The sequence below is a fragment of the Shewanella sp. KT0246 genome, assembly GCF_019654955.1.
GTDB classification, from domain to species: domain Bacteria; phylum Pseudomonadota; class Gammaproteobacteria; order Enterobacterales; family Shewanellaceae; genus Shewanella; species Shewanella goraebulensis.
The window spans coordinates 1-115343 of the sequence record NZ_BPEV01000002.1 but is presented as its reverse complement, the minus strand read 5'-3'; the positions used below and the strand labels follow the sequence as shown (position 1 = coordinate 115343).

Genomic DNA, 115343 nt, shown 5'->3' with positions numbered 1-115343 from the left:
CTGCAATTAAACCACAAACTTTAAAAGGTTATTCGTTATGTTCAAGCTAACCTCTGTTGCTTTTATTATTGCTTCAATTTGTTCAATTTCTACAGCTCAAGCAAGTGAGCCAATTGAGGTGATTAAACCTGCTGTTATCACCGAACCTGAAAAAGTAGAATTGGGTAAAATGTTGTTCTTTGAACCACGTTTATCTATGTCTGGTTTTATTTCTTGTAACTCTTGCCATAACTTATCGTTAGGTGGTGTGGATGCATTGCCAACGTCTATCGGTCATGAGTGGCAAGAAGGCCCAATTAACTCGCCTACAGTATTAAATGCTGATTACATGTTGGCGCAGTTTTGGGATGGTCGAGCGGCAACTTTAAAAGAGCAAGCTGCGGGTCCTATCGATAACCCTAAAGAAATGGGTTATACCCATGAACTCGCTGTTGGTACTATTGCTTCAATGCCTGGCTATGTTGAACGTTTTAAAGCAATTTATGGTTCTGAAGAAGTTAATATCGACAGAATTACAGACGCCATTGCGGTATTTGAAAAAACGTTAGTAACACCAAACAGCCCATTTGATAAGTATTTAGAAGGCGATAAGAAAGCCATTACAGCCGACGTTCAAGCGGGTTATCAATTATTTAAAGATAAAGGCTGTGTAGCTTGTCATAACGGTCCTGCTGTTGGTGGTACTATGTACATGAAAATGGGCTTAGTTAAACCATTCCATACCGATAACCCAGCCGTTGGCCGTAAAGGCGTAACAGGTAAAGAAGCGGATAAGTTCGTCTTTAAAGTACCAACACTACGTAATATTGAGCTGACCTATCCATACTTCCACGACGGTAGTGTTTGGACACTTGAAGAAGCGGTTAACACCATGGCTGATATCCAATTAGGTCAGGAAATGAGCGAAAAAGAAACCAAGCAAATGGTTGATTTCTTAAAGAGCTTAACCGGTGACCAGCCGCAAATCATGTTACCGATTTTACCGCCTTCAAATGAAAATACGCCACGCCCAGTGCCGTTCAAGTAAGGTATTTTCAATTAGTTTCATCGCTTAATTGATGATTGTTGTACTTCCCCTAGCAAAGCCTGTTCAACTTATTGAACAGGCTTTTTATTTTTTATCTTATGAATCACTAAATAGTACCAAAAAGTACCTAGTGTACGGTTTTGTGCCCACTAGGTTTTAGCGGTGTTTCAGCCTATGATGTTGCCATTAAGCAATAACGAAGAGTCGTGGTGCAATGGATACTATCAATATGGATTTCACTCAAAGGGTGGTGGTAAATACTCATGAGCTGAATTGGGATAAAAGCCCAGCTAAAGGCGTATGGCGTAAACGTTTGGCTCGCGAGGAAGCCGAGCGCGGTCATGCTACCAGTGTGGTTAAGTATGATGCTGGCGCAAATTTCAAATCTCACCCACACCCATTAGGTGAAGAAATCTTTGTATTGTCAGGGATATTTTCAGATGAAACAGGTGACTATCCTGCTGGCACGTATATTCGTAATCCTGAAGGTTTTAGTCATGCCCCTTTTAGCGAGCAAGGCTGTGAGTTATTAGTAAAGTTACATCAATTTTTACCAAGTGATAAAGAGCAAGTCAGAGTTGATACCCGTAATACAGATTGGTTACCTGGCCAAGGCGAATTACAGGTCATGCGGTTGCATCAACATTTAACTGAATCTACCGCTTTAGTCTTTTGGCCTGCGGGGTGTCAATTTCAGTCCCACCGTCATTTTGGCGGAGAAGAAGTATACGTGATTAGCGGTGAATTTATCGATGAGCATGGACGGTATCCAGCTGGAAGTTGGATTAGAAGCCCGCATTTAAGCCAGCATAATCCGTATGTTGAGCAAGACACCGTTATCCTAGTTAAAGTTGGTCATTTAAACACTGATGAATAAGAAAATGTTTCAATTGACCTTGTTATTGCCTCCTTTTAAGCTGCAGTTAATTCAATGACGAATACAATGAAGTTAACCAACTTTATAAGGAAGCGTTAATGCATCAAGCAGAGTTAGTCCGTTTTATTAGCGGTATTGATCGCCAAGGCGAGCGCCGTTTTGAAGATACAATGGCGATCATCGACATGTATTATGAGTTTACTCCGACTGCATTTAGTAATGGCCAGCAGCAAAACAGTGCAGAACAAAACTTAGGATCTTGCAAAGTGTTTTCATTTGCAATGCGACATCAATTGTCGGAATCGCAAACGCTTAAGCTTTTCGGCCAATACTACCAAGATGTGTTAGCCACGCCTCAAGGTGCGGACCATCAGAATATTCGCCAGTTTATGCAACATGGATGGGCTGGTATTCGTTTTACTGGAACGCCGCTGCTTTTGAAAAGCTAATCATAGAAAAGCTAATTACTGAAAAGCTTGTTAGTTGAAAAACTAATTATGTTGACTCAATTAGGCTTTGACTATTTAAGGCTTTAACTATTTAAGGCTTTGAAAGTTAAAGCCTTAATAGATTAACGTTAAAGTAACGCAAGATAATGCCAGTTATTTATACCAGTCATTTTATATAAGTCATTTTATGACTGCTCAACCTATTTAAAAGCCTTCAACTCCAGCCATGTCAGGCAGATGATGCGCAATCCCTTTATGACAATCAATACAGGTCTGCTCACCACTTTCTAAGTAGGTTGAATGCATTTTTGCTGCCCGCTCAGATTGTCGGGTGAAATCCATATAATCAAATTCATGACAATTTCTGCATTCTAATGAATTATTTGCTTTTAAACGGCGCCACTCATGTTCGGCAAGCTCACGTCGTTTAGCTTCAAACTTCTCTGGCGTATTAATCGAGCCGACAAGGTGTGCCCAAATCTCTTTAGACGCTTGCATTTTACGGGCAATTTTATCGGTCCATTTATGGGGAACATGGCAGTCATGACAAGTGGCTCGCACGCCGCTACGATTGGTGTAATGAATCGTGGGCTTCATTTCTTCATAAACATTTTGATGACAACTACTGCAAAACTCTTCGGTACTCGACATTTCAAGAGCGGTATTAAATGCCCCCCAAAATACGATCCCCGCAATAAAACCACCAATGACCAAAAAACCTAAGCTGTAATGCACACTGGGCTTTTTGATTACTTGCCAAACTGTATTTAATAATGCTTTTAATTTTTCCATTGTTTGTCCGTAATCTAGGTTAATGGAGTGGCTTTTTAAATCTTTCTGTTAGGTTGATGAGTTAAATAGTTAGCCTGTTGTTGCGCTGAAAAAACGTATTAATGTAATGAGTATAAGAGGTATTTAAATCATTGCTTAAATAATGATAAGTGTAAGCATGAGCTTTTAGCATTATTTAACTTCAGTAGATGCTTGAGTCGGCTTGAGCACTCTTTTAATAAACCGCTTAATTACAATAGTGTTATTCAGGCCAAATAGATCACTTTGAGGTGGAAGTGAAGGCAAAGGGAAAAATAAAAGGGAACAGCTATTTGAATACAGCAAGGGCAGCGCCCTTGCTGATTATTATTGCTTAAATGTCTAATGCAGATAACTTAATTTGATATAAATTACCTCTGCCATTTTCAATTCGAGTAAAGAACAAATATTCGCCGTTAGGGGAGATAATCGGCGTAAACTCATGATCTGCTGTATTTACTTTATCGCCTAAACTATTCGCTATAGTCCATTTACCGTTAACACGATTTGAGATGTATAAATCGCCTTTACCTCGGCTGTCCTCGCGATCTTTGATACTAAAAACAATGGTGTTTCCGTCTCGAGATACTGCTGAGTCGCCAATATTACCGTTCACTCCATAAATATGACTTGATAAAGGTTCTGGTGTCGCAAATCCATTGCCTTTGGGTTGGGCAACAAACATATGTCTGCCATTGTCTCTAAATGAAGGGAAGTAGAGCTCGCCTTTGTCTGTCAGTGATGGATATAGATCGGCGGCATCTGAATTAATATCAAGATACTCAGGTTGCTGCCATTGATCATTTTTCCACGTTGAGCGCCATATATTGACTTCTTTTGCTTCCTCTTGCTCACCCTCTAATGGCCTTTTAGACACAAAGTATAGCTGTGAGTAATCAGCACTGTAATAAGGGTCTGCATCTAAGTATTCACCTGATATTGCAAGTGCAGTTGGTTGCTGCCATTCACCTGATACAAACGATGACTGCATCATAGTGCAGTGGCTAAAATCATCTTTACATCTTGCAAAAATGACATTATCACCGGCCTTGTTGAACACTGTATTAATTTCAAAATTGGCTTTAGTTGAAATAATGCCTGGCGCGAACTCTACCACTTTATCTTTTGCTAACGCAGAGTGATAAGGCGCAGCGTATAAATCCTGTTGCGGAAAAAAGCTTGAAGTAACTGCTATGCAAGTTATTAATATAACGATACTTTTCATCTTTTATTAAACTCCCTTTATATGCTTAATCGTCACTGATTAACGTTAAGTAACTTATTTTTTGAGTAGAAATTTTGGCAATGGTATTATAAAAATAATTAAATGTGAATTTGGATTTACATTTAATTGTTTATAACTTATGCATTTGGCTTATTTATTGAATTTAAAATCAGCAGAAAGGGGTTAAAACGGAAAATAACATTTCGCTTTACGCGGACATCTAACGCTTAATTAACTGTAAACAAACTGTCATAATAGTTAGCATTGTTTTGTTAAGAGAATAATGTCGGTTACGCGATGTTTTACCTTTGATAAACATAACTATTCGATATTGCAAAATATTATATTTACAAGGACTTAATATGAAACGCTTGCTCGCCCTGATACTGCTTTGTCAGGCTCCTTTTGTTGCAGCAAATGACACGACTTCTAATGAGATACTGCATTGGCAAGACAATAGCCTGTCTTATCTTTATGGCGATAACTTTAAAGTTAATCCTCAAACACAACAAACAATCACTTATGAACATGCCAGCGGCTGGAATATCGGTGACTTGTTCATGTTTGTGGACTTTACTAAATATAATGGTGAAGAAGACTTTTTAAATGGTGAGACAACCTATTACGGTGAATTCGCCCCACGTTTTAGCTTTAGTAAAATGTTAGATAAACCTGTAGAAATGGGTTTTGTAAAAGACGTATTAATTGCGACTACCGTGGAGTTTGGTGAAGGCGATGTTGAATCATTCTTAATTGGCGCAGGCGTTGATTTAGCGATTCCAGGTTTCGATTTTTTCCAATTAAATATGTATAAGCGTTTACCTGATGGCCGTGATGGCGATACATGGCAAATTACTCCAGTGTGGAAAATGAGCTGGCCTGTTGGCGAATCTACTATTGTGTTTGATGGATTTATTGATTGGGTAATAGATTCAGACGGCAGTTACGAGAAAAACTTCCATTTTAACCCACAGCTTAAATATGATTTGGGTAAACAAGTCGGCATGCGAGAAAGCGCGTTATACGTGGGTATTGAGTATGACTACTGGAAGAATAAATACGGCATTAAAAGCAGCTCAGGCTTTAATACCGATCAAAGCGTGACTAACTTACTGGTGAAATATCACTTTTAATCAGGTCTGTTTTAATGACAAAAGTATATTGAGTTGAAATATGGATATCGTTTATGCACAAATACGAGCCAAGTGCGGCATAAACGATATTCAGTCTAGCGCTTATCGCTTATATATTTTGGATCGCGTAAATAGGTTTTACGATGGGAAAATTGCTGATTAAGTTTACTCACATCAGCTCGAGTCGGATCCAATACCTCAGTAGTACCATCATCATTAATCATATACTTATCAACGGTTTTATTAACAAAATCCACCACAAAAACAGAGCCAGTCTCTAGTTGAGCGATAGAAGAATCTCGCTGCTCAGCAGAGCAATCATTACATTCGATAACCGCTGCAGAAGCGCTTGATGCTAAGAAAATCGAAGCAACTAAAACACATGTAGCAAAAGATAAGTTCATCAAGACTTTTTTATTGATAGAAAGGTTATTCATAGAAAGGTCATTAGTTGCAACCTGACTTTTCTCTCCATGACGAGTAGCACCCTGACTATTAGAGAAATGCTTCATAAAAACTCCTATCATCGATTTTCTTTGAACTGATTAATGCCCAATAAAGTGTGATCTAAGTCACATTTAAATCCTATTGGATAATCTTCAAGCTGTCTAGCTTTAACAGAAAATTAACGATTGATGGTTCAATGATTTAGGTTATTCATTTTAATATGTTTATTCCTTACTAGCAGGTCTGTTCAAACTCGGAAAACTACCTGCTAGCTGCTCTTCAAGTTTATTTATCTTTTTACTTGCATCAGAAGGTGATAATCCTTGATCTCGCATCTCTCTATGAATTGAAATGAGTCTTCTCCGATAATCCCAGTGCCATTCAGATCGCTGTTCCCATTTAAATGTTTTTTGTAATAAAAGTATAAAAGCCGGAATTGATGCAATCGCAGCTATTACTGCTGAGTTTTTATATTCGAAAACCTGTGAGAATCCAGCAAAAGAACTTGCTATAACTGTAATAAAAACAAGTATATTATTTAGGATATAATCAAATCGTGAATATACTTTCCTTCTCTTTATTTCACTCTCAATTTCTACTGAAATATCAGAACCTTCCATTTTAAACTCTCCATGTTTTTCTCAATTTTATAAGTATTTAACGCTCTATCTAGGTGATTATTTGATTAATGAAATTTCTATAGTAATAACATTTTCATTATTACGTGCACATTAATAAGGCTACTTTATGAACCTTGTTTGAACAAAATTATTGCTAAACAAATATCGATATTAGGAAAGTGAGCATCTGTTATGGATAGCTATTTCGTTTCCAAACTCTGTTTGGATTAAGGTCAACGTCGTGGCGCTTCGCCCACACCAGACTAAAAGGGAGTGAACTGCGACTCCCTCTTAGAACACCCCGCAGCTCCGGCGAAATTTAAACAGCAAAATTTCCAACGGAGAATCATTCAGCTTTAGCCTATATATTGAGTCCGCTTCACTAAGCTACAAAAATCACTAACGCTTCCGATGGGGCGTCCCTTCCCCTCGAAAGCTAGCTGGCCATCCATGGCCAGACTCACGTAATTTTCTTGCTTACCTCAATTCAAATTGAGTACTTAAAGAAGGCCAAAAGAGTCATTAATCAAGGTTTCATTGCACTTATAGTGAGATTATGGAATTACAAACGAAGTTGCAGACTAGATAATCCCCATTGAAATTGCTGAAAAACGTTGAAGAAAATAGCGTAAGCCTGACAGGACGTCAGGCTAGCTTTAGTTGGCCATGGATGGCCTTTCTAAAGCGTTAGCTATATTCGAATAAGTATGAGGTTTGCTCGCTTTTAAGAGCAATTTCGTAGGGGCGGCAAGGGATATCGAAAAGGGAAATGCTGTTGTTTCCCTTTCGTCTGGTGTGGGCGAAGCGCCACGACCTTAATCAGCCGTTAGGCTGAAATGGCAGCGCCATCATCCAAACGAAGTTTGGAACCCCAAAGAGTAACCTAGTGATTACTCAACATCACTCCTTACTCTGGATCGCTCTTACTCAGGGTCATAGTCTAAAACCGGTGCCAACCATCTTTCCGTTTCTGCCAAGCTCATTCCCTTACGAGCAGCATAATCTTCGACCTGATCTTTACCTACATTAGTGACACCAAAGTAGCGTGATTTCGGGTGGGCAAAGTACCAGCCAGATACCGCTGCAGTTGGGAACATGGCATAGCTTTCGGTGATGTTTAAGCCGATGGTTTCATCTGGCTTGAGCAAATCCCACAATAAACCTTTTTCAGTATGATCAGGACAGGCTGGGTAACCAGGGGCTGGGCGAATGCCTTTGTATTTTTCACGAATAAGCGCTTCGTTATCTAACACTTCATCTGCCGCATAGCCCCAAAACTCTTTACGTACGCGTTCATGCATGCGCTCGGCAAACGCTTCGGCTAATCGATCTGCAAGGCATTTAAGCATAATAGCGTTGTAGTCATCATGGTTGGCTTCAAAGCGCTCGACATGCTCATCAATACCATGACCTGCTGTGACCGCAAAGCCGCCCATGTAATCGGCTACACCTGAGTCTTTTGGCGCAACAAAGTCTGATAAACAGAAGTTGTCATTGCCTACACGCTCTAACTGCATGCGCAGGTGATGGGTGGTCATTTCAACGCTGTTGCGGCTTTCATCAGTATAAATTTCAATATCATCGTGATTAACAGTGTTAGCAGGGAAGAGTCCCATTACCGCTTTAGCGGTTAGCCACTTTTCACTGATGATGGTTTTTAGCATGGCTTTACCGTCAGCGTAGAGTTTACGGGCTTCTTCACCGACGACTTTGTCATCTAAAATATCAGGAAAACGACCGTGTAATTCCCAGCTTCTGAAAAACGGTGTCCAGTCGATACGATCCACTAGGTCTTCTAATGGATAGTCATCAAACACTTGGCGGCCAAGTTTGTTCGGTTTAAATGGGGTGTAATTGTCCCAATCGTGTTTACAGCGATTTTCGCGAGCCGCTTCAATAGGCACGATGGTTTTACGTTTGGTTTGCGATAAACGTTTTTCACGCATCACATCGTATTCGGCATAAGCTTCATCGATAGTGGCTTGGCGGGTGTCGTTATTAATTAATTTTGACACCATAGGTACTGCGCGTGAGGCATCGGCAATATAAATGGCGCCATGGGGATAATGGGGCGCAATTTTCACCGCGGTGTGAATTTTTGAACAAGTTGCACCGCCAATAATGGCTGGAATGGTTAAACCTTCACGGTGGAAAGTTTTCACGTTATGTACCATTTCATCAAGGCTTGGCGTGATAAGGCCTGACATACCGATAATATCGATATCGTGCTCTTTTACCGCTTCAAGGATTTTATCAACGGCGACCATGACACCTAAATCAACCACTTCATAACCGTTACAAGCAAGTACGACGCCGACGATGTTTTTGCCGATATCATGCACATCGCCTTTTACCGTGACCATCAAAATACGGCCATTAGACTGGCCTTCTACTTTTTCGGCTTCAATGTATGGATTAAGGTAAGCCACGGCTTTTTTCATGACTCGGGCTGATTTAACCACTTGTGGCAAAAACATTTTACCAGCGCCAAATAAGTCGCCAACCACGTTCATGCCATTCATTAATGGCCCTTCAATCACATCTAATGGGCGAGTGGCTTGCAGCCTTGCTTCTTCGGTATCGTCATCAATAAATTCTGTAATACCTTTTACCAGCGCGTGGGATAAACGTTCTTCTACTGGCCAGCTGCGCCATGCTAAATCTTCTTTTTTAGCGGCTTGCTTGCCGTCGCCGCGGAATTTCTCAGCAACATCAAGCAGCTGCTCAGTATTGGTTGAATCTGCAACTGGACAAGGTAAGTTTTGAACCACGTTCTCAACTTTTTCTTTAAGCTCTGGGTCGATATCGTCATAAATCGCCAATTGCCCAGCGTTAACAATACCCATGTCCATACCAGCTTGAATCGCATGATATAAAAACACCGCATGAATGGCTTCACGTACAGGGTTATTGCCACGGAACGAGAACGATACGTTAGACACACCACCTGAAATCATTGCATAGGGTAGCGTTGATTTGATGTCTTTAATCGATTCAATAAAGTCGACGGCATAGTTATCATGTTCATCAATACCTGTAGCAATGGCAAAAATATTGGGGTCGAAAATAATGTCTTCTGGTGGAAAGCCGACAACATCAACAAGCACTCGGTATGCGCGAGTACAAATCTCGGTTTTACGGGCACGAGTGTCGGCTTGGCCGTCTTCATCAAACGCCATCACAATGGCTGCAGCGCCATAGCGTTTAACTAAAGTCGCTTGCTTAATAAAGGCTTCTTCACCTTCTTTCATCGAAATTGAGTTAACGATGGACTTACCTTGAACGCACTTAAGGCCAGCTTCAATCACGTCCCATTTTGATGAGTCAATCATGATAGGCACACGTGAGATATCAGGCTCTGAGGCGATTAAGTTCAAAAACTTTTTCATCGACTCAGCGCCATCGAGCATGCCTTCATCCATGTTGACGTCGATGATTTGGGCGCCGTTTTCGACTTGCTCGCGCACCACATCTAGTGCTTCTTCAAATTTCTCTTCTTTGATTAATCTAAGGAACTTGGCAGAACCTGTCACGTTAGCGCGTTCGCCGACGTTAACAAACAACGAGTCGCCATCAATGGTTAATGGCTCTAATCCTGAAAGGCGACAAGCCACTGGAATATCAGGAATTTGACGAGGTTGGTGATTAATCACTGATTCGCGAATGGTATTGATATGATCTGGTGTACTACCACAACAGCCACCAACGATATTAAGCATGCCTTCGCGCGCCCACTCGCTAATGACTTCAGCCATTTCTTCAGGAGTTTCATCATAGCCACCAAATTCGTTTGGCAGGCCTGCGTTAGGGTGAGCAGAAACAAAACATTCTGAGATACGTGATAATTCTTCAACGTATGGACGCAGCTCTTTTGGACCTAACGCACAGTTAAGGCCAATCGACAGCGGTTTAATGTGACGTAGTGAGTTGTAAAAACCTTCGGTAGTTTGTCCGGTAAGGGTTCGGCCAGAGGCATCGGTAATGGTGCCAGAAATCATCACGGGTAGGCGATCGCCCAAGTCATCAAAGACTTTTTCGATAGCAAATAAAGCGGCTTTAGCGTTAAGGGTATCAAAGATGGTTTCAACCATAATGATATCTGCGCCGCCTTCGATTAACGCATTAGTAGACTCAACATAGGCATCAACTAACTCATCAAAGCTAACATTACGAAAACTGGGATCATTTACATCAGGGCTAATTGAACAAGTACGGTTGGTTGGGCCCAAAACACCGGCAACATAACGTGGGCTACCCGTTTGTGCAGCCACTTCATCAGCAGCTTCACGGGCAACGCGAGCACCTTCAAGATTAATTTCGGCAGATAACGATTGCATGTCGTAATCGGCCATAGCGATAGTGGTGGCGTTAAAGGTATTGGTTTCGATAATATCGGCGCCAGACAGCATGTACTTGGTATGAATGTCCTTAATAATTTGACGTTGGCTTAACACCAACATGTCATTGTTACCTTTAACATCGCAATGCCAATCTTTAAAACGTTCACCGCGGTAATCTGCTTCTTCCAATTTGTAGTCTTGGATCATGGTGCCCATAGCGCCATCAAGAATCACAATACGTTCATTTAGCGTATTGGTAAGTTGTTCTAGAACCTGACTGTAGGAAGTCGACTTCGTCATATCGGATTACCTTTATTGCAATATTTAATTGGTGCTATTGGCCAATCAATTGAGTGATGAAGCAGTGCGATTAATAAAAATAGCATACCTTTATTTGGTAAATAAAAGGCGGCTTATAATGAAAATCCCTGCAAAAATATTCAGCCTCAATCTCATCTCTAATCTTATCTTTATGATGGATTAGATATTTGTTTGGACATTTAAACGTATAGACGTCCATAATACGTTTAAATAGATTGTAAGAGCAAGGGCATAACAGAAGTAAGCGGACTACAAATTTGAATTCTGTGTCTTTGAAATCTTTATAATCGCTGATTTTACCAAGTAGACTGTATTATTACGAAGGTGAAATGTCGGCAAGCTGCTGATGATAATAGTGATTTTTCTTGTCACTTTGGTTGCAATAGTTACTGCTATTGCTGATAGCTAATGCTGTGAGAACAATACAGCGAGCTAATACTTACAGCTATTACTTATAGCTAATGCTTAACGTTAAGTGTTTCCAAGAGAATGTTTGAAAAGGTGAGTCGTTAAGATGAAACAGGCCAAATTGATATTACTTCGCCATGGTCAGTGCGAGGGCGGTAATATTCTACGGGGAAAAACAGATGTTACCTTATCGCCGCTAGGTTGGGCGAATATGGAAACTGCTCTTAAAAATCTGGATTTGGTTCGCCAAGCTCCTTCTCTTTCAATCTATAGCTCACCTTTATTGCGCTGTCGTCAATTTGCCGAAGAAACGGTCGCTGACATTAATCAGTCAGGTTTGTTCGCGCTTAACTTATCTGAGCAAGTTGCTAAATCAACTACTGTAACCCCCGTGGAAATAAAGCTCATGCCAGAGTTTCAAGAAATTGATTTTGGTGATTGGGATGGGCAAACCTTTGATGCTTTATATCAAAATGATCCGAAGGCGTTAGATTTATACTGGGACAATCCGTGGGGAAATACGCCGCCTAAGGGTGAGCCAATGACGGAATTTGAAGCCAGAGTCACAAGCGGACTTACTGAAGTGACTCAGCAGCTGGAGTCTAAGTTGTTGCTGAATCAAAAGCAGCAAGAGTCGATTAAGCTCTCGCAAGAGAATATCGCTACAGCGTTAATCGTCACCCATGGTGGCGTGATAAGGCATATTATTGGTCATATACTTGGTCTTGAGCGCTGCAAAGGCCTATATGCGCAATTAGCCATTGATTATGCTGCTAGTGTGGTCATTGATGTGTATTGGCCTGAAGCTCAATCATTAAGTCATAACAGCATTGATGGTAATAGTGTTAATGCTGATAAAAAAGTAGCTAGCGACAAAGTTAAACCAGTGTATCGTCTGAATTGGCCAAGTTAAAAAGTTACTTAAAAGGTCATTAACTCAGTGAGATATGTCGTACAATAGTGCGATAAGATTGTCAGCCTGAAATCAGGTTATTTATACAAACAAAATTGCGTTAATTTGTTGCTAAAATCTATCTGTATTAACTCGCAGCAAATGAATAGGGAATCATGGTTCACGTAAGTTCACTTACGATGATTAGCATGAACTGTACCCGCAACTGTAATGTGAAATACACTTAGCTTAAACAGCGTGTTATTTCATAAAGTCAGATACCTAGCGCTATTTTTCTAGCTGTAATCAGCGTTATACAACCTGTGCGGGTGACTCAGGCGGAGTGTGAATGTTTTTAATAAGTACGTCCCTCTTAACGGGCAGAGCTGCATATTTAATGGCTAAGGCGATTAATCTATGAGCTCAAAACTTTCTTCAGCGTTAAGCGTTGAACATCTCAGCTGGTCTGTTGATGATAATCAAATCCTCTCTCGGGTGAACTTTGCCTTACAACAAGGTGAAATGCTCGGGCTTATTGGGCCTAATGGCGCAGGTAAATCTAGCTTACTGCGTTGTTTCTATCGTTATATAACCCCAGAACAAGGCCAAGTTAAGTTGTTTGGGCAAAATATTAGCGACTTTACTCAAAAGCAACTCGCTACCAAAGTGGCAGTGGTCCAGCAAGAAACACCGCATTATTTTGAAATGACTACTGAGCAAATTGTTGCTATGGGGTTAACGCCCCATAAAGGCTTGTTCGAATCAGACTCCCAAGCAGACAAACGTCATATTGTCGATGCACTTGAAAAGGTGGGGTTGCAACTAAAAGCCAAACAACAATATGAACAGTTATCGGGTGGTGAAAAACAGCGGGCGTTAATTGCGCGCGCTATTGTGCAACAGCCGCAACTATTGATCCTTGATGAGCCGACAAATCATTTGGATATTCGTTATCAAATTCAAATATTAGAGTTAGTGAGGCAATTAGGTATTAGCGTTATTACCTCGATTCATGATCTGAATTTGGCTAGTGCGGTATGTGACCGTTTGTTGCTATTAGATAAAGGCCAATGCGTGGCGCAGGGGTTACCTGATGAGGTGTTAACCGAAGCGATAATCGGTGATGTTTTTGGTGTTTGCTGTCAGGTATCTAAACATCCTCAACATGGTAAGCCTTTGATTACTTATTTTTATGGCTATCAAAGCGAACATTCCCATGACATGGAGAATGGTTCATGACATTGGCAGCCTCATCCATAAAATATAAAGCGTTGATAGTGACAACGGCTTTATTAACCCTGATAACCCCTATAGCCGCTGCGAGTTTCGGTGCAGCTAATATTAGTTTCGAGCAAGTGTTCAGTTTGTTTACTTCATCTATTTTGGGCGTAGACCCAATAAACTCTGACGGCACGAGTGCGATAACTCAGCGAATTGTGTTTGAACTGCGCTTACCACGGATAATGCTGGCCTTTATCGCCGGTGCAGGTTTAGCGTTAGCGGGCAGTGTGTTGCAAACTGTCACCCGAAATCCATTAGCAGATCCCTATTTATTTGGTATAAGTTCTGGTGCCTCTTTTGGCGCTGTTTTAGTGTTGAGCTTTTTTGGTAGCCAAGGATTAGTGCAGCAATGGCTTGCTAAGTCAGGCAGTCATTTGGCCGACGCCATTTTGCGTTCAGGCTGGTTTAATAATGATGCTTGGTGGTCTTGGTCTTCCTTAAGTTTACCTGTTGGCGCCTTTATCGGGGCGTGCTTCTCGGTATTGCTGGTATTGTCATTATCGGGCTTTGGCCGCGCAAGCCAAGTGGAGAGAATGCTGTTATCTGGGGTGGCAACTTCATTTATGTTTGGTGCGCTCACCAGTTTAGTCTTGTATTTTTCAAGCCCTCAAGCGGCGGCATCTGTATTGTTTTGGAGTCTAGGCAGTTTTGCGAAAGCGAGCTGGCAAGGGCTGGTTATACCTGCTGTAGTCGTAAGCAGTAGTATATTGATTATTCTGGCATTTAAGCGTCAAGTTATCGCCATACAAGCAGGAGATGAAACTGCACATTCCTTAGGTGTTAACGTCTCGAAATTACGTTTATATATGTTAATTTTGTGCTCGTTAATTACTGCGGTATTAGTCGCAAGTTGTGGCGGTATTGGCTTTGTGGGGCTAATGATCCCTCATACCGTAAGGTTACTGTTTCCTGGGCAACAACCCATTTTAACCACCGCACTCGTCGGTGGATTATTTATGGTGTGGATTGATGTACTCGCCCGTTGTTTACTTGCCAATCAAGAATTACCAGTGGGGATAATCACAGCTGCAATTGGTAGTGTGTTCTTCTTATTTGTTTTACGCCATCGTCGATAAGACGCTGTTTTGGAGTATAAAAATGTTTGCAGTAGATCCTATTAACCATCATATCGATGAACAGATCCAACATAAAATAAACCAAAAAACTAAGCCTCTAGGGGCTTTAGGCCTATTAGAAACACTGGCAACGCAAATTGCTAAAGTGCAGTTTGCTAAACAATTTAATGGCAGACACAAATTGTTTATTAAGCAGCCTGCCATGTTGGTATTTGCTGGTGACCATGGAATTGCTGCTCACGGTGTGTCTATCGCACCAAGTGAAGTTACCAAACAAATGGTGGCAAACTTTGCATCTGGCGGTGCGGCAATTAATGTCTTTTGTCGTCAAATGGGCTTAAACCTTGAAGTGATTGACTGCGGAATGTTAACTCCAAGCGATCATCCAAGTGTCACTAATCATCGATTGGGTTCAGGCACACAAGCTATTCACCAAAAGCCTGCCATGAGTTTATTGTCGGTTAAAGATGGTTTTAGTTATGCCAATGAAGTGGTGCAACGTCATTATGACTCTGGCTGTAATTTAATTGCCCTTGGCGAGATGGGGATTGGTAATACGTCTTCAGCCGCTGCTGTTATGGCTGCATTATTAAAGCTTGATGTGAAAGACTGCGTTGGCCGCGGCACTGGTATTAACGATGAAGCTTTTGCGTTGAAAACTGAATTATTAACCGTAGCGATGAACTTACATCGAAGTAAACTCAATGATCCAGTAAATATCTTGGCGTGTTTGGGGGGCTTTGAAATTGTGCAAATGACCGGTGCAATTTTAGCTGCTGCCGAGAAAAGAATGTTAGTGGTGATTGATGGCTTTATTGCAACTGCTGCCGCTTTAGCTGCCGTTGCATTGCACCCAGATGCACGTGGATATTTGATTTTTGCTCATCAGTCTGATGAGCAAGGCCATGTAAAAATGCTTGAAGCATTAGATGCCAAGCCAGTTCTATCACTTGGTTTAAGACTAGGTGAGGGCACAGGCGCAGCGCTTGCACTGCCGATTATTGAAGCTTCGGTAAATTTCTACAATGAAATGGCCAGCTTTGAAAATGCTGGTGTGAGCAATGTGGTTTAGAAATAACATTTTTAAGCTTACCCGCTAGCGATAAGTAAACTCATCAAGGATTAACACATGTCTCATGATCCGCAAACTGGCGCATTTTTAAATCTGGGCTGGCTCAGAAAACAGTTAAACCTGCTGTTAATCGCGGTTAGTTTTTTTACGCGGATCCCAATTCCTGCTTGGGTTGAATTTGATAGCGATAAACTTAATAAAGCCAGTCGCTATTTTGGCGTTGTTGGAGTTATTGTTGGCGCTGCTAGTGCTTTGGTATTTTGGTTAACTCAGTTTATTTTCCCCAACAGTGTGGCAGTGATCTTAGCCATTATCACTGGCGTATTAATAACTGGTGGCTTTCATGAAGATGGTTTAGCTGACACCGCCGACGGTTTTGGTGGTGGCTGGAAAGTCGCAGATAAATTGAAAATCATGAAAGATTCTCGCATTGGTACTTATGGCACCTTAGCGGTGGGATTAACCTTACTATTAAAGTGGCAACTATTGGTTGAAATTGCACTTTATAGCCCATTAAAAGCAGCAATAGCCTTGATAGTATCGCATCCTTTAAGTCGAGTTGTTGCGGCGAGTATGATTTTTTCTGAGCAATATGTCACTGAAGATGACGGCAGTAAATCTAAGCCTTTAGCTCAGCACCAACATATCAATGACTTATTGATCTTATGCTTGAGTGGCTTTGCTGTTTTAGCCTGCTTAAATGGGCTTGTCGCATTTGTCTTATTACTGGCTTTGGTCGCGTTAAGGCAATTATTGATTTGGGGATTCAATCGCCAAATTGGTGGCTATACAGGTGACACTTTAGGGGCAGCACAACAAATTAGTGAACTGATGTGTTATTGCATCTTTTTAACCATAGGTTTGAATTAATGATCCATCTTGTTTTAGGCGGAGCTCGTTCTGGCAAAAGTCGTTATGGCGAGTCGCTTGTTGAAAATTATGCTGCAGAGCAGATTGCAAAGCATCTCAAGCAATCTGTTGAGCACTATGGCGAAAATAATGTCGAGAACAGTGCCGAACAGCATGTTGAAAAAGATTCTAAGGCAAGCATTCGTTGCGTTTATATTGCTACGGCCACCGCCTTAGATGAGGAAATGAGCCAGCGCATCGCAAAGCATAAACAAGATAGAGTAGACGCGAATATAAGTTGGGAGCTAATTGAAACTCCACTTGCCTTAGCCTCAACTTTAATAGAGCAAAGCGCCGATGATACAGTCATTTTGGTTGACTGCTTAACCCTGTATTTAACCAACCATTTAATTGCCAGTGAAGAAACTCATCGCAATGGCGTCGACGATTTGTGGCAACAACAAAAACAAGCCCTGCTTTTATGCTTACCAAATCTTAAAGGGCAGATTATTTTTATCAGTAACGAAGTCGGCTCTGGCATAGTGCCATTAGGTGAGCTCACTCGACGTTTTGCTGATGAGGCAGGTTGGCTCAATCAAGCTATTGCGAAACAAGCTGATAAAGTCACTTTAGTGATTGCAGGCTTGCCTTTAGCGCTTAAGTAAATCACTCAGTTTTGTACTGTGGTTTATTAAATCCATTTTCATATACCTATTCAAGCTTAAGGGTGATTGGCGTTAATGAGCAATCAAGATAATTTAATTCCTGCAATGAAAAATGCAGTTGTGAAAAATACTGTTGTGAAAAGTGCTGCTGAGATAAAGCACGATACTAATTCAGATCCTAATTCAGATCCTAATTCAGATCCTAATTCCGATTCTAATTTCGCCACTAAATCCGTCATTAAACACGTTTATCAAGCTGGCGATGCTAAAACCTTGATGGTGCAAGGCACCACATCTGATGCGGGTAAAAGCACCCTAGTCGCTGGTTTGTGTCGTTTATTTGCCAGAAAAGCAATCAAGGTTGCACCATTTAAACCACAAAATATGGCGCTCAATAGTGCTGTAACCAGTGATGGTGGTGAAATTGGCCGCGCCCAAGCCTTACAAGCAGTAGGATGTAAGCTTGAACCTCATACTGACTTTAACCCTGTTTTATTAAAGCCAAGTTCAGATACTGGCTCGCAAGTTATTATTCATGGCAAAGCGTTAACCACACTTGAGGCGCAAGCTTTTTTTGGACCCGAAAGCCAGAACTACAAGTCCGTTGCCATGAATGCAGTACTGCAATCTTTTGAGCGCTTAACTGCGCAATATGAAATGGTCATTATTGAAGGTGCTGGCAGTCCTGCCGAGATAAACCTACGTGAAGGTGATATTGCCAATATGGGCTTTGCTGAAGCGGTAGGTTGCCCAGTGATCATTATTGCCGACATTGATAAAGGCGGCGTGTTTGCTCATTTGGTCGGCACGTTAGCTCTACTCAGTGTATCAGAGCAAAACCGCGTAAAAGGCTTTGTGATTAATCGTTTTCGAGGTGATATTAGTTTATTGCAGCCGGGCATCGACTGGCTTGAAAACTATACTAATAAACCTGTGTTAGGAGTGCTGCCTTACTTACATGATTTACACCTTGATGCGGAAGATGCGCTGGTGGATAGCCCGCAAACAGTAGCGCAAACTAAGACAGAAAAACTAAAAGTATTAGTATTGGTATTTCCGCGTATCAGCAACCACACTGACTTCGATCCATTAAGGCTTAATCCTAATGTGGAGTTCAATTATGTCAGTATGCAAACTCAAGCCGCGAACGCCGCTTTCCCTCAAGCTGATGTGATTATTCTGCCAGGCAGTAAAAATGTCAGGGCTGATCTAGCATTTATGCGCGAGCAAGGCTGGGATATTGAACTGAGTCGACACCTTCGCTATGGCGGTAAAGTGATTGGTATTTGTGGGGGGTATCAAATGTTAGGTAACGCCATACACGACCCCAATGGAGTTGAAGACAACGCAGGTTCATCCAAAGGCTTAGGATTGATTGATACCGAAACATTGCTAACGGATGATAAGCGGCTTCAACAAGTGCAAGGGGTGATTTCTCTTAACAATCAGCAAGCTCAAGTGGCTGGATATGAAATCCATTGCGGCGAAACACAATTTAATCGCCCCGAAACACGCTTACCTCAGCCTTTGACGCTTCGTCACCATGTCCTAAATAGCGCTGAAACTATGATTAAAAGTGACCAAGCCACTAGTGAATTTGCCGAAGGTTTTATCACTGCAGATAATCAGATTTTAGGCACTTATGTTCATGGCCTATTTGATAGCCCACAAGCTTGCCAGTTAATATTGAACTGGGCAGGTATACAATATGTTGATGCCATCGATATTAATCAACTTAGAGAGCAACAACTTGAACGATTAGCCGATGTGCTTGAAGCGCATTTAGATATGGACAAACTAACAGGAAGTCTTGCATGACACAGTCTGATAGCAACGCTAACAATGGTGCTAATAATGACACTAAAAATAGCGCTCACGAAAATGAAACCACACAAATAGACGCCAACGAAGCGACAACCTCAGACACCAAAGCTGAGCGTCATAAAGCGCGCCAACAAAAGCTCAAAGAAGGTGTCGATGCTAAAATTGCAGCAGCTCAAGAAGAGAAAGGCATTTTATTGGTGTTGACAGGCAACGGTAAGGGCAAATCAACTTCAGGGTTTGGTGCAGTAACTCGCTGTGTAGGTCATGGTCAAAAAGCGGCGGTTGTGCAGTTTATCAAAGGCGGCTGGGAATGTGGTGAACGTAACCTACTTGAAAAAGTCGGCGTTGATTTTTACGTGATGGGTACTGGTTTTACTTGGGAAACTCAAGACCGTGAAAAAGACGTTGCAGCTGCTGAATCAGCTTGGCAGGATGCCGAGAAGTTACTCAAAGATGATTCGCTTAACTTAGTGTTATTAGATGAGCTAACTTACATGGTGACCTATAAATACATTGCATTAGAGCGGGTTATCGAAGCCCTTAAAAACCGTCCACCAATGCAACATGTCATTATTACTGGCCGCGCTTGTCATCGAGAAATAGTAGAGCTTGCAGATACCGTCAGTGAAGTACAACCCATCAAACATGCTTTTAATGATGGCGTGAAAGCGCAGCTCGGATTTGATTATTAATCTAATGCTTGTGCTTAGAGCTTATGTTTAGAGTTTGTTTTTCAAGCCTAACTAAGCTTTAGCGAATTTCTAACAAAGAAATATTAAACTTCGAGTCAGCGGCTTCAACGCTGACTCATTTTTGCCCCTTTCCTTGTTTACTATTTTGAAAACTCTACGTCATGGTACTTAGTAAGAATCAGGTTTAGACATGTGGATTTCACACTGGATTTCCAAACTCCGTTTGGATTAACGTCGTGGCGCTTCGCCCACACCAGAGCAAGAAAGGTGAAACTGCTCACCCCTCTTGCATCTCCCCAGCAGCTCCGGCGAAATTTAAACAGCAAAATTTCCAACGGAGAATCATCCAGCTTTAAACTTCGTTTGTATTCCGCTTCGATCATCTTCAAAAATCACTAACGCTTCCGATGGGGGCGTCCCTTCGCCTCGAAAACTAGCCAGAATCTTAAGTGCAGGATGCACTAAATGCCTTAAAGCACATGGATGTGCGAGAAAGGCCATGTCAGGACTCACGCGATTCTCTTGTGATGCTCTCAAGCCTACTGGATACACAAATAAAGCCAAATCGAAGAAGTAATAATCCCAGTGTAGATGCAGCAGCGAGCTTCAAAAACATGGATGTTTTGACAGAGCTTACAGGGACCCTGCTTTAAATAAAGAATGCAGCGTCTCGCAGTTGTATCTGCACATAAGGTAGCTCTTTCACATCTGAACCATAGGGATATGGTAAATGTCTTTATGATGTATGGAACATCATTGACCATGTGATCGCGACATTTCGTTCGTCTTGTACATCCCAGCGGCAGGCAATGGATTAGATTGAAGTAGTGATCTTCTTTAACCAACCCAATATAAATGAAGTGAAAAGTTAGTGGTTATAACACGTTTATGCACCGTTATGGTTTACGCTTCAAGTCCGCAAAATTATGTTCAAGTCTCTTTAATATAGAAAACTAATGAGTGGTAACTAGCAAGAACGACCTCATTTGTCTCATTCATAGTACTATGCCTGCAAAAGGTTCTATCAAGTCGATAGCTATACAGATGCATTTATTCGGTTTTACATCTTCGGTGCACACGTCATGGACAACATCGGTACTAAACTGTTAGAAATTGATTGATGACAGTGTTAGCGTTGTTTTGTGCTGATTGGCTACCTATAATTTCAGGCCAGTGGTCTACCTGATTCGCCAGTGCACCTGTCAGCCCTTTCTTACTTCCCCACCAAGCGCCTGTCTTAAATTCATCGCTGTTTAATAGCACATCGACATAACGTTTAGCACCAACATCTACAGAGTGTGCCTTTCCAAGCTTCTGCATCACCCACATAGCGGAATCCATGACCCACTTTTGGTGCCAAGGTAGTGACGCCGTACCAGAAGTGCCACGAGCCATACCTGGATCAACCGTGATAAATCTTTTATCTGTATGCTCTCGCGCCATGCTCATCGTCCATAATGCGCCCATGAGTTTCACCGAACCATAAATATCCGTATAGTTTTTGTTTTCAGCAAATTTTTCACCATTAACCACGCTCGTCCACTCTTCAATTGACCCCTTTTGAATTGGAGGACGACCTGCCCGAACTTCAGGGGCACCTCTTGCGGCAAAGCTTGCGACGTACATAACTGAACCACCAGTTGAGAGTTTATTTTTTTTAATCAGGTGATTGGTAAATTGAACATGTCCTAAAACATTGATCGCAAATATAAACATTACGCCATCTTTAGTTAGCTGAGTTGGGGTTGTTCCTCCGCCACCTCCTGCGTTTAAGATAATGGCATCCACTGGCGTATCAAGGTTATCGACTGCTTGACGGCATGATTCGACGTCGCCAACATCAACAAGTAAAATCTCAAAAATATCCTTACCTGTTGAATCTTCTAATTGGTGAAGCGCCTCTTCAGCGCGTTTTTTATCTCGGCATGCCAATACGATTCTCGAAATGCTGTCTTTTTCAGCGAATTGTCGTGCTGCTTCAAACCCAAGTCCTGAGTTTGCACCTGTAATTAAAACTGATGAATAGTTCATAGTGTTTACCATTATTAAAAAGTGTAAAGGCGGCGCAAGGCCATGAATTAATTGTTACGACGTTCTAAAAATCAGTCTTCAATTTTTACGCAACGAACAGAAAACATGTAGTCCTTGGTGCTTGTCGCTCGGCGGATCTCGCCTTTATGAGCATTCCACCAAGAGTAAGCAAGGGTTCGTATAATCGCTTTATTGTCAGTTGAAGCACTAGCTGTCCAAAATTCAGTGTAAGCACCTTGAGTGATGTAGAATCCATTCCACTTCACTCCGGCAGGTCGTGCAAAAAATCGATGTTTATTTACTATTGATGGATCGAATTCTTTAAACAGACCATCGTTTTGGGATTCTTTCAGTTGTACGCCAATGTTTTGCTCACCTCCACGCCAACCATTTTGGTTAATTTCTTCTTCGGACATGCCTATATTGCGCTCTAATTGCTTCCAATCATCATCGGTTGCTACGCGCCAACCCACAGGGCAAAGCTTTCGCTCATCAGAGACATCATGCCAATCGTATAGCCTGCCATACTTCAATAGGTTATCTGGTTCATCTTCAGGGATTACCCCTGTTCTTACCGCAGAGCCGTCTTGAAATGTTGTACTTCTAAGCCCTTCAGCTAACCAAGTTTGATCGCCTATTGTGACGGTACGGTAGCTATTTTCTTCTACATCTTGAACCGTGTCCTCTAGTTGATATAGCTCTTTATTCATGTCGTTGGCTAATGAAGCTGTTGCTGAAATCATGCAGACCCCTATGGATAATATGTACTTTTTCATTAATGAGTCCCTCAGTATCAACCTTGTACTTTAGGCTGCTGTAAAGATGTCGAAATTATAGCCGCTTACCTTTTCATAAACTTATACATTTCCACGATTATTGGTGCTTGCTTGTAAGTCCAATTTAATCAAGAGTTTAATGGGTTTCTTTCTATTGAAAGGCTCATAACTTTTTAAGATATGAATAAGTTTCGGTTGGATATTTCAATTAGAATTCCCTTATACATTGTAACTAAGGCCTACAGAGGAACACCTAGCAATGAAAGCGAACAAATCTTCATTGATATTAATTTTAGCGACTTTATTCATGATTATCGGTGGTTGTTCCAGCAACGACATCTCCCGTGTACCAATGTATGAGTCAAAGCAGTACTTCAATTACTTACAGCCGACTTTTGACCAATATGTGGAAACGACAACGGAGTGGTTAAAGGAAAATCGAGCTTTTATCACTGAACATGAGCAGCACACAATAGAGTTAGCAATGAACGCACCTTACACTAAGGGGAATCCAAGCTCAGAAAAAGCGATCTTGCTTGCACATGGTCTTGGTGACTCGCCTTTTAGTTTTACTGATATTTCAGATTCTCTTGCTGAGCAGGGCTTTTATGTGCAAGTGGTACTTTTGCCAGGTCACGGCAGTAACCCTAGACACATGGAAATGGCGAACTATCAAGATTGGCAAATAATGGTTGATCATTATGCCCAGAAGTTAAAACAACAATACGATGAAGTTTGGCTAGGAGGCTTCTCCACGGGCGGTAACTTAGTATCTATTCATGCATTAGAAAATCAGGGAGTGGATGGTTTAATGCTATTTTCACCTGGGTTTCAAACGATGACGCCAATACTAGAAAAATTAACGCCATTGGCAGCCATCTTTACTGAAGGCTGGTTCACAGAAGAGAGTAACCTTGCTAAGTACAATTCTGGGCTTCTTGCCAGTGCATTAGCTTATTCAGAAAGTGCTAAGGTGTTCCGCAATAAAATCGCTGGTCGAAAACTGGATATTCCCGTGATGTTAGTTATATCAGAGGCGGATAGTGTGATTGATGCGAATGCTCTAAATAAATACTTTGATCAACATTTTACTCACTCTAAAAGTAAGTTGGTTTGGTATGGGGAGAACACCGAATTTAACCTGCCGAAAAAAGTAGAATACTACTCAATGCAAAGAGATGATCTTAGAATTAGCACAGCTTCTCACATGAGCCCTTTATTTGCACCCGGCAATAGCTACTATGGACAGTATGGAGAAAAAATAATCTGTGAAAACAGTTTGAGCTCTTCTGCTGTAAAGGCGTGCAATCAGGGGGAGCAAACTTGGTTTTCAGCATGGGGTTACACTGAGGCTGATCGTATTCATGCTCGACTAACTTGGAACCCTTATTACACCGAATTGGAAAAAACGATGAAAGCAGTCGTCCTTTAGGCCGATTAGATAAATTATTTGAGAGTAGACAAATGACCAACACACTGCACATAAATTCAATTTCTGACCTACATGCTGCGTTAGGGCTAGGTGCTCCTACTCATCCGTTAGTGAGTTTTTTCAAACCATCTCAGGTCAAACAGGGAGTAAAGGAAGATGTCAAAATCTGTTTTGATCTCTTTTTAATTTCTTTGAAGGATTCCGCTCATTGCACGGTTGGCTATGGTCATACAACCTATGATTTCGATAAAGGAACGATGACGTTTATGGCTCCCGGTCAAGAAGTGTTAATTGCAGCAACGGAGCCACTTGAAGATTCGTTGGGTTGGACTATTGCCTTTCACCCTAAACTGATAGCAAGGTCTGACCTTTATAACAAAATGTCTGATTATTCTTTCTTCGAGTACCAGACTAACGAGGGTTTACACCTTTCAGAACGTGAGCGTGTGATGGCCACTGATATTGCTTCTAGTATCGCAAATGAAGCCGAAATGAATATGGATAAGCATACTCAATCGTTGATCTCCTCGAATCTTGAATTGTTACTTAAGTATTGTACTCGATTTTATGACCGCCAATTTATTGTGCGTTCTGATTTAAATCACGATTACATAAGACGCTTTAATCAGCTTTTAGACTCATATTACCAAAGCGACAAACCTTTTGAAGAAGGCATACCTACGGTTCAATACTGCGGTAAAGAGATTGGTTTGTCGCCTTACTACTTAAGTGATTTACTGAAAAAAGAGACAGGTAAAAATGCTTTAGAGCATATTCATCTGTTTTTAATTGAGCGAGCTAAGAGTCTGATTTTGAAAACCAATGACAGCATTACTCAAATAGCCTATGAGCTAGGTTTTGAATACCCACAACATTTTTCAAAGCTCTTTAAAGCAAAAACAGGAGTAAGCCCACGGCAATATCGAAATGATCCAACTGCAACAGGCTAGCAATGTTAAGGTTGTACTAGGGTAAGTGAAACACTCAATTAATCCGTTGAGTGGTAATTTAGTGAAATCTCTAGCAAGGTGTGGTTAGCCACTCTGATAGCAGATGTGTTTTCAATGATTCTAACCTTGTTGTTTCTGGTAAGTAGTGACAAGCAACCCAAATTGATAGACTAATCACACAACCTTGTTGGCGTCAGACAAGGTTCAAATCAACGATTACTGCTGGAATGAAGGTTTGCTAGTCAAACAACTGCCCCCGACGATTCAATGGCTAGGGGCTAGGGCAAGCTCTCTGTGGCAAGAGCATCATTAATCAGGGCTGGTCGTATTTTTTACCACCTCCTTTCATGTGACCAGCACCGCGTTCAACGCTGTTAGGTTACGTTTTGCAATACTGAAACTAATCAATATCGTTCTAATTTAGAAAGACATATAACACGCAATTGTCCAAAAGTTAGCTAGGTAAGAGATAGCAACCCATCTATTTTTTCAGTTAATGCTAAGCTGAATACTCAGAATAAGTGAAGGTGTTGTCGTTAAGGAGTGACAGATGAAAACAATGACTTGTAAACAACTCGGTGGTGCTTGCGACGAGAGGTTTAAGGCTGATACATTTGAAGACATGGCGCAGTTAAGCAAGCTACATGGTATGGCGATGTTTCAGCAGCAAGAGCCTGCTCACATGAAGGTGATGGCTGAGATGTCGCACTTAATGCAAGATCCTGCAGCTATGCAAGCCTTTATGGACGACAAACGAAAACAGTTTGATGCATTACCAAATGACTAAGATTACGATAAAGCCATTAGGTTGTGACAAAACAAGATAGGGATATTAATATTTAATGAATTTGGTTTTACTCAACAGTACTGACTCACACGTCGCCGAAGCGGCAATTTCACACTTGATTAAGCATATGCCGAATGACTTTCATCAGCAGCCTGTGGTGTATCTTGCCTCTGAACCAGATCCGCACGGTGAGTATTTTGCGCCAATTAAGAAAATGTACCAAGCGTTAGGGTTTGAAGAGGTTATTTACCTTGAGCTTGAGCAGGGCTTTGAACCGAGTACCAGTACAGCATTAAAGCAAAGTTCATTGGTGCACCTGTCTGGCGGAGATACTTATCGGTTTTTACATTGGCTGAAACATCGCGGAGTAGATAAGGTATTACGATACCTAGCTGATGAGGGTAAACCTATTGTTGGCGTAAGTGCGGGTGCGATGATAATGACGCCAAGCATTGATTCTGCAGTGTTGTGTGGCGATGAAAATAATGTGGGCTTAATCGATACTAAAGGTTTGAACTTAGTCAGTTATTGCATAGTGCCTCATGTGACTAAACCCATAGTGACTAAACCTATAGTGACTAACTCTACAGTGACTAACTCTACAGGGGCTAGCCCCATAAAAGACTTAACAACATTTGAACTGTTTCAGCTGAGCAGTGAGCATGAATTGTTATTGTTGAGCGACAATGATGCGGTAACCGTGTTAGGTAACAAGCAGCAGTTTTTTGGTGAGCCGCAGCTATTGCGAACTAATTCTAATTAATACCGATATACAAAAACGGGGCATAGTGCCCCGTTTCGTTATTTAAAGGTATTCGTACTAGAACTTATATTAGAATTTGGGCGTATATTCAAAAGCGGCTTGTGCTTTACTATCAGTGAATACTTCAATCACTTGCTTCTTGTTGAACATTGAATTGACGATGTTGTTCGGGAAAGATTGAATGCACGAATTAAAGTTAGCTACATTTTGGTTAAAAATTCGCACTGCAGCACCGACATTTTCTTCTTGCTCGGTGATCTCATTCATAAACTTAGAAAAAGACTCAGAGGCTTTAAGTTCTGGGTAGGCTTCAACGGCAACGTTAATACCCTTAATTAAATCCTGTGAAGCCCTATCTACATCACTTTGCAGTTTGGTATCAATATTATTGTCTTGCAGTGCATTAATCCCTTGACGCAACGCGGTGATTTTAGGCAGCAACTCTTTCTCATAATCTTTGTGCTCTTGAAGCACTCTATCAAGCTCAGGAATAATTCGACTGCGCTGTCTTTCTTGGGTTAACACATCAGCCCAACCACGCTGAACGGCGTTGTGCTCTTTGACTATGGCGTTGTAAATCATAAAACCTGCAATAGCAGCGATGACAACGATTGCGAGTATAATATAAGACATTTCCATGGTGCTTCCTTGAGTGTGACTGTCTGTAATTATCAGAGAATATATCTGTAATTATCAGAGAATATAGTTAAAAAGCGAGCTTAATTTGTGTGGCGTATAATTTGGTTCACAAAGCCAAAAATGCTGTTTACGGTAAACAATGAGGTGTCATTGAGTAACTCTTCTTTAAACTCAGCAGGATTGGTGATGTCGTGATCCATTGCTGGATTCAATAAATTAGTATTATGCTGATTGATCAATACACTGCCATCGTGGGCAAATTCGATAGTGAGGTTTTTAAGTTTATTACCCAATTGCTCACACGCTACCACCACAGCTGGCTCAAGAAACTTTGCAGCATCAAACTGTGAGTTTGCTTGGACTCTAAAGTTCTTTTCAAACTCTCTAGATGCAGGCATAAAGCTTTGCGACCATTGTTTTGATAAACGCGACTCACTAATGACAAGATGGGTGGTTTTATTCAGCGGTGGCAGTATGACTCCCTGGCGGTAATAATGGTCGTATACCGTGCGAGTACGGGTGCGTGTTCCACCTTTGCCATCTGACTCTGTATAAGTTTCGGTTCTTCTATCAACGTAATGATGATACACCACGCTGGCACGAATTAACCCTAAGTCGGAATGAAAGTCGATCTCTTTACCCCACTCAAGATCTTGTGAGTAATTACCACGTTTAAAGTCGACAAATTTATTTTCAGCGTTATTTAAAAACTGTTGCTGACAATCGGTCATATTATAAAGGTGTTTGAGGGTTTCATCACGAAGCAGCCGTGATACTTTATCGACTTTTTTACGCCGTGCTACAAATATGTATATAGCGACCACTAGGCTAATGATACAGAAGATAAACACACCAAAATCTATATCAGAGTATCTATAATAACGGCCTTGCTGCTCTAGATAGAACCAGTAGCCAATCGCTGCAAATATAGCTGCTGCCATACCAATATATAAATTAGTATTTTTATACCGTAATTGATTTGGGTAGTCGATGGCTTTATCTAACGCCGACTTCACGACATCAATTGACTCTGAACGAGACACTTGTGACTTAAGTTGAGTGAGAAATTGGCTCAGTGCTTTATTATTTGCTGGTTTGTCGGTTGCGACGAGTTCAGGCTCTGGCGATTGAACTTGAGACATGTTTATCCTTGTCTACATCTTTACCTCAATGAGTAGTGATATATTACAAGGCGAATAAAAAGTGTAAAGCATTGTTTTTAATGTATTTGAGATACAATATGATACGAGCAATACTTGACGGTATTCAACTAAAGAATACAGTTCAAACATTTGAACTGTATTAAGGGGTTTTTATGGCAACGTTAGCGTGTTTTGATCATATTCATATTTATGTAAAAGACCGGAAAGCTGCTGAGGTTTGGTATCGAGAAGTGCTTGGGTTTAATGCTGTTGAAACATTAGCATTTTGGGCTGTAGGTAATGGCCCATTAGTGCTTGCTCATCAACATTTGCATCTCGCATTATTTGAATCTCAGGCCGACAAAAGAACGACAGTGGCGTTTGGTGTTGATGCGACTAATTTCTTTTTATGGCAACAAAAATTAACTGACCACAGGGTGAGCTTTACCGTGAGTGACCATGAAATTACTTGGTCGATCTACTTTTGCGATCCCGATGGTAATCCTTTTGAAATCACCAGCTTTGATTATGATGCTATTCGTGAATTAGCGAAAAATTAAACAAAGAAGAGTAACTAATGACTCCCGCGATTAACCTAGTTAAAAAGCATAGAATAGAGCATGAAGTACTTGCCTACGAGCATGATGCGAATGCTGAGTCTTTTGGTGATGAAGCTGTGGCAAAACTGGGTCTACCTGCTGAACAAGTTTTTAAAACATTAGTGGTGATGCTGGACACTAAAGAGCTGGTGGTTGCTGTGATACCTGTAAACAAAAAGCTAAACCTTAAGCTGATCGCAAAAGCCGCTTTTGCGAAAAAGTCAGTTATGGCTGATAAGCTTTTAGTTGAGAAAACAACAGGGTATGTTTTAGGTGGCGTGAGTCCATTGGGGCAAAAGAAGCGTTTACGGACAATAATTGATCTCTCCGCTCAAGGATTTATGACCATGTATGTTAGTGCGGGAAAAAGAGGGTTAGATATCGGTTTATCGCCAGTTGCTCTTTGCTCGCTAACCCAAGGTCGTTTTGCAGATGTTGCGGTATAACGATTTTTGTAAGCACTAATTCAAAGGGCTAATTCCTAGGGCTATCTCATAGGGCTATCTCATTGTAACCAAAACCGATAAGATACTTGGACCCTTTATTGGTAATAATAGAATAAGCGCCTTATAGTATCTTGCGCCGAATGATGTAAACCACATTAAGCTGTATCTCAGGAATCGAAAATGAATCTAGACAAATCAAAGAAGAGAATTGCTAAGAAAGTGAAAGCAGGTTTTAAAGGCTACCCGCTAATTAATATTATTTACCAAGGTGACAGCGCCGATATCGCTCAGCAAGTTGTGGTTGAGTTTGTCTTTGAAGAAGGTGCAGAAGCGCAGCAGGAAGTATTTAAAAGTACGGCAGACGCTAGACAAGATGAAGTAATTCAAACGGCATTGATTAAAATCATTGATAGAGCAGATGCTAAAACGGTTACTGAGTCAGAGTCTGTGGTCGTTGTTTAATTGATACTGCTCAGCTGTCGTGTTTGCAGAGATTAAATCAGAAATAATAAAGCCCGCTTAAAACGAATAAAAAAAGGCTTATCGCAAGATAAGCCTTTTTATTTAATCTATACATCAGTTTGACTTTCAAACACAGATCTCTGCACGAGTACGATTATTAGAATGTCTTAAGAGGTCATGCCATACAATGCCAATCTATTAAGAGGCAATGTAATGAGTACGTCTTCTTCGGCGTCTCATACGACCTTCTTTCTCTTCTTCACTTTCCTCTGCTGTTCCATCATTTGCTGAATCTGCAGACTTTTCAGTTTTAGCTTTTGCTTCGGTACTCGCCGCCAGTTGATTTACATCATCCGGCGTTTCGGACTTTTTTTCATTTCTCTTAGTGTCCCCCTTGAAGACGGACTTGATGATGCTAGTAACACCTGTTACACCAGTTTCATCAGCTTGCTTGTCTTCAGAGATATCTTCAGAGAATTCAATTTTATCAATTTTCGGCTTAGGCTTTTTAGGCGCTACTGCCACAGGGTCAAGGCTTTTGGTCGCGCTGACTGTTTTCGTTGCTGTTAGTTCAGCAACTGCGCTGTCTTCTTCAGCTGATTTAAGCATGCTTTCAGCAAGTGCTTTTTGGATCTGGTTGCTGATTTCTGACACGTTATCTGGCGAAATGCTCGCGCTTTCTGCTTTTGCTGCTGGTGCAGCTACTGAAGCAACAGTTGGAGCACTGATGCTATTAGTATTTTCAGCTACTTGCTTGGCAACACGTTGATTAAAGTCTGTTGTGACTTCATTCACTTCTGTTTTCGCAATTGATAATGCCGAAATTAACTCATCAAATGAGCCTTTGAATGAGTTGTATTTGCTCTCAAAAGGGTCAATGTTTGATTTAACTTCATCAGTTAAATTGATGGTGAGCTTTTTGTATTGATTAATTTCTTGTTCAAACTCAACCAGCACACTTTTAGTCGTTGAGACGCTTTCTTCCATGCTAGCGACTTTGACTTGTAGTGCTTTTTCTTTAGCTGCAAATTCTTCAATTAATGCTTGAGGGATCAGCGCTGGCGGAACCATTGCAGGCACTATATGAGCGAACTCTTTAATGCAACTTACTGGTTTCCATTGTGTAAATGAAGGGTGCCAACCGTAACAGTCGCCATCTTTCAATAGAAATTCTTTTGCTTCAACTTCGTTTAACGGCCCTGTTACTTGACCATTTTTCGAAAAATACCATTTTTTCATAGTCGTATTCTTTTTATTTAGTTAACAACAATTGTTATATGCCACTCAGATTATCTAGTGTTTTAAGTCGGGTAAAACTTAATTAACCTACACCTGAAAGTGTTTTCTGTAGTGCAGCATATTGTTCATTAACGCTACGAAGCGTCGCTTCAACTTTTTCGTTCAATTCTTTTGTCGTTACTTTGTAACGGCTAGAATCTCGTCCGATATCTGACATTGAAGAATTAATCGTCTTAAGGGTGGTATCAATTCGACCTAACGCAGAATTGAGTTCACGCTCTTTAGCAGTAAAACGTTCGATTAACTGCTGTGGAATCTCCGCAGGAGGCGGTGGCGGAGATACATTGATGTCAAACTCTTCAACATGACTTACTGGTACCCACTGTGCATAAGACGGGTGCCAAGCATAGACATCAGGATTTGATGCAATAAATTTATTGGAATCAGCTAAGCCTAAAGGTCCACTGATTTCACCATTATTTGAGAAATACCACTCTTTCATAGTCCACTCTTATCCTTAATCGTGTAGTAAGCTAATGTTTTTATGAATACAATCAACAGCTTTTGGTGATTTCAAAAATACAACGAAGGAAAACGTCAGCTCGCAGGGTTATTGTTTATAAAACCGCATATCATACGAACTGGTTACATTAACCCATATTGATTAACATATCCACTTCGAAATAGGTAATTTAACAAGTTTTTACAGGGCAGTAGACTAGCCATTTTTTTGACTATTTAAATGTTCGTTTCAAACGGTTGTTTTATTCGAAATCAGCATTCACTTCGAACGTCATAGACTGGTTGGTGTGAGGGTGATGCAGTGATAACAGTTGTGCGTGTAAATGTAAGCGCTTTTCTGTTTTACCATACAAATCATCACCTAAAATTGGCATATGTAATCCATCATGATGCGCGCTGTGAACTCTCAATTGATGAGTTCGTCCTGTTTTTGGGTAAAGGTGTACTAAAGTGTTGCCATTTTTTACCGCAACTTTCTGCCAAAAAGTCTCTGCATGCTTTCCATATTCATAGCATACAAGCTGTTTGGGTCTGTCATCTAGATCTACCCTAAGAGGTAAGCTGATAGTGCCACTTTCAGTACTCAGTTCACCGTCTATTTTGGCAATATAACGCTTGGTAACAGTTCGATTGATAAACTGCTGTACTAGATGTTTATTCACCTCTTTTGAAAGTGCGATTACCATTAGTCCTGATGTCGACATATCTAATCTATGTACGATTAACGGTCCTGTCGCATTAGGGAATTTTTGCTTCATACGGCTAAATACCGAGTCGGTTATGTTTTTCCCTGGCACTGATAAAAATTCTGCAGGTTTATTAATGATAACGATGTAATCGTCTTGATAAATAATAGGCAGCTCGACACCTTCTGCTGGATTAGTCAGTAAGGGGTTTTCGTCTACCTTCATCCCATCAAGCATATGGCCTAAAATAGGGCGGCATTTACCATGACAAGCAGGGTAGTAATTTTGATGCTGCTTTATCTCAGATTTTGGCGACTCGCCCCACCAAAATTCAGCCATGACCACTGGAGTTAACCGATTTTTAAATGCGTACTGAAGTAACTTAGGTGCTGCACATTCGCCTGCTGCTGCAGGAGGTTGATGGTTAGGAGCATCATGGAAAATATCACTAAGATCTCGAGATTCACCTTTGATGTTTAAAAAATTGTACTGGGCAAATAGCTTTTGTTGCAGCGCATTAGAAAGCTGTTTTCTGGCTTGTTTAACTTCATCTATTTGGTCGGCAATACTGTCAAGTTGCTGCTTAGATTGCTTAATCTGAGCATCCCAGTCTCGTTTTAATGCGTTTAATTGGTGCTTGTCTTCTACGCTCTGTCTGCTCATCTCAATAGAGATAGATTTTTGCTCAGCCTCTGATAAACCCGCTAAGTTATTACGTTTGGCTTTACGGCTTTTTCTGTTTTCAATCATCTGCTGACGATGCAGGGCAATAGCTTGTTCGGCAGCTTGTGTAACCGCATTCAAATCTTGCTCGAATTCAGTGAGTCTAGGGTCTGATTCTAGTTTTTTAAGTTGATGACTTAACTGATTTATTTGCTCGTATTCTGATTTAAAGAAGCTGTCTTTACTGAGCATGTCAAATACTGGCGGTACAAAGTGTGGCAGGATGTTTTGCTCGGCAATTTTGCCAGAGAAAGCTGCTAAGTAACCTAATTCGCCCTGTAAATTTTTTACCACCAATACCCCAAACATTTTACCTATGGGTTTAAGCAGCTGTGCTTGCTGGCAAGGGTTAGTTTTGTCTTCTAATCCAAAGTTATGATGCCAGTCCGTTTGTTGCAGCAGATGTAGTTGCAGTTGCTCAGACGCAATAACGGCTAAAGGGTGAGGCTGATAATAAAATGGGAAAGTAAAATTTTCAGGCAAGCTTATGTCTGCAATCGACTCATTGAATTGATTAAAAAGGGGATCGAATTGTGACATGAAGGAAAGCCTTAAACGTTTAGCTGAAATCGGAACTGAAAATAGACATTGGCGTTAATCTAAAATGGTAACGGCAAGTGACGCTTGAGTATGCAAACTCATTAGTGTCGACTTTGCTTACATCATAAAAATTTGCTGGCTAAGTTTACCTTGATTGCCGATAAAAGCCATGTGCTTGAATTAAAAAAGCTGAGCGAACTCAGCTTTTTTTGAATAGCTTGATTTACTGCTTACTCATTATTTGCCGATTACTTTGGGCGGTAAAGTACGCAAATCTTGTTACCAGCAGGGTCGCGTAAATAGCCTAAAAATAATGGCCCCATTGGTGATTCGCGGTAACCAGGTAACTCTTCACAAGTCACTCCACCATTAGCAAGTCCAGCAGCATGCCAAGCCAAAGCTTGCTCTTCACTTGATGCTGCAAAACCTACGGTAGTGCCGTTACCATGACTTGATTCTTCGCCATTTATCGGTTTTGTTAATGCAAACACACCAGTGTCTGTAACGTAGAAGCAGCGGCCTTTAGGGTCAATATTACCAGGGGCATGACCTAAAGTGGCTAAGGTGGCATCGTAAAAGGTTTTTGATGTATCGATGTCATTTGCACCAATCATAATATGGCTGAACATAGCTAACTCTCCTTGAGTGTATTTATATCTGAATCATTTAGCGTTTATTCAGATAGGTATGTGATCCGTTAAGTTGATATTTCGCTGTAGGTAGACAGCGATTGATAGGTTTTTATTACATTTATTTTTCTGCGCTTGTTAATGCATGCTGCTTTAGCAGTGAAATGGTATGAGTCAATAACTGCTTATCGCCCATGCTTCCATGGCCCGGAAGCACTTGATTACTTTGAGCGAATTGGCTTTGTAGATTAGCGATTGATTGAGGCCAAGCATTTAAATCTGCTTCACCGTAATAACCTAGGCTTTTACTCCCTAAGCTTTTAACTAAGCAGCCACCATAAAGCAATTTTGATTGCGGAAACCAGACTACAAGGTTATCTATTGTGTGGCCTGCACCGACAAAATGGACTTCAATTTTCGATTCAACAAAATCAAATTGGCCCTCTTTAAAGCTATGACTTGTGGTAGGTTTACCTGCTTGTTGCAGTAATTTATTGGTATGGTCTGATGCGTAAGTCGCGACACCAATGCGGTTTAAATAATCGACACCTGCAGTGCGATCATCATGGGAGTGGGTCGATACGCTTGCAACGAGTTTATAGCCTTGACTTGATATCCATTTAACGAGTTTTATCGTGTCAGTCTCACTCCATGGGGTATCAACTAAGTATGCACTTTTGCCATCGACTAAAATGAGACCGTTAGAGCCAACAAAGCCATATTGCTGAGTTTGCATAAATGATTCGTGCACAAACAAGCTCTTAGATAATGGAGTAATGGTTAATTCTCCTTTAACTGGCTGTTCCTGTGTTTGGATTAACTTTGAATCTGAACTTGAATCCGTAGCTGCTTGAGCAGGCATTAAAGATGCAACTGTTACGATACTAATACACACTAACGTAGCTAATAACTGAGTGGGCTTAATATTGAAAAATGTAAACATTTTAGAGTCTCGAAAGATTAACCACTGCCGAAGATGCGCATTAGTATTTGGGTTAGATTACTTAATTGAAATTCTATACTGCCACAACTTAGCCCGATATGAACAATTACCGATATTCGTACAGATTAATATTTGTTGATATAGCAAAGGTTGGCCTTTATTGGTGGCTTAAAAAAAGTTTTTTAACATCGACCTTGGCTTTAATACGCGAGGCTAGTAGGTATATCCCCGCCAATTTTCGATGTACAAAAATTGCATCGGTTGGTGGAGTATGCCATTCGTCTGGTTTAGTACTCATTGATTTAGCAGAATCGGTGATACGCTTAGCGAGGTTACTGCTGGCAAAATCGTATTCAGCTTCACTTCGAAGCGGTTCACATGCTTGATAGAAAATATCGACAATTAACTGCTGCTGTTCAATGGTGATGTCTTTTTGAAAGAAGCCAATTTCTGATGCGGCTTGAGTCATCAAGGCTTTATCGTTGGTCATTGCACCTTGCATGAGCTTTCTGTATCCAGCAGAGAGTGGTTCGGAAATTTGACGAGTTGCACCGAAGTCCAATAATACAATTTTGCCACTGTTGGCTTGATACATAAAATTGGCAAAGTTCGGATCGGTTTGTACTAATTTAAATTCGAAAAGTTCATCAAGAAACAGTGCTAGTAAGTTAGTGGCAATATTGTCTCGGGTTTGTTGGTCGAGACGAGCAACATTTTCAATGGCTTCACCTTCAATAAACTCCATGACTAAAATACTGTCGGTGCTAAGAGATTCATATACTTTAGGTACGATAAACCTTTCATCGCCAGCGACCCATTGTTGGTATTGCTTTAAAAGATTTGCTTCATACTCATAATCGGCTTCATGGTGAAGCTGCGCTTTTGCCTCGGTGAGTAACTTATCAAACTGGACATGATCAGGTACTAGCTGAGCCACTTTTAATAATGTAGCGACGTTATCGATATCGCTATTAATGCTGTCTTTAATGCCAGGGTATTGGATTTTTACTGCAAGCTTTTCACCAGAACCTAAATAGGCTAAATGCACTTGACCAATGGATGCAGCGGCAAAAGGACGTAGCTCAAACTGCGCAAAAGGCATTAGCCAGTCGTTACCCCATTGTTGCTTGAGTATCTCGACCAATTGTTTGTGAGGCATGGCTTTAGCGTCATCACGTAATCTTGCCATGATTTCACTTAACTCTGCGGGCAATAAATCCCCTGTATCCATTGATATCATTTGGCCAACTTTCATTGCAGCACCGCGAAGCTGGGCGAGCTTTTCAGCTACTTGGGAGATATTTCTAGGAGTAAGCACTAACTCTTGAAGTTTAGGTGATTGACCTTTACTCAGCTGTTTAGCACCTTCGACCAGTACATTGCCAGCTAAACGAGAGGCGAGGCCACCGATTTTACTCAGCCTTGATAAGCGACTACTTGGAACTTTGGCAACGTCTTTAGTCATAGTGAAAACTCATTTAATGAAGGAGTCAGGTACTGCTGAAGGATAATTTGCCATCAATCTGCTTCAATAATACGGTCTATTAAGAATACGTGTTTAATCAAATTTAGATCAATCAGTTAATTGAGCATAATAAATATATCTGCAGAGGTAGCCTAGTGTAGAGTGATAGGTCTATAGGCATAAAAAAAGGCAGCAAAGTCAGCCTTTGTTGCCCTTAGTCATTATTGAGTTCTGCTTGAGGCTAGAATTCAATTGTATCCTGCCAACCTAACAATACACTTTGCAGACCATGTTTTTGCTCATAACGTTCAAGCTTTTCAGGGCTCGCATCATCAAGAGCCAGTTCGCGATACTTTTTGGCAAACTTGAGAGTACGCAATAACTCTTGATAAAAATGCTTACCTAAATCTTCACGAATGGTGTCAGCAAGTGTTGCTGGCAAATGGCTCAATGCGCGTTCAGTATGAATGGTAATAGCATCAATGCTGAACCACTTTTCATCTAGCTCAATCTTGCGTAAGCGCTTTTTCATGTCTTCACGCACTCTAGCGTCGTCAAACATGATGCGATACAACACCGCCTCTGCTAATACGCTTTCAAGCCCAAGACTAAATAATGGGTCTAGTTCGACTTTAGCGTAAAAAGTTTCAAGTAAAACTTTAGTGGCTTCTTGATTGTGGTGATCTTTCAGTGCTGTTTGATAATCTTGCCAACCTAGCCAAATTTCACTATCGGGTGGTGTTGATATTTTTTCTAACAGTAGCTGGTTAATATCACCATATAGCGAGTTTTCATTGCCGTGCATATGCTTGCTGACAATGGTCAACATGTTCCAGCCTTTCTGGAAACACTTAAGCACACCATCTGGAGTTTGCAATAAAGCAACAGAGCCAGCGGGCTCCTCACCGGTAAGTGCAACCAGCCCTAAACTCACAACGCCAATAACATCGTGAGCAGCATGCTCAAGCAAATGCATTTTGTGTTTGTTATAAAACTTATCTGCTAACTTTAAACTCATTAAAATCGCTTTGGATTTTATCTGAGCGACATGTTCGTCGGTTAATAGTGCTTCTGTGCGTCCATATTCAAGTACACGGCTAAAATATGGACCTTGGTTATTATCACGTAATGCTAATTGCATTAAGTCGATTCCTTAATCAAGAAAAGTAAACATGTCATCGACTTCAGCGTATTCATCAGCCACTTCGTTTTTCTCTTTAGCTTGCAGTACAAGCTCGTTAACGAATTTACCAATGATTTGCTCCCAGCCAGAACTTTCATTACGCAGCAAGTTTTTAATTGAAGAAGCGACATCAGGGGTTAGCTGTTTAACCAAAGCGTATAAACTGCGTGGGTCGTCAATGGCTAAGCTGTGAGCTTCTTCATCGGCTTGCCAGTTACTATAACCCACAGTTTCACCGTCATCTTCGTCATCGAAACTTTCATAGATGGTATTGCCATCTTGCTCACCTGAAGGGGCTAGAATGAGTTCAATAAACGGAATTGATAGGTAGAATAAGCCCGCAGGATCTTCTGCGATACACTCTAAAATAGCAGCCTGCTTTTCTTCGGTTCCTTGAATACGAATAAGGTAAGTTAGGAACTCAAAAGTATGATGCATTAACTCATCTGCATTGGTTTTGATTTGCTCTTCCCAATACAGAGGTTGCTGACAGACGATGTCACGAATTTGCTCAGGAGACATCAGTTCTGACATGATTGATGGACACGAAATATCGTGATGACTGTTAATTTGCGTCAGGGTCACAATATCCATATGTTCAATGACATCAACAAGTTGATCGTCTGACATAGTATTAGCAATAATTTCGAAGCGCTTACTGGCTTGTTGCGGCTCTACATCAGCTAGATCTTTTATCTCTGCTGCGGTGAGTTCAATAAGATTGTTCATTATCGCTCCTCGTCATCATATTGGTCGTAATAACCTTCTTCATCGCTGTCATCATAGTCCCCATCATCATTGTAGGGATCATAGCCGTCATCATTAGTGTCACTTGCTTCATTGGCACTAAAAGATTTACTTGGCGCCACCACGTTATCTTGAGTGTTAAGCAAGTAAACGACCGCACAGCTTTCGATGAGTAATTCTTCAGAGTACTTACGTACTGCAAGTACTAAAGGAACATCATCATTATTAAATTGAATCGTAACTTTAAACTCATCCCACGACGGCAAGGTCGCAGTATCAATCCATGTCGCCCACTTGGTTTTAGCGGCATCTGAAAAGCGAACTCGATTGAATAGTGCCACTGGCAAATATTCAGGCACAGCTGCCAACATCGAAGGATCGGCTAACAAAATCGCTTTCATTGAGTCAGTGAATTTGGCTAATGCTTCTGGGCTATCGGGATCGTTATACGACTCGATATTGTCATAGGCATTATTTTTTAACTCATTAATACGTGAGATATTAAGTGGTTTGCTCATGGGTTTCTCAAGAATAAAATTGATCCCACAGTTCGGTCATAGCCGCTGTAGGATTGGTTACGATGACATTATTAAAATCTTTAATAAACGCAGTTCTTAACTTTTTATCAGACAAAACATCGTAGGCATCTTTAACGCGTTGCAACTGCTGTGCTGCGAGATGTTTTTCTTCTTCTGAAGCATTAATCAGTTTATCGGGGTGAAACTTATTTGATAAACGTTTATAGGCTTTTTTTATTTCGTCTTCTTTGGCACTGGCTTTAACACCGAGGACAGTGAAGTGGTTAATCATATTTTTACCTATGGTATATGAACTTGGATAGACTGCTGCTAATCCATTAAATTATGATTATTTGGTTGTAAATAATAACAGAAATACAATCATTTCCATAAAACTATCAACTAGTTTAGCTTATTACAAAATTCAGATGTTCAAATTGAATAAAAATAATACAAATTTAATATTCTGATTGTCCACTTTGGCTGACACTTGCTTTATTAAAGCTCATTTTTTCACTAAAAATAAAAAAGAGCACCCGAGGCGCTCTAAGTTAAAAAATGTGTCTTAGTTAATAAAGTGTTCTTAGTAAAAAATAGGAGAGTAACTCCGTATAATTTGCTCTGATGTTAGCTTTTTTCTTTCTCGATTAAGGCTAAAATTACTGGCACCACCTGATTAATAGCTCCAATACATAGACTTAATATTGCAATATGTTCCCATCCCATGACGTGCTCCTTTAATTTACTGTAATGATGAAAGTTTTCAAACCGATGTGTTATGTCGATGGAATAAGTCTATTAAACTTGCCTTTTTGCGGTAAGTGAATATTGTCATTAGAGTCGATGACATTTGTCATGGTAAGTTAAGCTATTAAATTAATTACTTTATTAACTTTAGAAGAGACTTGAAGCGTTCCCCACTGGCTTGATGTTGAAGCTCGAACAAACAAGATTCAGTGTTGGTTACCTTCGCGCCTAATTGAGTCATCATTTGGATCCCTAGCTGCTTATTTTCGCTGGTGCGTGACGATACAGCGTCGGCAACTAAGTGAACGTTATAACGATTAGCCAGTAAGTCTTGGCAAGTTTGATAGACGCAAACATGGGTTTCAATGCCCGCAAGGATAATATCAGTACGATTGAGTCTAGCTAGTTGTTGTTGGAATTCAGAGTTTTGCCAAGCACTAAAATATGACTTGGGAATAACCTGTGTGGTTTTACTGAGTAGAGCTGCTAATTCCTCACTGGTTCCGCCGAGTTTATCGGGCAGTTGTTCAACCCATAAAATAGGTATATCAAACAATTGCGCCCCTTGGATTAAAATGCCGAGTTGTTTATGTAATTCGGGCGATTGCTGCATCACTTGGGCAAGCTTACCTTGGACGTCAATGATCACCAAAACTGACTGTTGAGTCGTTAACATAGGGATTCCTTTACTGCTAGAAGTAAGTCGTTAATGAGTAAACGATACTTTTGCAGGAATGACTATTGTCTAAAAGTCGAACAAGGTATGATTTATCACACGTTAATTGTGTCAATAGTGTCTACTTAAATAAGGCGTTGTAACTTTCTTCTTTAGAAAAGTGATGCAGTAACATTACCCCGTGCAATGGCCTAATTTGATTCAAATCATAAGCGAACAAGGAAGAGTGATGAATAAACGGATTGTTATTTGTGCTGATGGTACTTGGAATCGCCCTGAAGAAGACATTAATCAAGATCAGGCGACCAATGTACTTAGGCTTGCCAGAGCCATTAGTCCTGTTGCGCAGGATGGTAAACCTCAACAAGTTTTTTATGACTGGGGAGTTGGCTCTTACTACGACAACCTCATTGGTGGAGCGACAGGAAGAGGGCTGCATAAAAACATTCTTGATGGTTATCGCTACATTGTGCAGAACTACCAAGCAGGTGATGAGATTTACTTGTTTGGCTTTAGCCGTGGCTCATACACCATGCGCAGCCTTTGCGGCTTGATAAACAATTGCGGCATAGTAAAACGCCCTGACGCCAAGCTTATTCAACAAGCCTTTGAACATTATAAAACCCAAGCGAAAGCTTATGCACCTGAAGGTGAGAAGTCACTGCTCTTTAGGCAACAGCATTCACACCCATCACGGGAGATTGAATTTGTTGGCGTGTGGGATACCGTTGGTGCGATGGGGATCCCCAGCTCATTTTTAGGTTTATTTGAAGATAAAGATGAGTTCTATGACACTAAAATTGGCAGTAATGTCAAAGTCGCTCGTCATGCTTTAGCGATAGATGAACATCGACAGGATTTTGAACCGACTATTTGGCGACCAAGAGACACGATGGATATGAAGCAAGTTTGGTTTGCTGGTGCTCACAGTAATATTGGTGGCAGTTATCAACCTGACAACCAAGGATTAATGCTGTCAGACAATGCCTTACACTGGATGCTAGAAGAAGCTCAAGCTTATAAGCTATCAGTTGAATCACATTTAATTAATCAGGTTTCACCGGCGCCTATGGCTAAACTGCATAATTCTCGTCGTAATTTCTATCGAGTTAAACGTAAGCTTTATAGAGACATGGCACCTATGGGTGAACCAATGCTCATTCATCAATCAGTTAAACAGCGTTGGGATAATGACGTAAATTATCGTCCTAAAAACCTACAAGCTTTAGTCGATAAGTTTGGTTGGCCAACAGAGTTAGTTTTATAAGGCTTTAAATTAATTCTTTAACTCGTTAAATCACTTATTCGTTAATCCTGTGCGAAAATTGCTAGAATGAGCACGATGCGGTTTTAAGTATTTCGTGCTCATAACTATTAGCTTGCTACTCAAACTTATTAAAGGTATTTCAGTGACTCATTCCGTTAATCGCTCTTTTTTATTCACTTTCACTTTCACTTTCACTTTTACCTTGTTACTCACTTTATTTAGTTCTGATGTTGTTGCAACAAATGTTAAACCTGCAAAGAGGGTGATTGCGTTATCACCTCATGCCGTTGAAATGCTCTATGCCATTGGTGCTGGCGAAACAATTGTTGCCACCACAGATCATGCAGACTTTCCTGAGCAAGCTAAAACTATTCCAAGTATTGGTGGCTATTATGGTATTCAGATGGAGCGAGTTATTGAGTTAAATCCTGATCTCATTGTGGTCTGGCAAAGTGGTAATAAAATGGAAGATATTAGCCAGTTAACTCAGTTAGGTTTTAAGGTTTTCAATAGCGATCCTAAAAGTTTAGATGATGTGGCCAAAGAGCTTGAGCAATTAGGCGAGTTAACTGGCCGCCAGCAACAAGCTGAGCAAGTCGCGAACGATTATCGCCAACAGCTGGCCAATATTCGCAGTCAGAATCAGCAAAAATCTGCGGTAAAAGTCTTTTATCAATTATGGTCTACACCGTTAATGACGGTCTCTAAAGGCAGTTGGATTGAACATATCATCAGCGCTTGTCATGGTGATAATGTGTTTATTGATGCAGCAAGTGAATACCCGCAAATCAGTGTTGAAAATGTCTTACTGACTGGGGCTGAGGTGATATTACAGAGCCAAGATGAAGGTAATGTTATTGGCGTAGATTGGTCGAAATGGCCAGAATTACCAGCGGTTAAGAATAATCATATTTATCAGCTTAATGCTGATTTGCTGCACAGGGCTTCGCCAAGAGCAATATTAGGCGTACAAACTTTGTGTGAGTCGTTAGATAAAGTTAGGTCCACACAGTAGCAGCCTCGGAGTAAACAGCTTCACCGTACAGATTTTTACACCTAAACCAATCAAAGTGTCCACTCGGACACTTTTTTATTGTTCGGACACTTTTCTTTTTTACGGACACTTTAAATCAGTGTCCGCGGACACATTCGTATATTCTAATAAATGCAATTGCACCTATCCTTATGATATTTAAAGTTTTGTTATTATTGGCATAGCCTGTGCTTTATCACGGGAACAATATCGAAATAGCACACTAGGTTTTCTAGAACGGTCACTATTTGTAAGCGGATAGCTTGTAAACGGACTGCCAGCAAACAGAAAGCCCCTAGTGAGAGTCAAGGAACCGAGATGATTAAAGATACCAGCGGACAAGATACGGTCATTAAAGCAGGCGCTTCTCAAAAGCTACGTATGCCCATCATTATTGGCACAATCTGTGTGTTAATGAGTGCGCTAGTGTGGGCAAGCATTGGTCATGACTCTTCTATTCGCTCCATCGAAGGTAAAGACCTACGTTTAGCCACAATCACTCGAGGTACTTTAGTACGTGATATCGCGACAACAGGTAAAATTGTGGCAGCCAATGCTCCCATTTTATACAGCACTGAACAAGGTGTGGTGACGTTACTTAGCCAGCCAGGTGATGAGGTCGAACAAGATCAAGTCGTTGCACAAATCGACAGCCCTAAATTACGCAGTAGCTTTCAACAAGAGCAGTCAGTATTTGCCGCAATGGAAAGTGATTTGGAGCGCGCCAAGTTAGATGCCCGTCGCGAACAGTTACGAGTGAGCCAAGTACTGGATATGGCCAAGGTCGATTTAGAAGCTGCCGATAGAGAAAGTCGCCGTGGCGATCAATTGATTCAAAATAGTCTCATTAGCCGCATCGATTATGAAAAAAGTAAAGACGATTTACACAAAGCTAAGTTGTTGCACAAACATGCCATTCAAGAAGTGGAATTGATGCGCGATACCTTAACGTTTGAACTTAAAAACCGTGCCCTAGAAGTCGACAGACAAGCATTGGTGGTGACCGAGTTAGCTCGTCAGATTGCTGCGCTAGATATTAAGGCGCCGGTAAAAGGGATTATTGGTAATTGGTTGGTTGAACAAAAAGCCCGTATCGGCGCAAGTCAGCCAATACTTACCGTCGTGGATTTGAGCGCCTTTGAAGCTGAGCTTGCAGTGCCTGAATCTTATGCCGATGACTTAGGCATAGGCATGGATGTTGAGTTAAGTTTTGGCAGTCTTAAAGTGATGGGGCATTTATCTTCTATTTCACCAGAAGTAAGAAACCGTGAAGTGACAGCTCGAGTGCGTTTTAACGCTGAAACCAGTTTATCGCTTCGTCAAAATCAGCGTTTATCAGCGCGAGTATTACTCGAAAATCGCCCTAATGTATTAATGGTAAAACGCGGTGACTTTTTAAATCGCGGCGGTTCAACAGCATTTGTTATGAACGATGATATAGCTGTTAAAACTCCAGTGACACTCGGCGCAAGGAGTATGAGTCAAGTCGAAGTCGTTGATGGAGGTAAGGAGGGTGATGTGTGGGTGGTTTCAGGCACTGAAGCGTTTAAAAACGATGAACAAATTCAAATTAGATAAACAAATTAAACCGATTGGATTGCGACAATAAGTAAGGACACAAAAATGAAATCATCTCAAACCAAACCGATGGCAGGCTTTGTTGCGTTGATGCTATTGAGCCTAGCGGTGAGTTACAGAATTGATGAAAGCTTTAACTGGTTGTCATTTAGCTTTCAAATTATTGACCTAACAGATCAACTCGCAGATCAGGTTAGTTATGGATTAAGCAGCGATATGGTGCAGGTGTTATTTGAATTAGATTTTGCCACTGCACTGCAAATCATAGTGCATTTTTAAGCGCGAATTCACCGATTAATTGAATAAACAAAAATTGGCAAAACACAGAGCCAATAAGACAAGGACAGACTCATGTTATCAATGAAGAATATTAGCAAAGTATTTAAAACGGACTTAGTAGAAACTCATGCGCTACGTGATTTTAATCTTGAAGTTGAAGAGGGCGAGTTTGTGGCAGTTACAGGGCCATCTGGTTCAGGTAAAACGACCTTTTTGAACATTGCTGGTTTACTTGAAGGATTTACTTCAGGCGAGTTTAGTCTTGATGGCGTCAACGTTTCAAACCTTAGTGATAATCATAGCGCGAAAGTTAGAAATGAAAAAATCGGCTTCATCTTTCAAGGGTTTAATCTTATTCCTGATTTAAACCTCGCTGAGAATGTTGAAGTGCCATTACGTTATCGCGGTTTTAATCGGGCAGAGCGTAATCGCCGTGTGGAGTCAGCATTAGAGCAAGTCGGTTTAGCTGCAAGGATGAAGCATTTACCGTCACAATTATCAGGTGGTCAACAGCAGCGCGTTGCGATTGCTAGAGCTTTAGCGGGTGAGCCGCGATTTTTATTAGCCGATGAGCCAACGGGTAATTTAGACAGCCTAATGGCGCGCCAAGTCATGGAGTTATTAGAGAATATTAACCAAACGGGAACCACCATCATCATGGTAACCCATGATGCTGAACTTGCGCGTCGTGCTCAACGCAATATTCAAATTGTCGATGGTCAAGTGTGTGACTTCTCGATGTATCAAAAAGCAGACCAAACGCTTGTATCTGATTTAAAACAAGCCACCGACTTACAACAAGTGGCTGATTTGCAAAAAGTTGCCAGCAGCAACGGATAACACAAGTAGGAGATAAGCTTATGTTTTTATATTATTGCGATCTTGCTTGGCGCAGCATCAAGAAAACCCCCATGTTATCCATGCTTATGGTATTAGCGATTTCAATTGGTATCGGCATTACGATTACCACTTTGAATGTCTATAAAACCATGTCTTATAACCCCGCTGAGGAGCGAAGTGATCAGATCAATTCAATCCAGTTGTGGAGCCAAGGGTTAGATACTTGGGATGAATACCAGTCAAATATTACCTACAAGGATGTGGTGAATCTTCGTAATAACAATGAACTGTCGGTGAAAGCAGCCTCATATCGTACAGGGCTTGCAATGCAATCTGATAATCAGGATATCGAACCTGTTTTAGAAAGCGTACGTGTCACAGATAGAGATTTTTTCACCATTTTTGAAGTGCCATTTTTATATGGTGATCGCTGGGGGAAAAGCGTTGATAGCCACCCCGCATATCAGGTGGTGATTGGTGAGAAGCTTAATCAAACTTTTTTTGACGGTCAAAATAGTGTGGGTAAAACTATTTACCTCAACCGCAAGCCTTATCAGGTGGTGGGTGTGATCAAAGATTGGAATCCGCAGCCTAAATATTACGACCCGCTTAATGGCGCATTCAATGATGCAGAAGAGATTTTTATTCCTTTTTCGCTGACTGAGCAAGAAGAGTTTGATGTATGGGGCAACACCAGTGGCTGGAAGTTTGAGCCGATGCTGACACATCAAGATCGCTTAAATTCGGAAAAGACCTGGATTCAGTTTTGGACTTTCCTTGAAACCCCAGAGCAGAAATCACAATTACAGAGCTGGCTAGGGCGTTATGTAGAAGAGCAAAGAAGTTTTGGGCGCTACACCGATACAGCTAAGTCACCACAAGAATCAGCTCAAATTAGCGATGTTGCGCTATGGCTTGAAAATAACGATGTGGTGCCAAGAGATAACAAAATTTTAGTTGGCCTCAGTGTGCTGTTCTTGAGTGTATGTTTGGTGAATATTCTCGGTTTACTGCTGACTAAGTTCTTAAAACGTGCTCCAGAAGTTGGGGTTCGCCGCGCCATTGGCGCAAGTCGTGCACAAATATTCAGCCAATACATGGTCGAAGTTGGGATTATCGGCTTTATTGGAGGCATTGTTGGACTACTGTGGGCTTGGGGAGCGCTATCGATACTGCATGCAGAGTTTAGTATGAAGCAAAGCGTGACTGGACTTGATGCAAGTATGTGGTTTATTACGCCTTTAATTGCTATTTCGACGGCTATTATTGCGGGTATTTATCCTGCTTGGGTCGTGTGCCGCACTAAACCCAGTGTGTATTTAAAAGCGCAATAACGACTAAAGAAAGGAATTCGACATGTTACATATCAAACCTATTTTATCGAGTTTAATGCGCAGCAAAAGTGCCCCAATATTATTGCTACTGCAGATTATTTTATCGGTTGCCATAGTGGCGAATGCGAGCTTTATTATTCATGAACGTTTAACCATGATGCAGCGAAGTTCGGGCTTAATGGAAGAGCAGATATTGAGCTTTAATGTTTATAATTTTGACCCTGCGATCGACAACATTCAGCAAAATATCATTGACCAACAAATACTGCGCGGTTTACCGAACGTGATTCATGCCAGTTCAACTAATATGATGCCACTGAGCGGCAGTGGTTGGATGGACCGTTATGTTGATAATGCAGATGAAGAAATAGCTGAGAGCATGCCTGGTTTTGCATTGTATTTAGGCAATGAGCATTTACTGAATGTAATGGGCGCGAAGTTAATAGAAGGGCGCAACTTTCGCCCTGAAGAAATTAATACCCAGTTAGATCAAAGCGGCATGGTGGCGATGGTGTCACAACCCTTAGCTAAAGCGTTTTGGGGGGATGAGTCACCCGTGGGTAAAACCATGTATCAAGGCAAGCAAACCATTGAAATTATTGGCGTGATAGAAAAACTTCAAGGTGCTTGGGTGAATCATGAAAACTTTGAATACAGTGTGATTCAAAATATTGATTTTGGTGGTGGTTTAAAAAATAAAACCTACATGGTTCGCGCGTTACCTGAGCATATTCCGGCATTGGAAGAAGCGATTGTAAAGGCGTTCCATGCAGAAAACCCAAATCGGGTGATTGATGGATTCTCGTCATTGCTTGATATGAAAAAAGAGTCGTACAGCAACCATCGTTTAATGGCGACATTATTAAGCATGATGGTAATTTTATTACTATTAATAACGGCATTAGGACTGACTGGTATGGTGATGTTTAATATTCAACGCCGCACTAAACAGATTGGTACTCGCCGTGCGTTGGGTGCTAAGAAGCGTGATATCGTTCATTACTTTATGGTAGAAAACTATCTCATTTGTATCGTTGGTGGACTGATTGGAGGCTTACTGTCATTGCAATTAGGCCAACAATTGATGAGCTTATATAGCCTACCTATGTTGCCAATAACGTATCCAATAGCTGCTATTGTAGGTTTGTTAGTGGTGACTACCCTAGCTGTGATTATGCCTGCGATGAAAGCCGCAAAAATATCACCAGCAATGGCGACACGCAGTGTATAACAAGCAGTTTTAAAATCACGATATGATATAAATCAGCCGATGAAAGCATGTTACAAGTTACAGGCTTTCATTGGTAAGTATTTAATTTATAGTAATATATTTAATTGCTAAATTAGGTTTTATCTGTCGTGTTAGTTAACAGATTATCTGCCACTGAAATTACTGTAAATAATCATCGCAACTCGTAAATCTAGCCGTTTTACAGTAACGTTACCCAGATAACATTACCCTAATACATAAACCTAGGGTATAAACCCTATATAAAGAGAGAAAAAATAATACACATGGATAGTATTTTAGTGGTTGATGACAACCATGCTATATGTAGTGCACTGACGCTGATGCTAGATATCCATGGTTATCGAGCATTGAGCTGTGAAACGCCTGAACAAGCGTTAGATATTGTCTCAAAACACGATATTAGCCTTGTTATTCAAGATATGAACTTCACCCGCGATACGACATCAGGCGAAGAGGGCAAGCAACTGTTTTATACCTTGCGTCAGCAGCAGCCGAATTTACCAATCATTCTGATGACGGCGTGGACCCAATTAGAAACGGCAGTTGAGTTAGTTAAAGCTGGCGCAGCTGATTACATGGGTAAACCATGGGATGATGCTAAGTTACTCACCAGTATCAATAACCTGCTATCTATTTATCACCTTTCTAAGCAAAATAATCAGCTTACCCGAATGGACTCTGATCGCATGAGTGCGATTAATGATGCCGATTTATGTGGCATGGTATTTGGAAGCGGTGCGATGCAGCGCTGTATTGATTTAGCCCTACAAGTCGCCAAGTCTGATGTATCAGTCATGATCACCGGTCCTAATGGTGCCGGCAAAGATAAAATTGCCGATATTGTCCAAGCTAACTCGTTATTGAACAAGAAACCGTTTATCAAAGTGAATATTGGCGCCTTGCCAATGGACTTACTGGAAGCCGAATTATTTGGCGCTGAGGCTGGCGCGTTTACTGGCGCAAATAAAGTGCGCATAGGCCGTTTTGAAGCTGCTGATGGTGGCACATTATTTTTAGATGAAATTGGCAACTTGCCATTATCTGGCCAAGTAAAGTTACTGCGAGTGTTGCAAACCGGTGAGTTTGAACGACTTGGGAGTCATCAAACCCGTAAAGTGAATGTGCGAGTAATAAGCGCGACTAATGCGGACTTAGCCGATGATATTGCCAAAGGTCATTTTAGAGAGGATTTATTTTACCGTCTCAACGTCATTGAATTGCCATTAGCACCACTTAATCAACGCGTTGATGACATTTTGCCTTTGGCGCAGCACTTTGTCGGCGAAGGCTTTAGTTTTGATAAGCCTGCGCAACAAGCGCTGCTGACTCATGCTTGGTCAGGTAATGTTCGCGAGCTTGAAAATGTTTGTAAAAGAGCAGTGTTATTAACAACGAATGCCGTTTTGACCATGACAGATTTGGGCTTATTACAGACTGCAGAACAAGGGCTGAATTCTGCGGGAACAGTAGCTCCTACTCCCTATTCTGCGATGCCTTTGACTTCAAATAAAGTGACTTCAAATAAAGTGACTTCAAATAAAGTGACTTCAAGTACAGCAAGCGCAGTTAAAAACGAAGCTACTGAAACTAACAGAGCTGCCATGGTTGAGCCCGATAAACAGGATATTGAGCAAGCATTAGTGACTCATAATGGGGTCATTGCTAGAGTGGCAAAGTCGTTAGGCTTAAGCCGCCAAGCATTGTATCGCCGTATGGATAAATATGGCATTTCGAGCAAATAGCACGCTAAATAAACGTCGACTCAAATAACACCGATAAAAGTGAATATCAATGATGAGAAAAACGCTTCCACTACGTAGTAAGTTAGTGCTTGGTAATCTGTTAAGCCTTGCTGTCAGCGGACTATGTGGTTGGGGTATTTGGTTTTCATTTGGGCCAGAGCAATTATGGCTCGCCATTGTGGTCAGTGCAGGTATTTGTTTCTTAATCAGTATGCGACTGACTAGTACTTTAAGTGACAGTTTAAGTGCATTAGAAGTAGGCTTGCTCAACTTTAAAGATAATGAATTTAGTGTGTCTTTGCATGGCTATGGTGAGCCACAATTAGATTCAATTGCTGACTTGTATAACCAAGCATCCGAAAAACTACGTAATGAACGACAGTTCATTTATCAGCGAGAGTTGATGTTAGATAAAGTCATTCAAAACTCGCCAAACATCATGTTGCTGGTGGATGATCAGCAACGAATTATTTATGCCAATGATGCTGCAAGGCATTTATTTAACCAAGGTGTCCGAATTGAAGGCATGTTGCTAGCGGAGTTAATTGCAGAATTACCTCGTGCACTCAGACAAGCTTTAGACAGTGAGCATGAAGGGCTGTTTTCAATTAATGCTGACTCAGCTTCTGAGACGTCTGACGATAGTAATAATGATGATATCAATAATGACGATATTGAAACCTGGCATATTTCGCGGGGGAAATTCAGTCAGAACAATCAGCAACATCATTTAATTCTACTCAAGCAACTGACTAAAGAACTTAACCGCCAAGAAGTGGCTGTATGGAAAAAGGTCATTCGCATTATCAGCCATGAGTTGAACAACTCAGTGGCGCCAATCGCCTCTATGGTTAACTCAGGGAGAGTATTAACCAAAAATCTAGAGAACGATAAGTTGGCGTTGATATTCGATACCATTGAAAATCGCACCGCGCATTTAAGCCAATTTATTTCTCATTATGCCGAATTTGCCAAACTGCCTTTACCTCGCAAAGCATTAATAAATTGGGATAATTTTATTGAGCAATTAGCTGCTCAATATCCTTTTGATCTGTTGTCAAAGTTACCGACATTGGCCATTGAATTAGATGGTGTTCAGCTTGAACAAGTATTAATTAATTTATTGAAAAATGCCCATGAGTCAGGTGCTGATAGAGATAAGGTCAGTTTACTGATACAAGAGATAAAACATCCAGCAGAAGGGATTATTATTACTGTTGAAGATAACGGCAGCGGTATGTCTAGTGAAGTATTATCCCAAGCATTATTGCCGTTTTACTCGACGAAACAATCTGGCACCGGCATTGGTTTACCTTTGTGTCGAGAAATTGTTGAAGCTCATGGTGGCCATATTACCATGCAGAACCGAACGGAAGGCGGGCTTAGCGTTAAGCTATGGTTACCGAAGGAATAAGGAATAAGATGCAACTGGCACAACTGAATATCGCAAAGTGTAAATTTGCCTTAGATACTCCAGAAATGAAAGACTTTGTTGATAATCTGGATGAGGTTAACGGGATCGCTGAAATCAGTGCTGGCTTTGTTTGGCGCCTAAAAGATGAGTCTGGCGACGCCACTCAAATCCAAGCATTTGATGCCCCAAGCCTGATTGTAAATATGTCAGTTTGGGATAATGTTGAAGCCTTAAAAAATTTTATGTTTCGCACCCATCACCGTGACTTTATGCGCCGAAAAAACGAGTGGTTTGAGCGCTTATCAGAAGACAGCTATGTTTTGTGGTGGGTTGCAGAAGGACATATCCCAGATATTAAAGAAGCAAAAGAGAGGTTATTACACTTAAGAGAAAATGGTGACTCGGCATACGCTTTTACGTTTAAAAGTAACTTTACTGAAAACGATTTAACCTAATTTTTTATTGTTATAGTTAAAACTAACTTTTGCACTAGCATCTAACGATAAGCACTAAGAAATAACTAACTCACGAATAATACCTTTAGCAAACCAAGATTGTAATGTTTGCAGCACCATCATAGGTGCGGTTTGTTCATCATACCATTCGAGCATTAACTCACATTGCTCGGCAAAGTTATTGCCTTCAATAAACCCTGTTAACAACACATATTGGCTGTGATTTAAGGATTCAAATTGAGTGAGCCTTTCTTCATTACGCCATAGCATCCAATATTTTTGCTGCTGATAATAAGGTGCGTCAGGGGAAGTCTCAGCCTTTAATGCTTGCCAACTTTCAACTGCATTACTTTTACAGCTAAACAATTGCAGGCTGGGGTGGAAGCGTAGACAGCAGTTAGGCCAGTTCTCAGGTGGTAAATTTTGCAATGTACTGAACTCTGCGCGTGATGACTCCGCAGCATCAAATGCAGCTAATAAAAGTCGCTCAAACTGTGCTAAATCAGCCAATATTGGATATTGACTAAAAAATTTATCGTTAAGTAAAAATCCGGCTAAGTTATCGCCAAACCTCCGCAGCGACTTTGCCGATGAAGGATGAGCATCAAGGTACTCAGCAGCTAATTTATCAAATAATTCATCACCTAAATATAAGCCGAGAATTTGATGGTCTGTTTCCATGGTTTCTTTAAGACGAATTCGATAGGCATTAGCATAAATCTGTAAACGATGTTCGGCTGAGATGCCACTTTGTTCAGACACTCGTGATCTAATATCGACAAAACGACGATCGCTCGTTATTACACTAGAATCCGCACTTTTGTTGGCATTAGCGTCAGCTAAAAGATATTGCATGAACTCTTGTTGAATCTGCTTCAGTTGACTCATACCGCAACCTTTTTAGTGGGTAACTGATGATGAGTTTGAATAATTGATTGACGACTTGAAACAGATTCGCTAATAAGTGGCTGAGCTTTTGACTGTGTCATAGGCGTCAATATTGAGCGTTCAAGGTCGGGATGGCCTGGTAAGGTTATTTCAGCAATATTTTGCGCTTCTAATAACTCTTGATATAACACCGGAAAGTCAGGAATGTTGGCATCCCGTTCAATCATAGTGCTCACGGGGCCAAAGCGTTCAAGGGCTGCTTGATATAAGGTCCACACACTAGGTGGCACATCATGGTCGTGGGTATCAATCACGTATTCACCATAATCTGAGTGACCCGCTAAGTGAAACTGCTGTACTCGACGTGGGTCAATCTTGTTTAAGTAATCTAGTGGATTAAAGAAGTGGTTGCGCGCGCTAACATAAATATTATTAATATCTAACAAGATGAGGCAATCAGCCTCTTCGGCAACTTGCGATAAAAACTCCCATTCATCCATAGTGGAGTCTTTATATGAAAGGTAACTGGATACATTTTCAAGTAATAGTCTGCGACCAAGTACATCTTGGGCTACTTTCACACGCTCAGCGACATGCTTAACGGTTTCTTCTGTATATGGCAGCGGTAATAAATCGTGACTGTTAACCCCGTGTATCGAAGTCCAGCAAATATGATCTGAAATCCATTTAGGATTTATGTTATTACTGAGTGTTTTAAGTGACTTTAAGTAATCCATGTCTAATGGGTCCGTGCTACCAATTGACATAGAAACCCCATGCATCACAACAGGGTATTGTTCAGCTATGGCTTCTAGATAATAACGGGGTTTACCACCTGCAACTAAATAATTTTCAGAAAGCACCTCAAACCAGTCAATAGCAGGTTGATGCTGCAAGATATATTCAAAATGGTCGGTACGTAGCCCCAAGCCAAAACCAATAAAGTCTTGAGTAATCTTTGAGTCTGACATGGGCTTTCCTTAGGTTAATACAAACCTTCATACTGGTGGAAGACAGCTGTTGAAATGTTTGTTATCGAATGAATTTAAGCAAAATAAACGGCTTGGTAATAAGGAGATGAATCTTACCAAGCCATTGTTACAACTCGTGTTGTCGATTATCTGTAAACGCTGTTTAGGCTTGAACGTTAGCCCGTTTTACCACCGATATCAGCGCAAGATTTTGCTGTAGTACTGACAAAACCTGAACCTTTACAACTTGCCATTCCACCACAAGCGTGGTCTGCACCTTTACAATCGTTGTGACCTTTACATACGTTCACTCCATAACAATGGACCAAATCTGCTTTAGTTATTTTGCCTACCCAATCATCTTTAACTTTACCGCCTACGTCACCACAGGCTTTTGAAGGCATAGCAACAAAGCCGGTACCTTCACAACTTGCTTGGCCCTTACAGGCATTATCTGCTGTACCGCAATCGTTATGGCCTTTACAAACATTAACGTCATAACAGTGGACTAAGTCAGTTTCACCTGCGGCTAAAGGCGCGGTGTTGGATTCTCCAGCGACTGCTTGACCTGATAACCCCGCCATTGCCATCGCAAGTGCTGCACCTGAAAGTGCCGTTTGTGCTTTCGTATTCATGTTAATTCCTTGAAAATCACTTGATGATTTTTGAGTAATAGTTCCGTACTTACTTGCTTAAATTTGAAGGTTTTGATTAGACAGTTACGTTCAAATAAGTTGTAAGCTCAATTAGTGAGTAAGTAGACATTTCTATGCCATGCTTAACTTGCTCCTACTGATTAATAGATACTATCCGCGGTTATCTGTTTTAATAGCAGGTACCTATATTGACCGTGGCCCTTGGTGAGATATTTCAAAATAGTTACTTAAAGTTAGCGGTATGTTAATCGTCTTACTGTAAAAAGCTGTGCTTTATAGCTGATTTAAAACAAGTTTATGGCAAATGGAATTAGCTGAAATATACTTTAATATTGGAGTGAAACTCTCAGATAAAATGCTATTTATTGAATGGTAAAAGGTTGGGGCTTACTGAGATATAGGCTAAAAATTGAATTGATCTTTAAGAGGCTGAGCGATAAAAGTGCTTTTTAATATCATTAAAAGATGATTTACTGTCGGCTAATTGTCCTCTGCAAGCTGGGAAGCATCAATGCAAACTCTACTCATTTGTTTATTCATCGCAATGTTATTACCTTATTTAGCTAAAGGGCCAGTGGCTGTGGCAATGGCGAAGCTGGGCGGTTATGACAATGCTCACCCTCGAACTCAGCAAGCGCAATTAACTGGCTTTGGTGCAAGGGCTTTAGCAGGTCATCAAAATGCGTTCGAATCTTTGATTATTTTTGGCATTAGCTGTTTAGCTGTAATCGCCACAGACAAGGTCTCTTCGTTAGTTTCTACCTTGGCGATTGTGCATATTATTGCCAGAGTGAGTTATCATTTACTTTACCTAAAAGGGAGCGCGACCATGCGTTCGCTTTCTTGGTTTGTAGGTATTTTTAGCGCCTTCGGTATTTTCTTTCAAGCTTTTTGAGCTAATATTTGAGCCAGCATTAAAGCCTACTTTTAAGTGAGCTTTTTAGCGAGTAAATATACGTTTTATATATAAAAAGCGCTTATTGTGGATACTCACAGTAAGCGCTTTTTTGTTGCCGTTTTTATGTCTGATGCTCTATGACAATCTAGTTGGCTGCTGGGTAATCGGTATAACCTGTTTCGTCGCCGCCATATAAGGTTAATCTTGCGTCAGCATCAAACTCAGTGAGTTCTATATTGTGCTTAAATCTTCGCACTAAATCAGGGTTACTGACATAGGGCGTTCCAAACGCAACTAAGTCTGCATAACCTTTATCAAGTATGGTTTGTGCACTTTGTTTAGTTAACTTGCCAGCCACCATGATCGGGTTTGGATATATCTGGCGGATTTTTTGTCTAAAGCTATCTGTGGCTTCAGTGTATTCGCCAATATTTTCTGAAAAATGCACATAAGCAAGACTCATCGGTGCAAGTTGCTTTAATAACAGTTCAGTGAGTTCAATAATATCGCTGTCGGTTTCTTTAAACCCTTCACCGACAAGTGGTGATAAGCGAATCGCGACTTTGTCTGCACCAATGGCATCATTCACAGCTTTAATCACTTCAAGTGGAAAACGTAATCTATTTTGTTGACTACCGCCATAGTTATCAAGGCGTTGATTACTGGCACTTCGCATAAATTGGTCCAGTAAATAACCATGAGCACCATGGAGTTCTACTCCATCAAATCCTGCTTCAATTGCATTAAGCGCCGCTTGAACAAAATCAGCGGTGGTTTGTTGAATATCTTCGGTGGTCATGGCGCGAGGGATTGAGGTTTCAACCATACCGAATCCGCCTTCTGCTAATGGGCCGTATACTTGATCGGGTTGCTTAATCGCTGAAGGTGCAACAGGTTGTTCACCTGCAATATCAGTATGTGAACGTCTGCCAACATGCCATAGCTGTAAGAAGATTTTACCGCCTTGTTGGTGTACTGCTTCAGTGGTTTTCTTCCAGCCTTCAATGTGAGCTTTGCTGTATATTCCAGGTGTTAATGAGTAACCACGTGCAACAGCCGAAATAGGTGTACCTTCAGCAATAATAAGTCCTGCTGTGGCGCGCTGTTGATAATAGGTCGCCATTAGGTCATTTGGAACATCACCAGGCTGCGAGGTGCGAGAACGGGTCATTGGTGCCATGATGATGCGATTAGCAAGTGTGCCACCTGCCAATGGAAATTTTGAAAATAACATATTACTTCCTGCTTTTGCTGAGCTCACTTTGCTTTAAAAGCCATATTGAACACAAAAATAAAAATATTGATTTGAGATGCTTAATTATGAAAAAACTGGGTAATCCGTTAAGCCCTTTTCACCACCGCCAAATAATGTTTCAGGGTTATGGGGAGCCCATGGTTGGCCAAGCTTAATTCGCGCTGGTAAGTCTGGGTTTGCTACGAAAGGGCGCCCAAAAGCGATCATATCGGCGAGCCCTGACTCGATTGCATCAACCGCTCTTTGGCTGGTGTATTTACCGGCATAAATTAAGACTCCTTTAAAAGCTGCTCTTAATGCTTGTTTAAACTCCACACTCATAACAGGAGCATCATCCCAGTCAGCTTCAGCAATATGGATATAAGCAATATTGTGCTTATTTAATAAGCTTGCGGCTGCGGTATAGGTTAACTCAGGCGTTGCATCGACAGTGCCGTTTAGGGTCGTTAATGGCGCTAAACGTACGCCAATTTTATCTGCGCCAATTGCTTCAACCATTGCGCCAATCACTTGGTCTAAAAAGCGTAAACGATTAGTAAGTGAGCCACCGTATTCATCCGCACGAAGATTTGATTCAGAATCAATAAACTGATTAATCAGGTAACCGTTGGCGGCATGTAATTCAATGCCATCGAAACCTGCTTTAATGGCATTGAGTGCAGCTTGCCTAAATTGCTCAACGACTTGTTGAATATCGGCTTTAGTCATTTCCCGTGGTTTTACTACATCAACAAAACCTGGGCCATTCTCGCCATCATCTATGAAGACTTTAACGTTCTCGGCTTTGATTGCTGATGATGATATGGGTTGTTGGCCATTAATATTCTCTGGGTGCGTGACGCGGCCTACATGCCAAAGTTGCGCAAACATGACCCCATTATTTGCATGGACGGCAGAAGTAACTTTTCTCCAGCCTGTGAGTTGGTTATCTGAATAAATGCCAGGGGTCCAAGCATAACCTTTACCCATGGCTGAAACTTGAGTACCTTCGCCGATAATTAGCCCTGCAGTACTTCGCTGAGCATAATAAGTGGCCATCATATCGTTGGCGCTATCATCTGGTTGACTGGCACGTGAGCGGGTCATTGGCGGCATTACGATACGGTTAGCCAAAGTGAGTTGGCCAAGTTGAATAGGATTAAAAAGTGCAGCAGTCATGATATTTCCTCAATGATTTGCGAATTGAAATCATCTTAACGGGAAAGCTAACGTTCAAAAACTACAATTATTACAAATAACTTTTGTTAAAATCACAAAAATGCTGTTGATTTAGACTTATATCTTCATTGAACGCCAAAACATTTCAAAACTCGCGTCACGATGAGTTTTATCATGACCCCATTGGGGGTTGTCAGTGAAATATCGAATTGCGGCAAGGTATTGACCGTGGCAATTTTCTAACATTAAGGCTAAAGGGAAGTTGGCAATAATATTAAGCTGCTGGCCTTTGGCAATAAGCTCAATAATAAAATGTAAAATGCTGCTCATGGCTTGGGAGCGGATTTCAGCGTCGATCTCAGATGACAGTGAAAACTGTAAGAAAAATCGCTGTTTTATAGGGTAAAGTAATGCCCAGTCGATGGCATGTTGCCACAAACTATTAGCGCTATGTTTAAGCGTTGCAGCATTGTTGACATCAGCAGACAGTGACTGACTTGGATTTAACTCTGTAGAGCCTGTAATGGTGTCGTCGTTCAGCTGAATAGCTACTTCGTCAGCAGATAATTTTGCCATAGATGACGTAATTGAGTCAGCAAATTCTTGCTTGACGGCTACGAAGAGGTGATTCAATAAAGCTTCTTTAGTCGGAAAGTGATGAAATAAAGTACCTGTGGCTACGCCAGACTTTCTAGCGATAGAGGCAGTTGAAGTTCCATGGAAACCTTGTTCAACAAAAAGAATTAATGCGGCATCTAAAATCGCCTGTTTTTTGTCAGTTTTGGCCAACTTCACTGAATTTTCCATTGGTTACCTATTTATTATGTTTGAAGTGCTCAAGAGTCAGAAGAAGTCTATTTAGAATAGTATTCTCCACAATTTTGAGCTGTTGAGCCAGATATCAATCGATTAAATGGCTCATCTAGCTTGATAGAGGCTTATCGCAAAAACATCTTCATTAGTAGTGCTTGGATTTTTGTACCATATGGCGGATGCACAAATATGCCTGAATTGAACTTTCCGCTTTTTAGTACTGTTTTAGCATGGCTAAAGGTCAAGAAGCCTTCTTTGCCATGATAATGTCCCATTCCAGAAGGACCAATACCACCAAATGGTGCATCATCGGCAGCAACATGGAATACGGTTTCGTTGATACAAACACCGCCAGAATGAGTATGTTGAATAATGCGTTGCTGAGTGGCACTGTCGAAACTCATGATATAAAGCGCTAATGGGCGTTCATTTTCATTAATGTAACCAATGGCTTTGTCGATATTTTGGTAACTAATGATAGGCAATAATGGGCCAAATATTTCTTCTTGCATAACAGTCATATCATCGCTTGTTGCGGTGATAAGTTGAGTCGGTAGTTTACGAATATTAGCGTCAATTTCGTAATCAGCAGCAGGGTGAATGTCAGCACCTTTTTGTTTTGCATCTTCTATTACGGCTAATAAACGCGAGTATTGACGTTCATTGATGACATTACCGTAATCAGGATTGCTGGCAAAGTCAGGGTACATTTTGTTGAAGCGTTTTTTATATTCACTAATGAATTCATTGACTTTATCTTCAGGACATAAAATGTAATCCGGTGCAACGCAGATTTGACCTGCATTTAAACACTTACCATAAATTAATCGCTCAACAGCGGTTGGAATGTCAATGTCTGGAGCAATAACTACCGGCGACTTACCACCAAGTTCTAAGGTGACGGGAGTGAGGTTGTCAGCCGCTGAGCGCATCACATGACGACCTACGGTAGTTGAGCCAGTAAATAATAAATGGTCAAACGGCAGAGCAGAAAATTGAGCGGCAATATCGGCTTCGCCTTCTACAACAGCAACTTCATTTTGATCAAATATACCAGCCAATAAAGAAATTAATACTTGGTTAGTGGCAGGGGTAAATTCTGACATTTTCAGCATTGCGCGATTCCCCGCAGCAATGGCGGTAATCAATGGGCCCACAGCTAACATTACTGGAAAATTCCATGGAACGATAATGCCGACAACACCTAGTGGTTGATAGTGAACCGTTACAGAAGAAGGAGCGAGTAACAATCCAGCATGTCGCTTATTTGGTTTCATCCAAGACTTCAGATTCTTTAGCGAGTAATTAATATTGTTAATACACGGCATGATATCGGAAATCATGGTGTCGTTACTTGAACGGTGGCCGTAATCAGTTGCCAACGCAGTAACTAACTGCTCACTGTGGTCGAGTAAAGCTTGTTTAAGCTTTTTTAACTTATCAACACGAGTTTGATAGCTAGGAGCGGGCATAGAAAGGTAGGCACTACGCTGCAATTCAAGTAACTGCTGCAAAGGTGTTAGTTGATTGTCATTGACTGCCATATTCATAAATACTCCTAGCATTATTTGTGAGTGGGTAATTTTCGTAGATAAATGCAAATGGATTAGTTTCGTAATTAACGGTTTATAATTCACTCGACTGATTAGTCGGTTTACTATGGCTTAGTATTAAGTAAATGGCAAGTAGTTTGAAAGTTTGCGCTGTATCAAGGAGGATTTTTTCTATTTGCACTACACTTTTATTAGGGGAATATTAGCGAGTCGAAAGTAAGTTTATAGTAGGTTATTAGGGGATAAATTCACTAAATCAATACAATAGTTTTATCGTGTCATCAGTGTAATTATTAAGCATAAATTAAAAAAAGCTTGGTATATTAACTCTTAGTATGTGCAAACGTTGGTACATTCAAAAAGAGTACCGTTAGCCTGATAAAGGTTAAGCAGTATCGGTAACAACGAATTATCTGAATAAAATAGATGAATCATTTGTTTTTCAAACTGCAGGAGGAAACCACTATGCGTACACGTAATATTTTATGGCCGACAGACTTTTCTGAAACAGCATCTCACGCCTTACGCTATGCCATCGAAATGGCCAATTTATATCAAGTTGGGATCCGCATATTACATGTTGTCGATCAGCCTTTGGGAGATGAGAACTACATGATTTTAGCCATCACTCCAGAAGAGCTGGCTAAAAGTATGGAAGATGCTGCAGCAGATAAAATGCGCAGTTTATTAGCAGAGCTGAAAACAGAACTTCCAATTGAAACCTTGATTAGGCGCGGCGATGCTATTGAAGAAATTGTTGCAGAAGCGAACAGTGGTGATATTGGTATGGTAGTCATTGCCAGCCATGGCAGAACTGGATTGGCTCATTTTTTACATGATAATGTTGCAGAAGAAGTGGCTAACCAAGCTGATTGCCCAGTATTAGTTGTTAAATAACCTACAAAGCAGTAAATCATGCTCAATTGGATTGAGCTATCAACAGTGATATCACGATAGCTCAATAGCCATTCTTTGTAAGCATGCGCACTACATTTGCCTATTACATTTGCCTATTACATTTGCTTATTACATTTGCTTATGACGTTAGCTTATCGACTATCAAATTTGAACACTTCTTGTGACGACCTTTGCTAAAGAACACTGTTCACGCACTTAACTTTGAGCAGTCACCTTATTGAAATCAGTTTTACAAATTATTTGAATACCGTCGGTTAAATCCAGTTATTTGGATCAATTTTAGTCCGAGCCATAGCTTGTTCAGCAATAAAGTGGGCATCTTGCTGCTTAATGTAGGGTAAGGTTAAGCTACCACTTGCAAGCCCCAGTGTTATGTAAGCAAAGCCTTTTTCTTTTTGGGCCAGTGTTTGAGTTATAGAGACATGCTGCACTTTGCTAAATGGGACTCTTTTCCAATTACGGCTGAACAAACCACAGTGTTGCCACACAACATCATTTTCGATGACATAACCCCATTGCTTATATCTTAAAAAAGTTAATCCCATAACAGCCAAGGCAATTAACCACGTTATTTCAGTTAGAACGGTAATACCTTCGATTGCTGTTAATATTATGGCGGGTAGAAAAGCAATAAACCCACGACGAGTAAACCAAGCTAAAGCAATATTTTGGTAACGTTTGGGGATACTTGTGCTACCACCTGCGAGTTCAGGTATCTTATCTAAAACAGGCGCTATTTCAGCTGCTTTTATGCTGGGTATTAGCATGTGCTGTGCCGTTTTTTGTTCGACTTCCTGACCCTTTACTTGTTTAAGGTAAAGTGTCCAAACGCCAAAGATTCTAGCAAGTACGGGTTGGCTAAAATGTAATAGTTGCACGCGTTTAGTCGCTAATGCATCTTGCTGGTGGGATATAACTCCGCCACTTCGTTGTAGGGTTTGCTGCCTTTTATCTAAGCGGTAAGGGTAATATTTTAGCACTGCAGCTAAAATGGATATAAGTGAAAACAAGCAATAAATCGTTATGAATATTAGTACTCCACTGGCGACTTGTAGTGCGATACTTTCACCACTAAAGCTTACTACCGAGTTCCAAAACTGCTGAATAAGAGGCATTTCAGCTATATCTTCCCAATTAACTTGCCCTAAAATTGGCCCTGCAATGACAGCTAACCAAATTAAATTGTTTTGATAAAAACCAAATTGAATCAATTGTTTTAAATTGCGCTTAATTACAGGCTTATTTTTGGATGAAGTTAGCTGAGCATTAGTGTCAGCGCTATCAATATTAACAATATGTTTATCATTAAAACTCGCTTCATTATTTGGATTTATGCTCCGAGGTGAAGTGTTTGTCAGTTGTAATAATTGTTGCTTAATCAGCTCGGCATCATCAGCATTTAGCGCTGCTAAGTGGGCTTCGTCATCTTTTGAACCTGCGGTTTCAATGACCAGAGTGCCTAACTTTAATGGTTTAAAATAAAAGGGCTGCTCAAAACGAATATTCTGGATTTTGTTAAATGGGATTTCGTCTTTGCGGGTAAACAGCAGGCCACGTTTGATATTAAGCTGCTGTTCATTCAGTTTAAATCGATATTTTCGCCATTGAATAAATGCAAACACACTTAACAATGTCATCATGATTATGGCTGCAATTAAACCTAATTGTAGATTAAAACCATTTTTCCAGCCGGCAAATACTATCGGAATGATGGCATAGCCATTGGATAAAATGGCTTTTGCTGTACCAAAACTAAAGCTTAGCATTGACCATGGGGAAAGTGATTGCCATTGACTGAATTTTTGATTTTTTTCTAATATTTCAGAAGCTTGAGTCTCATCATGTTCAATCATTTTGTATATCACCGCTAGTGGCGTTATCGACAACTTGCTTTGTTTGATGTGAAGTCGCTTTATTTAACAAGTGCTGCCTTAGATGTTCAGCTGTTGTATAAAGTAACCCTGGTAGATAAATCTCTGCGGCGCCACTGCCAGCACTAAAGCACTTTAATGTTGCCAATGAAAATCTTCTCTGCAGTGGGTTTTGAGACAAACTCACGTGCTGCAGTCGAGTAAAAGGTAATGTTGTCGTTGTAATCCACCATAGGCCTTTTCGTACGATTATTTCATGTTCAAGTACACCGTAGCTAAGGTTCTTTGCGGCTTTAAATTGAATATAAACAGCTATAAAACCAAGCAATCCCAGTACTGAAGATACTTTTAATGACACTAATAAACCTGCTTGCTCTTTAATGTTCATGATAAACATAACAGCGGCAATAACGATGCACACTAAACCAGCTGTTTGTATGGCTATTTGCTTAGGATATTTTTTATCGACAGGCGTTAAAGATAGCTCAGTATAAGGTGTCCATTGAGGCTTCATTTGCAAGGTTTTTTCATTGGGTGTACTAATGTGTTCAGCGTGCATGGCATCAACTTGTAGTTGGTCAACTTCGGTGGGTTCAGCTTCTTCATCTGTTTCACTTTTAATCGTTTCAGTTCCAACATTTTCAGAAATAGAACCCAAAGATTTATTGTTTTGCGAAACCTCAGGCGTTGATGTCCCTGGTATATCAGACTTTGAAGTCATTGGTTATCCTTATTACGATATTGAGCCATTAAGCTTAATTTCTTGTATGAAAGTAAAGCCGTTAATAGAAGCAATTAAGTCCAAAAGTGCTTTCTAATCAATGTTCAATCTATTACTTTGTTTATATCTAAGCATGGAAAGTGTAAAAATGGAAAGTGTAACTATGGAATCTTCAAGTCATTCAGCCGTTAATGATACTGCGATATCACAACCTATCACTAAAGCGCATAAAGCTTTTTTGCGTAAGTTGCTGCTGTGTTATTTAATCCATCACCAGCAGCACAATTTATTATCTTTACATCAATTAACTAAAATGCCGCGAAGAACCATTCAAGATACGTTAGTTGCCATGTTAGATATCGGTGTTCAGATCAAGTTCGTACAAAACGGAGAAAGACATAATGCTGGCTATTATCAATTGGTAGATTGGGGACCCATTCATCATCAGTGGATTGAATCCAATATTAATGACATTTACCGCAACTTAGAAATTGACTTGGGTTAGCACTCATTAGCCAGTTACTCTATTGGCATCAGGCGATAGACCACCGCAAATCTGGTTACGGCCCGAGCGTTTAGCTTGATATAAATGTTTGTCAGCCACTTCGATGAGCGTGGGCAGTTGGTTAATGGCACTGCAGCTGGTCACAATGCCAATACTGGCAGTAACTGTAACTTTGCGCTGCATTTGAGTGAATTGTAACTTGCCAATATTTTCGCACAGTCTTGCTGCTAGAGTATTAGCTTCTTGCTCTTGTGTATGGGGTAAGAAAATTATGAATTCCTCACCGCCCCAGCGGGCTAATACATCATCTTTTCGAAGAGTGTCCCTGATTAATGCCCCAACTTTAACCAATACCTCATCGCCAAAATTGTGCCCGTAAGTATCGTTAATGCCTTTAAATCGGTCTATGTCGATCATTAATATAGAAGCAGACTTTTGAATCCGCTCTTCAGTAAACATAGGTTCAACCAATTGATAAAAAGCACGGCGATTATTGAGGCGAGTGAGCGGATCCATATTGGCCATCTTTTCTGCAATGATTTTTTCGTTTTCAACTCGTCTGAATCGTTCGGTCAATGCAAGAGCCAGTAATAGCACATCAATAAATACTCCCACTTCAGCAGCCCGATAAGTGAAATGATTAAATGGAATATAATTCCACACCGCTAAACAAGTTATTGCGACACCTACCATTGATGAGATAGAAGCAATTAAGAAAAACCTTGCAGAAATATTGCCAAAGTTAAGCGAAAGTATGCCTAATACAATCATCAAACCGCTAAATAGCAGCATAAGGTCGAAAGCTAATATCAATCCTAATACTCTATCTTGCAGCAACACAGCCAATAGCATTAGAGCAGGGAAGATGACACACAAGCTTTTTAAAATGCGGTTGAGGGTTGGAAGCTGATATTTGAGCCGTAAAAAATGGCAGGCGAATAAGATACCACTGGTACAAAAAGTCACCATAAGCAGTGGGATCGACCATTGTTGCCATAGTGGTGAGTTAGGCCATAACCATAATAAGCCATGGCCACTGTAGGCAAAATTAACGAGTAAAAAATTGAATAAATATAGGCTATAGAATAAATAACTTTTGATTCTTAATCCTAAAAAGAGAATGAAGTTATAAATTAGTAATGCGGTTATCGCGCCATAAAGAAAACCGTAGCTATAATGATTAAATACACTTTTTTGTACCATTTCTGTTTGATCCAATAAGTACAAGGGAATAACCATAGGGTCTGGCGTTTGCACTCTTATAAGCACGTGAGTTTTACCGGGTGGATACAGGTAATTAAAATTAAAACTCGGTTGCATAGAGGTTTGTTGATAGAAAAGTGATAAGTCGCCTTGGTGTTCAAAGTGGACTATTTTGCCTTCTTTGAGCCAGAATGTGCTGACTTCATCGAGCCAAAAGTTATCAACATGCAGAATTCTAGTAACGGACGCTAAGGTGTCGTTGTCTATAGTTAGACTAAGCCAAACGGGATTCGCATTGATTCCGTAATTACTGATGCTTTGGTTGACGGGGGTAAACTGGCCATTTTTTAATAACTCATAAGCTTGCGTAGCATTAAGTCTGTCTTGTTCTACATAATGTAAGAGGGAATATCCAATGGGGTCGGGATGTTTTTCAGATACGTACAACACTTCTGCCTGAGCTGGATTACAGCTCAACCAAAAAAGTAAACTAACAGCGAGTGGCAATATCCATTTCATAAGTTCGATAAAATACCGTTATTTATCTTATTAAGGCTGTAAATCCATATTCTAGCAAGAGCAACGTTTTGAAGCTGAAGTTAGAGTAGGTAAGTTAGCACCGGAGCAAATAGGTGTGTTACCCAATTTAAGATTCTCATAATATAAAGAATCTGAATATGATGAATATGTAAAAATACTTGTTTATATTCTAAAGAATTAGCCACAAAGATGAGGTTGTCAAAGATTAAAGGCATTATAAATCAAAGGGTAAATCTTCAATGAAACAATTAGGCTTGGAGTTAATAACAGAAAAGGAGGCAATAAATGTCAGTCGTAGTACTGAGCAGCTTAATGCGCCAGTGACGTTTATTAAAGGCTTTTTAACTAATGGACAGCAGAAGTTATTGTTAAAAGAGTCATTAACGTACCCTTTTGAACAGCCTGTCATCACGGTATTTGGTAAGCAGCATCCTATTCCGCGAAGTCAAGTTTGGTTTGCTGATTCTGGTTGCGCTTATCGATACTCTTCACTCTTGATTACCCCAACACCTTGGCCACAGGGCTTAATGTCATTAAGAAAGCTGTTATATCAGCAATTTAATATTGAGACTAATGGGGTGTTGGTTAATCGCTATCAAAATGGTTTTGACAGTATGGGCTGGCATAGTGATGATGAGCCAGAAATTGAGACTAACAGTGATATTGTATCTATTAGTTTGGGGGCAACACGAAGTTTTGTATTGAGGCACAAACTCACGCAAGCAAAGCAAGTATTTGAGCTACAGTCAGGCGATATGTTAATCATGCATGGCGATATGCAGCAAAAATGGCAACACAGTGTGCCAAAAAGAGTGAAAGTATTAGAGCCTAGAATCAATTTGACCTTTCGCAAGTTAATTGTTGGTTTTCATGAATAATTTTCACCTTGATACAATAGGATGAAAAGTGAGCTGGTTTGCGCTGTAACAATTTTTTGCCAAACAGATCTTATTGAGTCGAAGTCGGTTTGATTTTTAAAACATTAAACAGTAGTCTTCAGACTTTCAGATGTCGATAAAAAGAGTTCGTTATGTCAGTTGAACAAGTGATAACCCAAAAACTGAACCAGTCTTTTAGCCCCATCCATCTAGACGTGCTTAATGAAAGCAATCGTCACCATGTGCCACCAAACTCAGAGACCCATTTTAAAGTCGTTGTCGTTAGTGACGAGTTTGAATCACAACGTCTAATCTCACGCCACCGCGCTGTCAATGGTGTTTTGGCTGAAGAATTGGCTAATGGTGTTCACGCATTATCGATTAATGCTTACACTCAAGAAGAGTGGAAAGCCCTTGATGCAGTGCCTAAAACGCCAAACTGTAAAGGTTAATTTTTCTCTTTTAAAGTTAGAGTAGATATTAATTTTTGATTGCTTAAACCTTATCTAAAACCTCATATCTGTATGGGGTTTTTTATTGCCTAAAACTCCTTTCTGTTTCCTTGTTAACTTGGTCTTAAATATACTTCAGCCCTTAGAATTAGTGCGACGACTTATCCCAGATTTTGCTTGTGTCATCAACTTGTCATTTTGTACTGGTAACCATGAGTATCTTCAGCCTTAGTGCATAGCTGTTCACAGTTAATTTTGATGCTATGATGCCAAGCAGATTATTTACCAACCTTAAGGAATGAGTAATGCCTTTACTTGATAGTTTTACCGTTGACCATACACGCATGGAAGCACCAGCAGTTCGTGTCGCTAAGCATATGAGTACACCTAAAGGTGACACCATCACAGTATTTGACTTACGCTTTTGTGCACCTAATAAAGACATTTTAAGTGAACGTGGTATTCATACATTAGAGCATTTGTTTGCAGGCTTTATGCGTGATCATTTAAATGGTGACAGTGTTGAGATTATTGATATTTCACCAATGGGTTGTCGTACCGGCTTTTATATGAGCCTAATTGGTGTGCCATCTGAGCGCATTGTAGCTGACGCTTGGTTAGCTGCGATGGAAGATGTACTCAATGTTGTTGAGCAAACTGAAATTCCTGAGTTAAATGAGTATCAATGTGGCACCTTTGAAATGCACTCGCTTGAACAAGCCCAAGATATTGCACGTGCGATAATTGCTGCAGGCGTTAGCGTTAATCGTAATGACGACTTGAAACTGAGTGATGACATTTTACGTACACTCTAAGTATTATTTTTGATTTAATTTAGATTGTATTTTTTACGGTGATTTTTTTTATAAAAAGCGGCTTTTGCCGCTTTGTTTTTAAGTGGTTAATTTTTTATTAAAATACTGTTCTTATTTGTTTGAAGACGTTATTGTTATCAGTTGATAATAGGATGTTATTCATAACAATAAAGCATCGAAATATACGATGCTGGTGATGTATTTTGGGAGTTAATCATGTCTAAAAGTCAATTCAGCTTGTCTGTAATTGCTTCTGCTGTGCTTTTTGTTTGTCATTCAGGTTCAAGCTTTGCAGCAACCTCAGTTACTGCTTCAATGGATGAGTCAAACAATACTGTTGTACTAAATCAGCCGCAGACGGCTCCGTTACATTATCGAGATAGTACAATTCCGTTAGCGTTTTCAGGCATGACTGTTTTACCAAATAGTCATGGTCAAGCGACAGACGTGACCCATCGCGGCGCGATGAATGGTATTGCTATCACTCAAGATCGTGTGAGCTTTTCTCCCTCTCCTTATGCAGCACCTCAACTGGTACTTCAGCCCAATTTAGCTCTGCAAAGTAAAATATCGACCTTGAGTTTAAGCGATGTCACTAAAGGTGGGATGGGCGCATTTGGCCATGTCAATTACACCAGTGCGCAAATTAGTTCTGCAGAACTTGGTGGCCGAGCTAATATCGAGATCAATGAAAATGGCGATGGCCATGTAGGAGCTATTGCCAGCGGTTTAAATAAAGAATACGGCATGATGCTAGCGGTGGACTATCAAAACACTGCTCAAGAAATTGGCTTCGTCAGTGGCTTTGATGACGAACAAACCCAAACTGACATTATGTTTAAGATTAATGCCGACAGCTTAGTGGGCGCTCGTAATCCACAACAAACTGAGTTTATGTATCAATATACAAATTCAGATAGTGGCTTCTCGAATATTGGCCTAACGGCGCAGGACTGGGCGACTAATCCTGGCACTCGCTATTCAGCGACTCAAAACGACAAACAAGAAGGCCAGCGCCATAAATATCAAGTTAGTCATATCGTCGACTTAACGGGTGGCACTCAAATGGTGTCAGACTTTTACTATCAATCTTATGATGAACAAAAATCTCAACTTAATTCATTGGACGGCACCTTTATTGGTCTTAGTGAATTACAAACCATTGCTGATTTTGATATGAACCCTGTTGGCAGCAATAATCTTTCTTCAATGTTAGAAGATAACCACTATGCGGGTTATGGACTGCAAACTGAAGGAACGAGCCAATACGGTGAACATCAAGTAACTTACGGCGCGCTTTATCATTCCGATAAAGCTGAAATGAAATTTGGTCAGCAAGATTGGTTATGGAGTGACGATAGAAGCCTTTCTAGCATTAATGTTGATAAAGCTGTGCTTGCGTATGTTGATGATGTCAACGTACTCACTACCACAGCGGATGCAAAGTTAAATTATGGCGCCTTGTCATTTAATTTAGGCCTTGCCTTTGAAAATGTCAGCACCACTCGTGAAGTGAGTACTGAAGCTTACGGAATTGAAGCTGCTGACTTTTCTGATGATGGTTGGATCCCATCAATTGAAATTGCTTATGCTACAGGTGCTTGGAAAGCAGCAATTGCTGCTAAACAAGCTTGGAGCGCTGCAGCTGCTGGTAATGCTACTCAACAAGCTCAAGAGTCAATGCAGTATCAATTAGGGCTAACTTATCAGACTGACACGCTTAATCTTGGTGTGAACATATATATGCAAGATTTTGATAATCAGCATATTAGCTGTATGTGGAGTATGGCGTGTGATTATTCGCAGCGCTACGTTCAAGAGAACATTGAGGACGTTAGTGTTAACGGTGTTGATGTATCCGCTGACTATCAGTTTGCATTCGACAGCTTTGCAATTCCAATTTCAATTCAGTACCAATACAGTCAAGCTGAATTTGGTGAGTCAGGGACTAATGACTTAATTGGGCTTTATGTGGAAGGCGAGCAATTGCCTTGGGTGCCTGAGCAACAATTAGCGTTAAGTAGTGGCATTATCGTCGGTAAATTCAGTTTTATGGCGCAAGGTCTTTATCAGTCAGAGCTAGGCTATGCGACAGCCTTTAATGGTGGTCAGCAAATAGATGAGCAATGGAAAGTAGATATTGCTGCCAATTATCATATCTCAGAAGTGCATGAAATTTATTTACGCGTAGAAAATGTACTGGATGAAGATTTAGTGAGCCAACAATCTTCCCTGGGAATAAGTTCTCAAGGTGAAATGTTGAGTTACTTAGGCTATCAAGCGCGTTTCTAAAAAAATACAATCACCTCAATATTACCTACCTAACTGTTTTAAAAGTGCTTTAGTATGGGCGGTTTAAGCCCATACTAACTGCTACATTTGTTAAAAAATAGATAAACCACTTCTTGTATTAATTCTTTTAAAATTAATGCTATAGTGCTCTTGTTACTGAATTATTGCATCGGATCGCTTGATATCAGTCTTTTCCACACCCTAAATAGGTGTAATTGTTTAAAAATGAACAATCATAAATTTCAATCACCTATTATTTTCGTGGCGATAGCGCACATTTTGGGGTAAAATGCGCGCGACCAGCGTGATTGCGATCGCATTTCCGTGATAAATCTGCGCTAGCTCAACACTGAAGTGTTTGTTAACACTTTGTTTTTTTTGGGTAGGAACGCGGCGCATTGTCTTTCCTTCAAACGTAGTGCTTGTGGATATGATTACAATAAAGAAAGGATTGGAACTACCTCTAGCAGGTGGCCCAGAGCAAGTTATCCATAATGGCCCAGCCATTAAGAATGTCGCCACTTTGGGTGAAGAGTATATTGGCTTACGTCCAACGATGAAAATCAAGGTTGGCGAAAAAGTTAAGAAAGGCCAGGTTATTTTTGAAGATAAAAAAAACCTAGGCGTAAAATATACTGCTTTAGCTAGTGGGACTGTATTAGAAATTAACCGGGGTGCGAAACGTGTACTTCAGTCAGTTGTAATTGAAGTGGAAGGTGACGATAAAGTCAGCTTTACTCAATACAGCGCTGACGCTTTAAACACGTTAGATGCAGCTGTTGTCAAAGAGAACTTGATTGAATCAGGTCTATGGACAGCTTTGCGTACTCGCCCTTTCAGTAAAGTACCTGCAGTCGACTCTGTCGCCGCTGGTATTTTCGTCACCGCAATAGATACCCAACCACTAGCTGCAGACCCTGCAATTGTGATTGCTGAGCACAAAGAAGATTTTGCAAACGGTTTAACCCTCCTTGCTAAATTGACTGAAGGCAAAGTGTTCCTTGCTAAAGCACCTGGTGCAGATATTCCTTCAGGGAATGCTCAAGTTGAAGAGTTTGCTGGTAAACATCCAGCTGGCTTAGCGGGTACTCATATTCATCACTTACTTCCTGCATCTGCAACACGCACTGTGTGGCATGTTGGCTATCAAGATGTGATTGCAATCGGTCAGCTTTTTACTCAAGGCGAACTTAACACTCAACGTGTTATCGCTATTGGTGGCCCAGAAGCTAAGAACCCACGTTTAATTCGTACGGTTCTAGGTGCAAGCACGACTGAAATCACTGCTGGTGAAGTTGAAGGTAATACGGTTCGTGTTATCTCAGGTTCAGTATTAAGTGGTCGTCAAGCAGCAGGTCCTCACGCTTACCTTGGTCGTTATCATCAACAAATTAGTTTGTTGCTTGAAGGGACTGAAAAAGAATTATTCGGTTGGGCAATGCCTGGCAGCGATAAGTTCTCTATCACTCGTGCTTTCTTAGGTCACTTAAACCGTACTGGTCTGTTCAATATGACCACCAGTACTGGTGGTTCTGACCGTGCAATGGTGCCGATTGGTAACTATGAACGTGTTGTTCCGTTAGACATCTTACCGACAATGTTACTTCGCGATTTAGTTTCTGGTGATTATGACGGTGCAGCTGCACTGGGCGCATTAGAACTAGACGAAGAAGACTTGGCATTATGTACCTTCGTATGTCCAGGCAAGTATGACTACGGTACATACCTGCGTGATTGTTTAGATACGATCGAGAGGGAAGGCTAATGAGCTTGAAAGATTTTATCGAGCGTATTGAACCGCAATTTGAAAAAGGCGGTAAGTACGAAAAGTGGTATGCCCTTTATGAAGCGGCAGCTACTGTGTTTTATACTCCAGGTAAAGTAAACAAAGGTAGCACGCACGTGCGTGATAACCTTGACCTTAAGCGTATGATGATTACGGTTTGGGCCTGTACTTTCCCTGCGATGTTCTTTGGTATGTACAACGTTGGCTTACAAGCTCAAGATGCGCTTATTGCTGGTTTTGCTACTCCTGATGTATGGCAAGTCAGCCTATTTAGCTTATTCGGTACTGAGCTAACAGCAGACTCTGGCATAGCTGCCTTAATGTGGTACGGCGCCTGTTGGTTCTTACCTATCTATGCAGTGACCTTTGCAGTTGGTGGTTTTTGGGAAGTATTATTCGCTTCTGTACGTGGCCACGAAGTTAACGAAGGTTTCTTTGTAACATCGATTCTTTTTGCTCTGACGCTGCCAGCAACAATTCCATTATGGATGGTTGCACTAGGTATTACCTTCGGTGTCGTTGTTGCTAAAGAAGTGTTTGGTGGTACAGGTCGTAACTTCCTAAACCCTGCATTAGCCGGTCGTGCTTTCCTATTCTTTGCTTACCCACTAAACATGTCTGGTGACACGTCTTGGGTTGTGGCTGACGGTTACTCTGGTGCAACTGCACTGAGCCAAGCTGCACAGGGCACACTAGAATACGGTATCACTCAAGATTGGTGGGATGCATTCTTTGGCTTCATTCCGGGTTCTGTCGGTGAAGTGTCTACTTTCGCTATCCTATTAGGCGGCGCGGTTATCGTTTATACCCGTATTGCTTCTTGGCGCATTATTGCTGGTGTGTTACTGGGTATGATTGCAGTTTCAACTCTGCTTAATCTTATCGGTAGTGATACTAATGCAATGTTTGCTACGCCTTGGTATTGGCATCTAGTTTTAGGTGGCTTTGCATTCGGTATGATGTTTATGGCGACTGACCCAGTTTCTGCGTCATTCACTAATAATGCGAAATGGGCTTACGGTCTTCTGATTGGTGCCATGGCAGTGTTTATTCGTGTTATTAACCCAGCATTCCCAGAAGGCATGATGTTAGCAATTCTATTCGCTAACTTATTCGCACCTTTATTTGACCATTTTGTGGTTCAAGCAAATGTTAAGCGGAGGATTTCACGTGGCCAGTAATAAAGAATCAATCGGCAAAACATTATTTGTTGTTGTTGGTCTTTGCTTTGTTTGCTCAATGTTTGTTTCGACAGCAGCAGTGTTATTAAAGCCGACTCAACAGCAAAATAAATTGCTAGATAAGCAAAAGTACATTCTTGAAGCAGCAGGCTTAGTGGATACTAAAGCCGGTAAAGTAGAGAAAGAAGTTATCATCGAAACATACAACAAGTATGTTGAAGCACGCCTAGTTGATTTAAAATCAGGTGACTTCGTAGAAGGTGATGCTGATACTTTTGATGTTGAAAAAGCAGCACGTACTCCAGCAACATCTTTCAAGCCTGAAAATGATATTGCATCAGTGAAGCGCGTAGCAAACCAAGGTGTTGTTTATCTTGTTAAAGATGATAGCAATGAACTGCAAACCGTTATTATTCCTGTTAAAGGATACGGTTTATGGTCAACCATGTTTGCATTCTTAGCCGTTGAACCTGATATGAATACTATTCGTAGCTTAGTGTATTACGACTTCACCGGTTCTGGTGAAACGCCAGGTCTAGGTGGTGAAGTTCAGAACCCACAATGGGTTGCTAAGTGGCAAGGTAAGAAACTTTATGATGACAATGGCGAGTTAGCTATTCAAGTCACTAAGATCCCAACTGTTGCTTCTTCAGTTCATGGCGTAGATGCTTTATCTGGCGCAACACTAACAAGTAATGGTGTTCAGCATTCACTTACGTTCTGGTTAGGTGAAGAAGGTTTTGCACGCTTTATCGAAAAAGCACGCAATGGAGGACTGAGCTAATGGCTGATGCTAAAGAACTTAAACAGGTTCTAACTGGACCTATCATTAACAACAACCCAATTGCTTTGCAAATTTTGGGTGTATGTAGTGCGCTAGCTGTAACCGCTAAAATGGAAACAGCCATCGTAATGACATTAGCGTTGACTGCGGTGACGGCATTTTCGAACTTATTTATTTCGATTTTACGTAATCACATTCCAAGTAGTGTTCGTATTATTGTGCAAATGACCATTATTGCTTCATTAGTAATCGTGGTAGACCAAGTGCTGCAAGCTTACGCCTATGACGTCGCTAAGCAGTTATCAGTATTTGTTGGTTTGATTATTACTAACTGTATTGTAATGGGTCGTGCAGAAGCCTATGCGATGAAAACTCCTCCTTTAATGAGCTTCATGGATGGTATCGGTAACGGCTTAGGCTACGGTGCAATCCTATTATCAGTTGGCTTCTTCCGTGAGCTATTTGGTAACGGTTCGTTATTTGGCGTTGAAATCCTAAGCAAAGTCTCTGACGGTGGTTGGTACCAGCCAAATGGTTTGTTACTTCTTCCTCCTAGTGCGTTCTTCTTGATCGGTATGTTGATCTGGATTATTCGTACTTATAAGCCAGAGCAAGTAGAAGCAAAAGGGTAAGCGCAATGGAACATTATATTAGTCTGTTAATTCGTTCGATATTCATTGAGAACATGGCATTAGCCTTCTTCTTGGGTATGTGTACTTTCTTAGCTGTGTCTAAGAAAGTCACCACAGCGATGGGCCTTGGTGTAGCAGTAATTGTGGTTCTTGCCATTGCTGTACCAGTTAACCAAATCATCTACCAAGGATTATTAGCACCAGGCGCGCTTGCTTGGGCTGGTGTTCCTGATGCAGATTTGAGCTTCTTGAAGTTCATTACCTTCATCGGTGTTATCGCTGCTTTAGTACAAATTTTGGAAATGGCGTTAGATAAGTATTTTCCACCTTTGTATAACGCGTTAGGTATTTTCTTACCATTGATCACCGTAAACTGTGCGATTTTTGGTGCAGTTTCATTCATGGTTGAGCGTGATTACAACCTTGGCGAGAGTTTAGTATTCGGTATTGGCTCTGGTATTGGTTGGGCTTTAGCAATCGTATTGCTAGCAGGTCTTCGCGAGAAAATGAAGTATTCTGATGTGCCAAAAGGCTTACGTGGTTTAGGTATTACCTTCATCACTTCAGGCTTAATGGCGCTAGGTTTCATGTCGTTCTCAGGTGTATCTCTTTAAGAGAAACCTTACGACGTATTAATTTGAACCTTAAAGGATAAAGTTAATGGATATTCTTAACGCTACTCCAATAGATGTTTATCTAGGTGTGAGTATGTTTACCGCTATCGTACTGATTTTAGTTTTAGTGATTTTATTCGCTAAATCTAAGTTAGTCGCTAGCGGTGATATCACTATCTCAATCAATGATGATAGCGATAAAGCAATTAAAACAGGTGCGGGTAATAAACTATTAGGTGCGTTAGCAGATAATGGTATTTTCGTATCAAGTGCCTGTGGTGGCGGTGGCTCATGTGGTCAGTGTCGCGTTAACATTAAGTCTGGTGGTGGTGATATTCTACCTACAGAACTTGATCATATTAGCAAAGGTGAAGCTCGTCAGGGTTGTCGATTAGCCTGTCAGGTTAACGTTAAAACTGATATGGACATCGAACTTGATGAAGAAATTTTCGGCATCAAGAAATGGGAATGTGAAGTTATCTCAAACGATAACAAAGCAACGTTCATTAAAGAACTTAAGCTGCAAATTCCTGGTGATGAATCTGTACCTTTCCGCGCCGGTGGTTACATTCAGATTGAAGCACCAGCTCACCATGTTAAATATGCAGATTTTGATGTTCCTGCTGAATACCGTGGCGACTGGGAGCACTTTGGCTTCTTCAACTTAGAATCAAAAGTTGATGAAGAGACCATTCGTGCATATTCAATGGCAAACTATCCAGAAGAATTTGGTATCATTATGTTGAACGTGCGTATTGCTACGCCGCCGCCACGTAATTTGACCTTACCTTGTGGTAAAATGTCATCGTACATCTGGAGCCTAAAAGAAGGTGACAAAGTCACTATCTCTGGTCCATTTGGTGAGTTCTTCGCTAAAGAAACAGATGCTGAAATGGTGTTTGTTGGTGGTGGTGCTGGTATGGCGCCAATGCGTTCACACATCTTCGACCAGCTTAAGCGTCTTAACTCTAAGCGTAAGATGAGTTTCTGGTATGGTGCTCGTTCTAAGCGTGAAATGTTCTATGTTGAAGATTTTGACGGTTTAGCATCAACCAATGAAAACTTTGAGTGGCACGTTGCATTATCTGATCCGCAAGAAGAAGATAACTGGGATGGCTACACTGGTTTCATTCATAACGTATTGTACGAAAACTACTTACGTGACCATGATGCACCAGAAGATTGTGAGTTTTACATGTGTGGACCTCCAATGATGAATGCTGCCGTAATCGGTATGCTTAAAGACTTAGGTGTTGAAGATGAAAACATCTTGCTCGATGACTTTGGTGGCTAATGCGTTAATCCTTAAAGATTAGCAATTAACCAAAAGACATTGAACGTCATAAATTGCAGCTCGCTGACACGGAGGTCACTCTAGTTAGTAAGCTGCAATTTTTTATTTTAGATATTACTAATTTGAAGTTTGAAATGATAAAGATTGCTATAAAATCGATTGCTGTATCCCTTGTTTTATTATTCCTAACAGCTTGTGGAACTGAAGATAAAATCGTGTCACTTGCTGGAAAAACGATGGGCACTACTTACCATATTAAAGTGGTACGTAATGACCGTTTACCAACGACACAATTACTGCAAGCTGAAATCGATATTGCGCTTGAATTGGTGAATGATCAAATGTCGACTTATAGGCCGAGATCTGAATTATCAAAATTTAATCAGCTTGGAATTAATCAAAGTATTACCGTTTCAGAAGATACGATAGAAGTCTTCAAAGAAGGGTTACGACTCTATGATGTTACTGATGGCGCACTTGATATTACCCTAGGCCCATTAGTCAATTTATGGGGTTTTGGGCCAGATAAACGTCCAACTGAAATACCAAGCGCAGAAACCATTGAAAGAGTGAAAGCCAAAGCCGATATTAACGGTTTTACTATTAATGGATTAAAACTGACTAAAACTAACCCTGATTTATATGTCGATTTATCATCATTAGCCAAAGGCTATGGTGTCGATAAAATAGCGAACTTACTAGATAAGTACCAAGTAGAAGGTTACTTAGTCGAAATCGGTGGTGAAATCAGCGTTAAAGGCGTTAAAGATGATGGTGCGCCTTGGCGTATCGCTGTTGAAAAACCTTCAACAGAAGGGGCGTCGGTTCAACAAGTTGTTGAACCAGGAAACATGGCACTGGCAACATCTGGTGACTACCGAATTTATTACGAAGAAAATGGCGAACGCTTTTCGCATTTAATCGATCCTCGCACAGGGTATCCAATTAAGCATAAGCTAGCCTCTGTTACTGTCTTGCACCCTAGCAGTATGACTGCAGATGCATATGCGACTGCTATGATGGTGTTAGGTACTGAGGCTTCATTAGCTTTGGCACACGATCAGCACTTACCAGTGATGCTGATTGAAAAAGATGGTGAAGATTATGATGTGTTTTACAGTGAAGCATTTGCACCGTACATTCAATAAATGCGGCAAAATTAAGACGATGAGTTTCACTATGCGATATTTCCAGATCAGAAGAAAAAGTTGGAGAACATTATGAGTACCTTTATTGCAGCGTTCGTTGTGTTGTTATTATTTTTTCTATTGATGTCTGTTGGCTATATCATCAAGAGAAAAGCAGTTGAAGGAAGCTGCGGTGGTTTAGGTGTATTAGGTATTGAAAAAGCTTGTGACTGCGATGACCCATGTGATAAACGTAAACGCCGTATGGCTGAGTCTGAGCGAGAAGCAAAGTTAAATCAAAATCGCATCATTTAATCACTTTTAGCCATGTTATTGGCACAGTGGACTAGTGAAAAATTCTATTGGCATTTTCTTTAACAAGAAGGTGTCAAAAATAAAATCCAGATGAGCTTTTGCTTATCTGGATTTTTTTTCAGGAAATAACTATGCAGTGAGATACAAACTTTACAAAACTATTTTGAGGTGTTTTCAATTAACAATTTCACTGATTTTTGTGATTTTACGCATGTTTGATAATTGACGTTTTTCCATAGAGGCGTGATTCTATTGAAGATAGTTAGCATCGGGAATTTATGAACCTAGTTAATAACCTAAGTTATAATGATAATGATTATCAATAATTAAGTTTATGATTTTAAAGGGTATTTGTGTTTTGTGAACGTATGTACTATTCTGTTGGAAATTGATCCAGATCAATCTTGCATTTAAAGGACAAAATCATGAAAGGCCATCCAAAAGTAATTAGTCAGCTAAACCGTGTGCTGACTTGTGAGTTAACTGCAATTAACCAATATTTCTTGCATGCGCGCATGTTTAAGCATTGGGGATTAGAAAACCTCAATGAAAAAGAATACAAAAAGTCGATTCAAGACATGAAACATGCTGACAAGTTAATTGAGCGTGTATTGTTTTTGGAAGGCCTGCCTAACTTACAACAGTTAGACAAATTACGTATTGGTGAGCACTGTGAAGAAATGCTTGATTGTGATGAGCAAGCGCTAACTGAACAATTAGTGGTATTGCGTGAAACTATCAAGTTGTGTGAAGCAGAGCGCGATTATGTTAGCCGCGACTTATTAGAAGATTTACTCGAAGATGAAGAAGAACATCTAGATTGGATTGAATCTCAAAAAGAATTGATCAATCAAACAGGTATTCAAAACTACCTTCAATCACAAATTAAAGATTAATAGGAAATTAACATGAAAGGTAATCCAGAAGTCATTGCAGCGCTTAACGCACTATTAACCGGTGAATTGTCGGCTATGGACCAGTACTTTGTACATGCTCACATGTATGAAGATTGGGGATTTGACGAACTATACACGCGTATTCTTCATGAGTCTGATGATGAAAAAGCCCATGCTGCTAAGCTTGTTCAGCGCATCTTGTTCCTTGAAGGCACACCTGATGTTGCAAGCCGTGAAGCATTAAACATCGGTAAAGACGTTGAAGAAATGCTGAAGAACGACCTAAACTATGAATACGCAGTTGCAGATCATTTACGTGAAGTGATAGCGCTATGTGAAGCCAAAGAAGACTTCCAAACTCGCGAAATCTTAGAAGTATTACTTGATGATACTGAATCAGATCACATGTACTGGTTAGAAAAACAAATTAGATTGATTGATCGCGTTGGTTTACAGAATTACCTACAGACAAAAATGTAGTTTTCTATCAGGCAGCTAATTAAAAACTAGCTTGCCGCGCGAAGTCATCATACTTAGCCCAACGATGTTGGGCTTTTTTGTGTCTATTTTTCAGTTTGGCTTTTTTGTAGATATTTTTTGAGGGGTAATAACTGATACCGACTAAAACAGAAACTTATAATTAACTCATTGAACAATAAATAGTGGTACTGTTTTTATATACAGTGTTTTATGTACAAACTTCTATGTTTTGGCTATTATCTTCTTTTAGTCGCTTAGTGGGCACTAGTATCCAGTTATTAACTAAGCCAGACATTACACAAGATACTACAGCGCTAATGACCAATAAGCTGCATCGGATAAGTCAGCCACACCAATAGCTGATGGAACAACACTCAAACTAATGATGACTCAGCAACAGATATAGATTAACGATGACAAACTCAGTACGAAAAATTATTCATATCGACATGGATTGTTATTTCGCCGCAGTGGAAATGCGCGACTTTCCTGAGCTTCGAGGTAAGCCCTTAGCAGTAGGTGGGAGAAGTGATCGTAGAGGTGTCATCAGTACCTGCAATTATGAAGCGCGTGAATTTGGAGTGCGCTCTGCCATGTCGAGTTACCAGGCACTTAAATTGTGTCCAAATCTTACATTAGTGCCTGGGCGTATGAATGTATACAAATCTGTTTCTGTGCAAATTCGTGAAATTTTTCATCGTTACACTGACTTAGTTGAACCACTGTCGTTAGATGAGGCTTATCTTGATGTCACTGATTGTAAGGAGTGTAAGGGCAGTGCTACATTGATTGCAGAGGCCATTCGTAAAGAAATTTTTGACGTGACTGGCTTAACAGCATCGGCAGGTGTTGCTCCGATTAAGTTCTTAGCTAAGATAGCGTCTGATTTAAATAAACCCAATGGCCAGTATGTGATCCCGCCTGATGCCATCGCAGATTTTGTTAAGCCTCTGACATTAAATAAAATTCCAGGAGTAGGTAAAGTTACCTCGGCTAAGTTGGCCGCATTAGGCCTGAATACATGTGCCGATGTGCAGCAGTACCCAAGTGATAAGTTAATTACGGCATTTGGTAAGTTTGGTGGTGTTTTAATAGAGCGTTCTCAAGGTATTGATAATCGATTGATTAGTCCAAATAGAATTCGAAAATCAGTAGGGGTTGAAACGACACTTGCGCAAGATATTTTCACTCTTGAGCAATGTAATAACGTCATGCCACAACTTATTCAAGAGTTGATTGCTAGGGTGCACCGAAGTGCTAAAGACAGACAGATCCATAAACAAGTGGTGAAGCTTAAGTTTAATGATTTTAAACAAACCACGATTGAGCATAGAAGTGATGAGATTTCGGTTAATTTATTTCAAGAGCTACTGACACAAGCATTAGAGCGAGCTAATGGCAGGGGGATCCGTTTGGTGGGCGTCTCCGTTGGACTTGCTGATATTGTAATTGAAACTGCTGAACAATCACGTAGTAGTGAGCAATTAGATTTAAACTTTTAAGATTAAGGTGACTGAAAACTTGCTAATAAAAAAGGCTGTCAAATGGCAGCCTTTTAATTGAATTCTAATTCGAAACCTAGTCTTTAGCTGGAATACGTTCTAGTACAGCTAATAGTAGCTCCCAGTATTGACCCACTGTGGTGATGTTAACCATTTCATCTGGGCTGTGTGGGTAGCGAATCGTAGGACCAATCGAGACCATATCCATTGTTGGGTAAGGCTCTTTAAATAGTCCACATTCAAGACCTGCATGGATGACCATGATAGTAGGATCTTTTTTGTAGATGTCATTGTAAGTATCACGAACAATGGCCATAACAGGGGAGTTATTATCAGGCTTCCAACCAGGGTAAGCGCCAGATAGCCCAATACTTGCACCTGAAAGATTGGCAAGTGCAGTTAATTGAGTTTCAATTTCAACGCGACCTGAATCAATTAATGAGCGGATTAGACATAACACTTCAACAGATTCATTTTCAGTGTTGATAACACCAACATTTAATGAAGTTTCAGTTACGCCTTCAACTTCATCACTCATGCGCATTACGCCGTTAGGGCATGCGTGGAGTAAATCAATTAAGGTGTTTTGCGCATCTTCACTCATGACTTTTTCTGGCGCATCCACTGTTGCAAGTGTTAGCAGCATATCTGGATCGGCAATTGATAATTCTGCGCGTACAATTGCTTGGAACTCACTTATCGCTTGTTCAAGGTTTGCTTGGTTGTCACTTGGTAACATAAAGCTAATGCTGGCTTCACGAGGGATGGCATTACGTAGTGATCCGCCAGTGAAATTAACCAGCTCTAGAGCAAGGTCATCAGCGTAGCTAAATAAGAAGCGGGCAAGTAACTTATTGGCATTACCGCGACCTAAATGGATGTTCACGCCAGAGTGACCACCTTTAAGCCCTGATAAGGTCAAGCTAAAGCTTGCGTTGGTTTGCTCAGGGGCTTGCCAAGACATTGGCACGCTTAATTGAGCGTCAACACCGCCTGCGCAACCCATGTAAATTTCGCCTTCTTGTTCAGAATCGGTATTAATTAAAATATCCGCATCCAACATGCCTGCTTCAAGACCGAAAGCGCCAGTCATACCGGCTTCTTCATCAATGGTCAGTAACACTTCTAATGGGCCGTGTTTGATATCATCTGCGCCAAGCACTGCTAAAGCTGATGCCATACCAATACCATTATCTGAACCTAAGGTCGTGCCATTGGCTTTAACCCATTCGCCATCAACGTATGCTTCAATGGGATCTTTCTCGAAGTCATGTTCTTTGTCGGCGTTTTTTTGCGGCACCATATCTATGTGGGCTTGAAGTACCACAACTTTACGATCTTCCATACCTGGAAAAGCAGGCTTTTTAATGATGAGGTTTCCCACTTTGTCTTCGACAACACTTAAGCTTTTTGACTTAGCCCATTGCTGAATATGTTCACTTAATGCTTGTTCGAATTTTGAAGGATGCGGAATTGAACAAATCTGTTCAAACCATTGCCATAGAGGCTGAGGATATAATTGATTGATCGCTGTCACGAAGACTCCCTTATTTGTTTTTGAGGTGGGAATAGATGGTCAACAGTCTAGCATATCAAGCAAGTTTGACTGTGATCTGTGGCCATTTGATTGTTTGCTCTTTATCAAATATATGTAAATAAATATTAACCCTCGTAAGGTTTTAAATTTATATACTTTGATGATGGTTACTCGCTATTATTTATTGTTCAAAGCAGACTGTTCATACCTTAATAAAAAATACTAAAAAGGAAGGCTCATGTTTCAAGTGGATCTAGTAGACGTTCAGAGTGATGAAGCAATTTTTGAAGGACATGGCTGGGATGCCGTGATTGTTGTCGCTTCTAATTTAGACAATGTAGCGCAGGATGAAATCAAGCTACTCGCCAATCATGCTAAACAAATTGATCAACGTATTGGACGCAGCGCAACATTATTATTAGCCCCAGGACTTGCTGGCGGTCGTTTAATTGTATCGCCGGTTATCAATGCTGAAAACGAATATAGTGACGTGACCGTATTTGCTAAAGCTGCCCGAGAAGGTATTGCCATAGCTAAAGCCGCTGGTTCAGTTAAACCTTTACTTGTGGTCAGTGAACATAGTGATACTCGTTATCAATATGCCAAGCAAGTTTCGGCTTTAGCTTGCGGCCAAGAGTTATGGCAATCACTTGAGTATCGCGAAGCTGAACAAAGCTCACCAGCAATGATTAATATAGGATTATTGGTGACTCAATCTTGCAGTGAGTTACTCAATGCAGTTGAAAGCGGCAAAGTACTTGCTCGTGACTTATGCGGAACTGAACCAGAAAGAATGGCTGCACCAGCATTTGCTGACTATTGCGTTGATGCTTTTGAAGGCAGCGGCTTGAGTGTATCAGTTGTTGAGGAACAAGAGGAGCTTGAGCGTGATTACCCTCTGTTGTGCGCAGTAGGACGAGCGTCATTTTGTGTTCCAAGACATCAACCTCGAGTCGTTAAAATTGAATATGCATCAGAAGGCGAAATTGAAAAAACCTTCTTATTTGCAGGAAAAGGCGTGATTTACGATACCGGTGGTGCAGATATTAAGGTCGCTGGCGGGATGGCTGGCATGAGCCGAGATAAAGGCGGCGCAGCAGCCGTTGCTGGACTTATGAAAACCTTATCGATTTTAAAGCCTAAAGGTATTCGTGTTATTGCTGAGCTTGGTTTGGTTAGAAACAGTATTGGCAGTGATGCTTTTGTACCTGATGAAATTATCAATAGTCATGCAGGTGTTCGAGTCAGAATTGGTAACACTGATGCTGAAGGGCGTTTAGTGTTAGCAGACTTATTATCACATTTAAGATTAAAGGCGGTAACAGCTGTGAACCCGCAACTATTTTCAGTTGCTACATTAACAGGTCATGTAGTGCGCTGTTATGGCGGTTATACTGCAGTAGTTGAAAATGCGGTGTCAAAGCAGATGGGCATTGGTGAAGGTATTGCGGCAATTGCAGATCAATGGGGGGAGTCGGTTGAGCTTTCTCGTCTTCGTCATGATGATTTTGCTAAAGTAAACAATATATCAGGGCAAGGTGAATTGTTGTCATCGAATAACGGACCATCTGCTATAACAGCCCGCGGACATCAATATCCTGCTGCTTTTTTGATTAATGCATCGGGTTTAGCTGAACATGGGACTCAATCGCAAACCCCTCTGCCTTTTGCACATATTGATATTGCGGGTAGTGCCACAGAAGGTCACCCTTTATACGGTAAACCTACTGCTTCACCGTTGGTAACTTTATTACATAAGGTTACAATCTAACCTGTGGTAGCTTAAAGTTTAATCAAACACTATATATAGTGGCTCTGTTGCGTAAGTAACAAAGCCGCTGGTATTTTTACAGTCCTTTAAATGTAATTTAGTTTCTTTTTTGGCTGTTTTTAAATTATTTTTAAATAATACTTGTAATAAAATTACATTTTGGTATTATTACTCTCGTTGAAGAGCACGGTGCTTTTCAATTCTAGTTCATCCAGGAAGGATAAAGTCTCCAAGGAATCGAGTAAGTAAGTTGTCTCAATGGATTGAGAAAAGTAAGTTCCAAGGAACCGAGCCCAGCAAGACTAGGTTTTAAACAACTTTATTTGGAGTATTTACTATGTCTTATACAGGCAATCAATATATTTATTGGCAAAACACTTGGTTAAGTTCTGATGCTTTAGCTGGTGGTTTATATGCCATGACCTTCAAGGGCTAACCCATCCTTGATTGTAAGTTTTACCCGTATCAACCCTTTTTTCTGTCGCCTCACGGCGATCTTAGACAACAGTAAGCTAGTTCTCTATTGCTAGTTTATTTTGAAGTTTTATCACTTTATTGTGATTCAGTTTTCCCATCCCCATACCGGAAAACTTGTTAACTTGTCAGCCTACTCATTGAGTAGGCTTTTTTTTTGCCTGTCTATCACGAACTCAAGCGAATCAAACGATTAAATTGTCTTGCTAGCAAATATGAGTGTTTATATTGTGAATATGGCTATACGGCATATAAATACCTATAATCCTCGTCATTAAAATGTCATCTTTTTATTCTTTAGTATTTTGAAGAGGCTAAATAAGGTTGACCCCAATTCGTTCAATTCCCTTTTCAAGGATTTAAGTTTCATGTTAGAGAAACTGTTCAAACTCAAAGAAAACCAGTCAAATTTAAAACAAGAAGTGATCGCGGGTATTACAACTTTTTTAACCATGGCATATATTATTTTTGTAAATCCGATGATGTTAGCGGATGCAGGCATGGATCAAGGTGCAGTATTTGTTGCGACTTGTTTAGCTGCGGCGGTGGGTTGTTTAGTCATGGGGTTTGTGGCCAATTATCCAATTGCATTAGCACCAGGTATGGGATTAAACGCATTCTTTACCTATACCGTTGTTGGTGAAATGGGTTATAGCTGGGAAACTGCGTTAGGTGCGGTTTTCATGTCTGGTATTTGTTTTTTAATCTTGTCTTTGGTCAAAATTAGAGAATGGATAGTTAATAGCATTCCAATGAGTCTGCGTTTGGGTATTGCTGCTGGTATTGGTTTGTTTCTTGCCTTTATAGGCTTAAAAGCAGCGGGCATTGTCGTTGCTAGCCCTGCAACATTAGTTACCATGGGTGACATTACTTCGTTCCCCGCAGTAATGGCAGCATTAGGTTTCTTCTTAATTATTGCTATGGTACAACGTGGGCTTAAAGCTGCTGTTATTTTAAGTATCTTTATTGTGACTGCATTAGGACTGATATTTGGTGATGTCGCCTACAACGGTGTGGTGTCGATGCCGCCTTCTATAGCGCCGACATTTATGAAAATGGACTTATCGAGTGTATTAGAAATCAGTATGATTTCGGTGATATTTGCCTTTTTGTTTGTTGATTTATTCGATACCTCAGGCACCTTGGTTGCTGTGGCTCAGCGTGGTGGATTTCTTGATGAGCAAGGTCGCTTACCAAGAGTGAAGCGTGCGTTAAGTGCGGACAGTTTAGCAACAATTGCAGGGGCAAGCTTAGGTACTTCTACAACAACCAGTTATATCGAAAGTACAGCTGGTGTCAGTGCCGGTGGCAGAACGGGTTTAACGGCAGTGGTTGTAGGAGTTTTATTTCTGCTAGCATTATTTTTCGCCCCGCTTGCGGGAATGGTGCCAGCTTACGCAACCAGCGGCGCGCTGTTTTATGTGGCAATCTTAATGATGTCTGGTTTAGTTAACGTTGAATGGGAAGATTTAACAGAAGCCGCACCGGTAGTGATTGTTTGTTTACTGATGCCATTAACCTTTTCAATTGCCAATGCAATTGGCTTTGGTTTTATTTCTTATGCTGTGATTAAATTGCTTACTGGGCGTTTCAAAGACCTTAACCTTGGCATTGTATTTATTGCAGCATTATTTTTAATCAAATTCGTATACGGTTAATGATATGACTTGTTTGTTTTTGGTTAATGTTTAGTGTTTTGCTTGCAGTGGTATATTGAGGCTTTATTTATAAAGCCTGCCTTTTAAAGGTTTTGTTAATTGAAAGGTGTAAGCTAAAATAAAGTGGTTAGTTAAGTATTTGTTAAGGGTTATGCATTGCATAGCCCTTTTTTGTGCAGAATCATAAATTAAGTCATGAATTTCATTTAACAATACCAAGGATAGCTATTATTCTTTGGTCTAATTAGGTATAAAAATCTTCCATTAAAATGTTTGTTTGGAAAGGTACCAAATGTCTTACCAGCGGGTAGTAATAAAATTAGGCACCAGCGTGCTCACATCAGGCAGTAATAAGCTTGATAAAGCACATATGGTTGAGCTAGCAAGACAAATGTCTTTGTTAGTGCGTTCAGGTTTTGAAGTTGTTCTTTGTACTTCTGGTGCAATTGCAGCTGGGCGTGAGCACCTGCAGCACCCCGAGCTCCCCGATGACGTACCTCACAAACAACTCCTTGCTGCAGTAGGTCAAAGTCAGTTAATTCTTGCTTGGAGTGAAGTCTTTAGTATTTATGGTTTGCATGTAGGGCAGCTGTTATTAACTGGTGCTGACTTGCATGATCTTGAGCGTTACATGAATGCTGGCGATACGATTAATGTCTTGTTGCAAAACAACATAATTCCAATCATTAATGAAAATGATGCTGTCGCCACTAATGAGATTAAAGTGGGTGATAATGATAATTTATCAGCCAGAGCTGCATTGCTATGTGAAGCTGACCTGCTAATGTTGCTGACGGATCAAAAAGGCTTATTCGATGCCGACCCGAGATCGAACCCAAATGCCAAATTAATCACTACCGTAGCCACCATCGATGACAACTTACGTCAGTTAGCTGGAGGCGCTGTATCAGGGCTGGGCACTGGTGGCATGGCTACAAAATTAGAAGCTGCTGACATTGCTAAAAGAGCTGGGGTAGAGGTGGTGATAGCTTCAGGTCATCACCCAGATGTCATAACAAAAATTGCCAATAATGAATCAATAGGCACGCATTTTAGCGCGATTAAGAATCCACTAAGTTATCGCAAACAGTGGATTTTAGTAGGACCTGCAACAGAAGGGCGATTTGTACTCGATGACGGTGCATGTCATGCGGTTGTCGAAACAGGCAGTAGTCTGTTGTCAAAAGGCATAGTAAGCATTGAAGGCGAATTCGAACGTGGTGCGATTGTGTTATTGACCGATCAATCTGGCAATGTGATAGCAAAAGGTCTAAGCCGCTATTGTTCACGTGCCATGGTGATAATTGCTGGCAAGCATTCTAATGAAATAGAAGAATTGATTGGTTATGATTATGGCGCTTCTATAGTCCACCGTAACGATATGGTGTTATTAGACTGCGAACAATTTAAGGGAAGCAAACATGCCTCATAAAGAGTATTTACAAACATTAGGCAAGCAGGCAAAAACTGCAAGCTTTGCCTTGGCTAATCTATCTAGTCAAAAAAAATCTGAATTATTACATTGTATTAGTGAGCAGCTATCACTTAACAGTGATTCCATCCTTGCTGCAAATGCTAAAGATGTCGCAGCAGCGAAAGTCAATGGCTTAACTGATGCCATGATTGATCGCTTGTTACTGGATAATGAAAGGTTAAACGGCATTATTGCTGATATCGATAATGTGATTAACCTTGCCGATCCAGTAGGTAGTGAATCTGGTAGTCAGTTATTAGACAATGGTTTGCGATTAACTCAGCGCCGTGTGCCATTAGGTGTCGTAGGGGTGATTTATGAAGCACGTCCAAATGTAACTGTTGATATTGCGGTTCTTGCATTAAAAACCGGTAACGCGGTTATTTTACGTGGCGGTAAAGAAACACTGACTTCTAACCAAGTATTAAGTGATGTCATTCGTAAAGCATTAACCCTTCAAGGTTTGCCTGAAAATGCAGTTCAGTTAATCAATTCAACAGATAGAGAGCTGGTAACTGGATTACTTACCTTAGATCAGTATGTTGATATGATTATTCCACGTGGTGGGCAAACGCTGCAACGTTTATGTGCAGAAAAAGCCAGTATTCCTGTGATTTTAGGCGGCATCGGGATCTGTCATTTGTACCTTGATAAAATGGCTGATCTTAGCCGCAGCGCTGAAGTGATTATCAATGCTAAAGTGCAGCGTCCTACAGTATGTAATGCGCTTGATACTTTGTTAATACATCAAGATGTTGCAGCTGAATTTCTACCAGTATTGTTTAAGCAGATGTCAGCTTTAGGAGTGAGTTTCTATACGTGTGATAAAACCAAAGTTTTGGTTGATACTCAAGAATTTGAAATTCATTCAGCTACTGATGAAAGCTATTCGACTGAATGGTTGTCATTAACCCTAGGTGTAAAAGTGGTATCTGATATTGATACCGCCATCGAGCATATTCGTAAGCACTCTAGTGGTCACTCTGAAGCGATTTTGTCTGATGATATTAATGCAACGTGTCACTTTATGAATCAAGTGGATTCAGCTGCCGTTTATGTTAACGCCAGTACTCGTTTTACCGATGGTTCTCAATTTGGTTTAGGGGCGGAGGTTGCTGTAAGTACCCAAAAACTTCATGCTCGCGGGCCAATGGCACTGGATGCATTAACGACCTATAAGTGGTTGGCTACGGGTGATTATACTGCTCGCAGTTAATGTATATTGAGTTAATGATTAAGCTCGTATAGCACCTGACTCAAAGCTGTCACAATAAAAAGCATTTCGGTGCTTTTTTCTTTTACGGTTTAAGGGTTGGAAATAGCAGGCAAGGTTTTGCCTATCTTGGTTACTTTACGACGGACTATTGAGTATAAATAAGGTGGCTCGGCATGGCTGGAATTGTTAAACGTAAATAGGTGGCATAACACCAAACTCCAAAACTGCTTAATGTCATGATGATCGCGGCAATACGAGTAGCTTGCACATACTCTTTCATGAATGGAAAGTATTTAGATTGAATGCGGTTAGTAAAATAGACAGCAGGAAAAATAAAAACGCAGATATACATAGCAGGGTATTGAGTTGAGCTATCACCATAACAATACTCAAATACCATGATGCATACCGTTATTAATAAACTGGTAATACGGATCCTTGTTTCGACAGTGTCACTAAAATTCCACCGCGGCATTCCCATTGCCAATATCTCCATTATTTACATGTAACATATTAATAACAACTAATAAGCTAGCTGACAACCAGCTTATTAAGGTTAGTACTAAATATAGTCAGGTATTAATAAGATCAGTTACTAAATAGCGTTAAGTACAAACATCGTGAAGTTACCAATTAGCTACTGTACTGATAGAACTATCTCGCGTATTTATTTTTAAATAGTCGACTGATTCTATTGTTTAACTTTAGACATAAGCTTATGTACTAGCATAGGCATAGGTTTTTGAATTAATTTTGGTAATGCTTTTTGCAGTATTAGCCCTGTTAGAATGAAACATAATCCTATGTATGTACTTACGGTGATTTGCTCTTTTAATATCACTGAAATTAAAGCAACAGATAATACCGGCGTTAAGAATACCAGTGTGGTGATATTCGAAGTTTTATTGGTGGTTTTTAGTGCCATTAACCATAGTACGAAAGTTAAGCCCATTTCAAAAAGCCCAACATACATACCAGCTGCCAGTGCTGACCAGCTTATTGCTTCAATGGGTTGATGCAGCATCATTGCAGCTGTAACAAATGGTAAGCCAATGAGAAAGCTCAGTAATAGACTGACAATCGCATCGCCATCATCTTTAGTATTAATCACCCAATACAAACACCAGATCACCGTACTGCTTAATACAAACGCGATGCCTGTTGGGCTATCAAAGTTAAAACTGGTGAGATTACCGCCGCTAGCAATAACGTAAACGCCGCTATAAGCAATAAATGCCGCCATTACATCGACTTTAGTCAGTTTATGGCCTAGTAAAGGCACCGCTAAAATTGGCAGTAATATTGCCCAAGTGTAATTAAGTGACAATGCTTGCTGGGCGGGCAACAAGTCATAGGCTTCAAATAAAACGTAATAGTATAAAAATGGATTCAATAGACCAGTGAATAAATAAAATAGCGGTCGTTTGATAAATTGTTTAGCGATTAAACCAAAATGACCTTGGGCTATTACGATCATACTTAACGCAAAAATAGAGGTAATGACTGCCACAAAAACCAGTTGCAGTGGGGTGAAATAACCTAGTGCAATTTTAAATGCAGTCGCGACAGTCGACCACAGTAATACGGCCAAAAGGCCATAAATGTAAGCAAGAGTAGTGTTCGACAATGTCTTTCCTATTTGAGAATAATAAGCAGGTGAGATATTTTTCAAGATTGTATGCAATATGCAAAATGAGTGCACTATTTAATTTCTATTTGCTCAAGATATTTTAAATAAATTTACGATCTAGCCCTTGTAATTCTGATCGCTGTCCCAATATATGCAGTAAGGCTGATATGAGAGGCAAAAATTAGGACTTGAAATTACAAATCCTGACCCCATATCAACAACCATAAGCAAATTTAGAAACACTAAAATTTTATATTTCGGAGATCCTCATGGGCAAAATTATTGGTATTGACTTAGGCACAACAAACTCTTGTGTTGCTGTCCTTGATGGCGACAAAGCTCGCGTAATTGAGAACGCTGAAGGCGAACGTACTACATCATCTATCATCGCATACACTGAAGATGAAACATTGGTGGGTTCACCAGCTAAACGTCAAGCGGTTACCAACCCAACTAACACTTTCTTCGCGATTAAGCGTTTAATCGGTCGTCGTTTTAAAGATGACGAAGTTCAACGTGATGTTGACATCATGCCTTTCAAAATCATTGGTACTGACAATGGTGATGCATGGGTTGAAGCACACGGTAAGAAAATGGCTCCACCACAAGTTTCTGCTGAAATCTTGAAAAAGATGAAAAAAACTGCAGAAGACTTTTTAGGTGAAGAAGTAACTGAAGCAGTTATTACTGTTCCTGCTTACTTTAACGATTCACAACGTCAAGCAACTAAAGATGCTGGTCGTATTGCTGGTCTTGATGTTAAACGTATCATCAACGAACCAACTGCTGCAGCATTAGCTTACGGTATCGATAAGAAGCAAGGCGACAATGTTGTTGCTGTTTACGATTTAGGTGGTGGTACTTTCGATATCTCTATCATTGAAATCGATAGCAACGATGGCGACCAAACTTTCGAAGTACTGGCGACTAACGGCGACACTCACTTAGGTGGTGAAGATTTCGATAACCGTCTAATCAACTATTTAGCTGATGAGTTCAAAAAAGAGCAAGGTCTAGACCTACGTAACGACCCGCTAGCAATGCAACGTGTTAAAGAAGCTGCAGAAAAAGCGAAAATTGAACTTTCAAGCACAACTCAAACTGAAGTTAACCTGCCTTACATCACTGCAGATGCAACAGGTCCTAAGCATTTAGTGGTTAAAATCACTCGTGCTAAGTTAGAGTCTTTAGTAGATGACTTAATTCAACGTTCTTTAGAGCCACTAAAAGTTGCTCTAGCTGATGCTGACTTATCAGTTTCTGATATCAACGAAGTTATTCTTGTTGGTGGTCAAACTCGTATGCCTAAAGTACAGGCTGCAGTAACTGATTTCTTCGGTAAAGAGCCACGTAAAGACGTTAACCCTGATGAAGCTGTAGCGGTAGGCGCGGCAATTCAAGCAGGTGTACTTTCTGGTGACGTTAAAGATGTATTGTTACTTGACGTAACACCGCTTTCTTTCGGTATCGAAACTATGGGTAGCGTGATGACTCGTCTAATCGAGAAAAACACTACTATCCCTACTAAAGCACAGCAAGTTTTCTCAACTGCTGACGACAACCAAAGTGCTGTGACTATTCACGTACTTCAAGGTGAGCGTAAGCAAGCGAGCTACAATAAGTCTTTAGGTCAGTTCAACCTTGAAGGTATTGAGCCTGCTCCACGTGGCCAACCTCAAATTGAAGTTGCATTTGATATCGATGCCGATGGTATCTTAAACGTATCAGCAACTGATAAGAAAACAGGTAAAGCGCAAAACATCACTATTAAAGCTAACTCTGGTCTAAGCGACGAAGAAGTAGAGCAAATGGTACGTGATGCTGAAGCTCATGCTGATGAAGATGCTAAATTCGAAGAGCTAGTTCAAGCTCGTAACCAAGCTGATGGCATGGTTCACGCGACTAAGAAGCAAATCGAAGAAGCTGGCGAAGCATTACCTGCTGAAGAAAAAGAGAAGATTGAAGCTGCAATGGCTGAAGTTGATACTGCTACTAAAGGTAACGACAAAGAAGCAATTGATAAAGCAACTCAAGCATTAATGGAAGCGTCAGCTAAATTAATGGAAATTGCTCAAGCTAATGCACAAGCACAACAAGGTGAAGCTCCAGCACAAGATGCTCAAGAAGCTAAGCCTGAAGATGATGTTGTTGATGCTGAGTTTGAAGAAGTAAAAGACGACAAAAAGTAAGCTAAATAGTTAGTTAACTTTCAGGCGGGCGTTGAGAGAAATCTCTAACGCCCGTTCGTACAATACCTGCTTGAGAAAACTGAGATTATGTCAAAGCGAGATTATTACGAAGTTCTTGGTGTCGGTCGTGACGCTAGTGAACGAGAAGTCAAAAAAGCCTATAAACGTTTGGCGATGAAGTTTCACCCGGATCGCAACCCTGGTGATCAAGAAGCTGAAGCAAGCTTTAAAGAAGTTAAAGAAGCTTACGAAATTCTAACGGATCCCAATAAAAAAGCAGCTTATGATCAATTTGGTCATGCTGGTGTTGATCCTAACCGTGGCGGCGGTGGTCATGGTGGCGCTGGCGATTTCGGTGATATCTTCGGTGACGTGTTCGGTGATATTTTTGGCGGTGGACGTCGTGGCGGTGGGCAACGTCAAGCGGCTCGTGGTAGTGACTTACGTTACAACCTTGAGTTATCGCTTGAAGAAGCTGTTCGTGGCTTATCAAAAGAGTTACGCATTCCAACACTAGCAGCTTGTGATACCTGTGATGGAAGTGGCGCTAAGAAGGGCACTTCAGCAACTACTTGTGGCACCTGTCATGGTCAAGGCCAGGTACAGATGCGTCAAGGCTTCTTTGCTGTTCAACAAGCCTGTCCGACTTGTCATGGCCGCGGTAAGATCATTAAAGATCCATGTAACAAATGTCATGGTGAAGGTCGCGTTGAGAAGAGCAAAACATTATCAGTTAAAATTCCTGCTGGTGTTGATACGGGTGACCGTATTCGCTTATCTGGTGAAGGTGAAGCTGGTGAATTTGGCGCACCTCCTGGTGATTTATATGTTCAAGTCAGCGTTCGTGAACACGCCATCTTTACTCGTGACGGTAATAACCTGTACTGCGAAGTACCTATCTCGTTCAGCAAAGCTGCACTTGGTGGTGAAATCGAAGTACCAACACTTGATGGTAAAGTGAACCTGAAAATTCCTGCTGAAACACAAACTGGACGTATGTTCCGTATGCGTGGCAAAGGGGTTAAATCAGTTCGCAGTCATGCTGTAGGTGATTTGCTTTGTAAGGTTGTTATGGAAACTCCGGTTAACCTAAACGACAAGCAAAAAGAGTTATTACGCGAATTTGAAGCGACACTGACTGGTCAATCTAAGAAGCATAGCCCTAAGGCTGAAGGTTTCTTCGATGGCGTTAAAAAATTCTTTCACGATTTAAATAGCTAATCGTCGAAAAGGTCTAAGTTATCGACACATTGATAACTTCTGACACATATAAAGGCTGCTTACACTAAGTAAACAGCCTTTTTTATTGCAAAAAAATCATTCTACTGAATACTATTGCAAAACAGTCCTCCATATTAAATCCCTTCAATTAGGTGCAAATTGCATGTCGTTTTCGTCGTTTTTGCTTAACCCAATGCTAGTAGGTGCTTTGCCTGCTTCAGTCGTTAAACCAACTGAAGTACAAAGAAAAGCGATTCCCGAAGTGTTAAATGGACGAGATGTCATAGCGCTGGCACAAACCGGTAGCGGGAAGACCTATGCTTTTGGCTTACCCATTTTGCACAGTATTAATCAAAATCAGTCAATGGGGTTATCTGCCGTCATTATCGTGCCGACGAGGGAACTGGCTAAGCAAGTTGCTGATGGATTATCGCAAGTTTCAGCAGTGATAAATGTTCGGGTTGAGCTTGTATGTGGCGGAGAAGACATTGAACTGCAAAAAGAGCGTTTATCAACTAATGCCGATGTCATTGTGGCAACACCCGGTAGATTACTTGCCTTGGTCACGCAAGGTGTAGTGCAGTTTGATGATTTAAAGTATTTGGTTTTAGATGAAGCCGACCGACTTTTAGAAATGGGTTTTATCGCAGATATTAAGGCACTTATTGCTCAGATGCCAAAAAGGCAAACATTGTTATTTTCCGCAACCATGCCTGATGAATTAAATGTATTAACTCAGCAAATATTGAGCAATAAGTCAGTTCGTGTAGAGGCTGATGTGGTAAACACCATAGTTGAAGATATCACTCAAACGATTTATCACATCAATAAAGGCAGCAAAGCGAAAGCGATAATTGAACTGATTAAGCATAACGATTGGGCTCAGGTAATCGTGTTCGTAAATGCCAAAGACGATGCGGATGCCTTATGTAAAAAACTGCTAAAAGCGAAAATAAATGCTGCATCGTTACATAGTAACAAAGAGCAAGCTCAGCGCAGTCAGATCCTTGAAAAATTCAAAGCCAAGCAATTAACTGCATTAGTCGCGACCGATGTATTAGCACGTGGGATCCATATTGAAGCATTACCGGTAGTGATTAACTTTGAATTACCTGAGCAGGCTTCAGTGTATGTTCATCGTATTGGCCGAACTGCTCGCGCTGGATTAAGTGGTAAAGCAATCTCGTTTATCAGCCATGCAGAAATGCAAAGGTTAGCAGCCATTAGGGAACTCACGACTCAGGCATTACCTCTGAGTGAGTTAGAAGGTTACCCTGTTACTGATAAACAGGTGGATCCCAATAGCACACGCCCTGCTAAAGATAAGCAGGCAAATAGACGAACGGCCAAAAAACGCAGCAGTCGTGACTTTACTAAAAAGCGCAGCACTCGCTGATTCTGTATTCATAAACTTACCTTAATCAAGTCATCTGTTTCATTGTATTGAATAACTGAAACGGTTTAAAATATTGTAAATAGATAGAGTTACTCCGTTAACAAGTCATTATTTAAAGGGATGTAAAATGAAGAAATTAGCGCTGACATTAATGATCCCAGTGTTATTGGCAGGTTGTGCAACGACAAAGTCACCTACAGGCCGTAGCCAAGTGCTGTTATTTGATAAAAATCAAATGACTGAAATGGGGGAGCAATCATTTACTGCGATGAAAAAAGAACAAAAAATCAGTAATGATAAGCAAAAAACAACCTATGTGAACTGTGTAGCTAACCGCATTACAGCAGTACTACCAGATCAATCCTTACAGTGGGAAGTTGTGTTGTTTGATTCTGGGCAGGTGAATGCATTTGCACTGCCAGGTGGTCACATTGGGGTGTATACCGGCTTGTTAGAAGTGGCAAATGATCCTGACCAGCTTGCTACTGTTATTGGCCATGAAGTCGCACATGTATTAGCAAGGCATGGTAACGAGCAAGTGTCACGGGCTCAAATGACCAACACTGGCATGCAACTGGCTGATGTGGCATTAGGCGCTGGCGGCGTTTCTAATAAAGATTTGTATATGGCAGGTTTAGGCCTTGGTACTCAGGTAGGGATTTTACTGCCTTTTGGCCGAGACCAAGAAAGTGAAGCTGATGAGTTAGGTTTAGAGTTAATGGCAAAAGCGGGTTTTAACCCTGCAATGAGCGTGACATTATGGCAAAACATGGCGAAAGCTGGCGGCGAACAAGGACCTGAGTTGTTCTCTACTCATCCATCGCATTCGACTCGTATTTCTGATTTAAAAGCGCTGCAGGCGAAGACAGCCCCTTTATATGAGTCTGCAAAAAAACAGTCACTGACACAATGTAAAAATGGCTAATGAAAAATAGTCAATATCACCGCAGATTAGCGCCCATCACGCTTTAAAGTGTGCTAAACTGCCCCGCAAATTTTAACTGATGAATTGAGAGTAAATAAGTTATGTCAGAGTTCAACACAATGGAACAGCAAGCAAGTTACGGTGTAGGTCGTCAAATGGGTGAGCAACTAGCTGCTAACTCTTTCGAAGGTATCGATATCCCTGCAGTACAAGCTGGTCTAGCGGATGCGTTTGCAGGTAAAGAAAGCGCTGTTGCAATGGAAGACTTACAAGTGGCTTTCACTGAAATCAGCCGTCGTTTACAAGCTGCTCAAGAAGAAGCTGCTGCAGCAGCTTCTGCTGAAGGCGAAAACTTCTTAGCTGAAAATGCTAAGCGTGAAGGTATTACAGTTACTGATTCTGGTCTTCAATACGAAGTTATTGCACAAGGCGAAGGCGAAAAGCCAACACTTGATTCAACTATTCGTGCTCACTACCACGGTACTTTCATCAACGGTGAAGTATTCGATAGCTCTGTAGCTCGTGGCGAGCCAGCTGAATTCCCTGTTTCTGGTGTTATCGCTGGTTGGACTGAAGCATTACAACTAATGCCAGTTGGTACTAAGCTTAAATTATTCGTTCCACAACACTTAGCTTATGGCGAACGTGGTGCTGGTGCTTCAATCCCGCCATTCTCGGCGTTAGTGTTTGAAGTAGAATTATTAGAAATCGTTTAATGATTAACGCCTAAGTCTAACTTAGGCGTTTTTGTATCACTGGGAGAAAGACATGACTGCAAAAGTAAGAATCGCTGTTGTTGGTGCCAGTGGCCGAATGGGTCGCACATTGATTGAAGCTGCTAAGCAACATGAAATGATTTATTTAGGTGCAGCTGTTGAGCGAACTGGTTCTACCCTTATTGGTGTAGATGCGGGTGAGCTTGCTGGCGTTGGCACTATGAATGTCGCGATTACAGATTCATTAGATATTGCATCAGAACACTTTGATGTATTAATTGATTTTACCTCTCCAGAATCGTCGCTTGTTCATCTTGATTGGTGTTCAAAAAATAATAAGGCGATTGTGATTGGTACAACAGGTTTTAATCATGCTCAAAAAGAGATGATTAATGCATTTGCTGAACTGACACCTGTTGTGTTTGCTCCTAATATGTCTGTTGGCGTTAACTTAACCCTAAAGCTATTAGAGTTGACTGCTAAAGTCATGGGCGATTACACAGATATTGAGATTACTGAAGGCCATCATCGTTACAAGAAAGATGCGCCATCTGGTACGGCATTAAAAATGGGTGAAGTGATTGCTGATACCCTCGGCCGAGATCTTGAAGAGTGCGCTGTTTATGGTCGTGAAGGTATGACGGGTGAACGAGATAGGAATACCATTGGCTTTTCTACTATACGTGCCGGTGATATTGTTGGCGATCATACCGTGATGTTTGCCGATATCGGTGAAAGAGTTGAAATAACTCACAAAGCGACCAGTCGAATGACATTTGCTAACGGTGCAATGCGTGCAGCCTATTGGTTATCCGATCAGGATTCAGGCTTATACGACATGCAGCAAGTGTTAGGACTCAATTAATATTTTAAAAAAACCACCTTCGGTGGTTTTTTTTTGGGAATAATTGTTCCCAAAATAAAATAACAAAGCATAGACGCTTTTACTTAATTCATATAAAATCGCTGGAATTTGCCAAAATTTCGTAAATTGGTAGGTTTGTAAAAATAAAACAGCCATAATTTCAGTGGCTTGGCTCTTTTTTTTGGAGGTCGCGTTGACACAGTCTGCCTTACTCGTACTCGAAGATGGAACCGTATTCTCTGGCACAGCAATTGGTGCCGATGGACTCACTGTTGGTGAAGTAGTTTTTAATACTTCAATGACAGGCTATCAAGAGATTTTAACGGATCCGTCATATTCTCGCCAGATCGTAACTTTAACTTACCCTCATATTGGTAATACCGGCACTAATGATGAAGATACAGAATCTGATTCAGTTCATGCTTGTGGTCTTATCATTCGAGACTTACCTCTATTAGCCAGCAACTTTCGTAACCAACAATCATTAAGCGATTACTTAAAATCGAATAATGTTGTGGGTATCGCGGATATTGATACACGTAAACTAACTCGTATTTTACGTGAAAAAGGTTCGCAAGCCGGCTGTATTATGGTTGGCGATATCGACGAAGCTAAAGCATTAGCGGCAGCGAAGGCATTCCCTGGTTTAAAAGGTATGGACTTAGCAAAAGAAGTCACTACCGAGTCTACTTATCAATGGCGTAAAGCTAGCTGGCGTTTAGTTGGCGGTTTACCTGATGAGACGCCTGAGTCAGAACTTAAATATAAAGTGGTTGCTTTCGATTACGGCATCAAACGTAACATCTTACGTATGTTAGTTGACCGTGGTTGTGATGTGACTGTAGTACCTGCGCAAACTTCTGCTGCAGAAGTATTAGCGATGAATCCAGATGGGATATTCCTATCAAATGGCCCAGGGGATCCAGAGCCATGTGATTACGCTATTACTGCTATTCAAGAAATCCTAAAAACTGATATTCCAGTATTTGGTATTTGTCTTGGTCACCAGTTGCTAGCACTAGCATCAGGGGCTAAAACCTTGAAGATGAAGTTTGGTCATCATGGTGCAAACCATCCTGTGAGCGATATCGAAAAAGGTAATGTAATGATCACCAGCCAAAACCACGGTTTTGCTGCTGATGAAGCGACATTACCAGAGAACATTAAAGTAACACATAAGTCGTTATTTGATGGTTCACTGCAAGGTATTCACCTTACTGATAAGCCAGCGTTTAGTTTCCAAGGCCACCCTGAAGCGAGCCCTGGACCGACAGATGCGTCACCGCTGTTTGATCATTTCATTGAATTGATTGAGCAATTTCGTCAAAACGCTAAATAGTTAGGTCACTCGGAGAAGATAGAAGCAATGCCAAAACGTACTGATATTAAAAGTATTCTAATCCTAGGCGCTGGCCCAATCGTAATTGGTCAGGCATGTGAATTTGACTATTCTGGCGCGCAAGCCTGTAAAGCGCTGCGTGAAGAAGGGTACCGAGTTATTCTAGTTAACTCTAACCCTGCAACGATCATGACTGACCCAGAAATGGCTGATGCGACATACATCGAGCCGATTCATTGGGAAGTGGTTCGTAACATTATCGCTAAGGAAAAACCTGATGCGATTTTGCCTACCATGGGCGGTCAGACTGCGCTTAACTGTGCTCTTCAACTTGAAGCTGAAGGCGTACTAAAAGAATTTAACGTTGAAATGATTGGTGCAACAGCTGACGCAATTGATAAAGCTGAAGACCGTAGTCGTTTTGATACTGCAATGAAAGCCATTGGTCTTGAATGTCCACGTGCTGGTATTGCTCATACAATGGAAGAAGCTCATGGCGTTTTAGAGCAAGTAGGCTTCCCATGTATTATCCGTCCTTCTTTCACCATGGGTGGCAGTGGCGGTGGTATCGCATACAACAAAGAAGAGTTTGAAGACATTTGTTCTCAAGGTCTTGAGCTTTCACCGACGAGCGAGTTATTGATTGATGAATCGCTCATTGGTTGGAAAGAGTATGAAATGGAAGTGGTTCGTGACCGCAACGATAACTGTATTATCGTATGTGCAATCGAGAACTTCGATGCAATGGGTGTACATACTGGTGATTCAATCACAGTTGCTCCTGCGCAAACATTAACAGATAAAGAATACCAATTAATGCGTAATGCTTCTTTAGCAGTACTGCGTGAAATTGGTGTGGAAACTGGTGGTTCTAACGTTCAGTTTGGTATTTGTCCAAATACAGGCCGTATGGTTATCATCGAGATGAACCCGCGTGTATCTCGTTCATCTGCATTAGCATCTAAAGCAACGGGTTTCCCAATTGCTAAAGTGGCTGCAAAACTGGCTGTTGGCTTTACTCTAGATGAGCTAATGAATGATATTACTGGTGGCCGTACTCCAGCATCATTCGAGCCTGCTATTGACTACGTTGTGACTAAAGTTCCTCGCTTCAACTTCGAGAAATTTGCTGGTGCCAATGATCGTCTGACGACTCAAATGAAGTCAGTAGGTGAAGTAATGGCGATTGGCCGTACTTTCCAAGAGTCACTGCAAAAAGCATTACGTGGCTTAGAAGTCGGTCGTAATGGTTTTGATTCTGTTATCGACATTACGCTTCCAGAAAGCATGCAGCAAATTCGTCATGAATTAAAAGAGCCGGGTGCTGATCGTATTTGGTACATCGCTGATGCATTCCGTGCAGGTCTTAGCCGTGATGAAATTTTCAGACTGACAAACGTTGACCATTGGTTCTTAGTTCAAATTGAAGATCTCATTGCTCAAGAAGCTAAAGTTTCAGAAGTAGGGATGTCTGGTCTAAATCAAGAATTCTTACTTAAGCTTAAACGTAAAGGTTTTGCTGATTCACGTTTAGCTGAAATCTTAGGTGTAAGCGAAACCGAAGTTCGTAAGATCCGTGATAGCTATGGTATGCACCCTGTTTACAAGCGTGTTGATACTTGTGCTGCAGAATTTGCGACTGATACGGCTTACATGTATTCAACTTACGAAGAAGAATGTGAAGCTGCGCCATCAACGCGCGATAAAATCATGATTCTTGGTGGTGGTCCTAACCGTATTGGTCAAGGTATTGAGTTTGATTACTGTTGTGTACACGCGGCACTAGCATTGCGTGAAGACGGTTACGAGACCATTATGGTTAACTGTAACCCTGAAACAGTTTCAACTGATTACGATACATCTGACCGTTTATACTTTGAGCCTGTTACGTTTGAAGACGTACTTGAGATTGTTCGTATTGAAAAGCCAAAAGGCGTTATCGTTCAATATGGTGGTCAAACTCCACTTAAACTTGCTCGCGCTCTTGAAGCTGCTGGCGTACCTATTATTGGTACTAGCCCAGACTCTATTGACCGCGCAGAAGACAGAGAACGCTTCCAACAAGCGATTCAACGTCTTGAAATGAAGCAACCTGAAAATGATACTGTTACGACAGTAGAAGGTGCGGTTATTTCAGCTGAGCGTATCGGTTATCCGTTAGTTGTTCGTCCATCATATGTACTAGGTGGCCGCGCAATGGAAATCGTTTATGACGAGCAAGACTTACGTCGTTACTTTAACGAAGCTGTTAGCGTATCTAACTCATCTCCAGTATTGCTTGATCGCTTCTTAGATAATGCGATTGAAATTGATATTGATGCAGTTTGTGATGGCGAAATTGTGGTTGTAGGTTCTATCATGGAACACATTGAACAAGCGGGTGTTCACTCAGGTGACTCAGGTTGTTCATTGCCACCTTACAGTTTAAGCGAAGACGTACAAAACCGTATGCGTGAGCAAGTTGCTAAATTAGCAATGGAATTACGTGTAATTGGTTTGATGAACGTTCAGTTTGCGGTTAAAGATGACGAAATCTACATGATTGAAGTTAACCCGCGTGCTGCTCGTACTGTCCCGTTTGTGTCTAAAGCGACTGGTATTCCATTAGCGAAGATTGCAGCGCGTGTTATGGCAGGTCAAAGCTTAGCATCACAGAACTTTACTAAAGAAGTTATCCCTCCTTATTTCTCAGTGAAAGAAGTGGTATTGCCATTTAACAAGTTCCCAGGTGTTGACCCAATGCTTGGCCCTGAAATGCGCTCAACAGGTGAAGTAATGGGTGTGGGTGACACATTCGCTGAAGCCTACGCTAAAGCGCAACTTGGTGCTACCTCAGAAGTGCCTAAGTCAGGTCGTGCATTAATCTCAGTACGTAACAGTGATAAAGCACGTGTAGCTGAACTGGCTGCTAAGCTAATTTCACTAGGTTATGAAATCGATGCTAGTCATGGTACCGCAGTAGTACTTGGCGAAGCGGGTATTAACCCTCGCCTAGTGAATAAGGTACATGAAGGTCGTCCGCATATTCTCGACCGTATTAAAAATGGTGAATACACTTACATCATTAATACGACAGAAGGGCGTCAAGCGATTGAAGATTCACGTCAAATTCGTCGTGGAGCACTTCGTTACAAAGTGAATTACACGACAACATTGAATGCAGCTTTCGCAACGTGTATGGCACATTCAGCTGACGACAGAAATAATGTGAGTTCAGTTCAAGAATTACATGAAAGAATCGCAAAAAATTAATATTGTTTAATTATTTGCTTATTTGATTAAAAAGGCTGCATTCGTGCAGTCTTTTTTATTACTATTTTTTGACAGTCAGTAGTAAGTAATCTCAAGTTTATGTAAGCTTAGAGCATCATCATTAGATGCATCCTCAACGCAAGACACCGCATCATTAAAACGTTTTTGTTGTAAAGATCGTGCGCTATGCGAATTAACCAGATTTAACTGTGTTGACTAAACGTCGACACGGGGTGCTTTTGTTTTTAAAGGAGACATAAGACATTATGAATACCGTCCCTATGACGATTATTGGAGCTGAGCAGCTTCGCAAAGAATTAGATGAATTAAAATTTGAACGTCGCCCAAGTATTACTTCTGCTATTGCTGAAGCGCGTGAATTAGGCGACTTAAAAGAAAATGCTGAGTACCACGCAGCACGTGAAGAACAAGGTATTTGTGAAGCGCGTATTCGTGATATTGAAGGCAAATTATCTAATGCCCAAATTATTGATGTAACAGCTATGCCAAATACCGGACGGGTAATTTTTGGTACAACTGTGACAATTTTAAATGTTGATACTGATGCTGAGTCAACTTACCGCATTGTTGGTGATGATGAAGCAAACATCAAGGAGAACTTAATTTCAGTTAATTCTCCAATCGCTCGCGGCTTAATTGGTAAGAGTATTGATGATGAAGTTGCTATCACAACACCAGGTGGCACAGCTGAGTATGAAATTACTGCGGTTGAATATATCTAGTCATATTTGATATCAATATTAATTACTACTTAAGATTGATATTTTATAGTGATAAAAAAACCACTGCATGGCAGTGGTTTTTTTAGGTCAGAATGAATATTTGAATCGTATTGACTGCAAGATGAACATTAGACCTTAAGTTGTTTGACGAAATTATTTTGCTTTTGGAATGGCAACTTTCATTTCAGCAGACTGACGGAAAATAACTAAGGTGTGTCCGATAAGCTGTATCTTGGTTGATTGTGTTTCGCGAATAATCGCGTCAACGACAGCATTTTTAAGCTCTCTATCAGAAGAGCCTACTTTCACTTTTATTAGTTCATGATGAGTGAGTGCACTATCAATTTCAGCCAGCACACCTTCGGTCAAACCATTAGCACCAAGCAGCACTACTGGCTTTAAGTTATGCGCCAGGCCTTTTAAATGCTGTTTTTGTTTGGTTGTTAAGTTCATTTGTACCAACTTTTTGAATGTTACTGTTGAAAAACGGCTATTCTACCCTTATATAAGCTTTATGTAACTCCAAATCGTTACGGAATTTAAATGGCAACGAAAAAACGTTCGGCTAGTTCGAGCCGATGGATGCAAGAACATTTTGACGATCACTACGTTAAATTGTCTCAAAAGCGAGGTTTACGTTCTCGCGCAGCATTTAAGTTGGAAGAAATCCAACAAAAAGATAAACTCATTAAACAAGGTATGACAGTTGTTGATTTAGGTGCTGCGCCTGGCGGCTGGTCACAAATTGCTGTTAAATTGGTTGGTGAAAAAGGTAAATTGGTCGCGTGTGACATTTTACCAATGGATCCAATTGTGGGAGTTGACTTTTTACAAGGCGATTTCCGTGAAGAGAAAGTGCTTGACGCTTTACTTGACCGTGTTGGTGAGGATAAAGTGGATGTAGTGCTTTCTGATATGGCGCCAAACATGAGTGGTTCAGATGGAGTGGACCAACCTAGGGCGATGTATCTTGTAGAATTAGCATTAGATATGTGCCATCAAGTATTGGCGTCTAATGGGAGTTTTGCAGTAAAAGTCTTTCAGGGGGAGGGCTTTGACGAGTACATGAAAGCAGTTCGACAAGCTTTCACTACCGTTAAAACACGAAAACCAGATTCATCGCGACCACGTTCACGTGAAGTGTATATAGTGGCGACTGGTTACAAGTTATAGTAGTCTAACGATTAATTATCGTGGGTCTTCAAGAGGTCTAGAAATTTGAGTGACATGGCAAAAAATTTAATTCTCTGGGTTGTCATCGCCGTTGTGCTGATGTCAGTTTTTCAGGGTTACTCCCCCTCTTCTTCGTCATCGCAGAAGATGGACTATTCCGTATTTTTAGATAGTGTCCGTAATGGCAATATCAATTCGGTTGAAATCAAAAGTGACCAGCGAACTATTGAAGGAATCAAACGTTCTGGAGAGAAGTTCACCACAATTATGCCTATGTATGACCAAGATTTAATTAATGATCTTGATCGCAAAGGGATTTCAATGAAAGGGCAGGAAGCTGAAGAATCTAGTTTCTTAACCCAAATATTCATCTCTTGGTTCCCAATGTTACTGCTTATCGGTGTATGGATTTTCTTCATGCGTCAAATGCAAGGCGGTGGCGGTAAAGGCGCTATGTCATTTGGTAAGAGTAAAGCCAAATTGATGAGCGAAGACCAAATTAAGACCACTTTTGCTGATGTTGCAGGTTGTGATGAAGCAAAAGAAGACGTTAAAGAATTAGTTGATTACTTAAAAGAACCAACTCGATTCCAAAAGTTAGGTGGTCGTATTCCTACTGGTGTGTTGCTAGTGGGTCCTCCTGGTACAGGTAAAACTCTGATTGCTAAAGCGATTGCCGGTGAAGCTAAAGTACCATTCTTTACTATTTCAGGATCTGACTTTGTTGAAATGTTTGTTGGTGTCGGCGCATCTCGTGTGCGTGACATGTTTGAACAAGCTAAAAAATCTGCACCTTGTATCATCTTTATCGATGAAATTGATGCTGTAGGTCGTCAACGTGGCGCCGGTGTTGGTGGTGGTCACGATGAACGTGAGCAAACATTGAACCAAATGTTGGTTGAAATGGATGGTTTTGAAGGTAATGAAGGTGTCATCGTCATTGCTGCAACAAACAGACCTGACGTATTAGATGCTGCATTACTTCGTCCTGGTCGTTTTGACCGTCAAGTGGTTGTTGGCTTGCCAGACGTACGTGGTCGTGAACAAATTCTTAAAGTACATATGCGTAAAGTACCATTAGGTGACGGTGTTAAAGCCAGTGTTATCGCTCGTGGTACGCCAGGTTTCTCTGGTGCTGACTTAGCTAACTTAGTTAACGAAGCGGCTTTATTCGCTGCTCGTGGTAATCGCCGCGTAGTAGGAATGGAAGAGTTCGAAAGTGCTAAAGATAAAATCATGATGGGTGCAGAACGCCGTACCATGGTGATGTCTGAGGAAGAAAAAGAAATGACGGCTTATCATGAAGCCGGTCATGCTATTGTGGGTTGTTTGGTGCCTGAGCACGATCCAGTTCATAAGGTAACGATTATTCCTCGTGGTCGTGCATTAGGTGTGACTTTCTTCCTACCGGAAGCTGATGCTATTAGCCAAAGCCGACGTAAACTTGAAAGCCAAATTTCTGTTGCTTATGGCGGCCGTTTAGCTGAAGAGCTAATTTATGGTGGCGAAAAAGTGTCAACTGGTGCATCTCAAGATATTAAGTATGCTACGTCTATTGCACGTAACATGGTTACCCAATGGGGCTTCTCAGAGAAGTTGGGTCCTGTTTTGTACGCTGAAGATGAAGGCGAAGTGTTCTTAGGTCGCAGCATGGCTAAATCTAAGAATATGTCTGACGAAACAGCAGGCATGATCGATCAAGAAGTGAAACACTTGATCGACAGTAACTATGAGCGTGCTAATCAATACTTGACTGACAATATGGATATTCTTCATTCAATGAAAGATGCATTGATGAAGTATGAAACTATTGATGCTGAGCAAATTGATGACTTGATGAATCGCCGTGAAGTGCGTCAACCTGCCGATTGGCAAGCTGATGATTCAATGGACGACCAAGATAAAGGTACACCAGTAACACCTGAAGCAAATTCAACAGAAGAACCTGCTGAAGAACCTGCAGCTGAGAAGCCAGATACCGAACCAAAAACTGATGAGTCACCTGCAAAATAAGCTGTTGATTTGAAGTTTCAAAAAAGCCCCGAAAGGGGTTTTTTTATATTTGTTGTACTAGTGTCATATTTAAGTCATATTTCTATAAAGATACTTTTTATAAGTTCTATTTAAGTGAGGTTGTGTGTTTGAAATTAAGTCTGGCGATAAAATATTGTCGCTAACTAGTCCTGTTGTGATGGCAATTATCAATGTAACTCCTGATTCTTTTTCTGATGGTGGTCAACATGCGACGGTTAAACAAGCCTGTGAACATGCAGATAAAGTCATAGCTGAAGGCGCGTTAATTATCGATATCGGTGGAGAGTCGACTAGGCCTGGCGCCGATACTGTATCCGTTGACCAAGAATTATCAAGAGTCATTCCTGTCATTGAATATGTCGCTAAGAATCACGATGTGTGGATTTCAATTGACACCAGCAAACCTGAAGTGATGGAAAAAGCTGTCGCTGCTGGGGCTCATATCATTAATGATGTGCGTGCATTACAAGAGCCAGGCGCAGTTGCTATGGCGACGAGTCTAGATGTCCCAGTTTGCTTAATGCACATGCAAGGTCAGCCAAAAGATATGCAAGATTCACCAGAGTATGAAAATGTGATGGATCAGGTGAGTGAGTTTTTATCTTTGCGTCTCGATTACTGCGTTGCTGCAGGTATGCCGCGAGAAAACATCATCCTTGATCCTGGCTTTGGCTTTGGCAAAACCTTAGAGCATAACTATGAGTTATTGGCTAAGTTACCAGAACTTCATAGCCTACATCTACCCGTTTTAGTAGGGCTTTCTAGAAAGAGCATGATTGGCGATTTACTGCAGCGAAGTGTAGATGAACGGCTCGCTGGTAGTCTTGCTGGCGCAATGATTGCCGCCCAGCAAGGAGCACAGATTTTACGAGTGCATGATGTAAAAGAAACCGTTGATGCATTAACGGTCATGTCGGCAACAATGGCGAGTTTACATCAGTAAAATTTTAGTAATTTGTTAGTTTGGCTGATTGAGTTAGTGTGAATTCACTTAATGTGAGGTACTAATGCAGAAACAAAACTTGCAACACCGAACCCTTTTTGGCACCGATGGCATTCGAGGCAAAGTCGGTGCAGGGGTCATGACGCCTGAACTGGCTTTGAAGTTAGGTTGGGCCGCTGGTCGAGTACTATCGCGAAGTGGTACTAGAAAAGTGATCATTGGTAAAGACACTCGTATTTCAGGATATCTATTTGAATCAGCTTTGGAGGCGGGCTTGTCTGCTGCAGGGCTGGATGTTTTATTAGTCGGTCCTATGCCAACCCCTGCCATTGCTTATCTCACTCGTACCTTTAGAGCCGAAGCGGGTATTGTCATTAGCGCATCCCACAACCCTTATTACGATAACGGCATTAAATTCTTTTCTGCAGACGGCAGTAAACTTGATGATGAGTTGGAGCTCGAGATTGAAAATGAGCTTGCCAAACCACTTATTTGTGTTGAGTCCCATTTACTTGGTAAGGCTGCACGAATCGACGATGCTGCGGGTCGCTATATTGAATATTGTAAAGGGCATTTTCCTGCTGAATTAACACTTAATGGCATGAAATTGGTTGTCGATTGTGCCCATGGGGCTACCTATCATATTGCACCGAGTGTTTTTAAAGAGCTAGGAGCTGAGGTAATTACTATTGGTGATAAACCCAATGGTCTTAATATCAATGAAGATGTCGGTGCAACATCAATGGATGCTATTTGTGCCGAAGTCATTAAGCATCAAGCTGATGCGGGCATTGCATTAGATGGTGATGGCGACCGTATTATGATGGTCGATAAGTATGGGCATGTCATCGATGGCGACCAAATTTTATATATTCTAGCGTGCAATGCCATAAAGAATGATGAGCTTAAAGGCGGTGTAGTGGGCACTTTGATGTCAAATCTTGGTTTAGAGCTGGCTTTAACAAAACTTAATGTACCTTTCATGCGTTCTAATGTTGGCGACCGTTATGTAATGGAGTTAATGCGTCAAAATGATTGGCGGATTGGCGGTGAAAATTCAGGGCACATTTTAAATCTTGATCACGGCACAACAGGTGATGGTATTGTTGCAGCTATATTGGTGCTCGCTGCAATGCAAAATCAACAGACTGAACTTGACGTGTTAGTTGCACCATTAAAAATGTTACCGCAAATTTTGGTTAATGTTCGTTTTGAAGGTGAGTTAAACCCACTTGAGTCGGTAGCTGTTCAAACGATAAAAGACCAGGTTGAAATAAAGCTCGGTAAAACAGGTCGGGTTTTATTAAGAAAATCAGGTACTGAGCCATTGATTAGAGTTATGGTGGAAGGGCAAGATATTGACCTTGTCACAACCTTTGCAAACCAAATCGCTGATGTGGTTAAAAAGGTAGGTTTGTCGCAAAGTTGATTATACAATCAACAACAGTTTTATTTAATATTTGGTTATTTATTAATATCTAAAGTCAGAGAGTAAAAAAACAACATTCTGTCATGTTATGACAAATATTCCTGACTTAGCTATTGTAACTTGTTTGGCGGTTCGTTATTATTCACGCCGCTTTCAAAGGAGACAGTAATGGCACTCAGACGTCCTATGGTAGCTGGCAACTGGAAAATGAATGGCAATGCGCCTTTAGCGCAAGAGTTATTCAGCAAGTTTGCTACTAAGCTCCAAAATGATTCTGCAGAAGTAGTTTTATGTCCACCTTCAATTTATCTTGAAAGTGTTAGACAGCTACTTGAAGCAAATAAGCAAACCTTAGATGGTGCGCTTGTAAGAATGGGCGCACAGAACCTCAGTCAACATGACTTTGGTGCCTATACTGGTGAAATTTCCGGTAAAATGCTAAAAGATTCAGGATGTCGATATGTCATTATCGGCCATTCCGAGCGTCGTCGTATGTACGGCGAAACAAGTAATATCGTTGCAGAGAAATTCGCTGCAGCACAAAAACATGGTTTGACGCCGATTCTTTGTGTTGGAGAATCAGGTCCAGCTCGTGAAGCAAGACGAACTTTTGAAGTGATTGCTGAAGAGTTAGACATTGTGATCGAAAAGAATGGCACCATGGCTTTTGATAATGCCATTATCGCTTACGAGCCTTTATGGGCTGTAGGTACTGGTAAAAGTGCAACTCCAGAGCAAGCGCAAGAAGTTCATGCGTTTATTCGTAATAGACTCTCTGAAGTGTCTCCATTTATTGGAGAAAATATTCGCATTCTTTATGGTGGTAGTGTTACTCCATCAAATGCTGCAGATATATTTGCCCAACCAGATGTCGATGGTGGATTGATTGGCGGAGCTAGCTTAAACTCTAGCGAGTTTTTAAGTTTATGTTCCATTGCGATGAGCGCTTAATATTATGTATGAAGTTTTAATTGTAGTTTACTTGGTTGTAGCAATTGGTCTTGTTGGACTGATTTTGATTCAACAAGGTAAAGGGGCTGACATGGGGTCTTCATTTGGTGCTGGCGCATCAGGGACGCTATTCGGTTCAGACGGTGCAGGTAATTTCCTGACCCGAAGCACAGCTGTTTTAGCAATTGCTTTTTTTGCTTTAAGTCTTACTTTAGGTAACTTAAGTGCAAACCATTCTAAAAAAGATGATGCTTGGAACGATTTAGGTTCTGCAGTAGAGCAAGTTGAACAAGCTCCTACTCAGGCTGAAACATCAGAGACTAAAATCCCTGATTAATTTGCCTCTTTAATAGAAGCAAATAAAGTAAGACCACAGTCATTGAGTTATCTTAATTTCCTCAATTAAATATGATAACGACTGGTAAAAATTTAGTAGTAAGCGGATGTGGCGGAATTGGTAGACGCGCCAGCTTGAGGGGTTGGTGACTTAGGTCGTGTGGGTTCAAGTCCCACCATCCGCACCACTAAATTTAATTAATCATTTTAAAGTTAAATTGATTAATTATTGCAAGCAAAGACGTAAGTTAATATAATTGCGCAAGTTGTCGCGGGGTGGAGCAGTTTGGTAGCTCGTCGGGCTCATAACCCGAAGGTCGTCGGTTCAAATCCGGCCCCCGCAACCAGCTTATTGTTTTTACTTATTTGCAGTGCTGCAATGTAAATTCAATTAAAAGGTTCTATATTTAAGACCTCGTTATTACGGGGTTTTCTGTTATATGGAGCTTAGTAACTCCGTGATTTTACGGACTTTTCGAGGGCTATTTGCCCTTTTTTTCGTTTTTGGGGGTCATTTTTGGCAACATTAGAAACTAAACTGACAGAAATGCTGACAGTACCTGTTGAAGCGTTAGGTTTTCAACTTTGGGGTATTGAGTTTGTCCATGCAGGGCGTCATTCAATATTACGTGTATTTATTGATGGTGAAAGTGGGATCAATATTGAAGATTGTGCTGAAGCCAGCCGCCAAGTTAGTGCTGTTCTAGATGTTGAAGACCCAATCTCGACAGAATACACACTAGAAGTTTCATCGCCAGGTGTAGATAGACCATTATTTACGGCTGAGCAATACGCTGCTTATATCGGCGAAGATGCAAAAGTACAGTTAACGATGCCTGTTGCAGGTAGTCGTAATTTAAAAGGTGCTATCACTGCTATCGAAGGGCAAATGCTAACGATAACTGTAGATGGTGAAGATTTGATTGTGGCTTTAGATAATGTCCGTAAAGGCAACGTTATTGCAAAGTTTTGATAGTTTCAAGGTGAACGAGGCAACACAATGAATAAAGAGATTCTGCTAGTCGCAGAGGCGGTATCAAATGAAAAAGCCGTCCCACGCGAAAAAATATTCGAAGCGCTAGAAATTGCTCTAGCCACAGCAACTAAGAAAAAATACGAAGGCGAAATTGAAGTTCGCGTAGCTATCGACCGTAAAACAGGCCACTACGACACATTCCGTCGTTGGATGGTTGTCGATGATAAAGGCGAAGCTTTAGAAAATCCTTATAGCGAAATTACGCTTGAAGCTGCTCAATTTGAAAACCCAGAGATTCAACCTGGTGAGTTCATTGAAGATGAAATTGATTCAGTTGTTTTTGACCGTATTACGACGCAAACAGCTAAGCAAGTTATCGTACAAAAAGTACGTGAAGCTGAACGTGCTCAAATCGTAGAACAGTTCATCGAACGTGAAGGTGAGATTGTTACTGGTGTTGTCAAGAAGAGCACTCGCGAAAGTGTTGTCGTTGATTTAGGTAACAATGCAGATGGTGTTATCTACAAAGAAGACATCATTAGCCGTGAATCTTTCCGCCCTGGCGATCGTGTTCGTGCATTACTTTATGCCGTACGTCCTGAAGCAAAAGGCGCACAGTTATTTTTAACTCGTAGCAAGCCAGAGATGATCATCGAATTATTCAGAGTAGAAGTACCTGAAATTTTAGATGAAATGATTGAAATCATGGGCGCAGCTCGTGATCCAGGCGCTCGCGCTAAAATCGCAGTGAAAACAAACGATAAGCGAATTGATCCAATCGGTGCTTGTGTTGGTATGCGTGGTGCACGTGTACAAGCTGTATCTAACGAGTTAAGTGGTGAGCGTGTTGATATCGTAATGTGGGATGATAATCCAGCACAGTACGTGATTAATGCAATGGCTCCTGCTGATGTTGCTTCTATCATCGTTGATGAAGACAACCACTCTATGGATATCGCAGTAGAAGCTGACAGTTTAGCTCAAGCAATTGGTCGTAACGGTCAAAACGTTCGTTTAGCCACTCAGTTAACTGGCTGGGAACTAAACGTAATGACGGTTGAAGAGCTTACTGCTAAGCATCAAGCTGAAAGCGCTAAAGTTGTTAACTTATTTGTTGAAACTTTAGACGTAGATGAAGATTTCGCGACTGTTCTAGCAGAAGAAGGTTTTACTTCGTTAGAAGAGATTGCATATGTACCAGAAGCAGAACTGTTAGAAGTTGACGGTTTTGATGAAGATATTGTTGCTGCATTGCGCGAACGTGCAAAAGCGGCGATTTCGACTAGAGCATTAGCAACAGAAGAAGCACTTGATGGTGCAGAACCTGCTGCTGACTTATTAGCGTTAGATGGTTTAGAAAAGCATTTAGCATATGTTCTTGCAAGTAAAGGTGTGTCGACCTTAGAAGACTTAGCAGAACAAGGTATTGACGATTTAATCGATATTGAAGAATTGACAGAAGAAAAAGCAGGTGAGCTCATCATGGCTGCCCGTAATATCTGTTGGTTTGGCGAAGAAGCATAAGTCGATCAACAGGGGGATTTAATTGATGGCAGATACAAGTATAGATAAATTGGCCGCAGAAGTGGGCAAGAATGTAGACAGACTGATTGAACAGTTTGCCGAAGCAGGAATTAAGAAAAGTAAAGCTGATAGCGTTTCTGAAACAGAGAAACAAACCTTATTAGATCACTTAAAAAAGCAACACGGTGCGGATAAAGAGCCTCAGAAAATGACGCTTCAACGCAAAACAGTGTCTACTTTAAGTGTCAATGCAGGTGGCGGACAATCTAAAGACGTTAAAGTTGAAGTACGTAAAAAACGTACTTTCGTTAAGCGTGATGATAGTGAGTTAGCAGCAGAAGCAGAAGCTCAAGCTAAACAGCAACAAGAAGCAGAAGCGGCAGCTAAGGCTGCAGCAGAAGCAAAAGCTGTTGAAGATAAAGCTAAAGCAGAAGCTAAGGCTAAAGCCGACGCAGAAGCTAAAGCGAAGAAAGAAGCTGACGCGAAAGCAAAAGCCGAAGCTAAGCCTGCTAAAGTTGAAGATGCTGAATCAGCAGCCGCTAAAGCAGAAGCTGATCGCATCAAAGCAGCTCAAGAAGAAGCATTAACCAAGAAGCAAAAAGAAGAAGCAGCAGCTGCAGCAGAAACTGCGCGTAAACTAGCTGAAGAAAACTCAAAGCGTTGGGCTGAAGAAGAGCGTCAACGTATTGAAGCTGAGAAAAACAGTGACCACCATATCACGACTTCTAAAGCCGCTCGTGCTGCAGAAGATACCTCAGATGCTGCTGAAGAAAAACGCGGTCGTCGTACTCGCAACAAAAATGCTAACAAGAAACGTGGTGGCAAAGGCGGTCGTGATAACCGTTCTAGAGGCGCACGTAACCAAAGCACTGCTCCAGAATCAATGGCGCATGGTTTTAACAAACCAGTTGCAGTAGTAAAAGGCGAAATCCGCATCGGCGAAACCGTTTCTGTTGCAGAATTGGCTTCACGTATGTCTATTAAAGCTACTGAAATCATCAAACAAATGATGAAGATGGGCTCAATGGTTACGATTAACCAAATTTTGGACCAAGAAACAGCACAAATGGTTGCTGAAGAAATGGGCCATAAAGTGGTACTACTTCGTGAAAACGAATTAGAGCATCAAGTTCTTGGTGATCGTGATGAAGATGATGTTGTACTAGAAAACCGTGCTCCAGTTGTTACCATTATGGGTCACGTTGACCATGGTAAGACATCATTACTTGATTATATTCGTCGTGCAAAAGTTGCTGATGGTGAAGCGGGTGGTATTACCCAGCACATCGGTGCATACCACGTTGAAACTGATAATGGCATGATCACTTTCTTAGATACTCCTGGTCACGCGGCGTTTACGTCAATGCGTGCTCGTGGTGCTAAGGCTACTGATATCGTTGTATTGGTTGTTGCTGCAGATGATGGCGCGATGCCACAAACAATTGAAGCAATTCAACATGCTAAAGCTGGTAACGTGCCGTTAATCATTGCGGTTAACAAAATGGATAAGCCAGAAGCTGATCCTGAACGTGTTAAGAGTGAATTAGCTCAACACGGTGTTATGTCTGAAGATTGGGGCGGCGAACATATGTTCGTAAACGTTTCAGCTAAAGCAGGTACTGGTATTGATGAGTTACTTGAAGGCATTCTTTTACAAGCTGAAGTATTAGAGCTTCAAGCTGTTCGTGAAGGTATGGCTGCGGGTGTTGTTATTGAATCTAAATTGGATAAAGGTCGTGGCCCAGTTGCTACTGTTCTTGTTCAAGAAGGTACTTTACGCCAAGGTGATATCGTTCTTTGTGGTCTTGAGTACGGTAAAATCCGTGCGATGAAAGATGAGAACGGTAAGAGCATCACTGAAGCGGGTCCATCAATCCCAGTTGAGATTTTAGGTCTTTCTGGTGTGCCATCAGCGGGTGATGAAGCGACAGTTGTACGTGATGAACGTAAAGCTCGTGAAGTTGCACTTTATCGTCAAGGTAAATTCCGTGATGTTAAACTTGCACGTCAGCAGAAGTCTAAACTTGAAAACATGTTTGCCAACATGACTGAAGGCGAAGTACAAGAGCTTAATATTGTACTTAAAGCTGATGTTCAAGGTTCACTTGAAGCAATTTGTGATTCATTAACTAAACTGTCTACTGACGAAGTTAAAGTTAGCATTATTGCTCGTGGCGTTGGTGCACTAACTGAAACTGATGCAACACTGGCTGCAGCATCAAATGCAATCATGGTTGGTTTCAACGTTCGTGCTGATGCACAAGCACGTAAGACTATTGAAGCTGAAAGTGTTGATTTACGTTACTACAGCGTTATCTACGACTTGATTGATGAAGTTAAAGCGGCAATGACGGGCATGCTTGCTCCTGAATTCAAGCAACAAATCATTGGTCTTGCTGAAGTTCGTGATGTATTTAAGTCGCCTAAGATTGGTGCTATTGCGGGTTGTATGGTTACTGAAGGTACCATCAAACGTAGTGCTCCTATCCGTGTTCTACGTGAAAACGTGGTTATTTACGAAGGTGAACTTGAATCGCTACGTCGTTTCAAAGATGACGTTAACGATGTTCGTAACGGCATGGAATGTGGTATCGGTGTGAAGAACTACAATGACGTCAAAGTTGGCGATCAGATTGAGGTCTTTGAGACGGTCGAAGTGGCCAGAACGCTGTAACACAGAAAGGGCGGCGTTAGCCGCCTTTTTTATTTATATAAAGCTATAAGGT

The 115343-nt window shown here is 40.9% G+C and carries 103 protein-coding genes and 2 tRNA genes; 71 read left to right on the top strand and 34 right to left on the bottom strand.

All coding sequences use genetic code 11. From position 1 onward, the window contains the following. Positions 1-37: 37 nt before the first annotated feature. From K5Q58_RS01595 to K5Q58_RS01585, 3 genes are all read left to right on the top strand, one after another. Positions 38-1027 carry a cytochrome-c peroxidase gene (locus K5Q58_RS01595; RefSeq protein WP_220751892.1) on the top strand — a complete coding sequence of 330 codons (990 nt, stop codon included), beginning with the start codon at positions 38-40 and terminating at the stop codon, positions 1025-1027. A gap of 214 nt (positions 1028-1241) precedes the next feature. Next, a complete protein-coding gene (locus K5Q58_RS01590) occupies positions 1242-1904 on the top strand; it encodes a cupin domain-containing protein (RefSeq protein WP_259651196.1) in 663 nt (220 codons plus the stop codon). A gap of 98 nt (positions 1905-2002) precedes the next feature. Continuing rightward, positions 2003-2353, top strand: coding sequence for a HopJ type III effector protein (locus tag K5Q58_RS01585; RefSeq protein ID WP_220751890.1), 351 nt, complete (start codon positions 2003-2005; stop codon positions 2351-2353). 204 nt (positions 2354-2557) lie between these two features. On the opposite strand, the gene K5Q58_RS01580 is transcribed toward K5Q58_RS01585, so the two are convergent. Next, on the bottom strand, positions 2558-3145 hold the full coding sequence (locus tag K5Q58_RS01580; protein WP_220751888.1) for a NapC/NirT family cytochrome c: 588 nt from the start codon (positions 3143-3145) through the stop codon (positions 2558-2560). Between the two features lie 352 nt (positions 3146-3497). Continuing rightward, entirely contained in the window at positions 3498-4388 is an 891-nt protein-coding gene (locus K5Q58_RS01575; protein WP_220751886.1) for a hypothetical protein, read from the bottom strand. Between the two features lie 362 nt (positions 4389-4750). Here K5Q58_RS01575 and K5Q58_RS01570 point away from each other — a divergent pair, with 362 nt between their 5' ends. Continuing rightward, positions 4751-5521: an outer membrane protein OmpK gene (locus K5Q58_RS01570; RefSeq protein ID WP_220751884.1), complete on the top strand. Its 771-nt coding sequence runs from the start codon at positions 4751-4753 to the stop codon at positions 5519-5521. Between the two features lie 95 nt (positions 5522-5616). Here K5Q58_RS01570 and K5Q58_RS01565 read toward each other — a convergent pair whose 3' ends face one another. The 3 genes from K5Q58_RS01565 to metH form a co-directional block, all read right to left on the bottom strand. Further along, complete coding sequence (locus K5Q58_RS01565; RefSeq protein WP_220751882.1) at positions 5617-6033, bottom strand: hypothetical protein; 417 nt, start codon at positions 6031-6033, stop codon at positions 5617-5619. Between the two features lie 159 nt (positions 6034-6192). Continuing rightward, positions 6193-6588, bottom strand: a complete 396-nt coding sequence (locus K5Q58_RS01560) for a hypothetical protein (protein ID WP_220751880.1) — start codon at positions 6586-6588, stop codon at positions 6193-6195. A 923-nt stretch (positions 6589-7511) separates the two neighbouring features. Beyond that, on the bottom strand, positions 7512-11228 hold the full coding sequence (metH, locus tag K5Q58_RS01555; protein ID WP_220751879.1) for a methionine synthase: 3717 nt from the start codon (positions 11226-11228) through the stop codon (positions 7512-7514). Between the two features lie 535 nt (positions 11229-11763). On the opposite strand from metH, the gene K5Q58_RS01550 reads away from it, so the two are divergent. The 8 genes from K5Q58_RS01550 to cobO all read left to right on the top strand — a co-directional run bounded on the left by K5Q58_RS01550 (position 11764) and on the right by cobO (position 20008). Beyond that, complete coding sequence (locus K5Q58_RS01550; protein ID WP_220751877.1) at positions 11764-12570, top strand: histidine phosphatase family protein; 807 nt, start codon at positions 11764-11766, stop codon at positions 12568-12570. 396 nt (positions 12571-12966) lie between these two features. After that, entirely contained in the window at positions 12967-13788 is an 822-nt protein-coding gene (locus K5Q58_RS01545; RefSeq protein WP_220751875.1) for an ABC transporter ATP-binding protein, read from the top strand. Further along, positions 13785-14906, top strand: a complete 1122-nt coding sequence (locus K5Q58_RS01540) for an iron ABC transporter permease (RefSeq protein WP_220751873.1) — start codon at positions 13785-13787, stop codon at positions 14904-14906. Before K5Q58_RS01545 ends, K5Q58_RS01540 begins: the two co-directional genes overlap by 4 nt. A 4-nt stretch (positions 14907-14910) precedes the next feature. Beyond that, positions 14911-15978 carry a nicotinate-nucleotide--dimethylbenzimidazole phosphoribosyltransferase gene (gene cobT / locus K5Q58_RS01535; protein ID WP_374758469.1) on the top strand — a complete coding sequence of 356 codons (1068 nt, stop codon included), beginning with the start codon at positions 14911-14913 and terminating at the stop codon, positions 15976-15978. Positions 15979-16035: 57 nt separating this feature from the next. Then, complete coding sequence (locus tag K5Q58_RS01530; protein WP_220751869.1) at positions 16036-16848, top strand: adenosylcobinamide-GDP ribazoletransferase; 813 nt, start codon at positions 16036-16038, stop codon at positions 16846-16848. Further along, positions 16848-17492, top strand: a complete 645-nt coding sequence (gene cobU / locus K5Q58_RS01525; RefSeq protein ID WP_220751867.1) for a bifunctional adenosylcobinamide kinase/adenosylcobinamide-phosphate guanylyltransferase — start codon at positions 16848-16850, stop codon at positions 17490-17492. The genes K5Q58_RS01530 and cobU overlap by 1 nt, the downstream gene beginning before the upstream one ends. Before the next feature lie 276 nt (positions 17493-17768). Then, on the top strand, positions 17769-19310 hold the full coding sequence (locus K5Q58_RS01520; RefSeq protein WP_259651201.1) for a cobyric acid synthase: 1542 nt from the start codon (positions 17769-17771) through the stop codon (positions 19308-19310). Beyond that, positions 19307-20008 carry a cob(I)yrinic acid a,c-diamide adenosyltransferase gene (gene cobO / locus K5Q58_RS01515; protein ID WP_220751865.1) on the top strand — a complete coding sequence of 234 codons (702 nt, stop codon included), beginning with the start codon at positions 19307-19309 and terminating at the stop codon, positions 20006-20008. The genes K5Q58_RS01520 and cobO overlap by 4 nt, the downstream gene beginning before the upstream one ends. Positions 20009-21106: 1098 nt before the next feature. Here cobO and K5Q58_RS01510 read toward each other — a convergent pair. Then, on the bottom strand, positions 21107-22039 hold the full coding sequence (locus K5Q58_RS01510; protein ID WP_220751863.1) for an SDR family NAD(P)-dependent oxidoreductase: 933 nt from the start codon (positions 22037-22039) through the stop codon (positions 21107-21109). A 71-nt stretch (positions 22040-22110) separates the two neighbouring features. Then, positions 22111-22815, bottom strand: coding sequence for a fibrobacter succinogenes major paralogous domain-containing protein (locus K5Q58_RS01505; RefSeq protein WP_220751861.1), 705 nt, complete (start codon positions 22813-22815; stop codon positions 22111-22113). 259 nt (positions 22816-23074) lie between these two features. Here K5Q58_RS01505 and K5Q58_RS01500 point away from each other — a divergent pair, with 259 nt between their 5' ends. The 4 genes from K5Q58_RS01500 (at position 23075) to K5Q58_RS01485 (ending at position 26747) form a co-directional block, all read left to right on the top strand. Beyond that, positions 23075-24247 carry a carboxylesterase gene (locus K5Q58_RS01500; protein WP_220751859.1) on the top strand — a complete coding sequence of 391 codons (1173 nt, stop codon included), beginning with the start codon at positions 23075-23077 and terminating at the stop codon, positions 24245-24247. A 32-nt stretch (positions 24248-24279) separates the two neighbouring features. After that, positions 24280-25197: an AraC family transcriptional regulator gene (locus K5Q58_RS01495; protein WP_220751857.1), complete on the top strand. Its 918-nt coding sequence runs from the start codon at positions 24280-24282 to the stop codon at positions 25195-25197. 550 nt (positions 25198-25747) lie between these two features. Then, the gene (locus K5Q58_RS01490) at positions 25748-25984 is read left to right on the top strand and encodes a hypothetical protein (RefSeq protein WP_220751856.1); all 237 of its coding nucleotides are present in this window, start codon (positions 25748-25750) and stop codon (positions 25982-25984) included. A 55-nt stretch (positions 25985-26039) separates the two neighbouring features. Continuing rightward, positions 26040-26747, top strand: coding sequence for a Type 1 glutamine amidotransferase-like domain-containing protein (locus K5Q58_RS01485; RefSeq protein WP_220751854.1), 708 nt, complete (start codon positions 26040-26042; stop codon positions 26745-26747). A gap of 69 nt (positions 26748-26816) precedes the next feature. On the opposite strand, the gene K5Q58_RS01480 is transcribed toward K5Q58_RS01485, so the two are convergent. Together K5Q58_RS01480 and K5Q58_RS01475 are read right to left on the bottom strand one after the other, a co-directional pair. Further along, entirely contained in the window at positions 26817-27386 is a 570-nt protein-coding gene (locus K5Q58_RS01480) for a LemA family protein (RefSeq protein ID WP_220751852.1), read from the bottom strand. 80 nt (positions 27387-27466) lie between these two features. Beyond that, positions 27467-28528, bottom strand: coding sequence for a DUF3137 domain-containing protein (locus K5Q58_RS01475; RefSeq protein ID WP_220751850.1), 1062 nt, complete (start codon positions 28526-28528; stop codon positions 27467-27469). Between the two features lie 173 nt (positions 28529-28701). On the opposite strand from K5Q58_RS01475, the gene K5Q58_RS01470 reads away from it, so the two are divergent. The 3 genes from K5Q58_RS01470 (at position 28702) to K5Q58_RS01460 (ending at position 30035) form a co-directional block, all read left to right on the top strand. Continuing rightward, positions 28702-29088 carry a VOC family protein gene (locus K5Q58_RS01470; RefSeq protein ID WP_220751848.1) on the top strand — a complete coding sequence of 129 codons (387 nt, stop codon included), beginning with the start codon at positions 28702-28704 and terminating at the stop codon, positions 29086-29088. A 17-nt stretch (positions 29089-29105) separates the two neighbouring features. After that, a complete protein-coding gene (gene ybaK / locus K5Q58_RS01465; protein ID WP_220751846.1) occupies positions 29106-29573 on the top strand; it encodes a Cys-tRNA(Pro) deacylase in 468 nt (155 codons plus the stop codon). A 180-nt stretch (positions 29574-29753) separates the two neighbouring features. Then, positions 29754-30035 (top strand): hypothetical protein, encoded by a 282-nt coding sequence (locus K5Q58_RS01460; protein WP_220751844.1) that lies wholly within the window; start codon positions 29754-29756, stop codon positions 30033-30035. 198 nt (positions 30036-30233) lie between these two features. On the opposite strand, the gene K5Q58_RS01455 is transcribed toward K5Q58_RS01460, so the two are convergent. The 11 genes from K5Q58_RS01455 to K5Q58_RS01405 all read right to left on the bottom strand — a co-directional run bounded on the left by K5Q58_RS01455 (position 30234) and on the right by K5Q58_RS01405 (position 40653). Further along, positions 30234-31274 carry a DUF4339 domain-containing protein gene (locus tag K5Q58_RS01455; RefSeq protein ID WP_220751842.1) on the bottom strand — a complete coding sequence of 347 codons (1041 nt, stop codon included), beginning with the start codon at positions 31272-31274 and terminating at the stop codon, positions 30234-30236. A gap of 82 nt (positions 31275-31356) precedes the next feature. Continuing rightward, entirely contained in the window at positions 31357-31776 is a 420-nt protein-coding gene (locus tag K5Q58_RS01450) for a GYF domain-containing protein (RefSeq protein ID WP_220751840.1), read from the bottom strand. A gap of 262 nt (positions 31777-32038) precedes the next feature. Continuing rightward, positions 32039-33745, bottom strand: a complete 1707-nt coding sequence (locus tag K5Q58_RS01445; RefSeq protein ID WP_220751837.1) for an RluA family pseudouridine synthase — start codon at positions 33743-33745, stop codon at positions 32039-32041. Positions 33746-33993: 248 nt separating this feature from the next. Continuing rightward, positions 33994-34374, bottom strand: coding sequence for a VOC family protein (locus K5Q58_RS01440; protein WP_220751835.1), 381 nt, complete (start codon positions 34372-34374; stop codon positions 33994-33996). 121 nt (positions 34375-34495) lie between these two features. Then, positions 34496-35317 carry a subclass B1 metallo-beta-lactamase gene (gene bla, locus K5Q58_RS01435; protein WP_220751834.1) on the bottom strand — a complete coding sequence of 274 codons (822 nt, stop codon included), beginning with the start codon at positions 35315-35317 and terminating at the stop codon, positions 34496-34498. 157 nt (positions 35318-35474) lie between these two features. Beyond that, the gene (locus K5Q58_RS01430) at positions 35475-36782 is read right to left on the bottom strand and encodes an AarF/ABC1/UbiB kinase family protein (RefSeq protein ID WP_220751832.1); all 1308 of its coding nucleotides are present in this window, start codon (positions 36780-36782) and stop codon (positions 35475-35477) included. A 241-nt stretch (positions 36783-37023) separates the two neighbouring features. Continuing rightward, positions 37024-37923: a hypothetical protein gene (locus K5Q58_RS01425; RefSeq protein ID WP_220751830.1), complete on the bottom strand. Its 900-nt coding sequence runs from the start codon at positions 37921-37923 to the stop codon at positions 37024-37026. Between the two features lie 12 nt (positions 37924-37935). Next, positions 37936-38694 carry a hypothetical protein gene (locus K5Q58_RS01420; protein ID WP_220751828.1) on the bottom strand — a complete coding sequence of 253 codons (759 nt, stop codon included), beginning with the start codon at positions 38692-38694 and terminating at the stop codon, positions 37936-37938. Continuing rightward, positions 38694-39230 (bottom strand): hypothetical protein, encoded by a 537-nt coding sequence (locus tag K5Q58_RS01415; RefSeq protein WP_220751826.1) that lies wholly within the window; start codon positions 39228-39230, stop codon positions 38694-38696. Before K5Q58_RS01415 ends, K5Q58_RS01420 begins: the two co-directional genes overlap by 1 nt. Before the next feature lie 7 nt (positions 39231-39237). Further along, positions 39238-39522 carry a DnaJ family molecular chaperone gene (locus K5Q58_RS01410; protein WP_220751824.1) on the bottom strand — a complete coding sequence of 95 codons (285 nt, stop codon included), beginning with the start codon at positions 39520-39522 and terminating at the stop codon, positions 39238-39240. A 588-nt stretch (positions 39523-40110) separates the two neighbouring features. After that, on the bottom strand, positions 40111-40653 hold the full coding sequence (locus K5Q58_RS01405) for a hydrolase (protein WP_220751822.1): 543 nt from the start codon (positions 40651-40653) through the stop codon (positions 40111-40113). Positions 40654-40882: 229 nt separating this feature from the next. Between K5Q58_RS01405 and K5Q58_RS01400 the strand changes: the two genes are divergently transcribed. The 10 genes from K5Q58_RS01400 (at position 40883) to K5Q58_RS01355 (ending at position 51847) form a co-directional block, all read left to right on the top strand. Beyond that, the gene (locus tag K5Q58_RS01400; RefSeq protein ID WP_220751820.1) at positions 40883-41920 is read left to right on the top strand and encodes a DUF2235 domain-containing protein; all 1038 of its coding nucleotides are present in this window, start codon (positions 40883-40885) and stop codon (positions 41918-41920) included. A 202-nt stretch (positions 41921-42122) separates the two neighbouring features. Continuing rightward, complete coding sequence (locus K5Q58_RS01395; RefSeq protein WP_259651200.1) at positions 42123-42935, top strand: cobalamin-binding protein; 813 nt, start codon at positions 42123-42125, stop codon at positions 42933-42935. Positions 42936-43271: 336 nt separating this feature from the next. Beyond that, a complete protein-coding gene (locus K5Q58_RS01390) occupies positions 43272-44531 on the top strand; it encodes an efflux RND transporter periplasmic adaptor subunit (protein ID WP_220751818.1) in 1260 nt (419 codons plus the stop codon). Between the two features lie 45 nt (positions 44532-44576). Then, positions 44577-44810, top strand: a complete 234-nt coding sequence (locus tag K5Q58_RS01385) for a hypothetical protein (protein ID WP_220751816.1) — start codon at positions 44577-44579, stop codon at positions 44808-44810. A gap of 72 nt (positions 44811-44882) precedes the next feature. After that, a complete protein-coding gene (locus K5Q58_RS01380) occupies positions 44883-45650 on the top strand; it encodes an ABC transporter ATP-binding protein (protein ID WP_220751814.1) in 768 nt (255 codons plus the stop codon). A 20-nt stretch (positions 45651-45670) separates the two neighbouring features. Then, positions 45671-46984 carry an ABC transporter permease gene (locus tag K5Q58_RS01375; RefSeq protein ID WP_220751812.1) on the top strand — a complete coding sequence of 438 codons (1314 nt, stop codon included), beginning with the start codon at positions 45671-45673 and terminating at the stop codon, positions 46982-46984. A gap of 22 nt (positions 46985-47006) precedes the next feature. Continuing rightward, positions 47007-48215, top strand: coding sequence for an ABC transporter permease (locus K5Q58_RS01370; protein ID WP_220751810.1), 1209 nt, complete (start codon positions 47007-47009; stop codon positions 48213-48215). A 284-nt stretch (positions 48216-48499) separates the two neighbouring features. Continuing rightward, positions 48500-49978, top strand: coding sequence for a sigma-54 dependent transcriptional regulator (locus tag K5Q58_RS01365; protein ID WP_220751808.1), 1479 nt, complete (start codon positions 48500-48502; stop codon positions 49976-49978). A gap of 49 nt (positions 49979-50027) precedes the next feature. Next, on the top strand, positions 50028-51392 hold the full coding sequence (locus tag K5Q58_RS01360; RefSeq protein WP_220751806.1) for a PAS domain-containing sensor histidine kinase: 1365 nt from the start codon (positions 50028-50030) through the stop codon (positions 51390-51392). 8 nt (positions 51393-51400) lie between these two features. After that, positions 51401-51847, top strand: coding sequence for a DUF3291 domain-containing protein (locus tag K5Q58_RS01355; RefSeq protein ID WP_220751804.1), 447 nt, complete (start codon positions 51401-51403; stop codon positions 51845-51847). Between the two features lie 54 nt (positions 51848-51901). On the opposite strand, the gene K5Q58_RS01350 is transcribed toward K5Q58_RS01355, so the two are convergent. The 3 genes from K5Q58_RS01350 to K5Q58_RS01340 form a co-directional block, all read right to left on the bottom strand. Continuing rightward, the gene (locus K5Q58_RS01350; protein WP_220751802.1) at positions 51902-52735 is read right to left on the bottom strand and encodes a DNA-binding domain-containing protein; all 834 of its coding nucleotides are present in this window, start codon (positions 52733-52735) and stop codon (positions 51902-51904) included. After that, positions 52732-53706 carry a DUF692 domain-containing protein gene (locus K5Q58_RS01345; protein ID WP_220751800.1) on the bottom strand — a complete coding sequence of 325 codons (975 nt, stop codon included), beginning with the start codon at positions 53704-53706 and terminating at the stop codon, positions 52732-52734. The genes K5Q58_RS01350 and K5Q58_RS01345 overlap by 4 nt, the downstream gene beginning before the upstream one ends. Before the next feature lie 176 nt (positions 53707-53882). Then, on the bottom strand, positions 53883-54341 hold the full coding sequence (locus tag K5Q58_RS01340; RefSeq protein WP_220751798.1) for a hypothetical protein: 459 nt from the start codon (positions 54339-54341) through the stop codon (positions 53883-53885). Between the two features lie 532 nt (positions 54342-54873). Between K5Q58_RS01340 and K5Q58_RS01335 the strand changes: the two genes are divergently transcribed. Further along, positions 54874-55257, top strand: coding sequence for an MAPEG family protein (locus K5Q58_RS01335; RefSeq protein WP_220751796.1), 384 nt, complete (start codon positions 54874-54876; stop codon positions 55255-55257). Between the two features lie 148 nt (positions 55258-55405). Here K5Q58_RS01335 and K5Q58_RS01330 read toward each other — a convergent pair whose 3' ends face one another. From K5Q58_RS01330 to K5Q58_RS01315, 4 genes are all read right to left on the bottom strand, one after another. Next, complete coding sequence (locus K5Q58_RS01330) at positions 55406-56494, bottom strand: alkene reductase (protein WP_220751794.1); 1089 nt, start codon at positions 56492-56494, stop codon at positions 55406-55408. Between the two features lie 84 nt (positions 56495-56578). Next, positions 56579-57673, bottom strand: coding sequence for an alkene reductase (locus K5Q58_RS01325; RefSeq protein WP_220751792.1), 1095 nt, complete (start codon positions 57671-57673; stop codon positions 56579-56581). Positions 57674-57790: 117 nt separating this feature from the next. Next, positions 57791-58468: a TetR/AcrR family transcriptional regulator gene (locus K5Q58_RS01320; RefSeq protein WP_259651195.1), complete on the bottom strand. Its 678-nt coding sequence runs from the start codon at positions 58466-58468 to the stop codon at positions 57791-57793. A gap of 143 nt (positions 58469-58611) precedes the next feature. Next, positions 58612-60036 (bottom strand): coniferyl aldehyde dehydrogenase, encoded by a 1425-nt coding sequence (locus K5Q58_RS01315; RefSeq protein WP_220751787.1) that lies wholly within the window; start codon positions 60034-60036, stop codon positions 58612-58614. A 468-nt stretch (positions 60037-60504) separates the two neighbouring features. Between K5Q58_RS01315 and K5Q58_RS01310 the strand changes: the two genes are divergently transcribed. Continuing rightward, the gene (locus K5Q58_RS01310) at positions 60505-60936 is read left to right on the top strand and encodes a universal stress protein (RefSeq protein ID WP_220751786.1); all 432 of its coding nucleotides are present in this window, start codon (positions 60505-60507) and stop codon (positions 60934-60936) included. A 275-nt stretch (positions 60937-61211) separates the two neighbouring features. On the opposite strand, the gene K5Q58_RS01305 is transcribed toward K5Q58_RS01310, so the two are convergent. Together K5Q58_RS01305 and K5Q58_RS01300 are read right to left on the bottom strand one after the other, a co-directional pair. Further along, positions 61212-62810: a PH domain-containing protein gene (locus K5Q58_RS01305; RefSeq protein ID WP_220751784.1), complete on the bottom strand. Its 1599-nt coding sequence runs from the start codon at positions 62808-62810 to the stop codon at positions 61212-61214. After that, the gene (locus K5Q58_RS01300) at positions 62803-63549 is read right to left on the bottom strand and encodes a PH domain-containing protein (RefSeq protein WP_220751782.1); all 747 of its coding nucleotides are present in this window, start codon (positions 63547-63549) and stop codon (positions 62803-62805) included. Before K5Q58_RS01300 ends, K5Q58_RS01305 begins: the two co-directional genes overlap by 8 nt. A 148-nt stretch (positions 63550-63697) precedes the next feature. Between K5Q58_RS01300 and K5Q58_RS01295 the strand changes: the two genes are divergently transcribed. After that, positions 63698-64054, top strand: a complete 357-nt coding sequence (locus K5Q58_RS01295; protein ID WP_259651194.1) for a winged helix-turn-helix domain-containing protein — start codon at positions 63698-63700, stop codon at positions 64052-64054. A gap of 6 nt (positions 64055-64060) precedes the next feature. Here the strand turns inward: K5Q58_RS01295 and K5Q58_RS01290 are convergent, their stop codons facing one another. Further along, entirely contained in the window at positions 64061-65776 is a 1716-nt protein-coding gene (locus K5Q58_RS01290; RefSeq protein WP_220751780.1) for a diguanylate cyclase, read from the bottom strand. Positions 65777-66036: 260 nt separating this feature from the next. Here K5Q58_RS01290 and K5Q58_RS01285 point away from each other — a divergent pair, with 260 nt between their 5' ends. The 15 genes from K5Q58_RS01285 (at position 66037) to dinB (ending at position 80845) form a co-directional block, all read left to right on the top strand. Beyond that, positions 66037-66675, top strand: a complete 639-nt coding sequence (locus K5Q58_RS01285; protein ID WP_220751778.1) for an alpha-ketoglutarate-dependent dioxygenase AlkB — start codon at positions 66037-66039, stop codon at positions 66673-66675. Positions 66676-66827: 152 nt separating this feature from the next. Next, positions 66828-67127 carry a BolA family transcriptional regulator gene (locus K5Q58_RS01280; RefSeq protein WP_220751776.1) on the top strand — a complete coding sequence of 100 codons (300 nt, stop codon included), beginning with the start codon at positions 66828-66830 and terminating at the stop codon, positions 67125-67127. A 305-nt stretch (positions 67128-67432) separates the two neighbouring features. Next, complete coding sequence (gene luxS / locus K5Q58_RS01275; RefSeq protein WP_220751774.1) at positions 67433-67942, top strand: S-ribosylhomocysteine lyase; 510 nt, start codon at positions 67433-67435, stop codon at positions 67940-67942. 216 nt (positions 67943-68158) lie between these two features. Continuing rightward, complete coding sequence (locus K5Q58_RS01270) at positions 68159-70234, top strand: TonB-dependent receptor (protein ID WP_220751772.1); 2076 nt, start codon at positions 68159-68161, stop codon at positions 70232-70234. A gap of 430 nt (positions 70235-70664) precedes the next feature. After that, the gene (locus K5Q58_RS01265) at positions 70665-71999 is read left to right on the top strand and encodes a Na(+)-translocating NADH-quinone reductase subunit A (RefSeq protein WP_220751769.1); all 1335 of its coding nucleotides are present in this window, start codon (positions 70665-70667) and stop codon (positions 71997-71999) included. Further along, a complete protein-coding gene (locus tag K5Q58_RS01260; protein ID WP_220751768.1) occupies positions 71999-73201 on the top strand; it encodes an NADH:ubiquinone reductase (Na(+)-transporting) subunit B in 1203 nt (400 codons plus the stop codon). The genes K5Q58_RS01265 and K5Q58_RS01260 overlap by 1 nt, the downstream gene beginning before the upstream one ends. Beyond that, on the top strand, positions 73191-73985 hold the full coding sequence (locus K5Q58_RS01255; RefSeq protein ID WP_220751766.1) for a Na(+)-translocating NADH-quinone reductase subunit C: 795 nt from the start codon (positions 73191-73193) through the stop codon (positions 73983-73985). The genes K5Q58_RS01260 and K5Q58_RS01255 overlap by 11 nt, the downstream gene beginning before the upstream one ends. Continuing rightward, positions 73985-74617 (top strand): NADH:ubiquinone reductase (Na(+)-transporting) subunit D, encoded by a 633-nt coding sequence (locus tag K5Q58_RS01250; RefSeq protein ID WP_055023682.1) that lies wholly within the window; start codon positions 73985-73987, stop codon positions 74615-74617. Before K5Q58_RS01255 ends, K5Q58_RS01250 begins: the two co-directional genes overlap by 1 nt. Before the next feature lie 5 nt (positions 74618-74622). Continuing rightward, on the top strand, positions 74623-75231 hold the full coding sequence (gene nqrE / locus K5Q58_RS01245) for an NADH:ubiquinone reductase (Na(+)-transporting) subunit E (protein ID WP_153916808.1): 609 nt from the start codon (positions 74623-74625) through the stop codon (positions 75229-75231). A gap of 46 nt (positions 75232-75277) precedes the next feature. Further along, entirely contained in the window at positions 75278-76525 is a 1248-nt protein-coding gene (nqrF, locus tag K5Q58_RS01240; RefSeq protein ID WP_220751764.1) for an NADH:ubiquinone reductase (Na(+)-transporting) subunit F, read from the top strand. A 134-nt stretch (positions 76526-76659) separates the two neighbouring features. Further along, on the top strand, positions 76660-77673 hold the full coding sequence (locus K5Q58_RS01235; protein ID WP_220751763.1) for an FAD:protein FMN transferase: 1014 nt from the start codon (positions 76660-76662) through the stop codon (positions 77671-77673). Between the two features lie 72 nt (positions 77674-77745). Next, the gene (gene nqrM / locus K5Q58_RS01230) at positions 77746-77967 is read left to right on the top strand and encodes a (Na+)-NQR maturation NqrM (protein WP_055023787.1); all 222 of its coding nucleotides are present in this window, start codon (positions 77746-77748) and stop codon (positions 77965-77967) included. A gap of 425 nt (positions 77968-78392) precedes the next feature. Then, positions 78393-78863, top strand: coding sequence for a bacterioferritin (bfr, locus tag K5Q58_RS01225; RefSeq protein WP_220751761.1), 471 nt, complete (start codon positions 78393-78395; stop codon positions 78861-78863). Between the two features lie 12 nt (positions 78864-78875). Continuing rightward, the gene (bfr, locus tag K5Q58_RS01220; protein WP_102528441.1) at positions 78876-79343 is read left to right on the top strand and encodes a bacterioferritin; all 468 of its coding nucleotides are present in this window, start codon (positions 78876-78878) and stop codon (positions 79341-79343) included. Between the two features lie 413 nt (positions 79344-79756). Next, positions 79757-80845 (top strand): DNA polymerase IV, encoded by a 1089-nt coding sequence (gene dinB / locus K5Q58_RS01215; RefSeq protein ID WP_220751760.1) that lies wholly within the window; start codon positions 79757-79759, stop codon positions 80843-80845. A 76-nt stretch (positions 80846-80921) separates the two neighbouring features. Here dinB and K5Q58_RS01210 read toward each other — a convergent pair whose 3' ends face one another. Further along, complete coding sequence (locus tag K5Q58_RS01210) at positions 80922-82382, bottom strand: aminoacyl-histidine dipeptidase (protein ID WP_220751757.1); 1461 nt, start codon at positions 82380-82382, stop codon at positions 80922-80924. 238 nt (positions 82383-82620) lie between these two features. Between K5Q58_RS01210 and K5Q58_RS01205 the strand changes: the two genes are divergently transcribed. The 4 genes from K5Q58_RS01205 to K5Q58_RS01190 all read left to right on the top strand — a co-directional run bounded on the left by K5Q58_RS01205 (position 82621) and on the right by K5Q58_RS01190 (position 88975). Continuing rightward, the gene (locus tag K5Q58_RS01205; protein WP_220751755.1) at positions 82621-84153 is read left to right on the top strand and encodes a leucyl aminopeptidase family protein; all 1533 of its coding nucleotides are present in this window, start codon (positions 82621-82623) and stop codon (positions 84151-84153) included. A gap of 842 nt (positions 84154-84995) precedes the next feature. Next, entirely contained in the window at positions 84996-86285 is a 1290-nt protein-coding gene (locus tag K5Q58_RS01200; protein ID WP_220751753.1) for an NCS2 family permease, read from the top strand. Between the two features lie 277 nt (positions 86286-86562). Continuing rightward, a complete protein-coding gene (gene proB, locus K5Q58_RS01195) occupies positions 86563-87717 on the top strand; it encodes a glutamate 5-kinase (protein WP_220751751.1) in 1155 nt (384 codons plus the stop codon). After that, complete coding sequence (locus K5Q58_RS01190) at positions 87707-88975, top strand: glutamate-5-semialdehyde dehydrogenase (protein WP_220751749.1); 1269 nt, start codon at positions 87707-87709, stop codon at positions 88973-88975. Before proB ends, K5Q58_RS01190 begins: the two co-directional genes overlap by 11 nt. 145 nt (positions 88976-89120) lie before the next feature. On the opposite strand, the gene K5Q58_RS01185 is transcribed toward K5Q58_RS01190, so the two are convergent. Continuing rightward, a complete protein-coding gene (locus K5Q58_RS01185) occupies positions 89121-89450 on the bottom strand; it encodes a hypothetical protein (protein WP_259651193.1) in 330 nt (109 codons plus the stop codon). 216 nt (positions 89451-89666) lie between these two features. Next, positions 89667-90602: a DMT family transporter gene (locus K5Q58_RS01180; protein ID WP_220751745.1), complete on the bottom strand. Its 936-nt coding sequence runs from the start codon at positions 90600-90602 to the stop codon at positions 89667-89669. Positions 90603-90874: 272 nt separating this feature from the next. Here K5Q58_RS01180 and dnaK point away from each other — a divergent pair, with 272 nt between their 5' ends. The 9 genes from dnaK to greA all read left to right on the top strand — a co-directional run bounded on the left by dnaK (position 90875) and on the right by greA (position 103251). After that, positions 90875-92794: a molecular chaperone DnaK gene (gene dnaK / locus K5Q58_RS01175; RefSeq protein WP_220751743.1), complete on the top strand. Its 1920-nt coding sequence runs from the start codon at positions 90875-90877 to the stop codon at positions 92792-92794. An 87-nt stretch (positions 92795-92881) separates the two neighbouring features. Next, entirely contained in the window at positions 92882-94015 is a 1134-nt protein-coding gene (gene dnaJ, locus K5Q58_RS01170; RefSeq protein WP_220751741.1) for a molecular chaperone DnaJ, read from the top strand. Positions 94016-94178: 163 nt separating this feature from the next. Then, positions 94179-95411, top strand: coding sequence for a DEAD/DEAH box helicase (locus K5Q58_RS01165; protein ID WP_220751739.1), 1233 nt, complete (start codon positions 94179-94181; stop codon positions 95409-95411). Positions 95412-95538: 127 nt separating this feature from the next. Next, entirely contained in the window at positions 95539-96336 is a 798-nt protein-coding gene (locus K5Q58_RS01160) for a M48 family metallopeptidase (protein WP_220751737.1), read from the top strand. A 101-nt stretch (positions 96337-96437) separates the two neighbouring features. Continuing rightward, positions 96438-97052, top strand: coding sequence for an FKBP-type peptidyl-prolyl cis-trans isomerase (locus tag K5Q58_RS01155; RefSeq protein WP_153916385.1), 615 nt, complete (start codon positions 96438-96440; stop codon positions 97050-97052). A 52-nt stretch (positions 97053-97104) separates the two neighbouring features. Beyond that, the gene (dapB, locus tag K5Q58_RS01150) at positions 97105-97917 is read left to right on the top strand and encodes a 4-hydroxy-tetrahydrodipicolinate reductase (protein WP_220751735.1); all 813 of its coding nucleotides are present in this window, start codon (positions 97105-97107) and stop codon (positions 97915-97917) included. Between the two features lie 181 nt (positions 97918-98098). After that, positions 98099-99256: a glutamine-hydrolyzing carbamoyl-phosphate synthase small subunit gene (carA, locus tag K5Q58_RS01145; RefSeq protein ID WP_220751733.1), complete on the top strand. Its 1158-nt coding sequence runs from the start codon at positions 98099-98101 to the stop codon at positions 99254-99256. Positions 99257-99283: 27 nt separating this feature from the next. Continuing rightward, a complete protein-coding gene (carB, locus tag K5Q58_RS01140) occupies positions 99284-102508 on the top strand; it encodes a carbamoyl-phosphate synthase large subunit (protein ID WP_220751732.1) in 3225 nt (1074 codons plus the stop codon). Between the two features lie 266 nt (positions 102509-102774). Next, a complete protein-coding gene (gene greA / locus K5Q58_RS01135; RefSeq protein WP_220751730.1) occupies positions 102775-103251 on the top strand; it encodes a transcription elongation factor GreA in 477 nt (158 codons plus the stop codon). 153 nt (positions 103252-103404) lie between these two features. On the opposite strand, the gene yhbY is transcribed toward greA, so the two are convergent. Next, positions 103405-103704 carry a ribosome assembly RNA-binding protein YhbY gene (gene yhbY, locus K5Q58_RS01130; protein WP_055023703.1) on the bottom strand — a complete coding sequence of 100 codons (300 nt, stop codon included), beginning with the start codon at positions 103702-103704 and terminating at the stop codon, positions 103405-103407. A gap of 90 nt (positions 103705-103794) precedes the next feature. Between yhbY and rlmE the strand changes: the two genes are divergently transcribed. The 11 genes from rlmE (at position 103795) to infB (ending at position 115291) form a co-directional block, all read left to right on the top strand. After that, the gene (gene rlmE / locus K5Q58_RS01125) at positions 103795-104424 is read left to right on the top strand and encodes a 23S rRNA (uridine(2552)-2'-O)-methyltransferase RlmE (RefSeq protein ID WP_220751728.1); all 630 of its coding nucleotides are present in this window, start codon (positions 103795-103797) and stop codon (positions 104422-104424) included. Between the two features lie 54 nt (positions 104425-104478). After that, entirely contained in the window at positions 104479-106437 is a 1959-nt protein-coding gene (gene ftsH, locus K5Q58_RS01120) for an ATP-dependent zinc metalloprotease FtsH (RefSeq protein WP_220751726.1), read from the top strand. Positions 106438-106561: 124 nt separating this feature from the next. Then, on the top strand, positions 106562-107401 hold the full coding sequence (gene folP, locus K5Q58_RS01115; protein WP_220751724.1) for a dihydropteroate synthase: 840 nt from the start codon (positions 106562-106564) through the stop codon (positions 107399-107401). Positions 107402-107465: 64 nt separating this feature from the next. Continuing rightward, positions 107466-108830, top strand: coding sequence for a phosphoglucosamine mutase (gene glmM, locus K5Q58_RS01110; protein WP_374758467.1), 1365 nt, complete (start codon positions 107466-107468; stop codon positions 108828-108830). 168 nt (positions 108831-108998) lie between these two features. After that, positions 108999-109781, top strand: a complete 783-nt coding sequence (tpiA, locus tag K5Q58_RS01105) for a triose-phosphate isomerase (protein ID WP_220751722.1) — start codon at positions 108999-109001, stop codon at positions 109779-109781. Between the two features lie 4 nt (positions 109782-109785). Further along, on the top strand, positions 109786-110118 hold the full coding sequence (gene secG, locus K5Q58_RS01100; protein WP_220751720.1) for a preprotein translocase subunit SecG: 333 nt from the start codon (positions 109786-109788) through the stop codon (positions 110116-110118). Positions 110119-110220: 102 nt separating this feature from the next. Beyond that, positions 110221-110305: transfer RNA gene (locus K5Q58_RS01095), tRNA-Leu, on the top strand. Positions 110306-110387: 82 nt separating this feature from the next. Continuing rightward, positions 110388-110464, top strand: a tRNA-Met gene (locus K5Q58_RS01090). Positions 110465-110634: 170 nt separating this feature from the next. After that, on the top strand, positions 110635-111090 hold the full coding sequence (gene rimP / locus K5Q58_RS01085) for a ribosome maturation factor RimP (RefSeq protein ID WP_153915166.1): 456 nt from the start codon (positions 110635-110637) through the stop codon (positions 111088-111090). A 27-nt stretch (positions 111091-111117) separates the two neighbouring features. Further along, a complete protein-coding gene (gene nusA, locus K5Q58_RS01080) occupies positions 111118-112617 on the top strand; it encodes a transcription termination factor NusA (protein ID WP_220751718.1) in 1500 nt (499 codons plus the stop codon). A 25-nt stretch (positions 112618-112642) separates the two neighbouring features. Continuing rightward, entirely contained in the window at positions 112643-115291 is a 2649-nt protein-coding gene (gene infB, locus K5Q58_RS01075; protein ID WP_220751716.1) for a translation initiation factor IF-2, read from the top strand. The last annotated feature ends 52 nt before the right edge of the window (positions 115292-115343 follow it).

Coding starts and splice junctions, on each gene's coding strand:
- K5Q58_RS01595 (WP_220751892.1), top strand. CDS start 38: ATGTTCAAGCTAACCTCTGTTGCTTTTATTATTGCTTCAATTTGTTCA.
- K5Q58_RS01590 (WP_259651196.1), top strand. CDS start 1,242: ATGGATACTATCAATATGGATTTCACTCAAAGGGTGGTGGTAAATACT.
- K5Q58_RS01585 (WP_220751890.1), top strand. CDS start 2,003: ATGCATCAAGCAGAGTTAGTCCGTTTTATTAGCGGTATTGATCGCCAA.
- K5Q58_RS01580 (WP_220751888.1), bottom strand. CDS start 3,145: ATGGAAAAATTAAAAGCATTATTAAATACAGTTTGGCAAGTAATCAAA.
- K5Q58_RS01575 (WP_220751886.1), bottom strand. CDS start 4,388: ATGAAAAGTATCGTTATATTAATAACTTGCATAGCAGTTACTTCAAGC.
- K5Q58_RS01570 (WP_220751884.1), top strand. CDS start 4,751: ATGAAACGCTTGCTCGCCCTGATACTGCTTTGTCAGGCTCCTTTTGTT.
- K5Q58_RS01565 (WP_220751882.1), bottom strand. CDS start 6,033: ATGAAGCATTTCTCTAATAGTCAGGGTGCTACTCGTCATGGAGAGAAA.
- K5Q58_RS01560 (WP_220751880.1), bottom strand. CDS start 6,588: ATGGAAGGTTCTGATATTTCAGTAGAAATTGAGAGTGAAATAAAGAGA.
- metH (WP_220751879.1), bottom strand. CDS start 11,228: ATGACGAAGTCGACTTCCTACAGTCAGGTTCTAGAACAACTTACCAAT.
- K5Q58_RS01550 (WP_220751877.1), top strand. CDS start 11,764: ATGAAACAGGCCAAATTGATATTACTTCGCCATGGTCAGTGCGAGGGC.
- K5Q58_RS01545 (WP_220751875.1), top strand. CDS start 12,967: ATGAGCTCAAAACTTTCTTCAGCGTTAAGCGTTGAACATCTCAGCTGG.
- K5Q58_RS01540 (WP_220751873.1), top strand. CDS start 13,785: ATGACATTGGCAGCCTCATCCATAAAATATAAAGCGTTGATAGTGACA.
- K5Q58_RS01530 (WP_220751869.1), top strand. CDS start 16,036: ATGTCTCATGATCCGCAAACTGGCGCATTTTTAAATCTGGGCTGGCTC.
- cobU (WP_220751867.1), top strand. CDS start 16,848: ATGATCCATCTTGTTTTAGGCGGAGCTCGTTCTGGCAAAAGTCGTTAT.
- K5Q58_RS01520 (WP_259651201.1), top strand. CDS start 17,769: ATGGTGCAAGGCACCACATCTGATGCGGGTAAAAGCACCCTAGTCGCT.
- cobO (WP_220751865.1), top strand. CDS start 19,307: ATGACACAGTCTGATAGCAACGCTAACAATGGTGCTAATAATGACACT.
- K5Q58_RS01510 (WP_220751863.1), bottom strand. CDS start 22,039: ATGAACTATTCATCAGTTTTAATTACAGGTGCAAACTCAGGACTTGGG.
- K5Q58_RS01505 (WP_220751861.1), bottom strand. CDS start 22,815: ATGAAAAAGTACATATTATCCATAGGGGTCTGCATGATTTCAGCAACA.
- K5Q58_RS01500 (WP_220751859.1), top strand. CDS start 23,075: ATGAAAGCGAACAAATCTTCATTGATATTAATTTTAGCGACTTTATTC.
- K5Q58_RS01495 (WP_220751857.1), top strand. CDS start 24,280: ATGACCAACACACTGCACATAAATTCAATTTCTGACCTACATGCTGCG.
- K5Q58_RS01490 (WP_220751856.1), top strand. CDS start 25,748: ATGAAAACAATGACTTGTAAACAACTCGGTGGTGCTTGCGACGAGAGG.
- K5Q58_RS01485 (WP_220751854.1), top strand. CDS start 26,040: ATGAATTTGGTTTTACTCAACAGTACTGACTCACACGTCGCCGAAGCG.
- K5Q58_RS01480 (WP_220751852.1), bottom strand. CDS start 27,386: ATGGAAATGTCTTATATTATACTCGCAATCGTTGTCATCGCTGCTATT.
- K5Q58_RS01475 (WP_220751850.1), bottom strand. CDS start 28,528: ATGTCTCAAGTTCAATCGCCAGAGCCTGAACTCGTCGCAACCGACAAA.
- K5Q58_RS01470 (WP_220751848.1), top strand. CDS start 28,702: ATGGCAACGTTAGCGTGTTTTGATCATATTCATATTTATGTAAAAGAC.
- ybaK (WP_220751846.1), top strand. CDS start 29,106: ATGACTCCCGCGATTAACCTAGTTAAAAAGCATAGAATAGAGCATGAA.
- K5Q58_RS01460 (WP_220751844.1), top strand. CDS start 29,754: ATGAATCTAGACAAATCAAAGAAGAGAATTGCTAAGAAAGTGAAAGCA.
- K5Q58_RS01455 (WP_220751842.1), bottom strand. CDS start 31,274: ATGAAAAAATGGTATTTTTCGAAAAATGGTCAAGTAACAGGGCCGTTA.
- K5Q58_RS01450 (WP_220751840.1), bottom strand. CDS start 31,776: ATGAAAGAGTGGTATTTCTCAAATAATGGTGAAATCAGTGGACCTTTA.
- K5Q58_RS01445 (WP_220751837.1), bottom strand. CDS start 33,745: ATGTCACAATTCGATCCCCTTTTTAATCAATTCAATGAGTCGATTGCA.
- K5Q58_RS01440 (WP_220751835.1), bottom strand. CDS start 34,374: ATGTTCAGCCATATTATGATTGGTGCAAATGACATCGATACATCAAAA.
- bla (WP_220751834.1), bottom strand. CDS start 35,317: ATGTTTACATTTTTCAATATTAAGCCCACTCAGTTATTAGCTACGTTA.
- K5Q58_RS01430 (WP_220751832.1), bottom strand. CDS start 36,782: ATGACTAAAGACGTTGCCAAAGTTCCAAGTAGTCGCTTATCAAGGCTG.
- K5Q58_RS01425 (WP_220751830.1), bottom strand. CDS start 37,923: ATGCAATTAGCATTACGTGATAATAACCAAGGTCCATATTTTAGCCGT.
- K5Q58_RS01420 (WP_220751828.1), bottom strand. CDS start 38,694: ATGAACAATCTTATTGAACTCACCGCAGCAGAGATAAAAGATCTAGCT.
- K5Q58_RS01415 (WP_220751826.1), bottom strand. CDS start 39,230: ATGAGCAAACCACTTAATATCTCACGTATTAATGAGTTAAAAAATAAT.
- K5Q58_RS01410 (WP_220751824.1), bottom strand. CDS start 39,522: ATGATTAACCACTTCACTGTCCTCGGTGTTAAAGCCAGTGCCAAAGAA.
- K5Q58_RS01405 (WP_220751822.1), bottom strand. CDS start 40,653: ATGTTAACGACTCAACAGTCAGTTTTGGTGATCATTGACGTCCAAGGT.
- K5Q58_RS01400 (WP_220751820.1), top strand. CDS start 40,883: ATGAATAAACGGATTGTTATTTGTGCTGATGGTACTTGGAATCGCCCT.
- K5Q58_RS01390 (WP_220751818.1), top strand. CDS start 43,272: ATGATTAAAGATACCAGCGGACAAGATACGGTCATTAAAGCAGGCGCT.
- K5Q58_RS01385 (WP_220751816.1), top strand. CDS start 44,577: ATGAAATCATCTCAAACCAAACCGATGGCAGGCTTTGTTGCGTTGATG.
- K5Q58_RS01380 (WP_220751814.1), top strand. CDS start 44,883: ATGTTATCAATGAAGAATATTAGCAAAGTATTTAAAACGGACTTAGTA.
- K5Q58_RS01375 (WP_220751812.1), top strand. CDS start 45,671: ATGTTTTTATATTATTGCGATCTTGCTTGGCGCAGCATCAAGAAAACC.
- K5Q58_RS01370 (WP_220751810.1), top strand. CDS start 47,007: ATGTTACATATCAAACCTATTTTATCGAGTTTAATGCGCAGCAAAAGT.
- K5Q58_RS01365 (WP_220751808.1), top strand. CDS start 48,500: ATGGATAGTATTTTAGTGGTTGATGACAACCATGCTATATGTAGTGCA.
- K5Q58_RS01360 (WP_220751806.1), top strand. CDS start 50,028: ATGATGAGAAAAACGCTTCCACTACGTAGTAAGTTAGTGCTTGGTAAT.
- K5Q58_RS01355 (WP_220751804.1), top strand. CDS start 51,401: ATGCAACTGGCACAACTGAATATCGCAAAGTGTAAATTTGCCTTAGAT.
- K5Q58_RS01350 (WP_220751802.1), bottom strand. CDS start 52,735: ATGAGTCAACTGAAGCAGATTCAACAAGAGTTCATGCAATATCTTTTA.
- K5Q58_RS01345 (WP_220751800.1), bottom strand. CDS start 53,706: ATGTCAGACTCAAAGATTACTCAAGACTTTATTGGTTTTGGCTTGGGG.
- K5Q58_RS01340 (WP_220751798.1), bottom strand. CDS start 54,341: ATGAATACGAAAGCACAAACGGCACTTTCAGGTGCAGCACTTGCGATG.
- K5Q58_RS01335 (WP_220751796.1), top strand. CDS start 54,874: ATGCAAACTCTACTCATTTGTTTATTCATCGCAATGTTATTACCTTAT.
- K5Q58_RS01330 (WP_220751794.1), bottom strand. CDS start 56,494: ATGTTATTTTCAAAATTTCCATTGGCAGGTGGCACACTTGCTAATCGC.
- K5Q58_RS01325 (WP_220751792.1), bottom strand. CDS start 57,673: ATGACTGCTGCACTTTTTAATCCTATTCAACTTGGCCAACTCACTTTG.
- K5Q58_RS01315 (WP_220751787.1), bottom strand. CDS start 60,036: ATGAATATGGCAGTCAATGACAATCAACTAACACCTTTGCAGCAGTTA.
- K5Q58_RS01310 (WP_220751786.1), top strand. CDS start 60,505: ATGCGTACACGTAATATTTTATGGCCGACAGACTTTTCTGAAACAGCA.
- K5Q58_RS01305 (WP_220751784.1), bottom strand. CDS start 62,810: ATGATTGAACATGATGAGACTCAAGCTTCTGAAATATTAGAAAAAAAT.
- K5Q58_RS01300 (WP_220751782.1), bottom strand. CDS start 63,549: ATGACTTCAAAGTCTGATATACCAGGGACATCAACGCCTGAGGTTTCG.
- K5Q58_RS01295 (WP_259651194.1), top strand. CDS start 63,698: ATGGAAAGTGTAACTATGGAATCTTCAAGTCATTCAGCCGTTAATGAT.
- K5Q58_RS01290 (WP_220751780.1), bottom strand. CDS start 65,776: ATGAAATGGATATTGCCACTCGCTGTTAGTTTACTTTTTTGGTTGAGC.
- K5Q58_RS01285 (WP_220751778.1), top strand. CDS start 66,037: ATGAAACAATTAGGCTTGGAGTTAATAACAGAAAAGGAGGCAATAAAT.
- K5Q58_RS01280 (WP_220751776.1), top strand. CDS start 66,828: ATGTCAGTTGAACAAGTGATAACCCAAAAACTGAACCAGTCTTTTAGC.
- luxS (WP_220751774.1), top strand. CDS start 67,433: ATGCCTTTACTTGATAGTTTTACCGTTGACCATACACGCATGGAAGCA.
- K5Q58_RS01270 (WP_220751772.1), top strand. CDS start 68,159: ATGTCTAAAAGTCAATTCAGCTTGTCTGTAATTGCTTCTGCTGTGCTT.
- K5Q58_RS01265 (WP_220751769.1), top strand. CDS start 70,665: ATGATTACAATAAAGAAAGGATTGGAACTACCTCTAGCAGGTGGCCCA.
- K5Q58_RS01260 (WP_220751768.1), top strand. CDS start 71,999: ATGAGCTTGAAAGATTTTATCGAGCGTATTGAACCGCAATTTGAAAAA.
- K5Q58_RS01250 (WP_055023682.1), top strand. CDS start 73,985: ATGGCTGATGCTAAAGAACTTAAACAGGTTCTAACTGGACCTATCATT.
- nqrE (WP_153916808.1), top strand. CDS start 74,623: ATGGAACATTATATTAGTCTGTTAATTCGTTCGATATTCATTGAGAAC.
- nqrF (WP_220751764.1), top strand. CDS start 75,278: ATGGATATTCTTAACGCTACTCCAATAGATGTTTATCTAGGTGTGAGT.
- K5Q58_RS01235 (WP_220751763.1), top strand. CDS start 76,660: ATGATAAAGATTGCTATAAAATCGATTGCTGTATCCCTTGTTTTATTA.
- nqrM (WP_055023787.1), top strand. CDS start 77,746: ATGAGTACCTTTATTGCAGCGTTCGTTGTGTTGTTATTATTTTTTCTA.
- bfr (WP_220751761.1), top strand. CDS start 78,393: ATGAAAGGCCATCCAAAAGTAATTAGTCAGCTAAACCGTGTGCTGACT.
- bfr (WP_102528441.1), top strand. CDS start 78,876: ATGAAAGGTAATCCAGAAGTCATTGCAGCGCTTAACGCACTATTAACC.
- dinB (WP_220751760.1), top strand. CDS start 79,757: ATGACAAACTCAGTACGAAAAATTATTCATATCGACATGGATTGTTAT.
- K5Q58_RS01205 (WP_220751755.1), top strand. CDS start 82,621: ATGTTTCAAGTGGATCTAGTAGACGTTCAGAGTGATGAAGCAATTTTT.
- K5Q58_RS01200 (WP_220751753.1), top strand. CDS start 84,996: ATGTTAGAGAAACTGTTCAAACTCAAAGAAAACCAGTCAAATTTAAAA.
- K5Q58_RS01190 (WP_220751749.1), top strand. CDS start 87,707: ATGCCTCATAAAGAGTATTTACAAACATTAGGCAAGCAGGCAAAAACT.
- K5Q58_RS01185 (WP_259651193.1), bottom strand. CDS start 89,450: ATGCCGCGGTGGAATTTTAGTGACACTGTCGAAACAAGGATCCGTATT.
- dnaK (WP_220751743.1), top strand. CDS start 90,875: ATGGGCAAAATTATTGGTATTGACTTAGGCACAACAAACTCTTGTGTT.
- dnaJ (WP_220751741.1), top strand. CDS start 92,882: ATGTCAAAGCGAGATTATTACGAAGTTCTTGGTGTCGGTCGTGACGCT.
- K5Q58_RS01165 (WP_220751739.1), top strand. CDS start 94,179: ATGTCGTTTTCGTCGTTTTTGCTTAACCCAATGCTAGTAGGTGCTTTG.
- K5Q58_RS01160 (WP_220751737.1), top strand. CDS start 95,539: ATGAAGAAATTAGCGCTGACATTAATGATCCCAGTGTTATTGGCAGGT.
- K5Q58_RS01155 (WP_153916385.1), top strand. CDS start 96,438: ATGTCAGAGTTCAACACAATGGAACAGCAAGCAAGTTACGGTGTAGGT.
- dapB (WP_220751735.1), top strand. CDS start 97,105: ATGACTGCAAAAGTAAGAATCGCTGTTGTTGGTGCCAGTGGCCGAATG.
- carB (WP_220751732.1), top strand. CDS start 99,284: ATGCCAAAACGTACTGATATTAAAAGTATTCTAATCCTAGGCGCTGGC.
- greA (WP_220751730.1), top strand. CDS start 102,775: ATGAATACCGTCCCTATGACGATTATTGGAGCTGAGCAGCTTCGCAAA.
- yhbY (WP_055023703.1), bottom strand. CDS start 103,704: ATGAACTTAACAACCAAACAAAAACAGCATTTAAAAGGCCTGGCGCAT.
- rlmE (WP_220751728.1), top strand. CDS start 103,795: ATGGCAACGAAAAAACGTTCGGCTAGTTCGAGCCGATGGATGCAAGAA.
- ftsH (WP_220751726.1), top strand. CDS start 104,479: ATGGCAAAAAATTTAATTCTCTGGGTTGTCATCGCCGTTGTGCTGATG.
- glmM (WP_374758467.1), top strand. CDS start 107,466: ATGCAGAAACAAAACTTGCAACACCGAACCCTTTTTGGCACCGATGGC.
- tpiA (WP_220751722.1), top strand. CDS start 108,999: ATGGCACTCAGACGTCCTATGGTAGCTGGCAACTGGAAAATGAATGGC.
- secG (WP_220751720.1), top strand. CDS start 109,786: ATGTATGAAGTTTTAATTGTAGTTTACTTGGTTGTAGCAATTGGTCTT.
- nusA (WP_220751718.1), top strand. CDS start 111,118: ATGAATAAAGAGATTCTGCTAGTCGCAGAGGCGGTATCAAATGAAAAA.
- infB (WP_220751716.1), top strand. CDS start 112,643: ATGGCAGATACAAGTATAGATAAATTGGCCGCAGAAGTGGGCAAGAAT.